The 115,343-nt window shown below is 47.0% G+C and carries 106 protein-coding genes, 5 tRNA genes and 1 other annotated feature (2 of these 112 cut by a window edge); of the genes, 105 read left to right on the top strand and 6 right to left on the bottom strand.

Features of this window, described 5'->3' with window-relative positions:
• The 20 genes from H6A32_RS00295 to H6A32_RS00390 all read left to right on the top strand — a co-directional run.
• Positions 1-264, top strand: the 3' portion of a protein-coding gene (locus H6A32_RS00295; RefSeq protein ID WP_204863489.1) for a TIGR01906 family membrane protein. The gene continues 438 nt to the left of window position 1, outside the view; the window shows 264 of its 702 coding nt (coding positions 439-702); the start codon falls outside the window, past its left edge; it ends in the stop codon at positions 262-264.
• A gap of 108 nt (positions 265-372) precedes the next feature.
• The gene (locus tag H6A32_RS00300) at positions 373-4,170 is read left to right on the top strand and encodes a phosphoribosylformylglycinamidine synthase (protein WP_204863490.1); all 3,798 of its coding nucleotides are present in this window, start codon (positions 373-375) and stop codon (positions 4,168-4,170) included.
• A gap of 144 nt (positions 4,171-4,314) precedes the next feature.
• On the top strand, positions 4,315-4,779 hold the full coding sequence (locus tag H6A32_RS00305) for a MarR family winged helix-turn-helix transcriptional regulator (protein ID WP_087167364.1): 465 nt from the start codon (positions 4,315-4,317) through the stop codon (positions 4,777-4,779).
• A 103-nt stretch (positions 4,780-4,882) separates the two neighbouring features.
• Positions 4,883-6,217, top strand: coding sequence for an NADP-specific glutamate dehydrogenase (gene gdhA, locus H6A32_RS00310; protein ID WP_118635729.1), 1,335 nt, complete (start codon positions 4,883-4,885; stop codon positions 6,215-6,217).
• A 188-nt stretch (positions 6,218-6,405) separates the two neighbouring features.
• Positions 6,406-6,478, top strand: a tRNA-Val gene (locus H6A32_RS00315).
• Positions 6,479-6,502: 24 nt separating this feature from the next.
• Positions 6,503-6,576 (top strand) — tRNA-Met (locus H6A32_RS00320).
• 7 nt (positions 6,577-6,583) lie between these two features.
• Positions 6,584-6,656: transfer RNA gene (locus H6A32_RS00325), tRNA-Val, on the top strand.
• 26 nt (positions 6,657-6,682) lie between these two features.
• Positions 6,683-6,756 (top strand) — tRNA-Met (locus H6A32_RS00330).
• Between the two features lie 319 nt (positions 6,757-7,075).
• Entirely contained in the window at positions 7,076-7,786 is a 711-nt protein-coding gene (locus tag H6A32_RS00335; protein WP_204863491.1) for an ABC transporter ATP-binding protein, read from the top strand.
• Positions 7,779-9,410 carry a hypothetical protein gene (locus H6A32_RS00340; protein WP_204863492.1) on the top strand — a complete coding sequence of 544 codons (1,632 nt, stop codon included), beginning with the start codon at positions 7,779-7,781 and terminating at the stop codon, positions 9,408-9,410. Before H6A32_RS00335 ends, H6A32_RS00340 begins: the two co-directional genes overlap by 8 nt.
• Positions 9,411-9,513: 103 nt before the next feature.
• On the top strand, positions 9,514-10,077 hold the full coding sequence (gene ispF, locus H6A32_RS00345) for a 2-C-methyl-D-erythritol 2,4-cyclodiphosphate synthase (protein ID WP_087167360.1): 564 nt from the start codon (positions 9,514-9,516) through the stop codon (positions 10,075-10,077).
• Positions 10,074-11,243 carry a GNAT family N-acetyltransferase gene (locus H6A32_RS00350; protein ID WP_275950803.1) on the top strand — a complete coding sequence of 390 codons (1,170 nt, stop codon included), beginning with the start codon at positions 10,074-10,076 and terminating at the stop codon, positions 11,241-11,243. The genes ispF and H6A32_RS00350 overlap by 4 nt, the downstream gene beginning before the upstream one ends.
• 56 nt (positions 11,244-11,299) lie before the next feature.
• Positions 11,300-11,523, top strand: a binding site (T-box leader).
• Between the two features lie 107 nt (positions 11,524-11,630).
• On the top strand, positions 11,631-13,037 hold the full coding sequence (cysS, locus tag H6A32_RS00355; RefSeq protein ID WP_204863494.1) for a cysteine--tRNA ligase: 1,407 nt from the start codon (positions 11,631-11,633) through the stop codon (positions 13,035-13,037).
• Positions 13,022-13,492 (top strand): Mini-ribonuclease 3, encoded by a 471-nt coding sequence (locus H6A32_RS00360; RefSeq protein ID WP_087167357.1) that lies wholly within the window; start codon positions 13,022-13,024, stop codon positions 13,490-13,492. Before cysS ends, H6A32_RS00360 begins: the two co-directional genes overlap by 16 nt.
• Complete coding sequence (rlmB, locus tag H6A32_RS00365; RefSeq protein ID WP_087167356.1) at positions 13,473-14,225, top strand: 23S rRNA (guanosine(2251)-2'-O)-methyltransferase RlmB; 753 nt, start codon at positions 13,473-13,475, stop codon at positions 14,223-14,225. The genes H6A32_RS00360 and rlmB overlap by 20 nt, the downstream gene beginning before the upstream one ends.
• A gap of 15 nt (positions 14,226-14,240) precedes the next feature.
• Positions 14,241-14,846, top strand: coding sequence for a sigma-70 family RNA polymerase sigma factor (locus H6A32_RS00370; RefSeq protein ID WP_087252956.1), 606 nt, complete (start codon positions 14,241-14,243; stop codon positions 14,844-14,846).
• Between the two features lie 165 nt (positions 14,847-15,011).
• Positions 15,012-15,476, top strand: coding sequence for a MarR family winged helix-turn-helix transcriptional regulator (locus H6A32_RS00375; RefSeq protein WP_204863495.1), 465 nt, complete (start codon positions 15,012-15,014; stop codon positions 15,474-15,476).
• Positions 15,477-15,495: 19 nt separating this feature from the next.
• Entirely contained in the window at positions 15,496-17,229 is a 1,734-nt protein-coding gene (locus tag H6A32_RS00380) for an ABC transporter ATP-binding protein (protein WP_087252951.1), read from the top strand.
• On the top strand, positions 17,222-19,114 hold the full coding sequence (locus tag H6A32_RS00385; RefSeq protein WP_087252949.1) for an ABC transporter ATP-binding protein: 1,893 nt from the start codon (positions 17,222-17,224) through the stop codon (positions 19,112-19,114). Before H6A32_RS00380 ends, H6A32_RS00385 begins: the two co-directional genes overlap by 8 nt.
• 108 nt (positions 19,115-19,222) lie before the next feature.
• A tRNA-Thr gene (locus H6A32_RS00390) sits at positions 19,223-19,295 on the top strand.
• Between the two features lie 55 nt (positions 19,296-19,350).
• Here the strand turns inward: H6A32_RS00390 and H6A32_RS00395 are convergent.
• Positions 19,351-19,812, bottom strand: a complete 462-nt coding sequence (locus tag H6A32_RS00395; protein ID WP_138372842.1) for a hypothetical protein — start codon at positions 19,810-19,812, stop codon at positions 19,351-19,353.
• On the bottom strand, positions 19,812-20,183 hold the full coding sequence (locus tag H6A32_RS00400; protein ID WP_204863496.1) for a hypothetical protein: 372 nt from the start codon (positions 20,181-20,183) through the stop codon (positions 19,812-19,814). The genes H6A32_RS00395 and H6A32_RS00400 overlap by 1 nt, the downstream gene beginning before the upstream one ends.
• Before the next feature lie 358 nt (positions 20,184-20,541).
• Between H6A32_RS00400 and H6A32_RS00405 the strand changes: the two genes are divergently transcribed.
• From H6A32_RS00405 to H6A32_RS00450, 10 genes are all read left to right on the top strand, one after another.
• Positions 20,542-21,579, top strand: coding sequence for an alcohol dehydrogenase (locus tag H6A32_RS00405; protein ID WP_204863552.1), 1,038 nt, complete (start codon positions 20,542-20,544; stop codon positions 21,577-21,579).
• 96 nt (positions 21,580-21,675) lie between these two features.
• Complete coding sequence (locus H6A32_RS00410; protein ID WP_204863497.1) at positions 21,676-23,346, top strand: glutamine--tRNA ligase/YqeY domain fusion protein; 1,671 nt, start codon at positions 21,676-21,678, stop codon at positions 23,344-23,346.
• Between the two features lie 2 nt (positions 23,347-23,348).
• Positions 23,349-24,746 carry a PLP-dependent aminotransferase family protein gene (locus tag H6A32_RS00415; RefSeq protein WP_204863498.1) on the top strand — a complete coding sequence of 466 codons (1,398 nt, stop codon included), beginning with the start codon at positions 23,349-23,351 and terminating at the stop codon, positions 24,744-24,746.
• A gap of 111 nt (positions 24,747-24,857) precedes the next feature.
• Positions 24,858-25,082 carry a hypothetical protein gene (locus tag H6A32_RS00420; protein ID WP_087167349.1) on the top strand — a complete coding sequence of 75 codons (225 nt, stop codon included), beginning with the start codon at positions 24,858-24,860 and terminating at the stop codon, positions 25,080-25,082.
• Positions 25,083-25,185: 103 nt separating this feature from the next.
• Positions 25,186-26,931 (top strand): glycoside hydrolase family 35 protein, encoded by a 1,746-nt coding sequence (locus tag H6A32_RS00425; RefSeq protein WP_204863499.1) that lies wholly within the window; start codon positions 25,186-25,188, stop codon positions 26,929-26,931.
• A gap of 119 nt (positions 26,932-27,050) precedes the next feature.
• Entirely contained in the window at positions 27,051-27,785 is a 735-nt protein-coding gene (locus H6A32_RS00430) for an SIR2 family NAD-dependent protein deacylase (protein WP_087252937.1), read from the top strand.
• Between the two features lie 137 nt (positions 27,786-27,922).
• Positions 27,923-29,707 carry an ABC-F family ATP-binding cassette domain-containing protein gene (locus H6A32_RS00435; protein ID WP_087253083.1) on the top strand — a complete coding sequence of 595 codons (1,785 nt, stop codon included), beginning with the start codon at positions 27,923-27,925 and terminating at the stop codon, positions 29,705-29,707.
• 113 nt (positions 29,708-29,820) lie between these two features.
• Positions 29,821-30,360: an acetolactate synthase small subunit gene (ilvN, locus tag H6A32_RS00440; RefSeq protein ID WP_087167346.1), complete on the top strand. Its 540-nt coding sequence runs from the start codon at positions 29,821-29,823 to the stop codon at positions 30,358-30,360.
• Between the two features lie 62 nt (positions 30,361-30,422).
• A complete protein-coding gene (gene ilvC / locus H6A32_RS00445) occupies positions 30,423-31,439 on the top strand; it encodes a ketol-acid reductoisomerase (RefSeq protein ID WP_087167345.1) in 1,017 nt (338 codons plus the stop codon).
• A gap of 130 nt (positions 31,440-31,569) precedes the next feature.
• Complete coding sequence (locus H6A32_RS00450) at positions 31,570-32,088, top strand: hypothetical protein (RefSeq protein ID WP_087167344.1); 519 nt, start codon at positions 31,570-31,572, stop codon at positions 32,086-32,088.
• Between the two features lie 93 nt (positions 32,089-32,181).
• On the opposite strand, the gene rpsT is transcribed toward H6A32_RS00450, so the two are convergent.
• Complete coding sequence (rpsT, locus tag H6A32_RS00455) at positions 32,182-32,445, bottom strand: 30S ribosomal protein S20 (RefSeq protein WP_087167343.1); 264 nt, start codon at positions 32,443-32,445, stop codon at positions 32,182-32,184.
• 175 nt (positions 32,446-32,620) lie between these two features.
• Here rpsT and gpr point away from each other — a divergent pair, with 175 nt between their 5' ends.
• The 31 genes from gpr to H6A32_RS00610 all read left to right on the top strand — a co-directional run bounded on the left by gpr (position 32,621) and on the right by H6A32_RS00610 (position 64,687).
• Positions 32,621-33,652: a GPR endopeptidase gene (gene gpr / locus H6A32_RS00460; protein ID WP_204863500.1), complete on the top strand. Its 1,032-nt coding sequence runs from the start codon at positions 32,621-32,623 to the stop codon at positions 33,650-33,652.
• Between the two features lie 48 nt (positions 33,653-33,700).
• Positions 33,701-34,885 carry a stage II sporulation protein P gene (spoIIP, locus tag H6A32_RS00465; RefSeq protein WP_243424819.1) on the top strand — a complete coding sequence of 395 codons (1,185 nt, stop codon included), beginning with the start codon at positions 33,701-33,703 and terminating at the stop codon, positions 34,883-34,885.
• A gap of 101 nt (positions 34,886-34,986) precedes the next feature.
• The gene (locus H6A32_RS00470; RefSeq protein WP_087167516.1) at positions 34,987-36,909 is read left to right on the top strand and encodes a DNA gyrase/topoisomerase IV subunit B; all 1,923 of its coding nucleotides are present in this window, start codon (positions 34,987-34,989) and stop codon (positions 36,907-36,909) included.
• 39 nt (positions 36,910-36,948) lie between these two features.
• Positions 36,949-39,198, top strand: coding sequence for a DNA gyrase/topoisomerase IV subunit A (locus H6A32_RS00475; protein ID WP_087167341.1), 2,250 nt, complete (start codon positions 36,949-36,951; stop codon positions 39,196-39,198).
• A 139-nt stretch (positions 39,199-39,337) separates the two neighbouring features.
• Entirely contained in the window at positions 39,338-39,934 is a 597-nt protein-coding gene (locus tag H6A32_RS00480; protein WP_204863554.1) for a YitT family protein, read from the top strand.
• A gap of 243 nt (positions 39,935-40,177) precedes the next feature.
• On the top strand, positions 40,178-40,948 hold the full coding sequence (locus H6A32_RS00485) for an ABC transporter ATP-binding protein (protein ID WP_087167340.1): 771 nt from the start codon (positions 40,178-40,180) through the stop codon (positions 40,946-40,948).
• A gap of 3 nt (positions 40,949-40,951) precedes the next feature.
• Positions 40,952-43,609 carry an extracellular solute-binding protein gene (locus H6A32_RS00490; protein ID WP_204863501.1) on the top strand — a complete coding sequence of 886 codons (2,658 nt, stop codon included), beginning with the start codon at positions 40,952-40,954 and terminating at the stop codon, positions 43,607-43,609.
• A 110-nt stretch (positions 43,610-43,719) separates the two neighbouring features.
• On the top strand, positions 43,720-44,814 hold the full coding sequence (locus H6A32_RS00495; RefSeq protein ID WP_087252920.1) for a 2-aminoethylphosphonate--pyruvate transaminase: 1,095 nt from the start codon (positions 43,720-43,722) through the stop codon (positions 44,812-44,814).
• Between the two features lies 1 nt (position 44,815).
• A complete protein-coding gene (gene phnX / locus H6A32_RS00500) occupies positions 44,816-45,583 on the top strand; it encodes a phosphonoacetaldehyde hydrolase (RefSeq protein ID WP_204863502.1) in 768 nt (255 codons plus the stop codon).
• 191 nt (positions 45,584-45,774) lie between these two features.
• On the top strand, positions 45,775-46,242 hold the full coding sequence (gene rimP, locus H6A32_RS00505) for a ribosome maturation factor RimP (RefSeq protein ID WP_087252916.1): 468 nt from the start codon (positions 45,775-45,777) through the stop codon (positions 46,240-46,242).
• Positions 46,243-46,264: 22 nt separating this feature from the next.
• Entirely contained in the window at positions 46,265-47,449 is a 1,185-nt protein-coding gene (gene nusA / locus H6A32_RS00510; RefSeq protein ID WP_204863503.1) for a transcription termination factor NusA, read from the top strand.
• Positions 47,442-47,714, top strand: a complete 273-nt coding sequence (rnpM, locus tag H6A32_RS00515) for an RNase P modulator RnpM (RefSeq protein WP_242960086.1) — start codon at positions 47,442-47,444, stop codon at positions 47,712-47,714. Before nusA ends, rnpM begins: the two co-directional genes overlap by 8 nt.
• Positions 47,701-48,015, top strand: a complete 315-nt coding sequence (locus tag H6A32_RS00520; protein ID WP_087167334.1) for a L7Ae/L30e/S12e/Gadd45 family ribosomal protein — start codon at positions 47,701-47,703, stop codon at positions 48,013-48,015. Before rnpM ends, H6A32_RS00520 begins: the two co-directional genes overlap by 14 nt.
• Before the next feature lie 23 nt (positions 48,016-48,038).
• The gene (gene infB, locus H6A32_RS00525; protein WP_087252911.1) at positions 48,039-50,681 is read left to right on the top strand and encodes a translation initiation factor IF-2; all 2,643 of its coding nucleotides are present in this window, start codon (positions 48,039-48,041) and stop codon (positions 50,679-50,681) included.
• A 9-nt stretch (positions 50,682-50,690) separates the two neighbouring features.
• The gene (rbfA, locus tag H6A32_RS00530) at positions 50,691-51,062 is read left to right on the top strand and encodes a 30S ribosome-binding factor RbfA (protein ID WP_087252909.1); all 372 of its coding nucleotides are present in this window, start codon (positions 50,691-50,693) and stop codon (positions 51,060-51,062) included.
• 1 nt (position 51,063) lies between these two features.
• A complete protein-coding gene (locus H6A32_RS00535; protein WP_204863504.1) occupies positions 51,064-52,023 on the top strand; it encodes a DHH family phosphoesterase in 960 nt (319 codons plus the stop codon).
• Positions 52,020-52,928 carry a tRNA pseudouridine(55) synthase TruB gene (truB, locus tag H6A32_RS00540; RefSeq protein ID WP_087252903.1) on the top strand — a complete coding sequence of 303 codons (909 nt, stop codon included), beginning with the start codon at positions 52,020-52,022 and terminating at the stop codon, positions 52,926-52,928. Before H6A32_RS00535 ends, truB begins: the two co-directional genes overlap by 4 nt.
• A gap of 11 nt (positions 52,929-52,939) precedes the next feature.
• Entirely contained in the window at positions 52,940-53,923 is a 984-nt protein-coding gene (gene ribF / locus H6A32_RS00545) for a riboflavin biosynthesis protein RibF (protein WP_087167329.1), read from the top strand.
• A gap of 116 nt (positions 53,924-54,039) precedes the next feature.
• On the top strand, positions 54,040-54,306 hold the full coding sequence (gene rpsO / locus H6A32_RS00550) for a 30S ribosomal protein S15 (RefSeq protein ID WP_024732247.1): 267 nt from the start codon (positions 54,040-54,042) through the stop codon (positions 54,304-54,306).
• Between the two features lie 210 nt (positions 54,307-54,516).
• Positions 54,517-56,613 carry a polyribonucleotide nucleotidyltransferase gene (locus H6A32_RS00555; RefSeq protein WP_087167513.1) on the top strand — a complete coding sequence of 699 codons (2,097 nt, stop codon included), beginning with the start codon at positions 54,517-54,519 and terminating at the stop codon, positions 56,611-56,613.
• Positions 56,614-56,731: 118 nt separating this feature from the next.
• Entirely contained in the window at positions 56,732-57,361 is a 630-nt protein-coding gene (locus H6A32_RS00560) for a DUF1847 domain-containing protein (protein ID WP_087167328.1), read from the top strand.
• Between the two features lie 222 nt (positions 57,362-57,583).
• A complete protein-coding gene (locus tag H6A32_RS00565; protein ID WP_087252900.1) occupies positions 57,584-57,886 on the top strand; it encodes a site-specific integrase in 303 nt (100 codons plus the stop codon).
• 249 nt (positions 57,887-58,135) lie between these two features.
• Complete coding sequence (gene spoIIIAA, locus H6A32_RS00570; protein WP_204863505.1) at positions 58,136-59,044, top strand: stage III sporulation protein AA; 909 nt, start codon at positions 58,136-58,138, stop codon at positions 59,042-59,044.
• Positions 59,035-59,568 (top strand): stage III sporulation protein AB, encoded by a 534-nt coding sequence (locus H6A32_RS00575; RefSeq protein ID WP_204863506.1) that lies wholly within the window; start codon positions 59,035-59,037, stop codon positions 59,566-59,568. The genes spoIIIAA and H6A32_RS00575 overlap by 10 nt, the downstream gene beginning before the upstream one ends.
• A gap of 49 nt (positions 59,569-59,617) precedes the next feature.
• On the top strand, positions 59,618-59,812 hold the full coding sequence (gene spoIIIAC / locus H6A32_RS00580; RefSeq protein WP_024732252.1) for a stage III sporulation protein AC: 195 nt from the start codon (positions 59,618-59,620) through the stop codon (positions 59,810-59,812).
• Positions 59,813-59,847: 35 nt separating this feature from the next.
• Positions 59,848-60,234, top strand: a complete 387-nt coding sequence (locus H6A32_RS00585; RefSeq protein ID WP_204863507.1) for a SpoIIIAC/SpoIIIAD family protein — start codon at positions 59,848-59,850, stop codon at positions 60,232-60,234.
• Complete coding sequence (locus H6A32_RS00590) at positions 60,231-61,391, top strand: stage III sporulation protein AE (RefSeq protein ID WP_204863508.1); 1,161 nt, start codon at positions 60,231-60,233, stop codon at positions 61,389-61,391. The genes H6A32_RS00585 and H6A32_RS00590 overlap by 4 nt, the downstream gene beginning before the upstream one ends.
• 8 nt (positions 61,392-61,399) lie before the next feature.
• On the top strand, positions 61,400-61,738 hold the full coding sequence (locus H6A32_RS00595; RefSeq protein ID WP_162610131.1) for a stage III sporulation protein AF: 339 nt from the start codon (positions 61,400-61,402) through the stop codon (positions 61,736-61,738).
• Positions 61,728-62,207: a stage III sporulation protein AG gene (locus H6A32_RS00600; RefSeq protein ID WP_243424820.1), complete on the top strand. Its 480-nt coding sequence runs from the start codon at positions 61,728-61,730 to the stop codon at positions 62,205-62,207. Before H6A32_RS00595 ends, H6A32_RS00600 begins: the two co-directional genes overlap by 11 nt.
• 14 nt (positions 62,208-62,221) lie before the next feature.
• On the top strand, positions 62,222-62,944 hold the full coding sequence (locus tag H6A32_RS00605; RefSeq protein WP_207738697.1) for a SpoIIIAH-like family protein: 723 nt from the start codon (positions 62,222-62,224) through the stop codon (positions 62,942-62,944).
• A 150-nt stretch (positions 62,945-63,094) separates the two neighbouring features.
• The gene (locus tag H6A32_RS00610) at positions 63,095-64,687 is read left to right on the top strand and encodes a peptide chain release factor 3 (protein WP_087167320.1); all 1,593 of its coding nucleotides are present in this window, start codon (positions 63,095-63,097) and stop codon (positions 64,685-64,687) included.
• 123 nt (positions 64,688-64,810) lie between these two features.
• Here the strand turns inward: H6A32_RS00610 and H6A32_RS00615 are convergent, their stop codons facing one another.
• A complete protein-coding gene (locus H6A32_RS00615) occupies positions 64,811-66,172 on the bottom strand; it encodes an Rpn family recombination-promoting nuclease/putative transposase (protein ID WP_204863509.1) in 1,362 nt (453 codons plus the stop codon).
• A 273-nt stretch (positions 66,173-66,445) separates the two neighbouring features.
• On the opposite strand from H6A32_RS00615, the gene H6A32_RS00620 reads away from it, so the two are divergent.
• The 30 genes from H6A32_RS00620 (at position 66,446) to H6A32_RS00765 (ending at position 97,637) form a co-directional block, all read left to right on the top strand.
• Positions 66,446-66,826 carry an Asp23/Gls24 family envelope stress response protein gene (locus H6A32_RS00620; RefSeq protein WP_087167318.1) on the top strand — a complete coding sequence of 127 codons (381 nt, stop codon included), beginning with the start codon at positions 66,446-66,448 and terminating at the stop codon, positions 66,824-66,826.
• A 184-nt stretch (positions 66,827-67,010) separates the two neighbouring features.
• Positions 67,011-67,418: a transcription antitermination factor NusB gene (gene nusB, locus H6A32_RS00625; RefSeq protein WP_087167317.1), complete on the top strand. Its 408-nt coding sequence runs from the start codon at positions 67,011-67,013 to the stop codon at positions 67,416-67,418.
• Positions 67,419-67,421: 3 nt separating this feature from the next.
• Positions 67,422-68,648, top strand: coding sequence for an exodeoxyribonuclease VII large subunit (xseA, locus tag H6A32_RS00630; RefSeq protein ID WP_087252887.1), 1,227 nt, complete (start codon positions 67,422-67,424; stop codon positions 68,646-68,648).
• A complete protein-coding gene (gene xseB, locus H6A32_RS00635) occupies positions 68,626-68,823 on the top strand; it encodes an exodeoxyribonuclease VII small subunit (protein ID WP_087167315.1) in 198 nt (65 codons plus the stop codon). Before xseA ends, xseB begins: the two co-directional genes overlap by 23 nt.
• Positions 68,810-69,709: a polyprenyl synthetase family protein gene (locus H6A32_RS00640; RefSeq protein WP_087167314.1), complete on the top strand. Its 900-nt coding sequence runs from the start codon at positions 68,810-68,812 to the stop codon at positions 69,707-69,709. Before xseB ends, H6A32_RS00640 begins: the two co-directional genes overlap by 14 nt.
• Before the next feature lie 12 nt (positions 69,710-69,721).
• The gene (dxs, locus tag H6A32_RS00645; RefSeq protein WP_204863510.1) at positions 69,722-71,623 is read left to right on the top strand and encodes a 1-deoxy-D-xylulose-5-phosphate synthase; all 1,902 of its coding nucleotides are present in this window, start codon (positions 69,722-69,724) and stop codon (positions 71,621-71,623) included.
• A gap of 3 nt (positions 71,624-71,626) precedes the next feature.
• Positions 71,627-72,439 carry a TlyA family RNA methyltransferase gene (locus tag H6A32_RS00650; protein WP_087167312.1) on the top strand — a complete coding sequence of 271 codons (813 nt, stop codon included), beginning with the start codon at positions 71,627-71,629 and terminating at the stop codon, positions 72,437-72,439.
• A gap of 4 nt (positions 72,440-72,443) precedes the next feature.
• Positions 72,444-73,253, top strand: a complete 810-nt coding sequence (locus tag H6A32_RS00655) for an NAD(+)/NADH kinase (protein WP_087167311.1) — start codon at positions 72,444-72,446, stop codon at positions 73,251-73,253.
• Positions 73,254-73,257: 4 nt separating this feature from the next.
• Positions 73,258-73,707 (top strand): arginine repressor, encoded by a 450-nt coding sequence (argR, locus tag H6A32_RS00660; RefSeq protein WP_087167310.1) that lies wholly within the window; start codon positions 73,258-73,260, stop codon positions 73,705-73,707.
• Between the two features lie 38 nt (positions 73,708-73,745).
• Entirely contained in the window at positions 73,746-75,431 is a 1,686-nt protein-coding gene (recN, locus tag H6A32_RS00665) for a DNA repair protein RecN (RefSeq protein ID WP_087252883.1), read from the top strand.
• Between the two features lie 103 nt (positions 75,432-75,534).
• Positions 75,535-76,596, top strand: coding sequence for a SpoIVB peptidase S55 domain-containing protein (locus H6A32_RS00670; protein ID WP_204863511.1), 1,062 nt, complete (start codon positions 75,535-75,537; stop codon positions 76,594-76,596).
• A 130-nt stretch (positions 76,597-76,726) separates the two neighbouring features.
• Positions 76,727-77,515: a sporulation transcription factor Spo0A gene (spo0A, locus tag H6A32_RS00675; protein WP_087167511.1), complete on the top strand. Its 789-nt coding sequence runs from the start codon at positions 76,727-76,729 to the stop codon at positions 77,513-77,515.
• Positions 77,516-77,586: 71 nt separating this feature from the next.
• Entirely contained in the window at positions 77,587-79,023 is a 1,437-nt protein-coding gene (gene glgA / locus H6A32_RS00680; protein ID WP_138372867.1) for a glycogen synthase GlgA, read from the top strand.
• Positions 79,024-79,055: 32 nt separating this feature from the next.
• On the top strand, positions 79,056-79,925 hold the full coding sequence (gene metF / locus H6A32_RS00685; protein WP_138372868.1) for a methylenetetrahydrofolate reductase [NAD(P)H]: 870 nt from the start codon (positions 79,056-79,058) through the stop codon (positions 79,923-79,925).
• A complete protein-coding gene (locus H6A32_RS00690; RefSeq protein ID WP_204863512.1) occupies positions 79,918-80,565 on the top strand; it encodes a vitamin B12 dependent-methionine synthase activation domain-containing protein in 648 nt (215 codons plus the stop codon). The genes metF and H6A32_RS00690 overlap by 8 nt, the downstream gene beginning before the upstream one ends.
• Before the next feature lie 16 nt (positions 80,566-80,581).
• Positions 80,582-83,044, top strand: a complete 2,463-nt coding sequence (locus H6A32_RS00695; protein WP_204863513.1) for a homocysteine S-methyltransferase family protein — start codon at positions 80,582-80,584, stop codon at positions 83,042-83,044.
• Positions 83,045-83,131: 87 nt separating this feature from the next.
• Entirely contained in the window at positions 83,132-85,777 is a 2,646-nt protein-coding gene (gene alaS / locus H6A32_RS00700) for an alanine--tRNA ligase (RefSeq protein WP_204863514.1), read from the top strand.
• A 141-nt stretch (positions 85,778-85,918) separates the two neighbouring features.
• A complete protein-coding gene (gene rpsU / locus H6A32_RS00705) occupies positions 85,919-86,095 on the top strand; it encodes a 30S ribosomal protein S21 (RefSeq protein WP_005603101.1) in 177 nt (58 codons plus the stop codon).
• A 108-nt stretch (positions 86,096-86,203) separates the two neighbouring features.
• Complete coding sequence (locus tag H6A32_RS00710; protein WP_087167302.1) at positions 86,204-86,878, top strand: response regulator transcription factor; 675 nt, start codon at positions 86,204-86,206, stop codon at positions 86,876-86,878.
• An 89-nt stretch (positions 86,879-86,967) separates the two neighbouring features.
• Positions 86,968-87,894 carry an ABC transporter ATP-binding protein gene (locus H6A32_RS00715; RefSeq protein WP_204863515.1) on the top strand — a complete coding sequence of 309 codons (927 nt, stop codon included), beginning with the start codon at positions 86,968-86,970 and terminating at the stop codon, positions 87,892-87,894.
• Positions 87,878-88,726, top strand: a complete 849-nt coding sequence (locus H6A32_RS00720; RefSeq protein ID WP_204863516.1) for an ABC transporter permease — start codon at positions 87,878-87,880, stop codon at positions 88,724-88,726. Before H6A32_RS00715 ends, H6A32_RS00720 begins: the two co-directional genes overlap by 17 nt.
• Positions 88,727-89,629 carry a sensor histidine kinase gene (locus tag H6A32_RS00725; protein WP_204863517.1) on the top strand — a complete coding sequence of 301 codons (903 nt, stop codon included), beginning with the start codon at positions 88,727-88,729 and terminating at the stop codon, positions 89,627-89,629.
• Between the two features lie 66 nt (positions 89,630-89,695).
• Positions 89,696-90,880, top strand: coding sequence for a D-alanyl-D-alanine carboxypeptidase family protein (locus H6A32_RS00730; protein ID WP_430749561.1), 1,185 nt, complete (start codon positions 89,696-89,698; stop codon positions 90,878-90,880).
• Between the two features lie 46 nt (positions 90,881-90,926).
• A complete protein-coding gene (locus tag H6A32_RS00735) occupies positions 90,927-91,745 on the top strand; it encodes an HAD-IIA family hydrolase (protein ID WP_191436544.1) in 819 nt (272 codons plus the stop codon).
• Complete coding sequence (locus tag H6A32_RS00740; protein ID WP_204863518.1) at positions 91,742-92,641, top strand: metallophosphoesterase; 900 nt, start codon at positions 91,742-91,744, stop codon at positions 92,639-92,641. Before H6A32_RS00735 ends, H6A32_RS00740 begins: the two co-directional genes overlap by 4 nt.
• Positions 92,642-92,745: 104 nt before the next feature.
• Positions 92,746-93,534 carry a segregation and condensation protein A gene (locus tag H6A32_RS00745; protein ID WP_204863519.1) on the top strand — a complete coding sequence of 263 codons (789 nt, stop codon included), beginning with the start codon at positions 92,746-92,748 and terminating at the stop codon, positions 93,532-93,534.
• A complete protein-coding gene (scpB, locus tag H6A32_RS00750) occupies positions 93,503-94,072 on the top strand; it encodes an SMC-Scp complex subunit ScpB (protein ID WP_118635678.1) in 570 nt (189 codons plus the stop codon). Before H6A32_RS00745 ends, scpB begins: the two co-directional genes overlap by 32 nt.
• 104 nt (positions 94,073-94,176) lie before the next feature.
• Positions 94,177-95,208, top strand: a complete 1,032-nt coding sequence (locus H6A32_RS00755) for a 3-deoxy-7-phosphoheptulonate synthase (RefSeq protein ID WP_087167294.1) — start codon at positions 94,177-94,179, stop codon at positions 95,206-95,208.
• A 239-nt stretch (positions 95,209-95,447) separates the two neighbouring features.
• Positions 95,448-96,671: a D-alanyl-D-alanine carboxypeptidase family protein gene (locus H6A32_RS00760; protein WP_204863520.1), complete on the top strand. Its 1,224-nt coding sequence runs from the start codon at positions 95,448-95,450 to the stop codon at positions 96,669-96,671.
• A gap of 192 nt (positions 96,672-96,863) precedes the next feature.
• Complete coding sequence (locus tag H6A32_RS00765) at positions 96,864-97,637, top strand: transposase (protein ID WP_204863521.1); 774 nt, start codon at positions 96,864-96,866, stop codon at positions 97,635-97,637.
• Between the two features lie 70 nt (positions 97,638-97,707).
• Here H6A32_RS00765 and H6A32_RS00770 read toward each other — a convergent pair whose 3' ends face one another.
• Both H6A32_RS00770 and H6A32_RS00775 read right to left on the bottom strand, forming a co-directional pair.
• Positions 97,708-99,498 (bottom strand): aminopeptidase P family protein, encoded by a 1,791-nt coding sequence (locus H6A32_RS00770; protein WP_087167291.1) that lies wholly within the window; start codon positions 99,496-99,498, stop codon positions 97,708-97,710.
• A 225-nt stretch (positions 99,499-99,723) separates the two neighbouring features.
• On the bottom strand, positions 99,724-101,100 hold the full coding sequence (locus H6A32_RS00775; protein ID WP_087254882.1) for a peptide MFS transporter: 1,377 nt from the start codon (positions 101,098-101,100) through the stop codon (positions 99,724-99,726).
• A 1,067-nt stretch (positions 101,101-102,167) separates the two neighbouring features.
• On the opposite strand from H6A32_RS00775, the gene H6A32_RS00780 reads away from it, so the two are divergent.
• From H6A32_RS00780 to H6A32_RS00845, 14 genes are all read left to right on the top strand, one after another.
• Positions 102,168-103,604, top strand: a complete 1,437-nt coding sequence (locus tag H6A32_RS00780) for an acyl-CoA carboxylase subunit beta (protein WP_087167289.1) — start codon at positions 102,168-102,170, stop codon at positions 103,602-103,604.
• A gap of 14 nt (positions 103,605-103,618) precedes the next feature.
• Positions 103,619-104,380: an OadG family transporter subunit gene (locus H6A32_RS00785; protein ID WP_087254875.1), complete on the top strand. Its 762-nt coding sequence runs from the start codon at positions 103,619-103,621 to the stop codon at positions 104,378-104,380.
• A 12-nt stretch (positions 104,381-104,392) separates the two neighbouring features.
• Positions 104,393-104,761, top strand: coding sequence for a biotin/lipoyl-containing protein (locus H6A32_RS00790; RefSeq protein WP_087167287.1), 369 nt, complete (start codon positions 104,393-104,395; stop codon positions 104,759-104,761).
• Between the two features lie 27 nt (positions 104,762-104,788).
• Positions 104,789-105,940 carry a sodium ion-translocating decarboxylase subunit beta gene (locus tag H6A32_RS00795; protein WP_204863522.1) on the top strand — a complete coding sequence of 384 codons (1,152 nt, stop codon included), beginning with the start codon at positions 104,789-104,791 and terminating at the stop codon, positions 105,938-105,940.
• Between the two features lie 19 nt (positions 105,941-105,959).
• Positions 105,960-107,372, top strand: a complete 1,413-nt coding sequence (locus H6A32_RS00800) for an oxaloacetate decarboxylase subunit alpha (RefSeq protein WP_204863523.1) — start codon at positions 105,960-105,962, stop codon at positions 107,370-107,372.
• Between the two features lie 197 nt (positions 107,373-107,569).
• Positions 107,570-108,523, top strand: coding sequence for a MurR/RpiR family transcriptional regulator (locus tag H6A32_RS00805; protein WP_087167284.1), 954 nt, complete (start codon positions 107,570-107,572; stop codon positions 108,521-108,523).
• Positions 108,508-109,743 (top strand): NAD(P)/FAD-dependent oxidoreductase, encoded by a 1,236-nt coding sequence (locus H6A32_RS00810; protein ID WP_204863524.1) that lies wholly within the window; start codon positions 108,508-108,510, stop codon positions 109,741-109,743. Before H6A32_RS00805 ends, H6A32_RS00810 begins: the two co-directional genes overlap by 16 nt.
• Positions 109,744-109,789: 46 nt before the next feature.
• Positions 109,790-110,455: a (d)CMP kinase gene (gene cmk / locus H6A32_RS00815; RefSeq protein WP_087167282.1), complete on the top strand. Its 666-nt coding sequence runs from the start codon at positions 109,790-109,792 to the stop codon at positions 110,453-110,455.
• Positions 110,456-110,614: 159 nt separating this feature from the next.
• Positions 110,615-111,349, top strand: a complete 735-nt coding sequence (locus tag H6A32_RS00820; protein WP_087167281.1) for a CpsB/CapC family capsule biosynthesis tyrosine phosphatase — start codon at positions 110,615-110,617, stop codon at positions 111,347-111,349.
• Between the two features lie 30 nt (positions 111,350-111,379).
• On the top strand, positions 111,380-112,156 hold the full coding sequence (locus tag H6A32_RS00825) for a YveK family protein (protein ID WP_087167280.1): 777 nt from the start codon (positions 111,380-111,382) through the stop codon (positions 112,154-112,156).
• Between the two features lie 18 nt (positions 112,157-112,174).
• Entirely contained in the window at positions 112,175-112,867 is a 693-nt protein-coding gene (locus tag H6A32_RS00830) for a polysaccharide biosynthesis tyrosine autokinase (protein WP_087167279.1), read from the top strand.
• 20 nt (positions 112,868-112,887) lie between these two features.
• A complete protein-coding gene (locus H6A32_RS00835) occupies positions 112,888-113,646 on the top strand; it encodes an immunoglobulin-like domain-containing protein (protein ID WP_204863525.1) in 759 nt (252 codons plus the stop codon).
• An 18-nt stretch (positions 113,647-113,664) separates the two neighbouring features.
• Positions 113,665-115,158 (top strand): LCP family protein, encoded by a 1,494-nt coding sequence (locus tag H6A32_RS00840; protein WP_204863526.1) that lies wholly within the window; start codon positions 113,665-113,667, stop codon positions 115,156-115,158.
• Between the two features lie 37 nt (positions 115,159-115,195).
• Positions 115,196-115,343 carry the beginning of a polysaccharide biosynthesis protein gene (locus tag H6A32_RS00845; protein WP_204863527.1) on the top strand. The gene runs 1,745 nt beyond the window's last position, so 148 of the gene's 1,893 nt are visible here — the first part of the coding sequence; the start codon lies at positions 115,196-115,198; its stop codon lies beyond the right edge, outside the window.

Consider the following 115,343-nt stretch of genomic DNA (forward strand, 5'->3'; position numbering starts at 1 on the left):
GGGGTATTTCTGGCGCTGGTAGCAGCTCTGGGAATTGCGATTGCCGTGAACTTTGACCGGTGCTTTGTCATTTTCCATGAGCTGTTTTTCGACAATGATCTGTGGATGTTTGACCCGGCCACGGATTATATGATCCGGATGCTTCCGGAAGGATTTTTCTTCGATATGACACTGCGGATCGGGGGATTTTTTGTTGCTTTTCTGATTTTCTTTGAATTGATCTGTATTGGACTTCGGATCTGGAGGAAGAAAAAAGAAAATTAGGACAACTTATAAGTAAATTTAAATATATTAATTATACTTATCAAGAAAAGTATGATACACTAGGGTCAGAATCGAATAATCTTGTAAAAAGAAGAATGGAGGAAATTCATGAGCGGTGTAAGACGTGTATATGCAGAGAAAAAGCAGGATTTTGCCGTACAGGCGAAAGCATTAAAACACGAGATCAAAAGTTACCTGGGGATTTGCGGCGTGACCAATGTCCGTGTGCTGATCCGCTATGATATTGAAAATCTGTCAGACGAGACATTTGAGAGAGCGTGCAACGGTGTGTTTGCGGAACCGCCGGTAGATACCTTATATAAAGAGACTTTCCCGATGAAAGAGGACGAGCGGGCATTTTCCGTAGAGTACCTGCCGGGACAGTTTGACCAGAGAGCGGATTCTGCTGTACAGTGCGTACAGTTTATCCGTGAGGATGAAAAGCCGGTAATCAAGACGGCGACAACTTACGTAATTGAAGGAAGCGTAAGCGACGAGGAGTTTGCGGCAATCAAGGCGCACTGCATCAACCCAGTGGATTCCAGAGAAACCGGAATGGACAAGCCGGAAACACTGGTGACACAGTTTGAGGAGCCTGCAGACGTCCTGATTTTTGACGGCTTCCAGGACATGGAAGAGGGAAGCTTAAAAGAGCTTTATGATTCCCTTGGCCTTGCCATGACATTTAAGGATTTCCTTCATATTCAGAATTATTTCCGGACAGAGGAGAAGCGTGATCCGTCCATGACAGAGATCCGTGTGCTGGATACATACTGGTCTGATCACTGCCGTCATACGACATTCTCCACTGAGCTTACCAATGTAACTTTCGGAGAGGGAGACTACCGTGAACCTCTGGAAGAGACATACCGGGAATATTTACAGACACACAGTGAAATTTTCAAAGGCAGAGAGGACAAGTTTGTCTGCCTGATGGACCTTGCCCTGATGGCAATGCGGAAGCTGAAAAAAGAAGGAAAGCTTCAGGATCAGGAGGAGTCCGATGAGATCAATGCGTGCAGTATCGTAGTGCCGATCGAAGTGGATGGAAAGGAAGAAGAGTGGCTTGTCAACTTTAAGAACGAGACACACAATCACCCGACTGAGATCGAGCCGTTTGGAGGCGCTGCAACCTGCCTTGGCGGAGCCATCCGTGACCCGCTGTCCGGCCGTACTTATGTTTACCAGGCTATGCGTGTGACAGGAGCGGCAGATCCGACCGTTTCTGTGAAAGATACGATGAAAGGAAAGCTCCCTCAGAAGAAGCTTGTCAGAGAGGCTGCCCATGGATACAGCTCCTACGGAAACCAGATTGGACTTGCGACAGGTATGGTTAAAGAGATTTACCACCCGGACTACGTGGCAAAACGTATGGAGATCGGTGCTGTCCTTGGCGCTGCTCCGAGACGTGCGGTCATCCGTGAGACATCCGATCCGGGCGATATCATCATTCTGCTCGGCGGACGGACAGGAAGAGACGGATGCGGCGGTGCGACCGGTTCTTCCAAAGTACATACAGAAGCATCCATCGAGACCTGTGGCGCGGAAGTTCAGAAAGGAAATGCGCCGACAGAGCGTAAGATTCAGAGAATGTTCCGCAGAGAAGAAGTCAGCCGTCTCATCAAGAAATGTAATGACTTTGGCGCAGGCGGAGTTTCCGTTGCGATCGGAGAGCTGGCAGATGGTTTGAGAGTGGATCTTGACAAAGTGCCGAAGAAATACGCAGGACTTGATGGAACAGAGATCGCTATTTCCGAGTCCCAGGAACGTATGGCCGTTGTAGTAGATCCAAAAGATGTCACACAGTTTTTAGAGTATGCCAAAGAGGAGAACCTGGAGGCGGTGGAAGTGGCAGTTGTCACAGAAGAGCCTCGTCTTGTACTCTCCTGGAGAGGCAAAGAGATTGTCAACATTTCCCGTGCATTCCTCGATACAAACGGAGCACATCAGGAGACAGAAGTCTTTGTTGAGATTCCGTCAAAAGACGGCAACATGCTGGAAGAACGCAAAGATGTTCCGGATGTGAAGGAAGCATGGCTTGATACATTAAAAGACCTTAACGTATGTTCTCAGAAAGGACTTGTGGAGATGTTTGACGGTTCCATCGGAGCAGGATCTGTCTTCATGCCGCACGGCGGAAAATACCAGATGACAGAGACCCAGACCATGGTAGCCAAACTTCCGGTACTGAAAGGGGCATGTGATACGGTATCCATGATGAGCTTTGGATTTGACCCGTATCTTTCAAGCTGGAGCCCGTATCACGGAGCAGTTTATGCAGTGACCGAGTCCATCGCAAAGATCGTAGCTTCCGGCGGAGATTACCGGAAAATCCGCTTCACATTCCAGGAGTATTTCCGCAGAATGACAGAAGATCCGAAACGCTGGAGTCAGCCGTTTGCGGCACTCCTTGGTGCATACAGCGCACAGATCGGATACGGACTTCCATCCATCGGAGGAAAGGACAGTATGTCCGGAACCTTCCAGGATATCGATGTACCTCCGACACTGGTTTCCTTTGCTGTGGACATTGCGAAGGTTGGCGACATCATTACACCGGAGCTCAAAACAGCAGGCAATAAGCTTGTATGGCTCCGCATTGAGAAAGACCAGTACAGCCTCCCGGTTTACAGCCGGGTCATGGATCAGTACGGAAAGTTCCGCGAGGACATTCAGAATGGAAACATTGTTTCCGCGTACGCTCTGGACCGCCACGGTATTGCTGCGGCTGTCAGCAAGATGGCATTCGGAAACGGCATGGGTGTCAAGATTGAGCATAATGTAGACCCGAGAGATTTCTTTGCTCCGGGATTTGGAGATATTATCGCAGAAGTACCGGCAGACAAAGTCGGAAAACTTGCGATTACATATACAGTGATCGGTGAAGTGACAGATAACGGTACCTTCTCTTATGGAAATACGGAAATTACACTTGCAGAAGCCAAGTCAGCATGGAAAGCACCTCTGGAAAAGGTATTTGCAACCGTTTCAGGTGAAGAATCAGCACCGGAGTCCGTATATGTGGCGCCGGCAGATCCGGAAGCACGTATCACGGAAGACGGATGCTACGATACAAAGAAAGTTCACATCTGCTCCCACAAGATTGCGCAGCCGACTGTCTTTATTCCGGTATTCCCGGGAACAAACTGCGAGTACGACAGTGCAAAGGCATTTGAGCGCGCAGGTGCTAAGGTGATTACAAAGGTATTCCGGAATCTGGATGCGGCTGATATCCGCGATTCTGTAGCTGAGTTTGAAAAGGCAATCGGACAATCTCAGATTATTATGTTCCCGGGCGGATTCTCCGCAGGAGATGAGCCGGACGGATCTGCGAAGTTCTTTGCGACTGCATTCCAGAACGCAAAGATGAAAGAAGCAGTAGAGAAGCTCTTAAATGAAAGAGACGGTCTTGCGCTTGGTATCTGTAACGGATTCCAGACACTGATCAAACTGGGCCTTGTTCCGCACGGCAAGATTGTCGGACAGACAGAAAACGCGCCGACATTGACATACAATACCATTGGACGTCATATTTCCAAGATGGTTTACACAAAAGTAGTTACAAACAAGTCCCCATGGCTTCAGATGGCAGAGCTTGGCGGAGTTTATACAAACCCGGCTTCCCACGGGGAGGGACGTTTTGTTGCAAATGAAGAATGGCTTAATATCCTCTTTGCAAACGGACAGGTAGCGACACAGTACTGCGATCTGGACGGAAATGTAACGATGGACGAGGAATGGAATGTTAACGGTTCCTACCGCGCGATCGAAGGTATCACAAGCCCGGACGGACGTGTACTTGGCAAGATGGCACATTCCGAGCGTAGAGCGGATGGTGTGGCAATCAATATTTACGGCGAACAGGATATGAAGATCTTTGAATCCGGCGTCGCATATTTCAAATAGGGCATATAATTGATAGAGAAAGAGGACAGATCAGAGCAGGATTTGTCCTCTTTCCGTTTCCCTTGAGTATTTGACAGAAGAAAACACGATGATTATAATGTAAGCGTAAAATTGCTTAATGGTTTTATTAAGGGAGGGACAGATATGCCGTCCAGTAAGATCGGAAAATATATTTCTATTCTAAACCGTCAGTCACAGAAGTATCTGCACCATCTGGTGGAGCAGTACGGGATCGGCTATTCCAGCTATTATTTTGTCATGTATATTGGGGCCAATCCAAAGTGCAGCCAGAGAGAGATGTGCGATTCCATGGCCATGGATCAGGCAATGGCGACGAGAGAGATGCGTCGCCTCGAGAAAAGTGGATATATAATCAGGGAAAAACGTCCGGGAAATGCAAAAACATACGAAATTTCGCTTTCAGAAAGCGGAGAAAAACTGTATCTGAAGCTGAAAGACAAGTTGACGGAATGGTGGGGAGAACTGCTGGCCGAGAGCGAAATCGATCCGGAGCCGTTTTCCGAACAACTGCGAATACTGGCAAAAGCCGCCCATGAGAAGGCCGCGGGAATGGAAAATCAGGAAAAACGAACCAAAAAGACAAGGTAAAAAATTCTTGACAATGACATGAAAATGCTTTACAGTGTTAAAGAAGAAAAGCGATGTATGTTTATGCAGACTTTTTTAGGAAAAGAAGTAGGAGGAAGATGTTATGTCATACGTAGATGAAGTGATTGACCTTGTAGTAAAGAAAAACCCAAACGAACCGGAATTTCACCAGGCTGTCAAAGAAGTTCTGGAATCTCTCCGTGTCGTGATTGAGGCAAATGAAGATAAATACAGAAAAGAAGCGCTTCTGGAAAGATTGACAGAGCCAGAAAGACAGCTGCTCTTCCGTGTGCCGTGGGTAGACGACAACGGACAGGTACATGTCAATAAGGCATACCGGGTACAGTTCAACAGCGCAATCGGACCATACAAAGGAGGACTCAGACTCCATCCGTCTGTAAATTTAAGCATTATTAAATTCCTTGGATTTGAGCAGATTTTCAAAAACTCCCTGACAGGTCTTCCAATCGGCGGAGGAAAAGGCGGATCTGACTTTGATCCAAAAGGAAAATCCGACAGAGAGATCATGGCATTCTGTCAGAGCTTCATGACAGAGCTGTGCAAATACATTGGAGCGGACACAGACGTGCCGGCCGGAGACATCGGAACAGGGGCAAGAGAGATCGGCTACATGTTCGGACAGTACAAGAGAATCCGTGGCGTATTTGAAGGCGTGCTCACAGGAAAGGGTCTGACTTATGGAGGATCCCTTGTTCGTACAGAAGCAACAGGATACGGACTGCTTTACTTCACGGAAGAAATGTTAAAACTTGCAGGCAAAGACATGAAAGATAAAGTCATTGCCATCTCCGGAGCAGGAAATGTTGCGATCTATGCAGCAGAAAAAGCAGTACAGATGGGTGCAAAAGTCGTGACCATGAGCGATTCTACCGGATGGATCTACGATCCGGAAGGCATTGATCTGGATGCAGTGAAAGAGATCAAAGAAGTAAAACGTGCAAGACTGACCGAGTACAAGACATACCGTCCGAACTCCGAATACCATGAAGGTGCAGGTGTATGGTCCGTAAAATGTGACATCGCACTTCCTTGCGCAACACAGAACGAACTGCACCTTGAAGATGCAAAACAGCTTGTGGCAAACGGATGTATCGCAGTTGCAGAAGGAGCAAACATGCCGACTACAATGGAAGCAACAGAATACTTACAGGCAAACGGCGTGCTCTTCGCACCTGGAAAAGCATCCAACGCCGGCGGTGTTGCAACATCCGCACTGGAGATGTCACAGAACAGCGAGCGTTTGAGCTGGTCTTTTGAAGAAGTTGATGCGAAACTGAAAAACATCATGGTAAACATCTGCCACAACGCAACAGACGCAGCAAAGAGATACGGATGCGAAGGCAACTATGTTGTAGGAGCAAACATTGCCGGATTTGAAAAAGTAGCAGCCGCAATGGAAGCTCAGGGAATTGTTTAAAAATTTCCGCAAAATAAAGACGCAGATTCATTGAGATCCTGCTATAACAGTCTGAAACGGAAAAAGCCGCAAAGACCACCAAAAAAAGTGAAAAAATCTATGTCAAAAAAGATAAAAAAAGTGTTGACATTTATCAGATGTTAATAGTATAATAATCAAGCGGGTTGCGAAAGCGACCCGCGATATATGGGATCTTAGCTCAGCTGGGAGAGCATCTGCCTTACAAGCAGAGGGTCATAGGTTCGAGCCCTATAGGTCCCATTTCGTAAGAAATTACGAACATATGGCGGGATAGCTCAGTTGGCTAGAGCATACGGTTCATACCCGTAGTGTCGCTGGTTCGAATCCAGTTCCCGCTATTCATATGGGATCTTAGCTCAGCTGGGAGAGCATCTGCCTTACAAGCAGAGGGTCATAGGTTCGAGCCCTATAGGTCCCATTTCTTATGAAAATTACAAAACATATGGCGGGATAGCTCAGTTGGCTAGAGCATACGGTTCATACCCGTAGTGTCGCTGGTTCGAATCCAGTTCCCGCTACTACAAATTCATAAGTACAAAAAAAGAGACGAAAGTCTCTTTTTTTGTTGTGTTTTACTTTCGGCGGGGACGTGTTCCGATACAAAGGTACACGACGTAAATGACCAAAAAACCCCAGAAACCCGCATAAAATAAGGCAAAACTCAAATTGTCAGATTTTTTCCATCGGGGACAGGTTCCGATACACCGGAACACGTCCCCGATAATTTGGCAATAATTCTAAATAATTCTTAATATTTCTGGAATATGGTTTTTTGCGTTGTATCTGGCAGACTTTTTAGATATAATATTGAAAAAATCGAACGAAAAGGGGAAGGATATGGAATTACGTTTAAATAATCTGAAGAAATCTTTTGGCAGCAAGGTGGTTTTGCATGATTGTTCCTTTGTGTTTGAAAAGGGAAAGATTTATGGGCTTCTTGGGCGTAATGGAGCTGGTAAGACGACGTTGTTTAATTGCCTGAGCGATGAGATTCAGCCGGATTCAGGGGCTGCTATGCTCTGGGACGGAGAGAGCGAGCGGGAGATAATGCCGGATGAGATTGGATATGTGTTTTCGGTGCCGGTGCTTCCGGATTTTTTGACGGGTGAAGAGTTTGTGCGGTTTTTTATGGATATTAACAGGGACAGGATTGAGCCGGGGACGAGTGCGGAAGCGTATTTTGATCTGGTGCAGATTGACCAGGAGGACAGGAAGAAGCTGATCAAGGGATATTCTCATGGAATGAAGAATAAGCTTCAGATGATTTGTTTTATGATCTCAAGGCCGCCGGTGATTCTTCTGGATGAGCCGCTGACTTCACTGGATGTAGTTGTTGCGCTGGAGATGAAGCGTCTTCTGCGCAGTATGCAGAAGGATCATGTGATCATTTTTTCTACGCATATTCTGCAGCTTGCGACGGATCTCTGTGATGAGATCGTCATTTTAAGTGACGGGAGACTCAGGCAGATCGACCATGAGATGTTGAAGCAGAAGGATTTTGAAGAACAGATCATTGAATTATTGAAGGATGAGGAAAGCCATGGTTAGAACATTACAGCAGATTATTATGTTAAAAGCAACAATTGTGACGAATACGTTCCTGTATTATCTGAAGAGACTGTGGGTGATCGGGAAGCATGTTCCGGACAGTGTGTATGGGAATCGGGAACTGAAGATGGTGCTTGCGGTGTTGTTTACAATTCTTGGTCAGGTTTTCAGTCTGGCGGGGAAGGCGCTTTACATATTTCTTTTTGCTGTCCTTCCGGCACTTTTTGCTGGTACGGCGGAAAGTGGAGTGAGATTTGACAGTCTGGTTCAGATCCTGTTCTTTTTGTCCTGTATCATGGGACCGCTTCAGGATAGTGTGGTCTTTAAAGTAACGAAAGAGAAATTTACCGCGATACGGTACATGAAAATGGATGTGGAAAAGTATACAAAGGTATATCTTCTTTACTGTTATATCCCGTTCGCATTGTATTTTCTGATTTGCATCATGACAGCTTCCTGGTTTACGGGAGGAAGTATTGCAGACGGTATATGTCTCTGGATTGTCATTGTGATGATGCGTGCTGCGGGCGAGGCGTTTCAGGTATGGCTGTATGACCGGAAAGGGATTGTGTTCTCCAGAAAAACCGGATGGGTATGGACAATTATTTTTCTGTCCGTTGCCGGTGCATATACTGTGTTCGTGCCGTGGGGACCATTTTTGACTGCAGAGAGACTGTTCCATCCTGTTTTACTTGTTCTGATTTGTGTTGTGGGTGTGATTTCGGCGTGGTATATTCTGTCAGGATACCGTTGTTACCGCCGGAAACTCCACAGGACGGTAGAAGAGCAATGGCTGTTTTCTTCTATTGTCAATCAATCCACCCAGGCGGCAAATGAGAAGTCTGTGGGAATTCGGGAGCAGGATCTGCATGCAGACAGCAGAAAGATGGCGGGAGTGGAAAAGCTTCACGGCTATGAATACTTTAATGCTTTGTTTTTCCTGAGGCACAGGAGGCAGATTCTAAGACCGGTGTACTATCGTCTGGCGGCAGTCGTGGGCTTTTTTATCGCAGGTGTGATGTTCAGAGTGGGAATGCCGGAAGTAGCGTATCTGGGAGCAGAAAACCTTCCGGATTTCCTTCCGATTTTCGTTTTTGTTATGTATATGATGACGGTGGCTGACAAGGCCTGCAAGGCAATGTTTTATAATTGCGATAAAAGTATGCTGAAATTCGGTTTCTACCGGAATCCAAAGACGCTTCTATCCAATTTCCGGATCCGTCTGGTAAAAATCGCGGGGTATAATCTGGTGATCGGAGCTGCAATCTGTGCAGCGGTAGGAGGATTTCGTGGAATCTGCGGTATCTGGAATTTTGGACAGAACATGTTTTTGTTTTGTGCGGCAGTACTGATGCTTTCTGTGTTCTTTACCGTGCATCACCTGTTTTTGTACTACGTATTCCAGCCGTATTCTGAAGAGATGAATGTAAAAAATCCGTTTTTTCAGGCGATTAATATGGCGGTCTATCTGATTTGTTTTCTGTGTTATGAGCTTCAGGCAAACGGTACTCTCACAGGAAATCTTCCGTTTACCGCAGGCGTGCTGGTTGTGACACTTGCCTATATTGTGGCGGCGCTCATTCTGGTGTACCGCTATGCCCCGAAAATGTTCCGCGTTAAATAATGTTCCCGAAAAATCAGTAGTTTTTGGGAAGAATATGTTAAAATAAGATGGAAAAGAGTACAATACAGGACAGATGAACGCGAAAAGGAAAGGAGGAGTCTTATTGAGAGTAGGAATGGGATATGATGTCCATAAATTGACAGAAGGAAGAGACTTGATTATCGGAGGGGTGAAGATTCCATATGAAAAGGGGCTTTTGGGTCATTCGGACGCGGACGTGCTTTTGCATGCGGTCATGGATGCGCTTCTCGGCGCCGCGGCCCTTGGAGATATCGGTCTTCACTTTCCGGATACAGACGAAACATACAAAGGAGCATCCAGCCTGAAACTTCTGGAACAGGTTGGAGAGCTTCTTGATGAACACTTATATGTGATTGAAAATATCGATGCGACAATCATTGCGCAGCGGCCAAAGATGCGTCCGCATATTGATGCCATGCGGGAAAATATTGCAAGGACGCTTGCCATTGATGTGGATCAGGTCAACATCAAGGCAACTACGGAAGAAGGTCTTGGATTTACCGGAAGCGGAGAGGGAATTTCCGCCCAGGCAGTCTGCTGCATTGAAAAGGCAACGAATTTCAGCTATGACGTGACGTGGCAGGAAGGCGGATGCCGGGGATGCCCTGGATGTCACGGTGTGTCGGATGACCGGGTGATGGAATGAAAATAAGAAAGCTGAAACAAGAGGAGCACAGAATGACCCGATCGCTCTGGGAAGAGATTTTTACGGAGGACGACGAGGCGTTTCTTGATTATTATTATCAGGTGAAAACGGCGGAGAATTCCATCTATATCATAGAAGAAGAGGACGGGCCGGTCTCCATGCTGCAGCTTAATCCATATCCGGTGCAGTTTTTGGGGGAAACATGCCTGCTTCACTATATTATAGCGGTGGCGACAAAGATGGAATATCGGGGACGGGGTTATATGACGCGGCTTTTGGAAAAGTCTGCCAAAGACATGTATCAGGCAGGAGAGCCGTTTACCTATCTGATGCCGGCCGCGGAGGAAATTTATTATCCGCACGGATTCCGGTTTGTCTATCGTCAGCTCCGGATAGAGGGGAAACCATCCGGAGAAAAAGGACAAGACGGGACTTTGGCAGGATGCCAGGTGCGATACGCCGGGGAATCGGACTGCCGGGCACTTGCCTGTTTTGCGGAGAAACTGCTTGGACAGATGCCTTTCGTCCGTGCAGCCCGGACAGAACGTTATTACAGAACGATCTTAAAAGAACAGCAAAGCGAAGGCGGAGGAATCCTGCTTACGGAAAAGGACGGAAAACCGACCGGATTTGTCGTTTATGGATGTTATGAAGGAAAGGCAGAGCTTCGGGAGCCGCTGTTCGAGAAAAAAGAAGACTGGGAGCAGATCCTCGCGTTTCTGAATGAGGAACCGGTAAAAACCGTCCAGATTTCAGGGACCCGCCCGGAGGATGCGGCATGGCTTAAAGAAGAACTGGAAGGAGCCGAAGAAAAGGAAGTTCCGGTGATCATGGTCCGGATCGTCCATCTTCAGCACTTTCTGGAACGGTTCCTTGCCCGGAGCAATTTTGAGATCCGGCTTCATATAGAAGATGGACTGATTTCGGAAAATACCGGATACTGGGAGATCCGGGGACAGGAGGGACAGACTTTATCTGTCCGGAAAACCAAAGCCTCCAAAGAGGCGGAAACGGTTTCTCCGGGGGAACTTGTGACGGTATTGTTTGGCTACCGGTCAGAGCGCAAAGAGGAGCGGGAAGTCTATGAAAACATGGGCCCGCAGATGCGAGTGCTTCTGAAGGGCACCCAACCCGCACCACCGGTATTTTTGAATGAGATTGTATAGAAATGGGAGTTGACAAAATGAGAGTTATCCCATACACTATAACAACAGAAGGATAGAAAAAGGCAGAGAACGGAAAGAGTAGCATATGCATACTTTACAGAGAAGGAAGGCCGCCGGCTGAGAGCCCTCCGAAAGAACGGATATGTGAAGTGCGTCCGGGAGCCGGGTCTGCGAAGGAAAAGTAGCAGATCACGTAGGCAGTCGTTACCTGCACAGATGAGTGGAAAGGGCATCTGCCCTTTTTAATAGAGTGGAACCGCGGATCAACTTCGTCTCTTGGATGTTATCAGGGACGAAGTTTTTCTTTTTATGTGCCGGAAAAATTTTCCTGTGCGATAGAAATGCTCCGTAAGACTCTGCAAAAAAAGAAAAGGAGGAGAATGACAGATGAAACTGTACAATACGATGACACGAAAAAAGGAAGAATTCGTGCCTCTGGAAGAGGGAAAGGTAAAGATGTATGTATGCGGCCCGACCGTTTATAATTTTATTCATATTGGAAATGCAAGACCGATGATTGTCTTTGATACGGTACGCCGCTATTTTGAATACAAAGGATATGAAGTGAATTTTGTTTCCAACTTTACAGACGTAGATGATAAGATCATTAAAAAAGCACTGGAAGAGGGCGTGACGGCAGATGAGATCGCGGCACGCTATATTGCGGAGTGCAAAAAGGATATGGAAGACCTCAACATCAAGCCGGCTACCGCAAATCCGCTGGCGACCCAGGAGATCGGCGGAATGATCGAGATGATCCGGGAACTGATTGAAAAGGGGCATGCCTATGAGAAGAACGGAACCGTTTACTTCCGTACAAGAAGTTTCAAAGACTATGGAAAGCTGTCCCATAAAAATCTGGATGACCTGCAGTCCGGCGGAAGAGAGCTTCTCGTATCCGGCCAGGACGAAAAGGAAGATCCTCTGGATTTCGTACTCTGGAAGCCGAAAAAAGACGGCGAGCCGTTCTGGGATGCACCGTGGAGTAAAGGACGTCCGGGATGGCACATCGAATGCTCGGAAATGTCCAGAAAATATCTGGGCGAGCAGATTGACATTCATGCCGGCGGCGAAGATCTTATTTTCCCGCATCATGAAAATGAGATAGCACAGTCCGAGGCATGCAACGGCAAGGAATTTGCGCGTTACTGGATGCACAATGGATTTTTAAATATTGATAATAAGAAGATGTCAAAATCTCTCGGAAACTTCCGCACTGTACGGGAGATCGGGGAGAAATATGACCTGCAGGTATTCCGGTTCTTTATGCTGAGCGCGCATTACAGAAGCCCGCTGAATTTCAGCGCGGAGCTGATGGAAGCAGCAAAGAACAGTCTGGAGCGTATTACCAATGCTGCAGACCAGCTGAAACACCTGATGGAAACAGCACAGACAGAGCAGATGACAGATGTAGAGAAAGAAAACGCGGCAAAGACTGCAGAGTTCATCAAAGAATTTGAAGACGCTATGGAAGATGACTTCAATACAGCCGATGCCATCACTGCTATCTTTGAACTTGTAAAATTTGCCAACACAACAGCAGACGGAGAAAGCTCCAAAGAGTACGCAAAGGCACTTTTTGATCTGATTGTGCGTCTTTGCGATATCCTCGGACTGATTGTGGACAAAGAAGAGGAAATGCTGGATGCGGACATCGAGGCTCTGATCGAGGAGAGAACAAAGGCAAGGAAGGAAAAGAATTTCAAACGTGCTGATGAGATCAGGGATGAGCTTCTGGAAAAAGGAATTGTCTTAAAGGACACAAGAGAAGGAGTACAATGGAAGAGAGTATAACGATGGAACTGGATTCGTATCTGTGTGAAGTCTTTCAGACAGAGGAACATGATATCAGAAGTTATTCCCCTTTGTCCCTTGCCTTTATCGGGGACTGTGTCTATGACCTGGTGATCAAATCGCTGATTATCAGAAAGGGAAACCGCCCGGTGAATGTTATGCAGAAAGAGACGAGCAGGCTTGTGCAGGCATCTGCACAGTCTGCCATGATGAGGGTGATGCAGGAACATCTGACGGAAGAGGAACATGCGGTTTACCGGAGAGGGAGAAACGCAAAATCCGTTTCCCCGGCGAAGAATCAGTCCATCACGGACTATAGACGGGCAACAGGATTTGAAGCGCTGATCGGATATCTTTATCTGAAAAAAAACTACAGACGGATCGTTGATCTGATCAAAACCGGCCTTGTCGGGCTGGAGGAAGCAGAGGAGAAGGATGAAAGACCAGAAGAATAGAAATGAATCGATGATTGAAGGAAGAAATGCGGTGCTGGAAGCATTCCGCTCCGGGAAACCGGTGGATAAGCTGTACGTTCTGGACGGATGTCAGGACGGACCGGTGCGGACCATCGTACGGGAAGCAAAAAAGCACGATACGATTTTAAACTTTGTTACAAAAGAGCGGCTTGACCAGCTCTCGGAAACAAAAAAGCATCAGGGCGTTATTGCAGTAACAGCCGCGTATGAATACTCGGATATTGAGGATATGTTCAACCTTGCGAAGAAGAAGGGGGAGGATCCGTTCCTGATCCTTCTGGATAATATCGAGGATCCGCACAATCTGGGAGCCATTATCCGGACGGCCAATCTGGCGGGTGCCCACGGGGTGATCATTCCGAAACGCCGGGCGGCAGGATTGACCGCGACAGTCGCAAAAACATCGGCAGGGGCGTTAAACTATACTCCGGTTGCAAAGGTGACCAATCTGGTGAAAACAATGGAAGAATTAAAGGAACGGGGACTCTGGTTTGTCTGTGCCGACATGGGAGGCGATGTGATGTACGATGTCGATCTCAAAGGGCCGATCGGGCTTGTGATCGGGAACGAAGGAGAGGGAGTTTCCAGACTCGTAAAGGAAGCATGTGATTTCACTGCGTCAATTCCTATGAAAGGAGAGATTGATTCTCTCAACGCATCTGTGGCGGCCGGCGTACTGGCTTACGAGATTGTTCGCCAGAGGACAAGGTAAAGGAGCGGCAGAAAGATGGCTGATTATGAAACCAGAACAGATGAAGAGCTGATTCAGAGCCTTCGAAGCGGAGAAGCCGAGATTATGGATTTCCTTCTGGAAAAGTATAAGCCCGTGGTTAAGAAAAAAGCGCGGGCGATGTTCCTTTTGGGCGGGGACAGTGATGACCTGATTCAGGAGGGAATGATCGGTTTGTTTAAAGCGGTGCAGGATTACGATCCGGAGCAGGAGGCTTCCTTTGAAACCTTCGCAATGATCTGTGTGACAAGACAGCTGTATTCAGCGATCCGGGCATCGAGGAGGAAGAAACATCTGCCGCTGAATTCCTATGTTTCTCTCTATGATAAACAGGAGATTTCCGAGGAAAAGGAATCCGAGCTGATCGGTCTCCAGAATACTTCATCCAACAATAATCCGGAGGATCTGGTGATTCACAAGGAATCCGAGGATTCTTTCATGAAAGATCTGGAGGGACGTCTGAGTGATCTGGAAAAGAGGGTGTTGTACCTGCATCTGCTTGGAACCGATTATAAAACGATTGCAGGGCTTCTGGGAAAGAAGCCGAAGACGGTGGACAATGCCCTGCAGAGAATTAAAACAAAAGCAGAGGACCTGCTCTGATTATATTGTAAAACAGTGAAAACCGCCAAAATATTCATTGAAAAATGCGAGTGTTTTGGCGGTTTTTCTGTTATATAAATAACAATTGGAAAAATGTTGACAGGTCAAGAAAAAAACCTTATAATCCTACTGTTAGGAAACGAACAAATCATAGGAGTGGAAACGATGGACCAAGAGTTACGTAAGGCACGGGAGCATCACGTTGGGAGAATCATCCATATGCTGTCCCATCAGCTGAAAAGGCGGGGAACGATGCCGGAAGTGGAGATGGGGCTGACGCCGATGCAGAAGCATGTCCTGACCTTTATTCTGTTTGAGACGATGGAGCGGGATCTGTACCAGCGGGATATCGAAGAGGAGTTCCGCATCAGAAGATCTACCGCAAGCGGGATTTTGCAGCTGATGGAAAAAAACGGATTTATTTACCGCAAAAGTGTTGCGAGGGATGCAAGGCTCAAACAGATTATCCCTACGGAAAAGGCAGAGAAACTCAGGATGGATATTCTGGCCAATGTTCAGGAAATGGAAAAGAAGCTGACTGGCGGAATTCCAAAAGAAGATCTGGAAGTGTGTCTCCGTGTTCTTCAAAAAATGATCTGTAATCTTTCAGATGATAAGCAGGTCAAATGAATAATTTCAGGAGGTAGAGATGAACAGAAAGCTTTTTAAATCAATCAGGGAATATAAAAAAGAATCCGTTCTCGCACCGTTTTTTGTCATTCTGGAAGTGTTGATGGAAGTATTGATCCCGCTTCTGATGGCAAACATTATCGATATCGGAATTCAGGACGGCAATCTTCCCTACATTATTAAGATGGGCGTCCTTCTGGTCGTTATGGCCATGCTTGCTCTCTGGTTCGGAGTAAAGGCCGGTACCTATGCGGCAAGAGCCGGAGCGGGATATGCGAAAAACCTGCGGCATGATATTTTTTACAAGGTTCAGGAGTTTTCCTTTAAAAACATTGACCACTTTTCCACATCCAGCCTTGTAACACGTATGACGACAGATGTTACCAATGTGCAGATGGCGTATATGATGAGCATCCGTCTGCTTGCAAGAGCACCGATTATGATCGTTCTGTCATGGATCATGACACTGACGATCAATGTAAAAATCGCGCTCCTGTTCCTTATTGTAATCCCGCTGCTGGGAGGGACACTGATTTTCATTGCCAAGAAGGCCCATCCTCATTTTATCAAAGTATTTGATGAATACGATGTTCTGAACAACGAGGTACAGGAAAATGTCAATGCGGCCAGAGTGGTAAAGGCATACGTAAGAGAAGACTACGAAATCAAGAAATTCCATAAAGTATCTCAGACTGTCTACGATCTGTTTACAAAGGCAGAGAAAATCGTGGCCTGGAACTCTCCGACCATGCAGTTTTTTGTATATGCGGTTGTACTTTGCATGGTGCTGATTGGAGGAAAGGATATTGTATTTGAAACGATGGAAACAGGAGAGCTGACAAGCGTTATTGTCTATGCACTTCAGATTCTTTCTTCCTTGATGATGGTATCTTTTGTTTTCGTTATGATTATGATTGCGGAGGCTTCCAGTGACCGTATTGCGGAGGTACTGGATGAAGTGCCGGAGATGCAGGATAAAGAGGATGCTGTTAAGGTCGTTCCGGACGGATCCATCGATTTTGAACATGTGGATTTCAGCTATGCCGGGGAAGGTGGAAATCTTTCCCTGAAAGATGTCGATATTCACATCAAATCCGGACAGACAATTGGAATTATCGGCGGTACCGGAAGTTCCAAATCTACGTTTGTGCAGCTGATACCAAGACTTTACGATGTGACAAAGGGATGTGTTAAAGTCGGAGGTATTGATGTCAGAGAATACAACCTGGAAGCACTGCGTGACCAGGTATCCATGGTGCTTCAGAAAAATGTGCTTTTTACCGGAACAATTTACGACAATATCCGCTGGGGTGATGAAAACGCATCTGATGAAGAAGTGCAGAGAGTATGTAAGCTTGCCCAGGCAGACACCTTTGTGCAGGAATTCCCGGCTGGCTACAATACAATGATTGTTCAGGGAGGAAACAATGTTTCCGGCGGACAGAAGCAGAGACTTTGTATCGCGAGAGCCCTTCTGAAAAAACCAAAGATTCTGATCCTGGACGATTCCACAAGTGCGGTGGATACGAAGACGGATGCCATGATTCGAAAGGCATTCCGGGAAGAAATTCCGGACACAACAAAGATCATTATCGCGCAGAGAGTCTCTTCTGTTGAGGATGCAGACCTGATTATCGTCATGGATGATGGTAAGATCAACGGAATCGGCACATCTGAAGAGCTTTTAAAGACAAACGCGATTTATCGGGAAGTTTACGAATCGCAGGTAAAGGGAGGTGAGGAAGATGAATAAGAATGACGAAAAGGTACGTGTTTCCAAAGGGACCTTAAAGACGGCAAAACGACTGCTCGGCTATGTGACCAGCCGCTTTAAAGTACAGTTTTTTGCAGTATTTATCTGTATCATTATCAGTTCCATTGCGTCTATTTCGGTATCTCTGTCACTGAAATTTCTGCTGGATGACTTTATTATCCCGCTGATCGGGCAGGAGTCGCCGGATTTCTCAGAGCTTTACATGGCGCTTGGAGTACTTGGAACCATCTTCCTGGCCGGAGTGATTTCTACATTTGTTTACACAAGACTGATGGTAACGATCGGGCAGGGTGTGTTAAAACAGGTCAGAGATGATATGTTTGAACATATGCAGAAACTTCCGATCCGCTATTTTGACCAGAATACCAACGGCTCCATCATGAGTCTTTACACCAATGATACGGATACCCTGCGTCAGATGATTAACCAGTCCATCCCGCAGGTGCTGATGTCTTCCATTACCATCGTGGTTACGTTTATTTCCATGGTGGCGCTGAGCCCGATTCTGACGGTTCTGGCTGTTATTATGATCTTCCTGCTCATCTTTGTCGCAAAGACGATCGGAGGAAACAGTGGAAAATATTTCCTGAAACAGCAGATTGCCATCGCAAATATTACCGGGTTTGTGGAAGAGAGGATGAACGGACAGCGTGTCATCAAGATTTTCAACCATGAGCGCGTATCAGAAGAAGAGTTTGATGAGTTGAATGAGAAACTTTATGACAGCGCCGCAAACGCAAATACCTTTGCAAACATGATGGGACCGATTATCGGAAACATTGGAAACCTGCAGTTTGTACTTACGGCGGTACTTGGAGGATTCCTGTCCGTCATGGGAGTGGGCGGCATCACCCTTGGTGTTATGGCTTCCTACCTTCAGTTTACAAAGAGCTTTACCCAGCCGTTCATGCAGGTGGCACAGCAGTTTAACTCCATTGTCATGGCGCTTGCCGGCGCGGAGCGGATCTTCGCGATGATGGATGAAGAGCCGGAAGTGGACGAAGGATATGTGACACTGGTCAATGTCCGCAAGGATGCAGACGGCAATATGATCGAGTGCAAAGAGAGAACTGGTATGTGGGCATGGAAGCATCCGCATCAGGCGGATGGTACCGTGACCTACACGGAACTGAAGGGGGATGTACGGTTCTACGATATGACATTCGGGTATACGGATGAAAAGATGGTGCTCCACGATCTGACACTCTACGCAAAACCGGGACAGAAGATTGCGTTTGTAGGTTCCACCGGAGCCGGAAAGACGACCATCACAAACCTGATCAACCGGTTCTACGATGTGCAGGATGGTAAGATCCGTTACGATGGCATCAATATCAACAAGATCAAAAAGTACGATCTGAGACGTTCTCTTGGAATTGTATTGCAGGATACCCATCTGTTTACCGGAACAATCATGGAAAATATCCGGTACGGAAGACTGGATGCAACGGACGAGGATGTATACGAGGCAGCAAAACTTGCCCATGCGGATCAGTTTATCAATATGCTTCCGAATGGTTATCAGACCATGTTAAGCGGTGACGGAGAAGAACTTTCCCAGGGGCAGAGACAGCTTCTTGCCATCGCGAGGGCAGCTGTATCCAATCCGCCGGTACTGATTCTGGACGAAGCAACATCCAGCATTGATACCCGTACGGAAAGCATCGTACAGAAAGGTATGGATAACCTGATGAAAGGACGTACGGTATTTGTCATTGCCCATCGGCTTTCCACGATCCGGAACAGCGATGCTATCATGGTTCTGGAACACGGACGCATTATCGAACGGGGCAATCACGAAGATCTGATCAAACAGAAAGGGACATACTACCAGCTTTATACAGGAAAACTGGAACTGTCATAAACAGAAAACCTTCCGGTACAGCACGAAAAGAAGCTGTACCGGAAGGTTTAAAATTTCCTCTTGACATTTCTGATAATTTACGATATAGTAAATGAGCGTGTTAAATATGCTGCCTTGGCTCAGTCGGTAGAGCGTCGCCTTGGTAAGGCGGAGGTCGGCGGTTCAAGTCCGCTAGGCAGCTTAAAAAACTCCTGAGAAATCAGGAGTTTTTTCATTTTCATGTCCGCACACGTAAACTATTCATTTATATTTGGAATACATTGAGAAATAAACTCATCGATAGAAGCCGCTTTGGCAGCAACTTTGCTCCAGACGGTTAAAAGCTCAGGGTCTTTTTCAGAAAGAATCCGCTCTTTCAGAGGCTCAGTGACATCCCCAAGATCTGCCAGAAATGAAAGAACAATTTGAGCTTTTCCTAAACATATTCCCTCATTTTTGCTGATACGCCGTGTTTCCTGAACGTCATAAGCTTCAAAATTTTCAAACAGCATTGCAAAATCCCTCCGTTCGATCTGATCTGCAAAAGCAACAATTTCTTCTTTCGGAACATTAAGACGGTGTAGAAGGACAGAGATAATTTTAGCAATCAACTGTAAAAGCGAGTCAGGAGAATTACGGCTAATCTCTTCCAAATAACCATCTGGCACTTCCTGTAATTGCCGGAAATCAGCTGCACTTCTTAATTTATCAATCAGCATTACCAAGGACAGTTCATCTCGTGATCTACTTTGGACTGATGCTCAATCAGTGTAATTAAAAAAATAGACTCGGATTCAGGACAATCTTTCAAATGGATTTCTTTAATTGAATCAGAATCTCGCTTTTCATGCCACATAGAAATAAAACGCTCGGAAATATCTGTAATATCTTCCGGCTGAACGTCTTTTAGAAGTTCAATATTCGTATATCCCCGCAAAAATTGTGCACATAAAATGGGATTGCCGAAAATCAGTTTTGCACCATTATCTTTCACCTTTTTATTGGTAATTTGTGCATCTGAGAAATTGATGTTTTGCTCTTTTTGCATGTCTGTCGAACTGCCATTGTTCTTTTGCGTAATTTCTGTCATAAATGTCTCCTTTCTTGAGTGGAATACAGAAAAAACGGACAGACTGCTTCTTAAACTGATTTTATCAATGAATGCAAAAAAATACAATGAAAATCAAGCGATTCTCTTCGTTTTCCCTAATATTCCTGTTGGTTATGTGAAATGTGATAAATTTGGCCGAAGGGCCGGGATTTTCTGCGGGAAATTATAGTTTCCCGGTAGGACAACAGAAAAAAGAAGTCCTGAATAGATATTCTCAGTATAAAGAAGGAACCGAAAAAAAGCAAGAGGAGATTTGAGACTCTTCCGGAGAAATGATATAATTAGAATCAGTGAATAATATAGTATCAGGGAAAAGGAGGCGTTTACGTTGAAAGCAATGGTTTATCAGGGAGAGGGAAGAGCCGCGCTTCTTCAGAAGCCGCGCCCGGTCATCCAGAAGCCGACGGATGCTGTCATCCGGGTGACCCTTTCAACGATCTGTTCCAGTGATATTCACATCCTGCATGGTGCGGTTCCAAAAGCGGTGCCGGGTGTGACTCTGGGACATGAATTTGTCGGCATTGTGGAGGAGACCGGACCTGCAGTCAGAAGCGTTTCCGTTGGAGACCGGGTGGCGGTCAATGTAGAGACATTCTGCGGAGAATGCTTTTTCTGCAAAAGAGGATATGTGAATAACTGTACTGATCCGGAGGGTGGATGGTCGCTTGGATGCCGGATCGACGGAGGACAGGCGGAGTACGCAAGGATTCCTTTTGCAGATCAGGGACTTATCAGGATACCGGATGAAGTGTCTGACGAGGAGGCGCTGTTCACCGGGGATCTTCTTTCCACCGGATACTGGGCGGCACAGATGGTGGAGATCCGGAAAGAAGATACGGTCGTGGTTATCGGGGCAGGACCTGCGGGACTTTGCACGATGCTCTGCGCAAGACTGTATGAGCCCAAACAGATTATTGCCATTGACTGTATGAAAGAACGCCTTGCCTTCGCGGAAAAATACAAGATGGCGGATCTGACATTTACACCGGACGATATGGATCTTCTGGAACGGGAGATCCGGGCGTTGACAGACGGACGCGGGGCCGATGCTGTCGTAGAGGCGGCAGGAGGCACCAACACCTTTGAGATGGCATGGAGACTGGCACGTCCCAATGCAGTGATCGGGCTGGAAGCCATGTACGAAGAACCACAGACACTTCCGCTCCCGGATATGTACGGGAAAAATCTGATCTGGAAATCCGGAGGGGTAGACGCATGCAAATGCAAAGAGATTCTGGAACTGATCCGGGAGGGCAGACTGGATGCCAGACCTTTGATTACCCACACATGCACACTTTCCGGGATCGAAAAGGCATACCGGATCTTCGAAAACCATGAAGACGGTGTGATGAAATACGCAGTCTATCCGGAATAGTTTGATGCCGCTCGTTTGCGGTTTTGGCTTGTGGTTGCAGGTGTTTTATGGTAACATAAAAGTTATGAATAAAACCAAACCTATGAGGAGGGCTTTATGGAGACAACAGCAACTGAATCCAGGAATTTTATTGAGCAGGAAATAGACAAAGATTTGAGAGAAGGAGTGTACGATCATGTCTGTACGCGTTTTCCGCCGGAACCGAATGGATATCTGCATATCGGACATGCGAAGTCAATCCTTTTGAATTACGGTCTTGCCCAGGAATACAACGGGGAATTCCACATGCGTTTTGATGATACGAACCCGACAAAAGAGCGTATGGAGTTCGTAGATTCTATTAAGGAAGATATCCAGTGGCTCGGCGCGGACTGGGGCGATCATCTCTACTTTGCATCCGATTATTTTGATGTGATGTATGAGTGTGCGGTAAAGCTGATTAAAAAGGGAAAAGCATATGTCTGTGATCTGACTCCGGATGAGATCAGAGAATACAGAGGAACTTTGACAGAGCCTGGCAAGGAGAGTCCGTACCGGAACCGTTCTGTAGAAGAGAACCTGGAATTATTTGAAAATATGAAGAATGGCGTTTACAAAGATGGAGAAAAGGTACTCCGTGCCAGGATAGACATGGCATCCCCGAATATCAATATGAGAGATCCGATCCTGTACCGTGTGGCGCATATGACTCACCACAATACAGGAGATAAATGGTGCATCTATCCGATGTACGATTTCGCGCACCCGATTGAGGATGCGGTTGAGAAGATCACACATTCCATCTGTACACTGGAGTTTGAGGATCACCGCCCGCTTTATGACTGGGTAGTCAGAGAGTGCGAGTTTGATCACGGCCCGAGACAGATTGAGTTTGCAAAGCTTTATCTGACCAATGTCGTGACCGGAAAGCGTTACATTAAAAAGCTGGTAGAAGAAAAGATCGTCGATGGCTGGGATGACCCGAGACTGGTGTCAATCGCTGCCCTCAGAAGAAGAGGATTTACGCCGGAATCCATCCGGATGTTTGTAGAGCTGTGCGGGGTTTCCAAAGCACAGAGTTCTGTAGACTACGCGATGCTTGAGTACTGCATCCGTGAGGATCTGAAGCTGAAACGCCCAAGAATGATGGCAGTACTGGATCCGATCAAACTTGTGATTGACAACTATCCGGAAGGAGAAGTGGAATATCTCGAGGCAGATAACAATCTGGAAAATGAAGCACTTGGAAAACGTATGGTACCGTTTGGCAGAGAGCTTTATATCGAGAGAGAAGATTTCATGGAAGAGCCTCCGAAGAAATACTTCCGTCTGTTCCCGGGCAACGAAGTGCGCCTGATGAATGCGTATTTTGTAAAATGTACCGGATGCGAAAAGGATGAAAACGGCAATGTGACAGTCGTACACTGCACCTATGATCCGGAGACAAAATGCGGCACCGGATTTACCGGCCGGAAAGTCAAAGGAACGATTCACTGGGTGGCAGCGCCGACAGCAGTGAAAGCAACCGTACGTCTTTATGAAAACCTGATTGATGAGGAGAAAGGCGTATACAATAAGGAGGACGGGTCTTTGAACCTGAATCCGAATTCTCTGGAAGTAAGAGAGTGCTATGTAGAGCCGAATTTCCAGGATGCAAAGGCATACGACAGCTTCCAGTTCGTACGTCAGGGATACTTCTGTGTGGATTCCAAAGATTCCAGACCGGATGCACTGGTATTTAACAGAATCGTATCACTCAAGAGCTCCTTTAAACTTCCGAAAAAATAAAAATGAATGAATTGACAATGAATCTGGAACCGCACAGTGCGGTTCCTCTTTATGAACAGATTTATCAGTATATAAAAAATGACATACAGAAAGGGAGGATTTCCGCAGGGGAAAAACTCCCTTCTACCCGTTCTCTGGCCGGCTATCTGGAAGTCAGCAGAAGTACGGTGGAACTTGCCTATGAACAGCTTGTATCGGAAGGTTATATCGAATCGGTACCGTACAAAGGGACATTTGTGCTGGATGTTAAGGAACTGTACCGGCTAAAACCGAAAAAGACAGTTGCAGGAGGACAGCAGGAGAAGAAAAAAGATATCCTGTATGACTTTTCTCCGCACGGGGTAGATCTGAAGCGTTTCCCGTATCAGGTGTGGAGAAAGCTCTCGAAAGATGTGCTGGGGGAGGACAAGTCCGAGCTGTTCCGGATGGGAGATCCGCAGGGGGAATATGGACTGAGAAGAGTCGTCGCCTCCTATCTTTACCAGGCGCGGGGGGTCAACTGTACGCCGGAACAGATCATCATCGGGGCAGGGAACGACTATATGCTTCTTCTGCTCCATACCATTCTCGGACATAATCATAAAGTGGCGTTCGAAAATCCGACTTACCGACAGGCATACCGGATGTTTGAGCGGCTCGGATATCCGGTATGTACTGTGGATATGGACAAATACGGAATGGAAGCCAGTATCCTTCGGGAGACGGATGCGGATATTGCCTATGTCATGCCGTCCCACCAGTATCCCCTTGGAATTGTTATGCCGATCAGGCGGAGAATGGAGCTCCTGGCATGGGCAGATGAAAAAGAAGGGCGTTATCTGATCGAGGATGATTACGACAGTGAATTCCGTTATAAAGGAAAACCGATCCCGGCGCTGAAAGGTTACGATGCGTCGGAGAAGGTGATCTATCTCGGCACTTTTTCCAAATCCATCGCTCCGGCTATCCGTATGAGTTACATGGTACTTCCGGAAAGCCTGATGAAAGTTTATCAGGCGGCTTGCCGGTTTATCAATCCGACCGTATCCAGAGTGGATCAGATGATTCTGCAGAAGTTTATCGAAGACGGTCATTACGAGCGTCACCTCAACCGGATGCGGGCACTTTATAAAGGAAGGCACGATACCTTCCTGAACTGTCTGAAACCATTTGCAGGAAAATGCAGGATTTCCGGAGAACATGCCGGTGTCCACCTGCTTTTGACATTTGAGGACGGACGGTCGGAAGAGGAACTGATCCGGCTTGCAAGGGAGGAAAAAGTGGCGGTCTACGGTCTTTCCTCCTACGATACACAGGGGACCAGAAAAAACCAGGCTTCTGTGCTTCTCGGTTATGCCAATATGGAAGAAGACCAGATTAAAGAAGCAGTGGAAATCCTGAGAAAAGCCTGGCTTTCCTGAGAAAAATCAAATGTGAATTTTTCAAAAAAAGGCTTTCAAAATCGTGGAAAAACGAGTATAATAAGGAGCTGTCTGATAAGAAAAATATGCACATAAGGCAGGAGAAAAACAATGAGAGAGGTATATGTGAATATTGGTTCAGTGGAGAAAGCAAAAGGACTGAATGGAGTTCTGAGAAAACTGGAGGGGGATTTCGATCTGGTTCAGGGGAGAGCCACGATTGATGCGAAATCCTTTTTGGGGATCCTTAGTATGGATTTATCCAAATCTGTCAAGCTGATCATTCATGACAGTGATTCGGTCGACATGACACTTCTGGAAGAATATATGGCATAGTGACAGAGAGGATAAAAGGGAAAAAGAAAGAAGCATCAAACGGGGATGCTTCTTTCTTTTCATAAAGAGAAACCCAGAAACAAATTTAAGCAGGAGATTAAAAATGGAGAACAGAATAGAAATAAAAGATGAGATTTATGTAAACGGAGAAAAACTGCAGATCATTTCAGGAAGTATCCATTATTTCCGGGTAGTTCCGGAATACTGGAGAGACCGTTTGGAAAAATTAAAGGCCATGGGCTGTAATACGGTGGAAACCTATGTGGCGTGGAATGTCCACGAGCCGTACGAAGGGGAGTTTCACTTTGAAGGAGAATATGATCTTTGCAGATTCATGGAACTGGCACAGGAGCTGGGGTTATATGTGATTTTAAGACCGTCTCCGTATATCTGCGCAGAGTGGGAGTTCGGCGGATTCCCGGCATGGCTTTTAACGAAACCGGGAATCCGGCTTCGCTGCAATAACAAAGTATATCTGGACTGCGTAGAGCGTTATTATGAAAAACTGATTCCGATGATTGTGCCGTATCAGTTCACAAAGGGCGGTCCGGTACTGATGCTTCAGATCGAGAACGAATATGGTTCTTATGGAAATGATAAAGAATATCTGAACGCATTGAAAACAATGATGGTAGAACGAGGCATTGAAATACCATTTGTGACTTCGGATGGCACAGATGATCATATGCTGGCTGACGGAGGCGTTGAAGATGTCTGGCAGACTGCAAATTTCGGTTCCAAAGGTTCGGAGAGATTTGACGAGTTGGAAAGTGTCATTGGAAATCAGCCGCTGATGTGTATGGAATTCTGGGATGGCTGGTTCGATCACTGGGGACAGGGAGAACATAAAGTTGTAGGTCTTGAGGACCATAGAAAATCCCTGGAAGATATGCTGAATCGGGGACATGTGAACTTCTACATGTTCCATGGTGGAACAAACTTTGGGTTTATGAATGGTTCTAATTATGATGGAAAGCTTCTTCCGGATGTGACATCCTACGATTACGATGCTCCATTAAGCGAGGATGGCCAGATTACAGAGAAGTATCTGGAATTCCAGAAAGTGATTTCCAAATTCCGTGAGATTCCGGAAGTGGAGTTTACAACTCCAATTACAAGAAAATCATATGGAACATTGCAGGTACAGGAAAAAGCAGGACTTTTTGATACGTTGGATACATTAAGCACCCCGGTCAGAGAGGCCATGCCGTTGTCCATGGAGGAACTTGGACAAAATTATGGCTATGTTCTCTACAGAAGTACAATTACCAGAGGAAAAGAGATTCGTTCCTGCGAAATCCGTGGCGGAGCAGACCGTGCAATTCTCTTTGCGGATGGAAAACAGGTAGATATCCGTAATGATTATGAGATGGACAGAACGACTGGATTTGAACTGGAAAATGAACAGGGAAATCTTGATATTCTGATGGAAAATATGGGAAGAGTCAATTACGGACCGGAAATTGAATTACAGAAAAAAGGAATTACCCATGGGGTTCTGGTCAATGGAACGTTCCATATGGGATGGGATATGTATCCGCTTCCGTTTGAGGACATCTCAAAGGTGGATTTCGCAAGAGATTATGAAGAAGGGATGCCTGCATTCTACAAATTTACATTTGATGCCAGGGAGACGGGAGATACGTTCCTTGACGTGACCGGATTCGGAAAAGGATGCGTGTTTGTAAATGGTAAAAACATCGGAAGATTCTGGGAGGCCGGCCCGCAGAGACGTCTTTATATTCCGGGACCGCTGTTGAGAGAAGGAACCAATGAAATTATTCTGTTTGAGACGGACGGAAAAGCGGTTGAGACAATCTGTCTCATGGATACACCGGATCTGGGATAAATAAAAAATATAGCACAACACAAAAGATGTCCCTTGTACACGGAAAACCTGCATAGTATAATAAATAAAAAGGGTTTCGGCCCTTGAAAAAGGGCAGAGTCCAAAAGGAGAGGATTGCCATGCAGGAGTTAAACAAGCTGGACACATTGAGGGAGATTATCGACAGAGGACAGTATATTGTCGCATTATGCGGTTCCGGGATGATGGAAGAGTGCGGAATTTATCCACTCAAGGAGCAGGAACGTGCTTACCGGATTGAGGAAAGGTACGGACGATCTCCGGAATACCTTTACACGGACGCCTTTTTTAATACACGGACAGAAATGTTTTACGATTTTTATAAACACGAGATTCTTGCAGATCTGGAGCCGTCGGCATCTACCTATGCTCTTGCGGCAATGGAGCGGGCAGGAAAGCTGAAATGTATTATTTCAAGCAATATCTATGAGTTAAGTGAACGGAGCGGATGTAAAAACGTGATCAATCTTCATGGAAGTATTTATCACAATCATTGCCAGAGATGCGGAAAAACATATTCTGTTGATTATATCAGACAGGCAAAGAAAGTTCCGTACTGTGAAGTGTGCGGAGGCGTGATCCGTCCGGATGTGTCGTTTTTTGGAGAGATGCTTGACAGCGAAAAGCTTTCCAGAACACTGGAAGAGATTGAAAAGAGTGATGTACTGCTTCTGCTGGGCACGTCGCTTAGTTCGGAAGTATTCCATAACTATATTAAATGCTTTGAGGGAAGCAAGATCGTTTTGATTCACAATGAAGAGACGCTGATGGATGAAAAAGCAGATCTGCTGATTTATGATGAACCGAAAAATATTCTTCCCAAACTTGGCTATTAAAGAATAAAGACTGCTGTGCGATTTCAACAGCAGTCTTTTTCCGTGCATTGACGCAAATGGAAAAATCCCTTATCATATCTGGTAGTATGATCGGATACAGAAAGAATGAAATCGAAGAAGACAGGAGCAGCAAAGAGATGAATATCATAAATATAGAACACATTACAAAACGATTTGGCGATAAGTTTCTTTTTGAAGATGCCTCTTTTGGGGTACAGGAAGGAGACAAAATAGGGATTGTCGGAATTAACGGTACCGGAAAATCCACCCTTCTGAAGATGATTGCCGGAGAGGAGGAGCCGGATGAAGGACAGATTATCCGGCAGAATGGGAAAAAGGCTGCCTATCTTCTGCAGAATCCGGTGTTTTGCGCGGATTCGGATATTGCCGGATATGCACTGGACGGAAATCCGGATACGGACTGGAAGGTGCAGAGCAATCTGACGAAGCTTGGAATTCTGGACTATACGGCAAAGATGGCAGACCTTTCCGGCGGACAGAGGCGAAAGGTGGCGCTGGCGAAAGTGCTGGCCGAAGATGTGGATATTCTGCTTCTGGACGAGCCGACCAACCATCTGGATGAGGGAATGATTATCTGGCTGGAAGACTACCTGAGAAATTACCGGGGTGTTGTACTGATGGTAACCCATGACCGTTATTTTCTGGACCGTGTGACGAACCGGATTCTGGAAGTGGATAATGGAAAAATCTATGGATATGAGGCCGGTTATTCCGGATTTCTGGAACTGAAAGCCCAAAGAGAAGAGATGGAACTTGCATCTGAGAGAAAGCGTAAAAGTGTGCTCCGTATGGAGCTGGAATGGGCAAAGCGGGGATGCCGTGCAAGAAGTACAAAGCAGAGAGCGAGACTGGAACGGCTGGAGGCACTGAAAAACGGGAAAGTGCCGGAGGCGGAAAAGAGTGTGGATGTTGCAAAGATCAGTACCAGGATGGGAAAGAAAACCATCGAACTTCACCATATTTCAAAAGGATATGGGGAGAGGAACCTGATCCGGGATCTGGACTACATTGTTCTGAGAGACCAGAGGCTTGGCATTATCGGACCGAACGGCTGCGGAAAGTCCACACTGCTGAAAATGATGGCGGGGCAGATTGCTCCGGATGAGGGAGAGATTGAAATCGGGGAGACGATCCGGATCGGTTATTTCGCCCAGGAAGTGCCGGATATGGATAACAGTGTCCGGGTGATCGATTATATCAAGGACTTCGGAGAATATGTCCAGACGGAAGAAGGAAAGATCAGCGCATCGGCAATGCTGGAGCGATTCCTTTTCACGCCGGAGATGCAGTACACGCCGGTGGAAAAACTGTCCGGAGGAGAAAAACGCCGCCTTTATCTTCTGAGTGTTCTGATGCAGGGAGCGAATGTCCTTCTGCTTGATGAACCGTCCAATGATCTGGATATTGCAACGGTGACCATTCTGGAAGATTATCTGAATTCTTTTGAGGGGATTGTCGTGGCCGTATCCCATGACCGCTATTTCCTCGATAATGTTGTGGACCGGATTTTCGAACTGGACGGAAACGGGGATGTAACACAGTACGAAGGAGGATACACCGATTATCTGAATGCCAGAGGTGAACAGAGAAAAGAGACGGAAGAGGCGGAGAAATCAAGGAAAAACGAAGCGGGAGACTGGAAGAAGCCCCGTCAGGCAAAACTGAAATTTACTTACAAAGAGCAAAAAGAGTATGAGGGGATTGATGATGAAATATCATCTCTGGAAGCAAAGCTTGAAAAACTGGATCAGGATATGATGGCGAATGCCACCAATTCTATGAAACTGACAGAATTGACCCGGGAAAAAGATAAAACAGAAAAAGAACTGGAAGAAAAAATGGAACGGTGGGTCTATCTCAACGATCTGGCCGAGCGGATTGCAGAACAGAACGCACAGTAAGAAACAGAAAAGAAAAAAGATTTAATGCTTTACTTGACAAAAGGATGATTCATTGTTACAATAAAAAAACAGAACGCACTCTGTTTTTAGAAAAGAAAGTAGAGGTAGGTTGTATGAGAAAGCAGGTTTATTCTTTATTGGTGGATAATACACCGGGAGTGCTGAGCCGTATTGCAGGACTTTTCAGCAGAAGAGGGTTCAGTATTGACAGCATTACGGCAGGTGTGACAGCGGATCCGCGTTTTACAAGGATCACGGTTGTGGCAAGCGGGGATGAGAGGATTCTCTCTCAGATCGAAAAGCAGGTTCGGAAGCTGGAAGATGTACTGGAGATTAAGCTTCTCAATGATGAGGAAGCGGTTTACAGAGAGCTTATTCTTGTAAAGATCAAGGCAGATGCGACGCTTCGGCCGGGTATTATCGCGATCGCGGATGTGTTCCGTGCGAAGATCATCGATGTGGAGAAAGAATCTCTGATTATAGAGCTTACCGGAGCACAGTCTAAACTGGACGCGTTTTTGAATCTGCTTGACGGCTACGAGATTCTAGAACTTGCGCGGACCGGAATCACCGGACTTTCCAGAGGAAATAAAGATATTGCGGATGCAGAGGAGATTCTGAGAAAAAGGGCCGAGGAAAACGGTCTGGACTAATCAGCAGCTGAAGGGATGATCCCTTTGACGATTATATCAGAAAATCAGGAGGTAGAGTAACAATGAACAAACCAAAAATCTATTATCAGGAAGACTGTAATTTAGCATTGCTGGAGGGAAAAAAGATTGCCATCATCGGATATGGAAGCCAGGGACATGCACATGCCCTGAACTTAAAAGAATCCGGATGTGATGTTGTAGTCGGACTTTACGAAGGAAGCAAGTCCAAAGCAAAGGCAGAGGCACAGGGACTCAAAGTCATGACAAACCAGGAGGCTGCAAAATGGGCTGATATTATCATGATCCTGATCAACGACGAGTTACAGGCCGACATGTACAAAAAAGACATCGAGCCAAATCTGACAGAAGGTAAGATGCTGATGTTCGCACATGGATTCGCAATCCACTTTGGACAGATCAAACCACCGGCAGGCGTGGACGTAACCATGATCGCTCCAAAAGCACCGGGCCACACAGTAAGAAGTACATATGTAGACGGACAGGGCGTTCCGGCTCTCGTATGTGTAGAGCAGGATGCATCCGGAAGAGCACTGGATCTGGCACTTGCCTATGGTGCAGCAATCGGATGTGCAAGAGCAGGTCTTCTGACAAGTACATTCCAGATTGAGACAGAGACAGACCTTTTCGGTGAGCAGGCAGTTCTCTGCGGCGGTGTATCTGCACTGATGCAGGCTGGATTTGAAACTCTTGTTGAAGCAGGATATCCGGCAGAAAATGCATACTTTGAATGTATCCATGAGATGAAACTGATCGTTGACCTGATCTATCAGAGCGGTTTCGCAGGAATGAGATACTCTATCTCCAATACAGCAGAATACGGTGATTACATCACAGGACCAAAGATCATCACAGAAGATACAAAGAAAGCAATGAAGAAGATCCTCTCAGACATCCAGGACGGAACATTCGCAAAAGACTGGCTGTTAGAAAACAAGATCGGTGCACCGCACTTCCACGCTATGAGAGCAAAAGGCGCTCAGCATGAGTCAGAAGTAGTTGGAGCAGAATTAAGAAAACTCTACAGCTGGGCTGAAGACGACAAACTGATCAACAACTAATTTTTGATGCACGAATAATGCTATATGGAGAGTCGATATTGGGACACATGTTTCCCGGTATCGGCTTTCTTTTTGCTGTTTCACATGATAAAGACTATATGATACAATGAAGGAAGAGGGAGTGAAATAGATGAAAAAGTGGAAGTATGAGATCATGGCAGGGACTCTTCTGCTTCTGGTCAGTATCCGGATTTATGAAATCGAAATTGGAACTCTGGTGGGACTTGTGTGCCTTATACGGGGATTGGAAGAGCTCTACCGACAGACGGGAGATCAGAGGTTCCGGTATGCCTGGATTGCAGGAATTGGAACGGCAATGGTTCGGTTTACAGGCACCTATGAGACAGGACCCTGGAGATGGGCGGGGCTCCTGGCCCAGCTGTTTTATCTCGTTATGGCAACATTGGCAGTCTGTGCCGCTGCCAGGGATGATCCGGAGCAGGAGCAGAAATCAAAACGCTTTGCTGTATGGCAGATGTTGTTCCTGATTTATACAGCAGTTTGTGGATTCAGAAGCTTTGTGGGAGATCAGGCTTCGTATGCCTGGATGTTAAGTCTTGTGTTACTGGCAGGAGGCGTGCTGCTGGCAGTGACGCTTGGCATCCTGATCCGAGACTGCAATGTGATCAGAGATGTTCCGGCAGAATAAAAAACAGAGATACCTTTGAGCAAAGAGAAACAACAAATAAAAAAGACATCCTCTGACGGTTTCAGGATGTCTTTTGCTTTTTGTTTCTATAAATTAAGCGATAGAGTTTACAGCTTTTGTAAGGCGGGAAACTTTTCTTGCGCAAGTGTTTTTGTGGTAAACACCTTTGCTTCCAGCCTTGTTGATCTCAGAGATTGCTACGCTGAGTGCTTCTTTTGCAGCAGCAGCGTCTTTGTTAGCAACAGCTGTCTCAACTTTCTTCACGCAAGTTTTCACTTTAGATTTGATCGCCTTATTTCTTGCAGTTCTTGTCTCAGCAACTAAAATTCTTTTCTTTGCGGATTTAATGTTAGCCATGACCTACACCTCCAACTCTGGTAAATTCATTTCTTGTTCATCGTCAGAGCCGGACACGGAACGATCTGACGAAGCATACTCATTTATTTTATGTCAATAAATAATTTCTGTCAATACATATTTCGGCTTTTTTTTGAGAAACTAGTGTTTAAATGAAAAAAAGCGAGGTTTTATCATGGTTGAGAAGTATAGTATCCGGACCGATCTGGCTTTGGAGGAGAAAGAGCGATTTGAAGAAGAAAATGTGGAGGTTCAGGGCGTCGTTCTGGAAGAGGAGTATGACGAGGAAAGGGAAATCAGGACTACGACGGTAAAGATCAAGACAGAGAACGGAGCAAAAACGATGGGAAAGCCTGTTGGAACATATATTACAATTGAGGCACCGAATCTTGCCGTACCGGATGAGGGGTATCACAGGGAAGTCTCTGTGAAGATTGCGGAGTGTGTGGAGAAACTTCTGAAGGGAAAATGGAAAAAAAGAAGCAAGGATGAGGACATTTCGATCCTGATGGTGGGACTGGGGAACCGGGAGGTGACGCCGGACGCTCTGGGACCGTATGTGGCGGACAATCTGAATATTACGAGGCACATTGTCCGGGAATATGGAAAGTACGCGATGGGCGAGGATGAAGTGACCCTGGTAAGCGCTCTTGTCCCGGGGGTAATGGCACAGACCGGCATGGAAACCGCAGAGATCGTCCGTGGCGTTGTGGCAGAGACGAAGCCGGATGTAATCCTTGTGGTGGATGCGCTGGCGGCCAGAAATTCCAAACGTCTGAACCGGACAATCCAGATTGCGGATACGGGGATCAGTCCGGGCTCCGGCGTCGGAAACCACCGCAATGCCATTACCGAAGACAGTATCGGTATCCCGGTGATTGCCATCGGTGTACCAACGGTTGTGGACGCTGCTACCATCGTAAATGATGCGATGGAAAACCTGATGAAAGAGATGGAACATTCCGAGGCGCTCAAGGGAGTCGGTGTGGTGCTGCAGGGGTATCATGCGGCCGAGAAATATGAATTGGTCAGACAGCTGATTTCCCCTCATCTCAACGGTATGTTTGTCACGCCAAAAGACATCGATGATACGGTAAAGCGGATCAGCTTCACCATATCGGAGGGCCTGAATCTGTTATTCTCCAGGAATGAGGAGCGCGGCGAAATGACAGGACAGGCACATAATCACGAAGAAAAAGGCATATAGTGTTAAGACATGAAAATCCTGATATGGTAAGAAAGTAGAGTGAGGCATTTGAGTGGAAACATACACCTTAGGCATCTCCTGATCGGAGGTGTGGTGAGTGTGCTTGGCGGATATATTATTATGGGAGGTTATGAAAGTTCGGCAGAGTTTATCCGGGCAGAAATCGGGAGGACTATTCAAAAAGGGGCGGAGGCAATGTATTTCCCTGCCCTTGTCCGGGTGAACGATCAGCCGGAAGGAACGGTCGGTGAGTGGGTGGCCAGGCAGGCGATGCAGATGACGCCCCTCGGAAACTATGTAAAAGCGAATGAAGTAAGCGAGACGGAAATCGAGGACTCGGAAACGTATGAGATGCTTTTGAAAAAGGAGGCGGAAGATGAGAACGTGGTAGATGAAAATGGAAAGCTGATTGAACAGAATCAGGATACCACGACGGAAAAACCTCATGAAACGCAGATTCAGGGGACCATCGACCGGGAGAAGCTGAAGGACTATGAGTATCTGACCAGTCATTTTTATACGATTGACAGTACGACGATGACCAGCCCGGAAGAGTTGAATGCGGAAACGCTGCTTGCGAAAAACATGAAATTTGAGAATAAGGACAACGGGCCGAAAATTCTGATCTATCACACGCACTCGCAGGAAACGTTTGTAGATTCGGTTCCGGGGGATGATTCCACTTCCATCGTGGGAATCGGAGATTACCTGACGGATCTTCTAGACAATACTTACCATATTCCGACGATCCACGACCGGGGTGTCTACGATATCATCAATGGGAAACTGGACCGAAGCGAAGCCTATGAGCTCTCCGGAGCCGCGGCGGAAAAGATTCTGGCTGAAAATCCATCCATCGAGGTGGTCATTGACCTACATAGAGACGGAGTTGCCGAAACGACCCACCTGGTGACGGAAGTGAATGGAAAGCAGACGGCGAAAATCATGTTCTTCAACGGCCTGTGCCGGACGAGGGCAAACGGAGATATCCAGTATTTCAACAATCCGTATATTCAGGATAACCTGGCGTTCTCCCTTCAGATGAAGCTGGATGCCGATGAGCATTATCCGGGATTTACGAGAAATATCTATCTGAAAGGATACCGCTATAACATGCAGCTTGTCCCGAAGATGCTTCTCGTGGAAGCGGGAGCCCAGACGAACACGGTGCAGGAGATGAAAAATGCCATGGAGCCGCTGGCAGAGTCCTTAAACCGTGTGCTAAACGGGTAAAATTTAATTTCTTGAATCGTATGTTCGATTGTGGTAAACTGTTGAAAGTAATGGATTTTTTGAAAGATACGAATAATCAGAAGGAAGAAAGGAAGAATACGATGGCGAAACATACGACATACGATGCGGACAGTATCGCGGTACTGGAAGGTCTGGAGGCAGTCCGGAAGCGTCCCGGCATGTATATCGGAAGTGTAGGTACAAAGGGGCTGAATCATCTGGTATACGAGATCGTGGACAATTCCGTGGATGAACATCTGGCCGGATTTTGCATGAATATAGAAGTGACGCTGGAAAAAGACGGCTCCGCGACAGTCTCCGATGACGGGCGCGGCGTGCCGGTTGGAATGCATCAAAAAGGCGTATCGGCGGCGCGTATTGTCTATACAACACTGCACGCAGGGGGAAAGTTTGACGATTCTGTCTACAAGACAAGCGGCGGGCTCCACGGTGTGGGCTCTTCCGTAGTCAATGCCCTTTCCGAATATATGGATGTGAAGATCAGCCGTGACGGGGCCATTCATCATGACCGATATGAGCGGGGAATTCCGGTGGTGGAACTGGAAAACGGGCTCCTTCCGGTGATCGGAAAGACGAAAAAGACAGGGACGACCATTAATTTTCTTCCGGACGGCGAGATTTTTGAAAAGACAAGATTCCGGGAGGAGGAGATCAAGAGCAGGCTTCACGAGACTGCATATCTGAATCCGGAACTGACGATTCATTTTACAGATAAGAGAAAAGAGCCGGAAGAGCAGATTACCTACCATGAGCCGGACGGACTGATCGGGTTTATCAAGGATCTGAATTCCAAGAGCGAGCCGGTTCACGACCCGGTCTACTTCAAAGGGGAGGCCGAGGGCATCGAGGTGGAGGCGGTTTTTCAGTATGTCAATGAGTTTCATGAGAACATTCTTGGATTCTGCAACAATATCTATAATGCAGAAGGAGGAACTCATCTGACAGGCTTTAAGTCCACCTTTACGACAGTGATGAACCAGTACGCAAGGGAGCTTGGAATTCTGAAGGACAAGGATGCCAACTTTACCGGCGCGGACATCCGGAACGGGATGACGGCGATTGTCTCTGTCAAGCACCCGGATCCTAGATTTGAGGGGCAGACAAAGACGAAACTGGACAACCAGGATGCAGCCAAGGCCACAAGCAAGGTGACAAACGATGAAATCGTGCGTTACTTTGACCGGAATCTGGATGTCTTAAAGAAAGTGCTGTCCTGCGCGGAGAAGGCGGCAAAGATCCGGAAAACGGAGGAAAAGGCAAAGACAAACCTGCTGACAAAGCAGAAGTATTCTTTTGACAGCAACGGAAAACTCGCAAACTGCGAATGCAGGGATCCGAAAAAATGTGAGATCTTTATCGTGGAGGGAGATTCCGCAGGCGGTTCTGCCAAGACGGCGAGAGACCGGATGTACCAGGCGATCCTTCCGATCCGCGGAAAGATTTTAAATGTAGAGAAGGCAAGTATCGATAAAGTGCTGGCAAACGCGGAGATCAAGACGATGATCAACGCCTTTGGCTGCGGATTTTCCGAAGGATACGGAAACGATTTTGATATCAGCAGGCTGCGGTACGATAAGATCATTATCATGGCCGATGCGGACGTGGACGGAGCGCATATTTCCACCCTGCTTCTGACGTTGTTTTACCGCTTTATGCCGGAGCTTATTTTTGAGGGACATGTCTACATTGCCATGCCGCCTCTTTATAAGGCCATGCCAAAAAGCGGCAAGGAGGAATACCTCTACGATGACCGGGCTCTGGAAGAATACCGGAAGAAGCACAAAGGGCCGTTTACGCTCCAGAGATACAAAGGTCTGGGAGAGATGGATGCCCAGCAGCTCTGGGAGACGACACTGGACCCGAAGACCCGGATTTTAAAACAGGTGGAGATCGAAGACGCCCGGATGGCTTCCAGCGTGACAGAGATGCTGATGGGTACCGAAGTACCGCCGAGACGGACATTTATCTACGAGAATGCCAGAGAGGCAGAGCTGGATATTTAGCAGGAAACGGACAGTTACCATTAGAAATGAGGAAGATACATGAGTCAGAATGAAAGTGAACAGATCATCCGGACCGAATATTCGGATGTCATGAAAAAATCATATATTGATTATGCGATGAGCGTCATCGTTTCCCGTGCCTTGCCGGACGTCAGGGACGGTCTGAAGCCGGTCCAGAGACGTACCCTTTATGATATGTACGAACTGGGAATCCGGTATGACAGACCGTACCGGAAGTGTGCGCGTATTGTCGGGGACACGATGGGTAAATACCATCCTCACGGCGACAGTTCCATTTATGAGGCTCTTGTCGTGATGGCACAGGATTTCAAAAAGGGCATGGTGATGGTGGACGGCCACGGAAACTTCGGTTCCATCGAAGGGGACGGGGCTGCGGCCATGCGTTACACCGAGGCAAGACTTGCGAAGGTGACCCAGGAAGCGTTTCTTGCGGATCTGGACAAGGACATTGTCAACTTCGTTCCGAACTTTGACGAGACGGAAAAAGAGCCGGAAGTTCTTCCGGTCCGTTTCCCGAATCTTCTTGTCAATGGAGCGGAAGGAATCGCAGTCGGTATGGCGACAAGCATCCCGACCCACAATCTGGGGGAAGTCATCGACGCGGTAAAAGCATACATGAAGAACAATGCCATCAGCACCAGGCAGCTGATGAAATATCTGAAAGGCCCGGATTTCCCGACGGGCGGCATCGTGGTCAATCAGGACGACCTGCTGCAGATCTACGAGACCGGAAGCGGGAAGATCAAGCTGCGTGGAAAAGTGGAGATTGAAGACTTAAAAGGCGGGAAAAAGCGTCTTGTCATCACGGAGATTCCATACACCATGATCGGAAGCGGAATCGGTAAATTTTTAAATGATGTCTGCGCCCTTGTGGAGACGAAGAAGACATCGGACATTGTGGATATTTCCAACCAGTCCTCCAAAGAGGGAATCCGTATCGTCATTGACCTGAAAAAGGATGCCGATGTGGAAAATCTGACGAACATGCTTTACAAGAAGACGAAACTGGAGGATACGTTCGGCGTCAACATGCTGGCGGTGGCGGACGGAAAGCCGGAGACGATGGGGCTGAAAAAGATCATTGAATATCATGTGGATTTTCAGTTCGAGATTACTACAAGGAAATACCGGACACTGCTTGCAAAAGAGCAGGAAAAACGTGAGGTACAGGAAGGTCTCATCAAGGCCTGTGATGTGATTGACCTGATTATCGAGATCCTGCGGGGAAGCCGTTCGGTCAAGGACGCCAGGGCCTGTTTGATGTACGGAATCACCGATGAGATTACATTTAAAAGCAAAACTTCAGAGAAGATGGCAAAGCTTCTTTCCTTTACAGAGCGGCAGGCAACGGCCATTCTGGAGATGCGTCTCTACCGGCTGATCGGTCTGGAGATCGAAGCGCTTCAGAAAGAGCATGAAGAAACAATCCGTAAGATCGAGCGTTATGAGAAGATCTTAAATGACTACGATGAAATGTCGGCTGTCATCATTGACGATCTGAATAAGCTGAAGAAAGAATATGCGGTGAAGCGCCGCACCCTCCTTGAAAATGCAGAGGAAGCAGTTTACGAGGAGAAAAAGATCGAGGAGCAGGAAGTGATCTGTCTGGTGGACCGTTTCGGATATGCAAGGACGGTGGATCCGTCTGTTTACGAGCGGAACCAGGAGGCGGCGGACGCAGAAAGCCGCTATATCATCCGCTGCATGAATACCGGAAAGCTCTGTCTGTTTACTGCTGAAGGACGGATGCACCAGATCAAGGTACTGGATATCCCGCATGGCAAATTCCGGGACAAGGGACTGCCGGTGGACAATATCAGTAATTATGACAGCACAGGGGAACATATCGTTGCCTTGATGAATGAAGCGGATCTGGAAGGAGAATTCCTTCTGTTTGCTACAAAGGACGGACTTGTCAAACGGGTGGCAGGATCGGAATTCCTTGTTTCCAAGCGGACAACCGCGGCGACCAAGCTTCAGGAAGGTGATGAAGTACGAGCTGTGCTTCCGATGAACGGGCAGGATTTTGCCGTACTTCAGACAGAAAACGGCTACTTCCTCAAATTCCCGGCGGAAGATGTATCCGAGAAGAAAAAGGGAGCCCTCGGAATTCGGGGAATCAGGCTTCAGAAGAAGGACGCTGTGGAAAGCGCCTATGTTTTTGCAGAAGGAACTGAGACCAAAGCAGTATATAAGGAAAAAGAAATTTCGCTGAACCGTCTGAAAACAGGAAAGCGTGATACGTCGGGCGTAAAGCAGAGAGCATAAAAAAGACCTCCTTTTTGTGAAAATGTCTTGACTCTGGGATAGTACCAGAGTTTAAGATAAACATAAAGGAGGTTTTATGATGTTGAAGAATAAGATGAGATGAACAGTACAAAGACTGGTTGAGGGAATTACGGTGCCGATGTTGTTATGGATTGCCGTGGGAGCGGCAATCTGTACCTTCGGTATCCACAATATTCATTCACAGACCGGGATTACTGAAGGAGGTGTCATTGGCATGACACTGTTTGCAAACAAATGGTTTCATATTCCAAAAGGACTTGTAACCCCGATCCTTGATCTGAGCTGCTACCTTCTGGCATTCCGGTTTCTTGGAGGAAAGTTTATCAGGATTTCCATGATTTCCACCTTATTTGTGTCTCTGTTTTATGATCTGTGGGAACAGTTTCCCTACATGCTGCCGGATCTGTCGGATTATCCGCTTGCGGCGGCACTTCTGGGAGGTGTTTTTGTAGGAATCGGTGTCGGCCTGATTGTACGTCAGGGCGGATCAAGCGGCGGAGACGATGCACTTGCCCTTTCCATTTCCAGAGGAACCGGGTGGAGGCTTTCCAGAGCCTATCTTTTTACGGATCTGGTAGTACTGGGACTTTCCCTTTCTTATATTCCGGTCATCCGGATTGCGTTTTCCGTGGTGACAGTGATGCTTTCATCACTTTTAATTGACTTTGTACAGAATTTTAGAAGACAGCCCGAACCTGAGACGGCGGGCGAATAAAACCACTCCAATAAAATGGCCGGTGCAGGATTTTCCTGCACCGGCCATTCTGCTTTACAATTCCGGATCTGTTCTTTTTTATGTTAATTCTGCTTTACAATTCCCCGCAAGAAAGTAACACGATTTTTACAAAAGCTTTGCGTAAGCTGGATGGAACAAAAAAACGTAAAGAGTTATAGTGCTATAGGATGAAAAAAACGATGAAATGTAGAAAATCTGGATAAAAGAAAGGGGCATTTGTACATGCTGGAATTAAAGCATATCAAAAAATCATTTGACGGAGTGAATGTTTTAAAAAACATCAATCTGCAGATCGAGGATGGCGAGATTGTATCGATTCTCGGACCGTCCGGATGCGGGAAAACAACACTTTTAAATATCATCCTCGGACTGACACAGGCAGATGCCGGTGAACTGATTTTTCAGGGTGAAGATATTTTAAATGTACCAATGGAAGAGAGAGGATTCAATATTGTATTCCAGGATTATGCGCTCTTCCCGAATCTGAATGTGAAACAGAATGTTACATACGGCCTTCGCAATAACAAAAACATTGTAACGGTGGAGGAAGTCAATGGACTGATCAATCTTCTGGGACTGAAGGACCATCTGGATAAGAAGATCGAACAGCTTTCCGGCGGACAAAAACAGAGAGTGGCTCTTGCGAGAACCATGGTAATGAAGCCGAAGATCCTGCTTCTTGACGAGCCGTTGAGTGCTTTGGATGGCGTGATCAAAGAATCCATCAAAGACAAGATCAAGGAGATTGCAAGAGAATATCATCTGACAACCATTATAGTCACACATGATCCGGAGGAAGCACTCACCCTTTCCGACAAGGTTGTCATCATGAATCAGGGAACGATCGCCCAGTACGGAAGACCGGAAGATATTATCAATACACCGGAAGAAGATTTCGTAAAGAACTTCATTTTAAGACAGCTCGAAATCAAGAGAAACAACATCATGATGCTGTTCAGTGAATCAGAAGCAAAGAGATTTCAGGTGGTGTAAAAGATGAAGAAGATAAAAGAAAAAGAAATCAAAGGAATTTACGGGATTGCGCTTCTTCTGTTTTTGATCTTTCTGTTTGTCCCGGTTATCGTACTGTTTCAACAGTCTCTTGCAGGTGAGTCAGGACTTTCCCTGGCACACTACAGTGAAATGCTGACACAGAGAGGATTCGGCCTGGCTGTACGGCACAGCCTGGAAGTTTCCATCGTCAGCGCGGTGGTGGCAACACTCCTTGCGTTTTTACTTGCGTACACCGTACATTATACAAATGCACCTGGAAAATATAAGAAATTTATCCGTCTGGCAGCACAGCTTCCAATGCTTCTGCCGACTATTACATACGGATTTGCCATTATCTATTCTTTCGGAAAACAGGGACTTCTGACAAGGCTCTTTGGAAGACAGCTGTTTGATATCTACGGATTTAACGGACTTGTGATCGGATATGTGATCTACACCCTTCCGGTATCCTTTATGCTTCTGTCCAATACGATGGAATATATCGACAAGAAATTTACGGTTGTCTCCAGAATCATGGGAGACTCCCCGCTGAAAACATTCCAGCAGACGATCATCCGTCCGCTGCTTGGAACCTTTGCAACATCCTTTGTACAGTGCTTTTTCCTCTGCTTTACCGATTACGGTATTCCGGAATCCGTGGGAGGAGAGTACGAAGTTGTTGCAACCGTACTTTACAATGAGATGCTTGGAAGTATCCCGAATTTCAACAACGGAGCGGTAGTAGCCGTGATCATGCTGATTCCTTCGATTGTCAGCATCCTGCTTCTGAAATTCCTGGAACGATACAACATCCGGTATACGAAGATCTCCGCAATCGAATTAAAGAAAAACAAGACAAGAGACATCCTCTGCTCGGTCGGATCGGCTGTGATCCTGATCTGTGTATTTGCAGTCTTTGCTGTGATCTTCATCATGCCGTTTATTCAGGAATGGCCTTATCAGGCAGTGTTTACACTGGATCACTTCCGCGATGTATTCAACGACAATACATTGACGGCAGTATATAAAAACTCATTGTTTGTAGCATTTATGACGGCGATTTTCGGAACCCTGCTTGCTTACGGATGTGCGCTTGCTTCCGCGCGGAGCAGCCTGAGAGGATCCGCAAAGCAGGTGGTAGAAAGCACAGCCCTGATCACCAACACCATTCCCGGAATGGTTATCGGTATTGCATATATGCTTGTGTTCTCAGGAACATCGCTTCAGAACACTTTTTTACTGATCATCATCTGTAACATGATCCATTATTTTTCTACACCGTACCTGATGATCAAGAACGCGCTTCTGAAGCTGAACACATCCTGGGAGGCGACAGCGAAACTGCTTGGCGACTCCTGGGGGAAAACCCTCATAAGAATTATCACACCGAATATGTCATCTACACTTCTGGAAGTGTTCGGATACTATTTTGTGAACGCAATGGTAACCGTCAGCGCGGTGATTTTCATCGCGGGAGCGAGAACCATGGTCATTACGACAAAGATCAAGGAATTACAGTATTTCATGAAATTCAATGAGATTTTCGTACTGTCCATCCTGATCCTTTTGACCAATCTTTGCATAAAGGGAGTATTAGTCCTCCTTTCAGATAGAAAAAAATCTGAATTTAAAGTGAAAAAGGAGAAAAAAATTATGAAGATGAAAAGTGTGACAGCAATGTTTATGGCATGTCTGATGGCCGGCTCCGTAATGCTTGGCGGATGTTCCGGATCAGATGCGGCTTCAGGATCTTCAGAGGATCAGATCATTATCTATTCCAACGCTGATGAAGAGGCGGTAGATGCCATGAAAAAAACACTGGATGATAATGGATATGAAGGCGGATATGTATTCCAGACATTCGGAACATCCGAACTGGGAGGAAAGCTGATCGCGGAAGGAAAGAATCTGGAAGCAGACATGGTGACAATGAGTTCTTTCTACCTGGACAGTGCTCAGGAGCAGAACAGCATGTTTAAAGATCTGACATTTGACTATACAACACTCAGTGAAAATGACAGTTCTGATTTCTACGCACCGATTACAAAACAGGAAGGCGCGATCATTGTCAATACAGAACTCTTAAAGGAAAACAATCTGGACACACCGACCTGCATCAAGGATCTGGCAGATCCGCAGTACAAGGACATGATTTCCGTGACAGATATTAAGAGCTCTTCTACGGCATGGCTTCTGATTCAGGCACTTGTAAGCGAATACGGTGAGGAGGAAGCACAGAATATTCTGTCGGATATTTACGCAAATGCAGGCGACAACATCGAAGATTCCGGTTCCGCACCGCTTAAAAAAGTACGTGCCGGAGAAGTGGCAGTCGGATTTGGTCTGAGACATCAGGCGGTAGCAGATAAAGAAGAAGGACTTCCGATTGACTATGTCGACCCGACGGAAGGAAACTTCTCTCTGACAGAGTCTGTAGCTGTTCTCGACAAAGACAACGGAGACAAAGCAGACAAGGCAATGGAGATGGCGCAGTGCATCATTGAAAAAGGAAGAGAAGAACTTCAGAAAACATACCCGCTTGCTGTATATGAAGGAGAGACAGATTCCGACAACAAATCTGCTTATCCAAAGGTATTCCCGGAAAAACTGACAGTAGACTTACTGGAAAAACATCAGGAAATCTCAGAAGCAGCAAAATAAGACATGATCAATTAAGACAAATGCAGACTGCCGGAAAATAAGGCCGGCGGTCTGTCAATGCGTCTGAGCGGATGCGAAAATACAGGAAAAAGGAAAGGAAAACGAAAATCATGAAGAACTACAAATTACTCACACCAGGACCGCTCACCACAACGGATACTGTAAAAAAGGAGATGCTGTTTGACCATTGCACATGGGATGACGACTACAAACAGATTACACAGGAGATCAGAAAAGAACTGTTAAAACTGGCTCACGTTTCCGAAGAGGACTATACCGTTGTCCTGATGCAGGGAAGCGGAACGTTCGGCGTGGAGTCTGTACTGACCAGCGTCATTGGAGAAGATGAAAAACTTCTGATCGCAGCAAACGGTGCTTACGGCAAACGTATGGCGTCAATTGCGGAACATGCAAAAATTGACTACGTTCTTTATGAAGAAGATTTTGATAAAGTACCGGATGCAGGAAAGATCGCGGCATATCTGGATGAGGATGCAAAGATTACACATGTTGCCATGGTACACAGCGAGACAACATCCGGAATCTTAAATGACATTGCATCCGTTGCAAAAGTAGTAAAAGAAAGAGGAAAGACATTCATCGTGGATGCTATGTCAAGCTTCGGCGGCGTGGATATCCAGGTGGGAGAACTTGGTATTGATTTCATCATCAGCAGCGCCAACAAATGTATCCAGGGCGTTCCGGGATTCTCCTTTATTATCTGCAGAAGAGACAAGCTGATGGAGAGCAAAGGAAAAGCAAGAAGCCTTTCTCTTGATCTTTACGATCAGTGGGAAACCATGGAGAAGGATGGAAAGTGGAGATTTACATCACCGACCCATGTGGTACTTGCATTCAGACAGGCGCTTCGCGAACTGGAGGAAGAAGGCGGCATTGAAAAGAGACAGGAACGCTACGAGAAGAACAATCAGATTCTCATTGAAAATCTGGCAGAGCTTGGCATCAGGCCATATGTAGGAGCAGATGTTCAGGGACCGATCATTACAACCTTCTACTATCCGGAACACCACAACTTCTCCTTCCAGGATATGTACCAGTACATCAAAGAAAGAGGATACGCGATTTATCCGGGAAAAGTAACGGATGCAGATACATTCCGTATCGGAAACATCGGAGAGATCTATCCGGAAGATATGGTAAAGGTGACAGCAATCATTTCAGAATTTTTAAAGGAGAGAAACTAAGATGAAATACGAAGCAGTGATTTTTGACTGGGCAGGAACGACGGTGGATTACGGATGCTTTGCACCGGTACAGGCATTCCTCGATTCCTTCCATGAATACGGAATTGACCCGACCATGGAGGAGGTCAGAGGACCGATGGGAATGCTTAAAATCGACCATATCCGGACCATGCTTCAGGGAGAACGCATCAGCGGACTGTGGAAAGAAAAATATGGAAGAGACTGGACCGAGGAAGATGTCCATGCGGTTTACGAGCTCAGCGAGAAGAAACTTCTGGAAAACCTTCCGAACTTCGCAGATCCGAAACCGTACGTGATCGAAACGGTGAAAGAACTCCGCGAGATGGGACTGAAGATAGGATCCACAACCGGATATACCGATGACATGATGGCCATCGTTGCTCCGAAGGCAAAAGAACTTGGATACGAGCCGGACTGCTGGTTCAGCCCGAACGCGGTGGAAAACCACGGACGTCCGTACCCGTACATGATCTTCAAGAACATGGAAGCACTTGGACTTTCCGATGTGAGAAAGGTTATCAAAGTCGGAGATACGGTATCCGATATCAAAGAAGGAAAGAACGCAGGAATGGAAGCAGTCGGAATCCTGGAAGGAAGTTCTGTTCTCGGACTCTCCAAAGAGGAATTTGACGCCCTTTCCGAAGAAGAAAAGAAAGCACAGTACGAAAGAGCGGAGAAAATTTACAAGGATGCGGGAGCAGACTATGTGATTCTCGACATCAGAGGCATTCGCGATATCGTAAAATAGGAGAAAACCGCTAAAATCGGCAAAAAACCTTGATTTTGTCAAAAAAACGTGCTATAGTGCATATAGTTACATAAGAAATCGGCAGAAGAGTGGACGTCATGTTCACTCTTCTTTAATTCTGCGGGTTGTCCCCGTACAAAGGACGGTTTTTTATGACAGGCATGAAAATCTGAAAGAGAAAGGATGTTAGGATGTCAAAAAGAGAAAGCTACGAACAAAGAACAGAGGAATTGCTGATTCCGATCCTTATGAAGTATGAGTTTGAACTGGTTGACGTAGAATATGTGAAAGAGGCTGGCACCTGGTATTTAAGGGCCTATATCGACAAGCCGGGCGGAATTGCCATCAACGACTGCGAGGTCGTAAGCAGAGAGCTCTCTGATCTTCTGGATAAAAAGGATTTTATCGACGACAGCTATATCCTGGAAGTGAGTTCGCCGGGGCTTGGAAGACCGTTAAAGAAAGACAGGGACTTTGCAAGAAGCATCGGGGAAGAAGTGGAGATCCGGACATACCGGATGATTGACAAGCAGAAAGAGTTTACCGGAGTGTTAGAGGAATATGACAGTGATTCTGTGACGATTTCTTATGAAGATGGAACAAAACAGAAGTTTGACAGGAAAGAGATTGCATTGATCAGGCTGGCATTTGATTTTTAGTGTTTAGGAGGAAAAGAAAGCAATGAGTACAGAATTAATGGAAGCGCTTACCATACTGGAACAGGAGAAGGACATCAGCAAGGAGACCATGCTGGACGCAATTGAAAATTCCCTGATGAACGCCTGCAAAAACCATTTCAAAAAAGCGGATAATATTAAGGTCGTGATGAACCGTGAGACCTGCGATTTCGCGGTTTACGCTGAGAAGACCGTAGTGGAGGAAGTGGAAGATCCGGAGGAGGAGATCAGTCTTGTAAATGCGAAGATGATGGACTCCAAATATGAACTTGGCGATATTGTACAGGTACCGATCGATTCCAAATCCTTTGGACGGATTGCGACACAGAACGCGAAGAACCTGATCCTCCAGAAGATCCGGGAAGAAGAACGCAAGGTCGTTTATGATCAGTACTTTGAGAAGGAAAAAGACATTGTGACAGGAATCGTGCAGCGTTATGTGGGACGCAACATCAGCATTGATCTTGGAAAGGCAGACGCCATGCTGACCGAAAACGAGCAGGTCAAAGGGGAAGTATTCAAGCCGACAGAGCGTATCAAACTTTACGTGGTAGAAGTAAAGAATACGACAAAAGGACCGAAAATTCTCGTATCCCGTACCCATCCGGAGCTTGTAAAACGTCTCTTTGAGTCCGAGGTGACTGAGGTGAAAGACGGTATCGTTGAGATCAAGAGCATTGCAAGAGAAGCAGGATCCCGTACAAAGATTGCCGTATGGTCCAATGATCCGGACGTGGATCCGGTTGGAGCATGTGTCGGAATGAACGGACAGAGAGTGAATGCCATCGTGAACGAATTACGTGGCGAGAAGATCGACATCATCAACTGGAGCGACAACCCGGCCATCCTCATCGAAAACGCGCTGAGTCCGGCGAAGGTTATCTCCGTTGCAGCAGATCCGGAAGAGAAGACAGCAAGCGTCATCGTGCCGGATTACCAGCTTTCTCTTGCCATCGGTAAAGAAGGACAGAATGCAAGACTGGCCGCAAGACTGACCGGATACAAGATCGACATCAAGAGTGAGACTCAGGCAATCGAATCCGGAGAACTTCCGGCAAACTACATGGATATGCCGATGGAAGAAGGCGTATTCGAGTCGGACATTTATGAAGATGACGTTTATGAGGATGACGCATACGAAGATGGCATAGATGAAGAAGAAAGTTACGGGGATGAAAGTGATGAATAAAAAGATCCCAATGCGCAAATGTGTCGGGTGCGGGGAGATGAAAAACAAAAAGGAGATGCTCCGCGTCATCCACACGAAGGAAGGGGAATTCCTTCTGGACGCAACAGGAAGAAAAAACGGAAGAGGAGCCTACCTCTGCTTTTCCAGAGATTGTTTTCTAAAAGCAGTAAAGAACAAAGGGCTGGAACGCTCTTTTAAGCAGGCGATTCCAAACGAAGTGTATGAACAGCTGGAAAAGGAGATGGAGCAGATTGAAACTGAATAAAGGTCTGTCACTTTTAAGTCTGGCTACCAGGGCGGGAAAGACAAAAAGCGGAAACTTTCAGACAGAGCAGGCGGTCAAGTCAGGGACGGCTTATCTTGTGATTATCGCCGCGGATGCCTCTGAGAATACAAAAAAGAAATTCCGTAACATGTGTAGCTTTTACGACGTTCCGATTCTGTTTTATGCAGATCAGGACACCCTGGGTCATGCAATGGGAAAAGAATTCCGCACAAGTGCTGCGGTGACAGATGCGGGATTTGCGGACGAGATTAAGAAACAGCTGACAGTGGAAGAAGAATAAAATTGCATATAGGAGGTAGTTGGATGTCAAAAGTGCGAGTACATGAATTAGCAAAAGAGATAGATAAAACGAGCAAGGAAATTATGGATTATCTGAAAGGGAACGGAGCGGACCTGAAAAGCCACATGAGTTTTCTGACAGAGCAGCAGGTGGAGGATGTGAAGAAGAAATTCGGAAGCGCCGGACACAATGCAGAAGCTCCGAAAAAGAAAACTATTGTTCAGGTTTTCCGGCCTCAGAACACACAGGGAGGACAAAGACGCCAGAACGCAAGAGGTGCCCAGAGACCGGGCGGACAGCAGGCGTCAGGAAGAACAGGAATGGATAAGGAAAAGAGAGAAGGATACGTATCTGCCCAGGAGAGAGGGCGCGACAATAACCGTCCGGCAAGAGACGGAAACAAAGACCGTCAGGGAAGAGATTTTCGCGACAGAGACCGTCAGGGTCAGGGAAGAGACGGCAATAAAGACCGCCAGGGAGGAAAAGACTTCCGTGACGGAAGAGACCGCGACAGAGACCGTCAGGGCAGAGGATCAAGAGATAATAAAGACAGAGACCGCCAGGGCAGGGATTTCCGCGATAAAGACCGTCAGGGAGGAAGAGATTTCCGCGACGGAAGAGACCGCGACAGAGACCGCCAGGGCAGAGATTCCCGCGACGGAAGAGATCGTGACAGAGACCGTCAGGGCAGAGGATCAAGAGACGGAAGAAACAACGGACCGTCTATCCCGGCACCGATGGTAGCCGAGCAGAAGCCGCAGAGAAGAAACCAGAAGGATAATTATAAGAAGAAAGACTATGACCGCGATGATGAACGGGAAGGCAGGTTTGGCCAGAAGCAGGGCAAAGGCAGGAAGAACCAGCAGCCTGTAATGGAGAAACCGCAGCCGAAGCAGGAGAAGAAGGAAGAGCAGATCAAGCAGATCACAATTCCGAAGATGCTCACCATCAAGGAGCTGGCAGACGCGATGAAGATCCAGCCGTCCGCTATTGTTAAGAAACTGTTCCTTCAGGGCAAAATCGTGACAGTCAACCAGGAGATCGACTTTGATACTGCAGAGGAGATCGCAATGGAGTTTGACGTGCTCTGCGAGCAGGAAGAAGAAATCGATGTAATCGAAGAGCTTTTAAAAGAGGAAGAAGAGGACGAAAAGAAGATGAAAAAACGTCCACCGGTTGTCTGCGTTATGGGACACGTTGACCATGGTAAGACTTCCCTCCTCGATGCAATCCGTCACACGAATGTAACAGACAGAGAGGCCGGCGGAATCACACAGCATATCGGAGCATCTGTTGTCAACATCAACGGAGAGAGCATCACATTCCTTGACACACCGGGGCATGAGGCATTTACGGCAATGCGTCTTAGAGGTGCATGTTCCACAGATATTGCAGTACTTGTCGTTGCAGCAGACGATGGTGTCATGCCGCAGACGGTAGAGGCGATCAACCATGCCAAGGCGGCGGGCGTTGAGATTGTTGTCGCGATCAACAAGATCGACAAGCCAAGCGCGAATATCGAACGTGTAAAACAGGAGCTGACAGAGTATGAGCTCATCCCGGAAGACTGGGGTGGAAGCACGATTTTCGTTCCGGTATCCGCGCATACAAAAGAAGGTATTCCGGAGCTTCTTGAGATGATCCTTCTGACAGCGGAAATGCTTGAGTTAAAAGCAAACCCGAACAGACGCGCAAGAGGTCTTGTGATCGAAGCGCAGCTTGATAAAGGAAAAGGACCGGTGGCTACTGTCCTTGTACAGAAAGGAACACTCCGTGTGGGTGACGCCATTGCAGCCGGATCTGCGTTTGGTAAAGTCAGAGCCATGATGGATGACAAGGGAAGACGTGTCAAAGAGGCCGGCCCATCCATGCCGGTTGAGATCCTTGGATTCAATGACGTCCCGAATGCGGGTGAAGTCTTCGTTGTAAGCAAGAACGAAAAAGAGGCAAGAAACTTTGCGGAAACCTTTATTTCCCAGAATCGTATGAAGATGCTGGAGGAGACAAAATCCAAGATGTCTCTGGATGATCTGTTCAACCAGATTAAAGAAGGAAACTTAAAAGAACTGGATATCGTAGTCAAAGCGGACGTACAGGGATCTGTAGAGGCGATGAAGCAGAGCCTTCTGAAGCTGTCCAACGATGAAGTTGTTGTAAAAGTGATCCACGGCGGAGTCGGAGCCATCAACGAATCCGACGTTATGCTTGCATCTGCGTCCAACGCGATCATCATCGGATTTAATGTTCGTCCGGATGCGGCAGCAAAAGAGACAGCAGAAAGAGAAAATGTTGACGTTCGTCTGTACCGTGTCATCTACAATGCCATCGAAGACGTGGAAGCTGCCATGAAGGGTATGCTCGATCCGATCTTCGAAGAACAGGTGCTTGGACACGCGGAAGTACGCCAGACATTCAAGGCTTCCGGAGTCGGAACCATTGCCGGTGCTTACGTTCTGGACGGTATCTTTGAACGTGACTGCTCCGCAAGAATTATCCGCGACGGAATTGTAGTATTTGAAGGAAAACTTGCTTCACTGAAGCGTTTCAAAGATGATGTCAAAGAAGTAAAAGCAGGATACGAATGTGGTTTCGTATTTGAAAAATACAATGACATCAAAGAAGGCGATCAGGTAGAAGCATTCAAGATGGTAGAAAAACCAAGATAGGATGAAAATATGAGAAAAAACAGTATCAAAAACACGAGGGTCAATACAGAAGTGATGCATGAACTGTCCAATATTCTGCGCGGGGGAATCAAAGATCCCCGCGTGGCAGAGTTCACCTCTGTCGTTGCGGTGGAAGTCGCACCGGATCTGAAGACCTGTAAAGCCTATATCAGTGTTCTTGGTGATGAAAAGGCACAGGCAGATACAATCAAAGGGCTTCAGAGCGCAGAAGGGTATATCAGAAGAGAGCTTGCACATTCTCTGAATCTTCGTAACACCCCGGAGATCCGCTTTATTCTGGATCAGTCGATCGAATACGGGGTGGCAATGTCAAAGAAGATCGACGATATCACGAAAGGCAGTAAGAAAGAGGAAGAGTAATATGCTGAAACTGGATGAGATACTGCAAGGAGTAAAGCGGGCCGGCATTGCAGGGCATGTACGGCCTGACGGGGACTGCACCGGTTCCTGCCTGGCGCTTTACCAGTATTTACGTATGTATTATCCGGAAGTCAGAACGGATGTGTATTTGGAAGAGATCCCGAATTCGTTCCATATGCTGACAGGGGCAGACGAGATCCGTCACGAGCTGCCGGAAGATACCGGATATGATGTGTTCTTCGCACTGGACTGCGGGGATACGAAAAGACTCGGATTTGCAGGTACACTGTTTGAACAGGCCAAAAAGACGGTCTGCATCGACCACCACGTGAGCAACCTGGCATTTGCGGATGTAAACCAGATCGTTCCGGACGCAAGCTCCACCTCTGAGCTGATCTATGATCTGCTGGAAAAAGAGAGGATCACAAAGGAGATTGCGGAAGCACTGTATCTGGGAATTGTACACGACACCGGAGTGTTTCAGTATTCCTGCACAAAGCCTTCGACCATGGAGGCAGCTGCGGAGCTTTTAAGAAAAGGAATCGACGGACCGAAAATCATAGAGAAAACATTTTATGAAAAGACCTACGCTCAGAATCAGGTGCTTGGAAAGGCGCTTCTGGAGAGTATCCGTCTGATGGACGGAAAAGTAATCTTTTCCTACATTACAAAGAAAAGCATGAACTTCTTTGGAGTGAAGGCAAAAGATCTGGAAGGCATTGTCAGCCAGCTGAGAGTGACAACCGGCGTGGAGGCTGCGATTTTCCTCTACGAACTGGAAAGCGGAGAATTTAAAGTCAGCCTCCGTTCCAAAGAGAAAGTGGATGTCAGCAAGGTTGCCCAGTACTTTGGCGGCGGCGGACATGTGCGGGCCGCAGGACTTACGTTCCGCGGAACCGTCCATGATGCAGTCAACAACATCGTCGGACAGGTTGCCCTTCAGCTGGAGGAAGAAGCATGATCCACGGAATTCTGAACGTAAGAAAAGAAAAGGGCTTTACTTCCCATGATGTGGTGGCAAAGCTTCGGGGAATGACAAGACAGAAAAAGATCGGACATACCGGGACGCTGGATCCGGATGCGGAAGGCGTCCTTCCGGTCTGCCTTGGAAAAGCAACCAGGCTCTGCGAAATGATGACGGACAAAGAAAAGGCATATGAAGCCGTGATGGTGCTTGGAAAAGAGACCGATACCCAGGATCTTTCCGGTACAGTTCTCGATACTTCCGCGACCGGCCATCTGACCGAAGAGGAAGTGCAGGAAGCCATCCTTTCTTTCGTAGGGATCTATGACCAGATCCCGCCGATGTACTCTGCGGTAAAGGTTGGCGGGAAAAAGCTCTATGAACTTGCAAGAGAAGGTAAGGAAATCGAACGGAAAGCCCGCCGGGTGGAAATCCGTTCCATCCGGATTCTTGAGATGCGGCTTCCGGAAGTCAGGTTTGAAGTAGTCTGCTCCAAAGGAACCTACATCCGCACCCTCTGTCATGATATCGGCAGAAAACTTGGATGCGGGGCATGTATGGGCGACCTGCTCAGAACAAAATCCGGAAACTTTACATTGGATCAAAGCCGGACTCTTTCTGAAATTCAGGAGTATCTGGATGGCGGCAGGATCGGGGAGATTCTTGTTCCGATCGATGCCATGTTTCCGGATGCGCCGAAAGTATCGGTGAAGCAGGGAAAGGAAAAGACCGTTTACAACGGGAATGCCCTGTCGCCGGATCAGATCGAGGACCACATCCCGGAAAAGGACGGGGAGACCATCCGGGTCTACGGTCCGGACGGAAGATTCCTCGCACTCTACCGCTATGCCGGGAGAGAAAAGAAATATCAGGTGGAAAAAATGTTTTACAGTCCGGAATAAGAGGAAAGAACATGCAATATATTACAGGATTTGAACATTACCAGGAAGAAGCCGGAACTGCCGTAACGCTGGGAAAATTTGATGGTCTGCACAGAGGACACCGTAAACTGGTGGAGCGGATTATGGAACATGTGGAGCAGGAGCCGGATTTAAAAAGTGTTGTTTGTTTTTTCGAGATGACCGAATTCAAAAAAATGTGTCACCTTGACCAGAAAAAACTGATGATGAATGAAGAGCGTGCCATCCGTCTGGACGGAAGAGTGGATTATCTGATTGAATGTCCGTTTCTGTCCGTAAAAGAGATGGAGGCGGAAGTATTTATCGAGAAAATTCTCTCGGATCTGTTTCATGCAAAATACATTGTGGTTGGCGAAAACTTCCGGTTCGGGCACGAGAGGCGTGGAGACGTCGGGATGCTCGCAAAGTACCAGGAAACGTACGGATACCGTCTCGAAGTGATACCAAATGAGTATTACGGAGAACGCATCGTAAGCAGTACTTATGTAAAGGAAGTCATGAAAACAGGAGATATTGATCTTGTGAACCGGCTGCTCAGTTATCCTTATACAATTGCGGGTACAGTGAGGAAAGGAGAGGGCATGGGACGCCGGATCGGATATCCGACGATGGATATCTTCCCGTGTCAGGAAAAAATCCTGCCTCCTGCCGGAGCCTACGTCTGTAAGCTGGAGGTGGACGGACAATGGTATCAGGGTGTGTGCAACATCGGAAAGAAGCCTACTGTATCAAGCGGGGAAGATACCATTCTTTCGGTTCATCTCTTCTGCTATGAGGAGAAGGAAGAAGCAGACGGAAAGCAGGTTGTACTGCAGCTTTATCATTATCTGAGACCGGAAGAAAAGTTTGACGATATAGATGAACTTAAAAGGCAGATTCAGACAGATATACGGGAAGGAAAGAGACACTTTCTTCTCACAATGGAAAGCAGACGCATGCTTCTGGAAATCAAAAACAAAAGTGAAGAAAAGAATTGACATCCGGCAGGGTGCCATGATATACTCAAAAAGTATGAGTGAGCCGATATCCAGTGGACGGAAGACTCCGACCGCCGCCTGATATCCGGCGTTTCAAAAATAAGGAGGATAAAAACATGATCGACAGAGAAAAGAAAGCAGCTATTATTGCTGAGTATGGAAGAAGCGAAGGAGACACAGGATCTCCGGAAGTTCAGGTAGCAATCCTGACAGCAAGAATCAATGAATTAACAGAGCATTTCAAAGCAAATCCAAAGGATCATCATTCCAGAAGAGGTCTTTTGAAGATGGTAGGTCAGAGACGTGGTCTTCTTGCATATTTAAAGAAAAAAGATATCGAAAGATACCGTTCTTTGATTGAAAGATTAGGACTCAGAAAATAGTCAGGCTATTCAGAGAGGACGGGCACTTATCCGTCCTCTTTTATACTGCCGGGATATTTTTCCGGTTTTCAATATTTGTCAAAATCATGCGAAATGTATGCGGGGAGAGACACCGGGACCACTGAAAAGCAAGCCAGTATATGACTTGTTTTTCAGTAGTTTCGGGATTCTCCGCACGACGAAAAAGAAAAGAAAAATGAGGAGGATCTTATGTACAAGACATTTGAGATGGAACTTGCCGGACGTCCTCTGCGTGTTGATGTAGGCAGAGTGGCAAAGCAGGCAAACGGTGCAGCACTGATGCACTATGGAGAAACAACAGTACTTTCCACAGCAACAGCTTCTGAGAAGCCAAGAGAAGGAATCGATTTCTTCCCGCTGAACGTAGAGTACAATGAAAAGATGTATGCAGTTGGAAAGATTCCGGGAGGATTCAACAAAAGAGAAGGAAAGGCATCTGAAAATGCGATTCTGACAGACCGTGTCATCGACCGCCCGATGCGTCCGCTCTTCCCGAAGGATTACAGAAACGATGTTACCCTGGAAAACCTTGTCCTTTCTGTAGATCAGGACTGCAGCCCGGAACTGACAGCAATGATCGGATCCGCAATCGCAGTTGCGATCTCCGATATTCCGTTTGACGGACCGACAGCTTCTACACAGGTAGGACTTGTAAACGGTGAGTTCGTATTCAACCCGACTGCAGAAGAAAAAGCAGTATCCGATATGCAGCTGACTGTTGCATCTACAAAAGAAAAAGTCATCATGATCGAAGCCGGAGCCAACGAAGTACCGGAAGATGTGATGATCAAGGCGATTTTCGCGGCACACGAAGTAAACCAGACGGTAATCGCATTCATCGACCAGATCGTAGCAGAGTGCGGGAAACCGAAACATGAATATGAAAGCTTCGCAGTACCGGCAGACCTGATGGAAGAGATCCAGAAGCTCGTTCCGGCTGAGGAGATGGAAGAAGCAGTATTTACCGATGACAAGCAGACAAGAGAGGCGAACATCCGCGTGATTCAGGATCGTCTCGAAGAGGCATTTGCTGAAAACGAAGAGTGGCTGCCACGCATCGGAGAAGCGCTGTACCAGTATCAGAAGAAGACTGTCCGCAAGATGATCCTCAAAGATCACAAACGTCCGGACGGAAGAGCGATCGACCAGATCCGTCCGCTTGCAGCGGAAGTAGACCTGATCCCGAGAGTACACGGTTCCGCAATGTTTACAAGAGGACAGACACAGATCTGCAACATCACAACACTTGCTCCGCTTTCTGACGCACAGAAACTTGACGGACTTGATGAGGCAGAGACTTCAAAACGCTATATGCACCACTACAATTTCCCGTCCTACTCTGTAGGTGAGACAAAGCCGTCCAGAGGACCGGGACGCCGTGAGATCGGACATGGAGCACTGGCTGAGCGTGCCCTCGTGCCGGTACTTCCGTCTGAGGAAGAATTCCCGTACGCAATCCGTACGGTATCCGAGACATTCGAGTCCAACGGATCCACATCTCAGGCAAGTGTCTGCGCATCCAGCATGTCCCTGATGGCAGCCGGTGTGCCGATCAAGAGCGCAGTAGCAGGTATCTCCTGCGGACTTGTAACAGGAGAGACAGACGACGATTACATCGTCCTGACAGATATCCAGGGTCTGGAAGACTTCTTCGGAGACATGGATTTCAAAGTGGCAGGTACACATAAAGGTATCACAGCAATCCAGATGGATATCAAGATCCACGGACTGACAAGACCGATCATCGAAGAAGCCATTGCCCGTACAAGACAGGCAAGACTTTACATCATCGATGAAGTGATGAACAAAGCAATCGCAGAGCCGAGAGCAGAAGTCGGCAAATATGCTCCGAAGATCATTCAGATGAGCATTGACCCGCAGAAGATTGGCGATGTGGTAGGACAGAGAGGAAAGACGATCAACGCTATCATCGAAAGAACCGGCGTGAAGATCGACATTTCCGACGAAGGAAGCGTATCCATCTGCGGTACAGACAAAGAGATGATGGAAGAGGCAAAACGCCTGATCACAATCATCGTAACAGACTTCGAAGCCGGACAGGTTCTCGAAGGAACAGTAGTCAGCATCAAAGATTTCGGCGCATTCCTCGAGTTTGCTCCGGGCAAAGAGGGAATGGTTCACATTTCCAAGATCTGCAAACAGCGCATCGACCACGTAGAAGATGTTCTGACACTGGGAGACAAGGTCAAGGCAGTCTGCCTTGGAAAAGACAAGATGGGAAGAATCAGCTTCAGCATCAAAGACGTCGCTCCGGAAAACAGATAATCCAAACGGAAAAGTTCAAGCATCCATGCCATAGACGGTGTGGATGCTTTTTTTTGTGGGAAAAGTGTGATATGATGGGAAAAGAGAAGACGGAAAAAGGACTGGGAGGAACGAAAAAATGGAAGAAAAAAAGATCAGAAGATCCTGCGTAGACTGTGCAGTGACAGCATGTGAGAAAAAGGACGGGAACTACCCGGATTTCTGCCTGACTGCGTCACTGGACGAAGAACTGTTGGAGGAGGCGCTTGCCTGCTATGAAGATCCGGAGAATCATAAGCTTGCCATTGCCGCGGCGGAGGTCGAGTATGAAGGATATCTGAAACTGACAAGAGTGGAGGAGATCATTCAGTTCGCCGGAAAAATCGGAGCGAAAAAGATCGGAATCGCGACCTGTGTCGGACTGATCCGGGAGAGCAGGACACTGGCGAAGATCCTGAGATCCCACGGTCTGGAAGTCATCGGAGTAGCCTGCAAAACAGGAGCGGTGGACAAAAGCAGAATCGGTATCCCGGAAGAATGTCAGGAAATCGGCTGCCACATGTGCAATCCGATCTTACAGGCAAAATATCTGAACAAAGAAAAGACCGACCTCAATGTCGTAGTCGGCCTCTGCGTAGGACACGACAGCCTGTTCTACAAACATTCGGATGCACCGGTTACCACAGCCGTGACCAAAGACCGGGTACTGGGACACAATCCGGTTGCCGCACTTTATACGGCAGAGTCTTACTATAAGAAACTTTTATAAAAATACAGAACCGCATTGTATCTGTATAAATCGAAACCGAGTAAAAGAAGCATATCAGGGCAGAAGCATGCTGCCGGATGTGCTTCTTTTTTTATTGCCCGGATGTAAAAAAGAAAAAATTGTAAAAATTTCCCGTTTTTCTGACCCTTTTTGCTGTTTTATTCCATCTTTATATTATAGAAGGATAAAAACAGGGAAAAGTAAGCGTGAGGAGGAATCATCATGACAGAGAAAGTATATTTTACGGTGAAGGAAACAGATGTTAAGGATTTTAAAACCTATCTGTATGAAAGGGAAAACGCGGAGACGACTATTAGCAAATACAGTACAGACCTGCGTTGCTTTTTGAAGTTTCTTGGAAACAGCCGGGAAGTGGACAAGGCAAGGCTTCTTGCATATAAAGAATGGCTGATAGAGCGTTACGCTGTAAGCAGCGTAAATTCCATGCTGGCTGCATTGAATCAGTTCCTGGAATTCTGCGGATACGCCCAGTTGAAGGTACCTGTGAAAAAAATCAGACAATAATAGATGTATACACAAAACCCGCCTGCCCGATCTAAAAGTTACAAAAGTATGAAATTCAGAAACTACAGAAAATCCGAGACTGCGACAGGGAAATATCTGATGCGCCACATAACAAAAAGACAAAAAGTCGAAAAAGATCGGTAAAAACAACTTAAAGACAACTTCATATTTTTTTCATGGGGGACGTGTTCCGATGCATCAGAACACGTCCCCCTGCATATATTGTGATGTAAAAGGTGGTGGACAATCATGAGTAAGCGGGAGGAGATTTTTCGGATTCTTCCGGAAAGGTTGAAGAGTGTAATAGGAAAGAGAAATCTGGATTTTGATCAGGTTACGGAAATTTGTATCCGGGTCGGGAGGCCGGTCTGTGTTTATGAGGGCGGCCGGGAGGTACGTCTGGATTATTTTCCGGGAAGAGAGGAGTTGAAGGAGATTGTGAATTTTATGAGCAGATATTCGCCGTATGCGTTTGAGGAGGAGATGCGGAAGGGTTTTTTGACGATTGAGGGTGGTCATCGCGTGGGGATGGCGGGAAAGGCGATTACGGAGAGGGACCGTGTGAAGAATCTTCGGTATGTGTCTTCGGTACATATTCGTGCGGCCCATGAGGTGAAAGGGTGTGCGGACCGGGTGTTTCCGTATATTACGAATCAGAAGGAGTTGTACCATACGATGATTATTTCGCCTCCGGGCTGCGGAAAGACGACGCTGCTTCGGGATATCATCCGTCAGGTATCTGACGGCAATTCCTATGTGAAGGGCTGTACAGTGGGAATTGTGGACGAGCGTTCGGAGATTGCCGGTTGTTATCTTGGGGCGGCGCAGAATGATATCGGCCTTCGCAGTGATGTGCTGGATGCATGCCCGAAGGCGGAGGGGATGCTGATGCTGATTCGTTCGATGACGCCGAAAGTGGTGGCGGCGGATGAGATCGGGACAAAGGAGGATGTGGAAGCGATTGAGTATGCCATGCACTGTGGGTGCAGGATACTTGTGACGGCCCATGGAAATTCGGTGCAGGAGCTGAAGAAAAAGCCGGTTCTTGGGAGATTGATCCAGGAGGAGCGGTTTGAGCGGTACATTGTACTGAAGCAGGGGGACAGGCCGGGCATGATCGAGGGAATTTATGACAGGAGGGGACAGCCGTGCTGTTGAAAATCGCGGGAGCGGTTCTTGTAGTTTCTGCCTGTTCGGCCCTTGGCTTCGGTTACGGGCGGTCGCTGAACCAGCATCTGGAAGAACTGCGTTTCTTGAGAGAATTGTATCAGATGATCCGGGGCGAGATTGAATATACCAGGGAGCCGTTCCCGGAGGTGATGCTGGAGATCTCTTCCAGAATCAAGGAGCCGTATGCATCGTTGTTTGTGCAGGCGCACCGGGTGTTTGAGGAGCAGGGAAGCCTTAAGTTTCCGGAGTGGTTCCGTGAATATACCTCCCGGACTTTGGAGGCATATCGAAAGGAAAAGCATCTGTCCGCAGAGGAGTGGGAAATATTTCTTTCCCTTGGGAGCCAGACCGGATATCTGGATCTTAAGATGCAGACGGGGATGCTGAAACTCTCGGGAGAACGATGGGAAAAATGGATCCGGGAGGCGGAAGCGGAGATTGGTCCCAGGCGGAGGATCGGGAACTGTCTTGGAGTGCTTGGCGGGGTTTTTCTTACGATTCTGTTTTTGTAAAAAACGATGGATGAAATGCTGGGAGAAAAAAGAAGGGAAGGAAGTGCGTATGAGTGTCAGTCTGATCTTTAAAATTGCCGCAGTGGGAATTCTGGTCTCGGTTTTAAGCCAGGTGTTAAAGCACAGCGGGAGGGAGGAGCAGGCGTTTTTGACCAGTCTTGCCGGGCTGATTCTGGTCCTGATCTGGATTGTGCCGTATATCTACGATCTGTTTGAAACCATGAGGCGTCTGTTTGCCCTGTAGCTGTAAATAAAATGACGAGGCGAAGGAGGGAGTAGATGTCCATACAAAAAGCAGCGGCCATCAGTGTATGTGCGGCACTGATTGCGTTGCAGTTTAAGGGAGGAAAAACAGAATACGGAATTTATGTCAGTATTGCGGCGGGAATTCTGCTTGGTACGGGGATTATTGGAAAGCTCAGCACAGTGCTGGATACGGTAAAGGAGATCGGCTCGTTCCTCCAGATTGAAGGCTCTTATCTTGGAGTTCTCCTGAAGATGCTTGGTATTACTTATGTGGCGGAATTTGCCTCCAATATCTGCAAAGATTCCGGCTGCCAGACCATCGCCGCCCAGATTCAGCTCTTCGGGAAGATCACAGTGCTGGCGCTTGGAATGCCGGTACTCCTGACGCTGCTTCGGACGATTGAGGCGTTTTTATCATGAGAAGAAAGGAAAGCAGAATCGTTCTGGCAGTCCTTCTTGGAATTCTCCTGTTTTGGGGCGGCCTGAGTGTGACGGCAGAAGCAGCAAACGGGGAGGAGGAAACACCGGAGGCGGCCCGGGAGATGATGGAGGATCTGGATTTCACGGATGTGGATAAGATGATGCGGGAAATCCTTCCGGATGAGAGAATCCGGTTTGCCGATGTTCTGGAGACGTTTATGGAAGGGGATGTGTCCGGTGCCTTGCAGCTTGCGGGAAAAGGACTTCTTGGCACCTTGTTTTCGGTCCTTTCCGAAAACAGACAGGCGATGCTCCACATCCTGGTGATCGCGCTGATTGCGGCAGTCTTTGCCAACTTCAGCCATGTGTTTGCGGCAGGACAGGCTGCGGATGCGGGATTTTTTATTTTGTATCTGCTTTTGATTACGTTGCTTTTGCAGACCTTTGAGATGATGATGGATGCGGTTACATCTGGGCTGCAGCTTTTGACGGATTTTATGCAGGTGCTCTGTCCGGTCTACCTGATGGCCGCGGCTGTGGTCACGGGGAGCGCGACTTCTGTTGTGTTTTATAATCTGATGCTGTTCCTTATTTTTCTCGTCCAGAATGTGGTCTGCTATCTGATTCTACCGCTGATCCATGTATATCTGATGATCCGTCTGATGGATGAACTCTCCCCGGAACCATTTCTGGGACGGTTTGCGGAACTGGTGGAAACGGTGATCAGCTGGATCTTAAAGACGATGCTGGTAGGAATTGTGGGGATGAATCTGATCCAGGGGCTCATCAGTCCGGTACTTGACCAGGTCAGGCGAAGCGGACTGCAAAAAGGGCTGGAATCCATTCCTGGAATTGGAAATACCATTGGAGGAATGACGGAGATTATCGTTTCGGCGCTGACGCTGATCCGGAATGGAATCGGAGTGGCCGGCGCGGTTATCTGTGTGGTGATCTGTCTCATTCCGGTTATTCAGATTGCAGTGATGGCGCTTCTATATAAATTGACCGCGGCGCTCCTGGAGCCGGTTTCGGATAAACGGGTGGTCGGATGCATTGCAGGTGCAGGAGACGGAGCGGTGCTTCTGTTAAAAACCGTCTATACCAGTGCAGTGCTGTTTTTGATTACCATCGTGATTGTGGCGGCCGTTCGGTCATAGGAGGAGACATGTTTACATATATATATGACTGGATAAAGAATCTTGTTTTTTATCTGATCTTGATGACAATGCTGATGCAGATCATTCCGGATTCCGATTACAAAAAGTATATCCGCTTTTTTACGGGACTGGTATTGATTCTGCTTCTGGCAAGGCCGGTGCTTGGGGTATTCCAGCTGGAGGGAGAATTTGAAAACCTGTATCACAGTATGGAATACCGCCAGAACGTAAAGGAAATGGAACGGGCGAGGGAACAATTTGAGTCTGCGGAGGAGGGATATTTTGAATGGCAGCAGGACATGGCTTCAGAATCTTCTGAAGGGCGGGAAAATGCCGATGAAAAATAAGTGGCTGCTTCTGCTGCTTGCCGGGTTTTTGCTTCTGGTGATAGCACTTCCTGTTTCTGAACCTGAAAACAGGAAGACAAAAGAGGCTGAAACCGACACCGTGAAAGAAGAGGATTACGCTTCCATGGCTGAGGCTAAGCTGGAAAAGATTCTGGCGCAGATGGAAGGGGCAGGGAAGGTGAAGGTGATGATTACTCTTTCTTCCTCTTCAGAAAAGATAGTGGAAAAAGACAAGGAGACATCCAAAGATGAAACCCAAAGTACAAGCAGCGAGACAACGGTTTATGAAGAAACGACAGACAGGGGACAGACGCCTTATGTGGCAAAAGAACTGACTCCGGCAGTGGAAGGGGTGGTAGTGCTCTGTGAGGGAGGAGACGAACCGGTTGTGGTACAACAGATTACAGAGGCGGTTGAGGCATTATTTCCCGTAGAGTCACATAAGATTAAGGTAGTAAAGATGAAATAGGAAAAGCAGGAGGAATGACGGTGAAACGATTGATTAAGAAAAATCAGGTGATTGTGGCGGCACTGGCATTGATGATCGCGGCGGCAGGGTATCTGAATTATTCAGGAAAACTTTTTGAAAGTACAGATGACAGCGGAGTTTCCCAGCAGGCAAACAGTGAACTACTTGATATTTCCGAGGAAGATATCGAGACCGGGTCCGGGGATATTGAAAGCCAGGATCAGGACGCGTCCGAGGAAACGGACGGGGATGTGGAAGGCACCCCGGGAGAGGCTGTGCTGACAAGCGGAGAGGTGAAAAATACGGTGGCTCAGGCCAAGGTATCCAGAGAACAGGTACGGGCGAAAAACAAGGAGACGTTGCAGGGGATTATCGACAGCGCTTCTGTGACAGAGGAACAGAAAGAAGAGGCGGTAAATCAGATGATCGAGCTGACCAGGGTGGCTGAGCAGGAGTCTGCGGCAGAAACGCTGCTTGCCTCAAAAGGATTTACCGAGACGGTTGTGACAGTCAGTGAAGGGGAAGCGGATGTGGTCGTCGGAAATGTGGAAATGACGGAGGCAAACCGTGCCCAGATCGAGGATATTGTCACAAGAAAAACCGGAGTGGCGCCGGAAAATATCGTCATCACTCCGATGAATAAAAAGGCGGACCAGAATACCGCTGCTGCAGAGGGCACGTCTTCGGATTCGGAAACCAACACGGAAGGCACAGAGAATACGGAAACAGCAGAATAAAAAGCGGACATCACGCGTAAAAGGTCCGAAAAATGCGGTCTGGACGGGAAAACCTGTTGCGAAATTCAGGATGGATGTGCTACAATATTTACCTGTGTGGAATCATATGGAAGATTCCGGGTAGAATAAAAGAAAATACAGGAGAGTATCATGTCAAAGATTACAGATGAAATAAAAAAGCGGAGAACGTTCGCAATTATTTCCCACCCGGATGCCGGGAAGACGACATTGACTGAAAAATTTTTATTATATGGCGGAGCCATCAATCAGGCAGGTTCTGTAAAAGGAAAAGCGACTGCAAAGCATGCGGTGTCAGACTGGATGGAGATCGAAAAGGAGAGAGGAATCTCGGTCACCTCTTCGGTACTGCAGTTTAATTATGGGGGATATTGCATCAATATCCTTGATACTCCGGGACATCAGGATTTCTCGGAGGACACATACCGGACCCTGATGGCGGCGGATTCCGCCGTGATGGTGATCGACGCATCCAAAGGTGTGGAGGCGCAGACAAGAAAGCTGTTCAAAGTCTGCGTCATGCGTCATATCCCGATCTTTACCTTTATTAACAAGATGGACCGGGAAGCGATGGATACCTTCGAGCTTCTGGATGATATCGAAAAGGAGCTTGGCATCGCAACCTGTCCGGTCAACTGGCCGATCGGATCGGGAAAGGCATTCCGCGGGGTATATGACAGAAATGAAGAGGAGATCGAGCTGTTCTTCGATACGAAAAAGGGAACGACTACAGGGGAAGTAAAGAAGATCCGTCTGGATGACCCGGATGTGGACAGTTACATGGATCCGGACCAGAAAGAGCAGCTGTTAGGAGAAATCGAGCTTTTGGACGGGGCAAGTGCAGAGTTTGACCAGGATCTGGTGGATAAAGGAGAGCTTTCTCCGGTCTTCTTCGGATCTGCGCTTACCAACTTCGGAGTAGAGACCTTCCTGCAGCATTTCCTCAAAATGACGACGTCTCCGCTTCCGAGACATTCGGACAAAGGCGACATCGATCCGATGACGGAGAAAGATTTTTCCGCCTTTGTATTTAAAATTCAGGCAAATATGAATAAGGCACACCGGGACCGGATCGCATTTATGCGCATCTGTTCCGGAGAGTTTGACGCAGGGATGGACGCCTTCCATATTCAGGGAGGAAAGAAAGTCCGTCTCTCCCAGCCGCAGCAGATGATGGCAAGTGAGAGAAAAATGATCGAGAAAGCATACGGCGGAGATATCATCGGAATTTTTGATCCGGGCATTTTCTCAATCGGAGATACGATCACCACATCCCCGGAAAAATTTGCCTATGAGGGGATTCCGACCTTTGCGCCGGAGCACTTTGCACGGGTGCGCCAGGTAGATACGATGAAGAGAAAGCAGTTCATCAAAGGGATCAATCAGATTGCCCAGGAGGGTGCGATCCAGATTTTCCAGGAGTTTAACACCGGAATGGAGGAGATTATCGTCGGTGTAGTCGGCGTTCTGCAGTTCGATGTGTTGAAATACCGTCTGAAAAATGAGTACGGTGTGGATATCATTCTGGAAACGCTGCCGTATGAGCATATCCGCTGGATCGAAAATGAGGAAATCGATATGGATCGTCTGACCGGTACATCCGATATGAAGAAGATCAAAGATCTGAAAGAAAGACCACTGCTCTTGTTTGTACACGAATGGAGCATCCGGATGACACTGGAGAGAAATGAAGGACTGAAGCTTTCCGAGTTTGGCCGGTCTTAACCGAAGGGATACAGGTTTGTCAATACCATAGCATTGATGATGAAATTGTTCAGGGGTCGTTGCAGCTTCTTTTATTAAGCTGCAACGGCCCCTCTTTCAATCTCTGACTTTCGATCCTTCTGTTTAAACGAGCTGCTTTTGAAAATCGACTGGGGACATTCCGCATGCAGACGCTGCCTGTTCCAGATTCAGGACCCCTTCCTGATATAATTCCATCACGGCATCCTTCCGTCCCTGCTCATGCGCAGCATCTTTCTGCGCACGAACTGTTTCCAACAGCCTTTGAGTTTCAGAAAGTTTTCCCTGAGTATTTTCAGACCGTTGTTCCGCCTCAATCGTTTTTTGTTCCGCCTCAACCGTTTTTCGTTCAGCCTCGGCAGTTTTTCGTTCAGCCTCGGCAGTTTTTTGTTCAGCCACGGCAGCCTTTTGTTCTGCTTCGACTGCTTTCTGTTCAGCCACGGCAGCCTTTTGTTCTGCTTCGACTGCTTTCTGTTCAGCCACGGCAGCCTTTTGTTCTGCTTCAACCACTTTTCGTTCCGCCTCGACTATTTTCCGCGCTGCCTTTTCCAGTTTTTCCTGTGCGTCTGTCAACTGCTGAAAAGTACGTTCGGCCTGTCGCTGCAGGGACAGCTGATCTCGAATTGCACGTTCTCTTGCCTCATATGCACGGCGTTTTTCTTCATCCTGGCTCATTTCCATCAGATCTTCATAGGCTTCTTCAAGATAAGAATTTCCTTTTGACATCTCCTTTAAGTCCTCCTTTTTACCGCCGCGGAAGAATTTCATCCATGCAATGATACCGTCCGGATGATGATACTCCTTGGGAATCTTGGGGAGTTCCAGAACCTGAATTTCCAGCTTGTCACTGTACAGGCTTCCGGTTTCTTCATCGTAAATCCGGGCCTTGCGATAACAGATATCATCATTTTTATAGTAGGTAAAATTCAAAACGCCGACATGCACGCATTTTTGAAGCTGATCATAGTCCTCGCCTTTGTGGAGTTGACTGGAAAACATCTTGCACAGATAAAACAGACTTCGGTCGTCCCAGTAGTGCATGTAGACGACCTGCATCTCGATGTCCAGCTGAGTGCCGTTTTCCAGAAGAACGTGAACATCCAGTACTCCCTTCTTTTCCTCCTCCGACCGTTTGGAAAGTTCATTTTCCAGGATGGTCGTATTCCCGATCTGATCAGGGGAAAGCTTCAGCAATTCGGCGATGAACCCTCTTCTTGTATTCGGATTCCGCATCAGCTCTTTGAAGCACCAGTCGATGTAAGGCTTCATAATAAAATCTTCTTCCGAAGTGGCCGCGGTGGTTTGATTTGTCATGTTGTTTTGCTGCATAAACAGTCTCCTTTCTGCGATGGCAATGCCTCTGACATAAGAAAACTGTTTCCGTTTCTTGTAGTCTACCATACTTTCCGGTATCAGAAAAGAGACACCCCGAAGGAAACGGATTTTCCAGATATATTTTCTAAACACATTTTCCAGACAGGAAGCTGCCAGCCATGTTTCTTTTGTCAAACAGTTGGGTAAATCGGCGAATGCCGTGAACGATGAAAAAGCAGAATGCTTTTTCTGATGGCCAAAGGATAACACGAAAAACCGGAGCGGACAAGATGGAGAAAGATAAAATTTTTATGAAATGGCAAATCGCCTTGTAAGCATCCGGGGAATTTGGTATAATGAACACAGTAATTGTGTATTCTATACACAGGAAATGTGCATTAAGACCGAGATGAGGAGGTTTCAGATATGGGGAAAGAAGAAAGAAATACCTATACGATCCAGGAAGAGGAGATCGGACAGGTACAGATTGCTGATGAGGTGGTAGCGATTATTGCAGGCCTTGCGGCAATGGAAGTGGACGGCGTATCTTCCATGGCTGGCACATCCACGAGAGATCTCATCAGTAAACTGGGAAAGAAGAATCTCTCAAAGGGAGTCAAGGTAGATGTTCTGGACGGCGTAGTGACAGTATCCTTATCACTGAATTTACGGTTTGGAAAGAATATTATGGAAGTATCTTCCAAGGTACAGGAAAAAGTCAAGACAGCAATTGAAAATATGACAGGACTGACTGTCGCTGATGTCAATATCCGTGTTGTAGGCGTTGATGATGACACAGAAGCATAAAACCCGCACATTGTAAAGAATAAATATACGAGAAAATGCATTTTTATGCACAATAGATTGCCGCATAGCGGAAAGTACGGTATAATGAGGGGTGTCGGGATGATGCCCCTTTTTTATTCCACAGAAAAGTTCTGCCGGTAAAAGGCAGGAAAGCCATGCGGGAAGAGCAGAGAAAGGAAGTAATATGGGAAGATCAGAAATCAGAGAACACATTTTCAGAATTTTATTTGGAAAGGAATTCCACACACCGGAAGAGCTTCCGGAGCAGGCGGATCTCTATATGGACCTTCTGAAGACGGAACGGGAAGTAAGAGAAGAGGATGAGGCGTATATTGAGGAAAAAAGCAGGAAAATTGAAGCGCTGATCCCGGAGATTGACGTGCTGATCAATGAACATACGACCGGATGGAAGACCGGAAGAATGAATAAAGTGGACCTGACAATTTTGCGGCTTGCAGTCTACGAGATCAAATGGGACGATGACATCCCGGTCAAGGTGGCGATCAATGAAGCGGTAGAACTTGCGAAGCGGTACAGCAGTGACGAGGGTCCGGCTTTTATCAACGGAGTTCTCGCAAAGCTGGCAGATTAACAGATGATGAAAAATATATATACCGTCAGTCAGGTTAATCAATACATCAAAAATATGTTTACCCAGGACTTTATGCTGAGCCGCATCTATGTCCGGGGCGAAGTGTCAAATTGTAAATACCATCCGAAAGGACACATTTATTTTTCTCTGAAAGATGAGTCAGGATCGATTTCCTGCATTCTGTTTGCGGGAAACCGGAAAGGACTGCCGTTTCGGATGCAGGACGGGCAGCAGGTTGCTGTGTTTGGCTCCATTTCTGTGTATGAGCGGGACGGGACCTATCAGTTGTATGCCAGGGAGATTGTCCTTGACGGTGCAGGGATTCTGGCGCAGAGATTTCAGGAGCTCAAAGAAGAGCTGGAAGAGATGGGCATGTTTGCACCGGAATATAAGCAGCCGATTCCGGCTTTTGCGAAAAAGATTGGCATTGTGACCGCGCCGTCCGGAGCAGCCGTCCGGGATATCATTCACATCGCAAAACGGAGGAATCCATACATAGAACTGATTCTCTCCCCGGCACTTGTTCAGGGAGCGGAGGCAGCGCCAAGTATTGTAAAGGCGCTTGAACGGATTCAGAAAGAGGATGTGGATGTTATTATCGTCGGAAGAGGCGGCGGATCCATGGAGGATCTGTGGGCATTTAACGAGGAAGAAGTGGCAAGAGCCATTTTTGACTGTCCGATTCCGGTGATTTCCGCGGTCGGACATGAGACAGATACGACGATTGCGGACTATGTGGCGGATTTACGCGCGCCTACGCCGTCGGCGGCCGCCGAACTGGCAGTATATGACTGCCGGGCGGTGAAAGACGAAATGGAAACGAGACGCCAGAGACTGAAGCGGGAAATCAACAGACAGACAGCCATCCGGAAGATGCGTCTTTCCCAGGAATACGAAGTGTTCCGGAGACTGCATCCGGGCACCCGGATTGCGGAAAAAAGGAAGCGTCTTGCGGATCTCGAAATGAGGATCAGAGAAGGAATGGATATAAAAATCCAGAGGCAGCGCCAGCGTCTTGCAGTGCAGATCGAGACTTTTTCCGGTCTGTCTCCAGTGAGCCGGCTCAATCAGGGCTATGCGTTTGTGCAGGATGAAACACGCCATGCGGTAAGGACGACCGGTCAGGTTCGGCAGGGAGACCGGCTGACTTTGTATGTGACAGACGGAACGATTCATACGATCGTGGAAAGGATAAAGAAGAACGACGATGGAGATCAACGAAATCTTTGAAAAACTGGATGAGATCCAGGAGAAGATGCAGTCGGAGGAAATCTCTCTGGAAGATTCCTTCCGGTATTATGCGGAAGCGATGGAGCTTTTAAAACAGTGCGATGAGCAGATCGGCACCGTGGAGAAACAGGTGCAGATGCTGGACGAGAATGGAGAAAAGCATGAGTTTGAATAGTTGGGAAAAAGAAAGAGAAAATAAAGTAAAAGAGCTGGAAGAGATCATCGTCTCCTATCTTCCGAAACAGGAAGGGTTTCAGAAGGTAATCATGGAGGCTATGGAATACAGTCTGATGGCAGGTGGAAAGCGGCTTCGTCCAATGCTGATGATGGAGACCTACCGGATGTTCGGAGGTACTTCCGACATCATCCGGCCGTTTCTTGCGGCCCAGGAGATGATTCACACCTACTCTTTGGTGCACGATGATCTCCCGGCGATGGACAATGACGAATATCGAAGAGGGCGGAAGACTACTCACATCGTCTATGGAGAGGATATGGGAATTCTGGCCGGAGATGCCCTGTTAAATTATGCCTTTGAGACAGCTTCAAAAGCTTTTGATATGAAGCCGGAGGCGTCCCGGATGATCGGGAAGGCACTGCAGGTGCTTGCAGGGAAAGCGGGAATCTACGGCATGATCGGAGGCCAGGTTGTGGATGTTGCTTCCACGGGAAGCCGGATCGGGAAAGATAAACTGGACTTTATCTATGAGCTGAAAACAGGTGCCCTGATCGAGAGCTCCATGATGATCGGAGCGATTCTTGCCGGAGCGTCCGAAGCGGAAATCCGGACGATGGAACGTATTGCGTCCAATGTGGGGATTGCGTTTCAGATTCAGGATGATATCCTGGATGTGACAAGCACGACGGATGAGCTTGGGAAACCGGTCCACAGTGACGAAAAGAACGAAAAGACAACCTATGTGACGCTGCGCGGACTTGAGAAAGCAAAAGAAGATGTGGAGCGGATTTCCCAAGAGGCGCTGACGCTTCTTTCAGGACTATCTGTGGAGAATCCATATCTGACATGGCTGATAAAGGAATTGATACATAGAAAGAAATAGTGAGGGATTTCTATGGTACTTGAGAGGATACAAAAAGAAAATGATATTCAGAACATAGCAAAAGACGAACTGCCGGTTCTCGCGCAGGAGATCCGGGAATTTCTTGTGGAGAAAATCAGCCGTACCGGCGGACATCTTGCGTCCAACCTTGGTGTGGTGGAACTGACAATCGCGATGCATCTGTGTTTCCATCTCCCGGAGGATAAGATGATCTGGGATGTGGGACACCAGTCCTACACGCACAAGATTCTGACAGGACGCCAGGAAGGTTTTGACGAGCTGAGAAAATACGGCGGAATGAGCGGATTCCCGAAACGGAATGAAAGTAAGTGTGACGCATTTAATACAGGACACAGTTCCACATCGATTTCCGCAGGACTCGGCTATGTGGAGGCACGGGATATCCGTGGAGAGGACTATTATGTGATCTCCGTCATCGGGGACGGTGCCCTGACAGGCGGAATGGCATTCGAGGCACTGAACAATGCTTCGAATCTGAAGACAAATTTTATCATTGTGCTCAACGATAATCAGATGTCGATCTCTCAGAACGTGGGCGGGATGTCCTGGTATCTGGATGAAATCCGGACGGCGGATGCCTATACGAACCTGAAGAAAAGTCTCGAAAAGGCGATTCGCAAAATTCCGTCAGGCGGCGATCAGATCATGAATCATCTGAGAAAGACAAAGAGCAGTATCAAGCAGCTGTTTGTCCCGGGAATGTTTTTTGAAGATATGGGGATCACCTATCTGGGACCGGTGGACGGGCACAATATCAAAGAACTTGTCCGTGCCTTTCATGAGGCGAAGAAGGTCCAGGGACCGGTGCTGTTACATGTTCTGACGAAAAAGGGAAAAGGATATCTTCCTGCTGAGGAGGAGCCGTCCCGGTTCCACGGTACGGAGCCCTTTGATATCCGCACAGGAAAACCTTTAAAAAAGAAAGAGAAAGACACCTATACTGATGTGTTTGCAAAAGTCATGTATGAGATGGGTGCAAAGGAGCCATCTCTTGTGGCCCTCACGGCTGCAATGGAAGACGGAACCGGCCTTGCCCCGTTCCACCGGAAATACAAGGAACGGTTTTTTGACGTGGGAATCGCAGAAGGACATGCAGTGACCTTTGCAGCAGGGCTTGCCGCAGGTGGACTCAAACCGGTGTTTGCGGTGTACTCTTCTTTCCTGCAAAGGGGCTTTGACCAGATCATTCACGATGTGGCCCTTCAGAATCTTCCGGTTGTGTTTGCCGTGGACAGAGGCGGACTGGTCGGAAGTGACGGCGAGACTCATCAGGGGATTTTTGATTTGTCCTATCTGTCCATGATTCCGAACATGACAGTGATGTCCCCGAAGAATAAATGGGAGTTTGCGGATATGATCAGGTTTGCTATCGGATTTACCAAAGGACCGGTTGCCATCCGCTATCCAAGAGGAACGGCATATGACGGATACCGGGAGTTCCGGCCGGCGATAGAATATGGAAAATCAGAAGCAGTCTTTGAGGAGGAGGACATTGCCCTGATCAGTGTCGGTCATATGTTTGAAACGGCTGCAAAAGTCCGGGAAAAGCTAAAAGAGGCGGGTCTCAATGCAAGCCTGATCAATGCCAGATTTGTAAAGCCTCTGGATGAAGAGCGGATTGCAAAGCTGGCGGAAGATCACAGACTTCTGGTAACAATTGAAGAAAATGTAGAAAGCGGCGGTTTTGGAGAACGGGTGCTGGAGTTTGCCAATCGAATGGCTCTGGATGTCCGGATCTTAAACATCACTCTTCCGGATGATTATATTGAACACGGCAGTGTGGATATGCTGAGAAAAGAGGTCATGCTGGACGAAGAATCGATTCTGAAAAAGGTTCTGACCGTCTATGCGGGTATGCAGCATGAGATAGCAATGAAAAAAGGAGACCAGTAAAAAATGAAAGAACGTCTGGACGTATTACTTGTAAAACGAAATCTGGCTGAATCCAGAGAAAAGGCAAAAGCAGTCATCATGTCCGGCAATGTTTTTGTGGACGGACAAAGGGAGGACAAGGCCGGGACAACGTTTCCGGAGGATGTCGCCATTGAGGTGCGGGGCCATGCGCTTCCCTATGTCAGCAGAGGCGGACTGAAACTGGAAAAAGCCATGAAAGAATTTGACGTGGAGCTGCAGGATAAAGTATGCACGGACGTGGGATCCTCCACCGGAGGGTTTACAGACTGTATGCTTCAGAACGGGGCAAAAAAAGTATTTGCCATTGATGTGGGGAGAGGACAGCTTGCCTGGAAACTGAGGCAGGACGAGCGGGTGGTATGCATGGAAAAGACCAATATCCGCTATGTGACGCCGGAGGATCTGGGAGAGCCGATTGACTTTTCTTCCATCGATGTATCCTTTATTTCCCTGACCAAGGTTCTTCTTCCGATTTATCAGTATCTGACGAAGGACGGAGAGATTGTGGCGCTGATCAAGCCGCAGTTTGAGGCCGGCAGGGAAAAAGTCGGCAAGAAAGGGGTCGTGCGGGAAAGAAGCACACATGAAGAAGTGATCCGGATGGTGACGGACTATGCAGCTTCCATCGGATTTACGGTGAAGGATCTGACCTTCTCCCCGATCAAAGGACCGGAGGGAAATATCGAATATCTGGTCCACTTAAAGAAAACAAATGGGGAGGAGGATCGGGATGTGCCGTCAGATGAGGCGATCAAACGTGTCGTGACAGAGGCCTTTGAGACACTGGCAAAATAGAAAGATGAAACAGATTTACATTATCACAAACAGTGGAAAAGACGAACATCATAGAGTGACAAAGCAGGCGGTGTCTTATCTGGAAAGTCATGGTGTGCGCTGCATTCTGAACCGGGAAGAGGCGGAACAGGAAACAATCGACTGCGCCCTTGTCATCGGAGGTGACGGGACATTGATTCTTGCGGCCAGAGAGCTCCTGGGACGGGATGTTCCGATTCTCGGAGTGAATATGGGAACACTTGGATATCTGACAGAAGCGGAGGTGCAGAATCTGATTCCGGCACTGGACCGGCTGCTGGCGGGAGAATATTCTGTGGAAAACAGGATGATGCTTTCGGGAACGCTTAAAGATCTGAGGACAGATACGGCACTCAACGATATAGTTGTAACAAGAAGTGAATCGCTTCATATTGTCAGGCTGAATCTATATGTGAACGGAGAGTATCTGACTTCCTATCAGGCGGATGGCCTGATTATCTCTACGCCGACCGGATCTACTGCCTACAATCTGTCGGCAGGCGGTCCGATTGTGGAGCCGACGGCATCGCTGATTTTGATTACGCCGATTTGTTCACACTCCCTGAATAACAGCAGCATTGTCGTATCGGATGCTGATCTGATTGAAGTGGAGATCGGATCCAGAAGAAACAAAGAAGAGGAAGAAGCGGTCGTGACCTTTGATGGAACCGACATTATGAGGCTGAAAACAGGAGAACGGGTGCGTATCCGAAAAGCCAAAGAAGTGACGAAACTGATCCGGTTAAGCAGGATCAGTTTCCTGGAGACACTGCGGGAAAAAATGAAAGGAAATTAGCCGAATGAAAGTAAACAGACATGCAAAGATTGTGGAATTGATCCGGAAATATGATATCGAGACACAGGAAGAGCTGGCAGAGCGCTTAAATGAGGCGGGATTCAAGGTGACACAGGCAACCGTCTCCAGAGATATCAGGGATCTGAAACTGACGAAGGTGCCGTCAGAGAACGGGAGACAGAAATATGCCCTTCTCAGGCATGATGGAAAAGAAATGAGCGAGAAGTACATCCGTATTTTACGGGATGGCTTTGCGTCAATGGATATGGCAGAAAATATTCTGGTTATCAAAACCGTGCCGGGAATGGCCATGGCTGTTGCGGCAGCCATTGACGCCATGCAGTGGCATGAGATTGCCGGATGTATTGCAGGGGATGACACGATCATGTGTGCCATCCGAAGCAGGGAAGAAACAGTGGAAGTGATGGACCGGCTCAGAGGAATGGTCATGTAACTGCAGCCGGACGGATGTGCATAGAAAATGGAGGAGACATGTTACAAAGTCTGCACGTAAAAAATCTGGCGCTGATCGAAGAGGCAGAAGTCGAATGGAAGGACGGGCTGAATATCCTGACCGGGGAGACCGGAGCGGGAAAGTCCCTTCTTCTTGGTTCAGTACATCTGGCTCTCGGAGGAAAATACAGCGCCTCCATGCTCCGGGAAGGGGCGGATTACGGACTGGTGGAAATGGTCTTTTATATCCGGGATCCGAGACAGAAAGAAAAGCTTGTAGCACTCGAAATTGAACCGGAGGACGGGATTGTGGTTCTGAGCAGAAAACTCATGGACGGAAGGAGTATCAGCAGGATCAACGGAGAGATGGTTCCCATCGGGCGGCTGAAAGCAGCAGCGGAGATCCTGATTGATATTCACGGACAGCATGAGCACCAGTCCCTGCTGTACAAGAAAAAGCATCTGGAAATTCTGGATGCCTACGCAAAGGAAGAGGCAGACCCGGTAAAGAAAAAAGTCCGGGATGCATACCGTGTATACCGGGAGGCGGTAAAGACGTTGGAAGAGGCGGACAAAGCAGAGACCGAGCGCAGGAAAGAGGCCGATTTTCTTTCCTTTGAGGCATCGGAAATCCGGGAAGCATCCCTTGTAACCGGAGAGGATGAGGAACTGGAACAGCGCTATAAAAAGATGCTCAATGCAAAGAAAATCACAGACAGCATTCAGGAAGCCTACCAGTGCACAGGGGAACTCTCCGATGTATCGGCATCCAGTCTGTTAAGCAGAGCCATCCACGCCATGTCGGAAGCATCGGCGTATGATGAACATATTAAAGAGCTTTACGGAGAACTGCTGGAGATCGACAGCCTGTTGAATGATTTCAACCGGGAACTCTCCGACTGTCAGGAAGAATTCCGCTTCTCCGAAGAAGAGTTTTATGAGACCGAAAACCGGCTCAATACGATCAATCATCTCAAAACAAAATACGGAAAGACCATTGAGGACATTCTGGCATACGCGGAAGAGACCGAAAAAAAACTCGCTGTATTGGCAGACTATGACGCATATCTGGAACAGCTTAGAAAACAGAAAGAAGAGGCACGAGAAGAGCTTCAGATCTGGACGGATCAGCTGACCCGGATCCGGAAATCCTATGCAAAAGGACTTTCCGAAGAAATCCGTCAGGGAATTCTCGACCTGAATTTCCTGAACGTTGAATTTGAGACAGAGATCCGGCCTCTTTCCGATTTCACCGAATACGGAAAAGACGAGGCGGAATTCATGATTTCCCTCAATCCGGGAGAAAAGAAAAAGCCCCTCGGCATGGTAGCATCCGGAGGAGAACTCTCCAGAATCATGCTGGCCGTCAAATCTGTACTGGCTGACAAAGATGAAGTTGAGACACTGATCTTTGACGAAATCGATACCGGAATCAGCGGCAGAACCGCACAGAAAGTATCCGAGAAAATGGCACTCCTCGGAAAACGCCATCAGGTTCTCTGCATCACCCACCTGGCCCAGATCGCAGCCATGGCAGACGCACATTACCTGATCGAAAAACAGACCGATGATCAGAAAACAACAACCGGAATCCGGCTTCTGAATGAAGACGAAGAAATCCAGGAACTCGCAAGGATTCTGGGAGGAGCCGAAATCACGCATGCAGTTCTTGCAACAGCCCGGGAAATGAAAAAGCTTGCCGGAAACATGAAAAAAACAGAATAGAATACATGGTTTTGAAAATACTAATTGGGGACGTGTTCCGATGCAAAGGAACCCGTCCCCAATGATCATTTTCAGAATATTCAGTTTTTTAGGAGGCGGCGTTATGTGGGTGAAATGGTATCGAAGGGGCGTGCTGATCGTGCTTGTGGCGTTTATGCTCCTGGGTGGGAGCTATTGTTTTCTGGAGTGGAAGCAGGGACAGTTTGAACAGGAGGTCAGTACATCGGAAATTGACGAAAATCTTGTCATTCCCGGAGGTATGCCGGTGGGGCTTTATCTGGAGACAGACGGTGTGATAGTTCTTGGGACAGAGGCTGTGGAGGATGCGGACGGGATCGCAAAGGAGCCTGCCAGACATCTGGTAAAACCGGGAGATTACATTGTAGGAGTTGATGAAAAAGAGATTGGTACGAAAAAAGAGCTTCAGGCGGCGGTGGCCCGGGAAGAAGCAAGTGAAGTTGTCCTTCATCTGCGCAGGGAGGAAGAATACCTGGATGTGAAGACCGAACTGGTTGACAGTGAAGAGGGAAAGAAACTTGGTATCTGGGTAAAGGACAATGAACAGGGGCTGGGAACGATTACCTTTCTGGACAGTCAGAGTCATTTTGGCGCGCTTGGACATGGAATCCGTGATACGGATACGAACGAACTTCTGGAAATCGGGGACGGACGCCTTTACACGACCAGCATTCAGGATATCCAGAAAGGAAAGGCGGGGGATCCGGGAGGAATGGAAGGCGTGATTGTCTACAATAATTACAATATCCTTGGATCCATCGACCAAAATACCGAGGAAGGAATTTACGGAACCGTTGACCGGATTGACGCACTGTTTTCGGATCAGGAGCCGGTTCCGGCGGCTGCAAAAAAAGAGGTTCACACCGGAGATGCCGTGATCCGGTGTGCAGTCAGCGGAGAGGTGGAAGACTACCGGATTCGTATTACAAAAATCGACTGGAATGCCAGGGAAGCAAATAAGGCATTCGTAATCGAGGTGACGGACGAAAAGCTCCTCGGCCTGACCGGCGGAATTGTGCAGGGAATGAGCGGAAGCCCGATTCTTCAGGATGGGAAACTGGTGGGGGCAGTAACCCATGTTTTTGTCCAGAACGCGGCCAGGGGGTACGGGATCTACATCGGGAATATGTTGAACCATGTCAGATAAGGAAAAAGAATGCAGGGAGATGTCGAATTGTTACGACAGCAATTTCTTGATTTGGCAAAATGTGAAATTTATAATAGTGATCGTAGCGTTTTTTAGGAAAGAATGGGAGAAAGCGGAGGTTGAAAGGAAAATGGATCAAGTAAATGTAGCGATCGCAGACGACAATGAACGAATGCTGGAACTTTTGGGAAATATTATCACATCGGACAAAGATCTTTCCCTCGTCGGCAAGGCGAACAATGGGGAAGACGTTTATCAGATTATAAAAACAAAAGAACCTGATGTCGTATTGCTGGATCTGATCATGCCGAAAGTCGACGGGTTAAGTGTGATGGACATGGTCAATAAAGACAGGACAATCCAGAAACGGCCAGATTTTATCATTGTTACAGCGGTTGGACAGGAGAAGATTACAGAAGATGCATTCCGCAAAGGTGCGGCCTACTACATTATGAAGCCATTTCGGAACGAAGTACTGATTGAGAAAATCAAAAGCACAAGATGCAAAAGACATATGGAAGCCCCTATGCAGGCGATGGAGGTACGAAAGAGAGAAGAAGACGCAAAGCCTCTGGAGACGAGGGTGACTGATATGATCCATGAGATCGGGATTCCGGCACATATCAAAGGATATCACTATCTGAGAGATGCGATTATCATGGCGGTGGAAGATATGGATGTTCTGAATGCCATTACGAAAATCCTCTATCCGACGGTAGCTAAAAAGCACCAGACAACGGCAAGCAGAGTGGAGCGGGCCATCCGCCACGCCATTGAAGTGGCATGGAGCAGGGGAAAGCTTGATGTTCTGGATGATCTGTTTGGCTATACAGTAAGCAATGGGAAAGGGAAACCGACCAATTCGGAGTTTATCGCCCTGGTAGCGGATACGATCCGATTAGAATACAAACATCGATAAATTCTTTGCAAATGCCGGAAAATGCGGTATAATAAGTCCATAGTTTATGTTTTTATTCAGGAGGAAGACTTATGAAGAAAATATTATTTGTAGCATCTGAGTCGGTTCCATTTATCAAAACAGGAGGACTGGCAGACGTTGTAGGTTCCTTACCAAAATATTTTGACAAAGAAGAGTACGATGTCAGAGTAATGCTTCCGAAATACATGTGTATGAAAGAAGAGTGGAAAGAAAAACTGACATATAAAATACATTTTTATATGGACTTAAACTGGAGAGAGCAGTATGTCGGAATTCTGGAGCTTGTTCATGAGGGCATTACTTTCTATTTCATCGATAATGAATACTATTTCAACGGATTTACTCCGTACGGCGATACGAAATGGGATATTGAGAAGTTCGCGTTCTTCTCAAAGGCAGCATTAAGCGCCCTTCCGCTGATTGATTTCCGTCCGGATATCATTCACTGCCATGACTGGCAGACAGGACTTGTTCCGGTTTATCTGGACAATTTCCGGTACGGCAACGAATTCTTCCGCGGCATCAAGACGGTGATGACGATTCACAACCTCAAGTTCCAGGGAATCTGGGATACGAAGACGGTGAAGGACATCACAGGACTTCCGGCATATTATTTCGCGCCGGACAAGCTGGAAGCATACAAAGATGCCAACCTGTTAAAAGGCGGTATCGTTTATGCGGACAAGGTGACGACCGTCAGCAATTCCTATGCAGAAGAGATCAAGCAGCCGTTCTACGGAGAGCGCCTGGACGGACTGATGAATGCAAGATCCAACTGTCTGTCCGGTATCGTAAATGGTCTTGATTATAATGAGTGGAATCCGGCGACGGACCCGATGATCGAGTACCACTACGATGTGACGAATTTCCGCAAGGAAAAGGTAAAGAATAAACTTGCGCTTCAGGAGGCACTTGGACTGAATCAGGATAAGAAAACCATGATGATCGGTATCGTATCCCGTCTGACTGACCAGAAGGGATTTGATCTGATTGCGTATGTGATGGATGAGCTCTGTCAGGATGCGGTTCAGATCGTGGCTCTTGGAACAGGAGAAGAGCGTTACGAAAATATGTTCCGCCACTTTGCATGGAAATATCAGGGTAAAGTATCGGCAAATATTTATTATTCTGAGCCGATTTCCCATAAGATTTATGCATCCTGTGATGCCTTTTTGATGCCGTCTCTCTTCGAGCCGTGCGGACTGAGCCAGCTGATGAGTCTGCGCTACGGTACCGTACCGATTGTCAGAGAGACCGGAGGATTGAAAGATACGGTAGAGCCGTACAATGAATTTGAAAAGACAGGGACCGGTTTCAGCTTTGCAAACTACAATGCCCATGAGATGCTTGCAACCATCCGGTACGCGGAGAAGATTTATTATGACAAACGCCGTGACTGGAACAAGATCGTAGAGCAGGGCATGAAGAAAGACTTCTCCTGGAAGAATTCCGCAAGGCAGTACGAAGAACTTTATGAGAGCCTGTAAAGAATAAAACATAGACAGCTTAGGAGTACAACATGAAAATAAGAGAAAAATTACAATCAGGAAAAGTACATATTTCCTTTGAGGTGTTTCCACCGAAGACGGATGACAAATATGAGAGCGTCCTGAAGGCGGTGGACGAGATTGCGACAGTCAAGCCGTCCTTCATCAGCGTCACCTACGGCGCCGGCGGCGGCACAAGCAAGAATACGGTGGGTATCGCATCCCACATTCAGAACGATCTGAAGGTGCCAAGCCTTGCGCACCTGACCTGCGTCTCTTCTACGAAAGCAGAAGTGCGGGAAGTGATCAAAAAATTAAAAGAAGAAGGCATTGAAAATGTGCTGGCTCTTCGGGGCGACATTCCGGAGGGAATGGAGTACCCGGCGGAGGACAAGTTCCAGCATGCCATCGGGCTGATCGAGCTTCTGAAAGAGAGCGGGGATTTCTGCCTTGGCGGAGCCTGCTATCCGGAAGGTCATGTGGAGAGCGCGACTCAGAAGGAGGATATCCGCCACCTGAAAGAAAAGGTGGACTGCGGGCTGGATTTCCTGACGACCCAGATGTTTTTTGACAATCATATCTTATACAACTTCCTGTATAAGATCCGGGAGGCAGGAATCACGGTTCCGGTGCTTCCGGGCATCATGCCGGTCACAAACAAAAGCCAGATCAAGAGGATCTGTTCACTGTCCGGAACTTATCTGCCGGAACGGTTCAAAGCAGTGGTAGACCGGTTCGGGGACAACCCGAAAGCAATGCGTCAGGCAGGCGTTGCATACGCGACGGATCAGGTGATCGATCTGATTGCAAACGGAATCAATAATATCCACATTTATTCCATGAACAAGCCGGAGGTTGCAAGGGCGATCATGGAGAATCTATCGGAGATTGTAGATGAATAGAAAGATAAGGGAGGCTGTCCGTTATCTGGGATATGGAAGACATGCGATAGATGAACAGACACTTGCTTTGGTGGAAAGCTCCATGGAGGAGCTTTCTTCCGGGGTAAGAGAGCGATTCATCTATCGCATTTTTGAATTATCTCAGGAGGGGGAGACCTTGAAAATCGGAGATTGGGAAATCAAAAGCAGAAGCCTTTCTAAAAACATGAAAGGATGCAGACAGGCAGCAGTGTTTGCGGCGACTCTTGGGCCGGAAGCTGACCAGATGATCCGCAGGGCTTCTGTGACGGAGATGGCAAAAGCAGTTGTCCTGCAGGCCTGTGCAGCAGCGCTTCTGGAGGAGTACTGTGACAGCTGTCAGGATCGGATCGCGCAGGAAATGGCAGAAGAAGGAAAATACCTCCGTCCAAGATTCAGCCCTGGATATGGAGATTTTGATATCTGCCATCAGGAGATGCTTTTGAAGATTCTGCAGGCGGACAAGACCATCGGTCTTACGATGACAAAAAGTTTCATGCTGACGCCCACCAAATCGGTGACAGCACTGATCGGAATCAGTATGGAGCAGACGCCCTGTCACAGGCAGGGGTGCGAGGTCTGTGAAAAGACAGACTGCGCATACAGAAGAGACAGCAAGTAAGAAGGAGTGACCAGATATGAGAGAGCGGCTTGGAAAAGAGCTCCTGTTTTTAGACGGTGGAATGGGGACACTTTTGCAGGAGAGAGGTTTAAAGCCCGGAGAGCTTCCGGAGACATGGAATCTGAAGAGAAAGGAAGAGATTATCGAGATCCACAGACAGTATTATGAGGCCGGGAGCGACATCGTGCTGTCCAATACTTTTGGGGCCAATGCGCTGAAATTTCATGACGAGGACTGTTCTCTGCGGGAGATTATCTTTGCTGCGGTAGACAATGTCAAGACCGCCAGAGCTTTGGCCGGAAAGGATGACGGCAGACATTACGCGGCGCTGGATATCGGGCCGACGGGAAAGCTGCTTGAGCCAATGGGAGATTTGTCCTTTGACGAGGCTTACGAAGCCTTTGCTCAGGCGGCCCGTTATGGAGCTGAGGCAGGGGCGGATCTGATTCACATCGAAACCATGAGCGATACGTACGAAGTCAAGGCTGCAGTTCTTGCGGCAAAAGAGCAGACCGGTATTCCGGTGTTTGCGACATTGATTTTTGATGAAAGAGGAAAACTGCTGACCGGGGGCGATGTGACGGGGACAGTGGCCATGCTGGAAGGACTCGGCGTGGATGCTCTTGGAATCAACTGCGGACTGGGACCGGAGCAGATGCTTCCGATTTTAAAGGAGATCTGCCGACATGCCAGTGTTCCGGTGATTGTAAAGCCGAATGCGGGTCTTCCAAAGCAGAGAGACGGAAAGACATGCTACGATGTGACGCCGGAGATTTTTGCGGGATGGATGAAGCAGCTTGTGGAGACCGGAGCCTGCATCATTGGTGGATGCTGTGGTACGACCCCGGCTCATATCCGGGCCATGACAAAGGCATGCAGGGGTATGCAGATCCAGGTTCCAACGGAAAAAACGGAGACGATTGTTTCCTCCTACGGACAGGCTGTGGTACTTGGCGACTGCCCGGTGATTATTGGAGAGCGGATCAATCCGACCGGAAAGAAACGCTTCAAACAGGCGTTAAAAGAGCATGATATTGATTATATTTTAAAGGAAGGCATCTGCCAGCAGGAGCAGGGAGCCCATATTCTGGACGTCAATGTGGGCCTGCCGGATATTGATGAGCCGGCCATGATGGAGGAAGTTGTAAAGGAGCTTCAGGGCATTACGAGCCTGCCGCTGCAGATTGATACGGTGGATCAAAGAGCCATGGAGCGCGCCATGCGGATTTATAATGGAAAGCCGATGGTCAATTCCGTCAGCGGAAAACAGGAATCCATGGCCATGGTCTTCCCGCTTGTGAAAAAATACGGCGGTGTGGTGATCGGCCTTGCACTGGATGAAAACGGAATTCCAAAGACCGCCGAAGGACGTGTGGAAGTAGCCGGAAAGATTATCCGGGAGGCTGCAAAGTACGGAATCAGGCCGAAAGACATTGTCATTGATGTGCTGACCATGACTATCAGTTCCGAGCCGGAAGGAGCCATCACGGTGCTTCAGGCACTGGAGATGGTACGGAAGAAATACCATGTCCGCACGGTGCTTGGCGTGTCCAATATTTCCTTCGGGCTTCCGTACCGCCCGGCAGTAAACTCCGTCTTTTATGCCCTTGCCATGCAGAAAGGCCTGACCGCGGGCATCATCAATCCGGGATCCGAAGAGATGATGAAGGCCTACCGTTCCTATCTAGCGTTGATGAACTTTGATAAAAACTGTGAAGCGTATATTGCGGCGTATGCAGATTATAAACCGGCCGGACCGGCCCGGACAGGCAGTCCGGCATCCGGGAAGACAGACAGTGCCGGCGGTGCTTCCGGAACTGGAAACGACCGGAAAACCGGGGAGATGGATCTGCGTTACACCATTGAGCGGGGGCTGAAAGAGGAATCAGGCCGTCTGGCAAAAGCCCTTGCAGAGACGGAGGAGCCTCTTTCCATTATCAATCAGCATCTGATTCCGGCCCTTGACACGGTGGGAAAACGGTTTGAGCAGGGAACGCTGTTCCTTCCGCAGCTTTTGATGAGTGCGGATGCGGCGAAAGAGGCCTTTGCGGTACTCAAGGATACGATGGAACAAAGCGGCATTGTACAGGAGAAAAACGGAAAAATCATTCTTGCCACGGTCAAGGGCGACATCCACGATATTGGGAAAAATATCGTCAAAGTGCTGCTGGAAAATTACGGATTTGATGTGATTGACCTGGGAAAAGACGTGGATCCGGAGCGGATCGTGGAAACAGCGGTCAAAGAGGACATCCGCCTGGTGGGATTAAGCGCTCTGATGACAACGACCGTGGTCAATATGGAGGAAACCATCCGGCTGCTCCGAAAAGAAAAGCCGGACTGCCAGGTTATGGTGGGCGGAGCGGTGCTCAATCAGGAGTATGCAGACATGATCGGAGCGGATTTTTACGGGAAAGACGCCATGCAGTCCGTCCATTTTGCGCAGAAAGTCCTGCATTCCGGGGAGAAGGAATCTTGACACCTTCCGTGCAATCCAGTATGATTAATAAGATAAGCAAAAGAAGAGAGAACGCTTGAAATATACAATGAGGAGGCAGACAGCGTCATGCAGACTTATGGAGTCAATGAGTTAAGAAAGATGTTCCTGGACTTTTTCGAGAGCAAAGAACATCTCGTTCACAAAAGTTTTTCCCTGGTGCCGCACAACGATAAGAGTTTGTTGCTCATCAATTCCGGGATGGCACCATTAAAACCATACTTTACCGGACAGGAGATTCCGCCGAGAAGACGGATGGCTACATGCCAGAAATGTATCCGTACCGGTGATATCGAAAACGTAGGAAAGACCGCAAGACACGGTACCTTTTTCGAGATGCTCGGAAACTTTTCCTTCGGAGATTATTTTAAAAGAGAGGCGATCCACTGGTCCTGGGAATTCCTGACCGAAGTGGTAGGACTTGATCCAAACCGCCTGTATCCGTCCGTTTACGTGGATGATCAGGAAGCCTTTGATATCTGGAACAAGGAGATGGGCATCCCGGCAGACCGGATTTACAAGTTTGGAAAAGAAGACAATTTCTGGGAGCACGGTTCCGGACCTTGCGGACCATGTTCCGAGATCTACTATGACCGCGGTGAAAAATACGGCTGCGGCAAACCGGACTGTACAGTAGGCTGTGAGTGCGACCGTTACATGGAAATCTGGAACAACGTATTCACCCAGTTTGATAACGACGGACACGGCAATTACAGCGAACTGGAACAGAAGAATATCGATACCGGAATGGGACTGGAGCGTCTGGCAAGTGTTGTACAGGACGTGGATTCCATTTTTGATATTGATACAATGAAAGCGCTCCGTGACCATGTATGCCGGATTGCGGGCGTGACTTACAAAGAGGATGAGAAGACGGATATTTCCATCCGTGTCATCACAGACCATATCCGTTCCGTGACATTTATGATTTCCGACGGAATCATGCCGTCCAACGAGGGAAGAGGCTACGTGCTTCGACGTCTCCTGCGCCGCGCATGCCGTCACGGAAGAATTCTGAATATCGAAGGAAAATTCTTGTCCGGTCTTTGCGAGACGGTAATCGCCGGATCCAAAGACGGGTATCCGGAACTGGAAGAAAAGAGAGATTTCATTCTCAATGTCATCAGTAAAGAGGAAGACCAGTTTAATAAAACCATCGACCAGGGTCTCGGCATCCTTGCAGAGATGGAAGCAGAGATGAACGAAAAAGGAGAGAAGATTCTTTCCGGAGACAATGCGTTCAAGCTCTACGACACATATGGATTCCCGCTGGATCTGACAAAAGAGATCCTGGAAGAAAAGGGAATTTCCGTAGATGAGGAAGGATTCCAGAAAGCCATGCAGGTACAGCGGGAGACCGCACGTGCAGCAAGAGGCGTAACAAACTATATGGGAGCAGACGTGACTGTTTATGAGTCCATCGACCCGTCTGTGACATCGACTTTTGTTGGATATGAGACACTGACACACAGCTCCAGGGTAACGGTGCTGACGACAGAGAACGAACTGACTGAGGCGCTGACCGAAGGCGTGGAAGGTACGATTTTCGTAGAAGAGACTCCGTTTTATGCAACAAGCGGTGGACAGAATGCAGACAAAGGTGTGATTACTTCCGAAGATGGAAGCTTTGAATTCGTAGTAAAAGATGTGAAGAAACTTCTGGGCGGAAAGATCGCGCATATTGGATATACAGTAAAAGGCATGATCCGTACCGGAGAGACGGTTGTGCTGAAAGTCGATGAGGAGAACAGAAGACTCTCCGCAAGAAACCACAGTGCGACTCATCTGCTTCAGAAAGCACTGCGTACCGTACTTGGAACGCACGTAGAGCAGGCTGGTTCCTACGTGGATGCGGCAAGACTTCGTTTTGACTTTACCCATTTCTCCGCACTGACGCCGGAAGAAATCAAAAACGTAGAAGATATCGTAAACAAGGCCATTGCTGATGCACTTCCGGTGAAGGTAGAAAACCTTCCGATCGAAGAGGCCAAAAAGACAGGGGCGCAGGCTTTGTTTGGTGAAAAGTACGGCGATATCGTCCGCGTTGTCAGCATGGGAGAATTCTCCAAGGAATTTTGCGGTGGAACACACGTGGACAATACTGCATCCATCGGATCCTTCAAGATTGTTTCCGAAGCAGGTGTGGCAGCAGGTGTGCGCCGTATCGAGGCACTGACTTCCAAAGGACTGATGGAATACTATGCAAATCTGGAAATGATTCTTCATGAGGCTTCCAGGGCTTTGAAGACGACACCGGATCATCTGGAAGAGAAGATCAGCCATCTGCAGGCAGAGAACAAAGAGCTTAGAAGCGAAGTGGAAAGCCTGAAGAGCAAACTGGCAAAGGATGCCATGGGAGATGTCACAGATCAGGCAGAAGTGATCGATGGAATTTCCGTGATCGCAACAAAAGTCGAAGGTGTAGACATGAACGGACTGCGTGATCTCGGCGATCAGTTAAAGGAAAAAGTCGGTGAAGGCGTCATCGTGATCGCATCTGTGACAGACGGAAAAGTCAGCCTGATGGCGACGGCGACAGACGGCGCGGTGAAGAAAGGCGCCCATGCAGGAAACCTGATCAAAGCCATCGCAGGACTGGTCGGCGGAGGCGGCGGCGGACGCCCGAACATGGCACAGGCCGGCGGCAAGAATCCGGATGGCGTGGATGCTGCACTGGAAAAAGCAAGAGAAACCGCAAAGGAACAGCTGGCATAATCCCGCAAAAGCGCGCACAAAGATGCGAAAAACTCCTTGACGGATAAAGAAAATATGGTATAATACTTGTAGTGCAATAAAATACCCGAACAGTCGTATGATGCACAATACAGGACTGGAGGGGAGGTTAGGTGTGAGACTATGTCAAATGTAATCGTTAAAGAAAACGAAAGTTTAGACAGCGCTTTACGCAGATTCAAACGTAACTGCGCAAAAGCTGGTATCCAGCAGGAGATTCGTAAGAGAGAACATTACGAAAAACCAAGCGTAAGACGTAAAAAGAAATCTGAGGCTGCTAGAAAACGTAAATATAACTAAGATGTGCAGAGACAGGATGCCGGAAGGCATCCTGTTTTTTTCTATGTTTACAGAAAACTTCGGACGTGCTACGATAGGAAAAGATGAGCCAAAAGGAAGGAAGACAGGATGAATATGATTTTGATTGTGGAAGATGATGTCAATATCAATGAGATGCTGAAAGAAGCGCTGGAAAAGGAAGGATACCGCTGCGTACAGGCATTTTCCGGGACAGAAGGGAGATTTGTGCTTTCGCAGGAACGGCCGGATCTGGTCCTTCTGGATCTGATGCTGCCGGGCATGTCCGGGGAGGCGCTTCTGAAAGAGATCCGTGCAAAAGGGGCCATTCCGGTTATTGTTCTTTCTGCAAAAGATGAGATGGACGATAAGGTGGATGTTCTCCTTGGCGGCGCGGATGATTATGTGGTCAAACCTTTTGAGATCCGGGAAGTGCTGGCAAGAGTCCAGGTACAGCTCAGAAAAAGTTCCGGGGCCAAAGAAACGAAAGTGCTGGAGCACAATGGACTTCTCCTTGACCGTGAGGAGCACCAGATCTACGTAGACGGGGTGCGTCTGGAAGGAGTGACCAGGCAGGAGTTTTTGATTCTGGAACTGTTTCTTAGCTGGCCCAAAAAAGTATTCAGCAAGGAAGAGATTTTTGAGGCGGCGTGGGAGGAGCCGTTTATGGGTGAAACGAAGGCCATTGATGTGCATATCAGCAATATCAGGAAGAAACTAAAAACAGTATCGGACCGGTCGTTTATCGATACAGTATGGGGAATCGGCTATACACTTTCCAGATGAGATCTTTACGAAGTCTTTACTTTTTATTTGCGAAGGATTTGGAAAGAGAGTGTAAGATGAAAGCAAATAAAAAAAGGAGATGAATAAAAGTGAATCAGACGATAGTCAGAACCCAGGGACTTACAAAACAATACGGGCATCACAGGGCGGTCAGCCGGATCAGCATGCATGTCCGGAAAGGGGCGGTATACGGACTGATCGGACGAAACGGCGCCGGGAAGACAACGTTTTTAAAAATGCTTGCCGGACTTGCATCGCCAAGCAGCGGTGAGATCGAGATATTCGGGCTGAGGGGAAAAGAACTTGCAAATGTACGGTCCCGGATCGGGTGCCTGATCGAGGCACCGGGGATTTACGGAAATTTAAGCGCCTATGATAATCTGGACCTGAAATGCCGTTTTTTCGGAATTCATAAAAAAGGATACATTGAGGAGATTCTGAAAATTGTAGGCCTTTCAGACACGGGAAAGAAAAAAACGAAGCACTTTTCCCTCGGGATGAAACAGAGACTTGGAATCGGCCTTGCTCTGGTAGGCGAGCCGGACCTGCTGCTGCTCGACGAACCGATTAACGGACTGGACCCGCAGGGAATTGTGGAGATCAGAGATACCATCCTGAAACTGAATAAAGAGAAAAATATGACGATTGTGATTTCCAGCCATATTCTGGAGGAACTCTCAAAGATTGCGACGGATTATGGCATTATCCATCACGGGGAACTGATCGAGGAGATTACAAGGGAAGAACTGATGGAGCGCTGCGGCGAGCGGATTGAGATTGCTACGGGAGTGCCGGAACAGATTGTGCCGATACTGGACCGGCTTGGAATTCAGCAGTATCAGATCGTGGATTCCGGCCATGTGTGGGTCTTTGAGAAGATGGACCGGAGCGCATGGTTAAACAGGGAGCTGATTCGTGCCGGGGCGGATATCCGGGAATTGAAGGTGTGCAGCGAGAAGCTGGAGAATTATTATCTGAATCTGACAGGAGGTGCCGGTCATGCTGAATATCATTAAAATGGACTTTTACCGGATGCTGAAATCAAAAAGCCAGTACATTCTCTGGATCTTACTTACCGTGATGCTGGTTCTCACCACTGCATCCATGCGGGAAGAATATAAGGATCCACAGGCAAGTGCCAATAACTGGGAGACGATGCAGGAAGGAGTAGAAGATACGGCGGAAAATCTTGGCATGTATGTGACAGTGCCGACAGAACCGGGGCAGAAAGCAACGCTTTATGACATGTTTTATGCCAACACGCAGGGGAAAGTGGAAGCGATTTTTATCGTCATTTTTGCCGTTCTCTTTGCAACGGCAGATATTCGGAGCGGATACATTAAAAACATTGGAGGACAGTGCAGGAGGCGGTCGGATCTGGTGATTTCCAAGGCAGTGATTTTATTTTTCTATACGGTACTGACCTTTTTGCTTACTTTGGCAGTTCAGGATTTCTGTAATGCAGTATTTTACGGATATCTGGAGATCGGTCCGGTATCGGAGTTCCTCGGATATATCGGAACCCAGCTGCTGCTGCACTATGCACTGGCTCTGATTGTGATGGGAATTTCGATCCTTATTCTCAATAATATTATCAGCATGACGCTGGCGATCATGCTCTGCATGAATATGACGGTCCTGCTCTGGGGAATGGTCGGAAGAGGACTTCAATCAGTCTTTGACAGGACAGTGGACGTTCTTTCTTACACGGTAACGGGATCGATCAGTATACTGCAGCTTCACGGAGATCCGGATCTCCTGATTAAGGCAGCCCTGGTGGCGATTGTCTACGGTACAGTCTTCACTGTAGTCAGTGCCATTGTATTTCAAAGAAGGGACATCAGATAAATGGAATGGATCATTGGAATTCTTGCGGCCCTGGTGGCTGTACTTCTTATCATACTGGCAGTATACAAGCGGCAGATACGGGATATCTGCCGCCAGCTGGCGTTTCTGAAAGAATATGACAGCAATCTTCTGATTACAAGGCAGATGGATGCTTTCAGCATCCGGGAACTGACAGATGAACTGAATGAAATGCTGGAACTGCAGAGAGAGCAGCGGCGGAGATATCTGAAAAAAGAGCAGGATATTTCCGATGCTTATACGAATCTTTCCCACGATATCCGGACCCCTTTGACTTCGCTTGATGGATATTTCCAGCTGTTAAGAGACAGCAAAGAGCAGAAAGAACGGGAACGGTATCTAAAAGTGATTCAGGAGCGGATTGTAAGCCTGAAAGAAATGCTGGAAGAGTTGTTCACCTATACAAAACTGAAAAATGAGACCTATGAGCTGAAACTGGAGCCCCTTTATCTGAACCGGATTTTGACCGAGACGGCGTTTTCTTATTATGATGTCTGGGTGGAAAGAGGCATGGAACCGGAGATTGATCTTACCGAGGAGCAGCTGCAGATCGAAGGAAACGAAGCGGGGCTTCGCCGGACGCTCCAGAATATTATCAAAAATGGTCTCGATCATGGAGAGGGGAAGATGAAATTCTCCATGTTCAGGAAAGAGGGTTGGGCTGTGGTGGAGTGTGCCAACTATACGGCCAGGCCGGATGAAATTGATGTAGAAAAAGTATTTGAACGGTTTTATAAGGCGGACGAGGCAAGAAGCAGGACCGCTTCCTCCGGCCTTGGACTTTCCATTGCAAAGGAATTTACTGTACGGATGCACGGAGAGATCCGGGCCTGGCTGAAGGGGAACTGGTTTACGATTCAGCTTCGATTTCCGCTCCTTTCTTGATGGGACAGACATATTTTGGCAGGCAGAATCCTACAATGTAATAAATGCCAGATGAAGAGGTAAGAAGTGAAAAAGTGGATAGCAATGCTGATGGCGTCGGTCCTGTTCTGCATTTCAGGGAGTATGGCCGTCATGGCAGAAGAAGAGACAGGAGGAGAAAGTGCGGGAAGTGTGACCGTCACGGCTCCTTCTGTTTTTTTGATGGAGGCGTCAACGGGAAAAGTATTGTATGAAAAAGACGCGGATACCAGAAGACCGCCGGCCAGTGTGACCAAAGTCATGACGATTCTTTTGATTTACGACGCCCTTTCGGCAGGGAAAATTCACAAAGAAGATGTGGTGACCACCTCGGAGTATGCCGCTTCCATGGGAGGCAGCCAGGTGTTTCTGGAAGCCGGAGAAGAACAGACGGTGGATACCTTGCTGAAATGTATCGTTGTATCCAGTGCCAATGATGCCTGTGTCGCCATGGCAGAATACATTTCCGGCACAGAGGAGGCGTTTGTGCAGCAGATGAATGAACGGGCCAAAGGTCTCGGGATGGAGAATACAGTGTTTAAAAACTGCAACGGCCTGGATACGGACGGTCATGTGACGACAGCCAGAGATATTGCACTGATGTCACGGGAACTGATTACAAAATATCCGGATGTGTACGAGTATACGAAAATCTGGATGGATACCATCGTACATAAAACGAAAAAGGGCGAGGAAGAGTTTGGCCTTTCCAATACGAATAAGCTCATCCGACAGTACTCCTATGCCACCGGGCTGAAGACAGGATCCACAGGAGAGGCAAAATTCTGTTTGAGTGCCACCGCACAGAAAGACGGAATTGATCTGATTGCCGTTATTATGGCGGCGCCGGACGTAAAGACACGGTTTGCAGATGCTCAGACACTGCTGAATTATGGATTCTCCATCTGCCGGAAGTACGAGGATCCGGACTGGGAGTCCGTGCAAAAAACGGTAAAAGTGGAACGTGGAGAAGAGGATCAGGTAAAGGTCGTGCAGAAGAGCGGTTTCTCTTATCTCGACGTCAGCGGAGCGGATTTAAGAGGAGTAGAAAAGAAAGTGGTGCCAAAGGTCTCTTTAAAAGCTCCGGTGAAGAAAGGACAGAAGGCTGGAACGGTACAGTATCTGCTGAACGGGGAGAAGATCGGAGAAGTGGAGCTGGCTGCGGCGGACGATGTGCCGGCCATGTCGCTAAAACACGCAATCGAAGATGTTTTGGACAGCTTTTCGTTGTAAAAGGAAGAGAAAAATTATATAATGTCTAGGAAAAGGAGCCAAAAGCATGTTAAAAGAAAAAAAGTATTTTTTATTTGATATTGACGGAACGCTGGCTGTCGGAGAGACATTATATGACGGAACCAAAGAGTTGCTGGAATGGATTGAAAGAAAAGGCGGCCGGAGTTTCTATATCACAAACAATTCTACAAAGAGCAGGAAAGACTATGTTGACAAATTTGCAAGATGGGGCATCGAAGCTTCGGAGGAGCAGTTTATGACTGCTTCCTACGCGGCATGCCTTTATATGAAAGAACACTATGCGGGGAAGAAGGTGTTTGTACTTGGGACACCTTCTTTCGTGGAAGAACTGAAAGGATTCGGAGTGCAGGTGACGGAAGAGGCAGAGCAGGATGTGACCTGTGTTCTTGCCGGGTTTGACGATACACTTCGGTATGAAAAACTGGAAAAAGCGTGTAAACTGCTGTTCCGGGAGGAAGTGGATTTCCTCGGAACCAATCCGGATCTGCGGTGCCCTGCACCTTTCGGATTCATTCCGGACTGTGGTGCTATCTGCGGGATGATCCGTGATACCGTCGGTCGTGAGCCGCACTTTATCGGTAAACCAAACCGGGTAATTGCGGATCTGTGTGCAAAGCAGTGCCGGGGATCTTCGGAAGAGTTCCTTGTTGTAGGGGACCGGCTTTACACCGATATCGCCTGCGGCATCAATGCCGGAATGGAGACGGCGGTTGTCTACACCGGAGAAGCCGATGAGGAGGAAGTGCGGACAAGCATCTGGAAGCCGGACTATTGTTTTGACACGATCCGTGACCTGTACGAGGCAGTTAAAGAAGCGGCAGAAACGGGGGAAAAGGCAGAATGATAACCGTTATCGTGTGTCTTTTCTTTCTTGCGCTTCTGGTGCTTTTGAGAATTTTTTATGAAAACCATACCTTTGTAGTAACACGCTATGATGTGGATTCCGGGACCAATGGCACAGGAGATGACTGGAAGATTGTTTTTTTAAGTGACCTTCACAATCAGGAATACGGAGAAGGCAATGAAAAACTGCTCCGCACAGTACGTGACGAGAAGCCGGATCTGATCCTTGTTGGAGGGGACATGCTGATCCGAAGTACCGGTGAAAAATCGGAGAAGGCGGCACGCTTTATGGAACAGCTTCCGTCCATCGCTCCGGTTTACTGTGCCAATGGAAACCATGAGCAGAAGATGAAAGAGTGCGAGGAAGAATATGGAAAGGCCTATCAGAATTATAAAAAAAGGCTGGTCGACGCCGGAATTCATATGCTCGAAAATGAAGCCTGCACCCTGAAGCTTGGAGGACAGAATGTACAGATCGGAGGACTGGAAATTCCGGTTTCCTTTTTTGCCAAGCAGGTTCCATGGAAACACTATGATTCTTTTTGTGATGAGAGTCCGGAACAGTTGATGCCGGAACAGTTTGACATGCGTCCGGTCAAAGACGGAGGTCCGTATAAGATTCTGCTGGCACATCAGGCGTTGTATGCTGAGACCTATGCGGACTGGGGAATGGATCTTGTCCTGTGCGGACACCTTCACGGCGGAGTCGTACGCCTTCCCGGGATCGGCGGAATCATTTCACCGCAGCTGACATTATTTCCGAAATATTCGGGAGAACATTCCAGACTCGGCGAGAGTGATATCATTGTCAGCAAAGGACTGGGAGGACACAGCATCCCGATCCGCTTGTTTGACCGGGCGGAAGTGGTTGTAATCTGCGGACGGCAGGAAAAATAGCAGTGTGTGGGAAACTGCGGGAAGGGAGCGGAATCTCTTGAGAAAAGAAGCAGGATCATGTATAATAAAACGGTTAGACGAAGCGTAGAGAAAGAAGGAACCAAATGGGCATACCGGTAAAGCTTCCGGTGTTTGAGGGGCCGCTGGACCTGCTCCTGCACCTGATTGATAAAAATAAAATAGATATTTATGATATCCCGATTGTAGAGATTACCAACCAGTACATGGAATATATCCGGCAGATGGAACGGGAGGATCTGAATGTCATGAGCGAGTTTCTCGTGATGGCGGCGACTCTTCTGGATATCAAATGCAGAATGCTTCTTCCAAAAGAAGTCAACGAAGAAGGAGAGGAAGAAGATCCAAGACAGGAGCTGGTAGAACAGCTTTTGCAGTATAAGATGTACAAGTATATGTCATATGAACTGCGGGACCGGGAAGTATTAGGCGAAAGGCGGATGTACCGGGAAGCGGATCTTCCGAAAGAGGTGGCCGAGTACACACCACCGGTAAATCTGGACGAGCTGATCGGGGATCTGACCCTGACCCGGTTAAACGAGATTTTTCAGGAAGTCATGCGCCGTCAGAACGATAAGATTGACCCGGTCAGAAGCCGGTTTGGCAAGATTGAAAAAGAAGAAGTAACACTCCCGGAGAAGATGGAATACATTTCAGAATATACAAGGACACACCGGTCATTTAAGTTCCGTGATCTGCTGATGAAACAGTCATCGAAAGTACAGGTTATCGTGACCTTTCTTGCAGTACTGGAGATGATGAAAGCCGGGAAGATCACTGCAAGTCAGGAAGAAACATTCGGGGACATTTTGATTCTGTCCACAGATGAGGAGGAAGAGGACAATGGAGATACGGAAACTGGAAGGAATCATTGAGGCCATCCTCTTTACCATGGGAGGAGCAGTGGAATTCTCACGCATTGCAAAAGCGGTAGAAGAGCCGGAAGAGCGGATTAAAGAGGCGGTTTCATCCATGCAGAAACGATACGAAGAAGAAGACAGAGGAATCAGCATTATTGAACTGGAAGATTCCTGCCAGATGTGCACAAAACCCGAGGCTTATGAGTATTTGATCCGCATTGCAAAACAGCCGAAAAAGCAGGTGCTCAGCGATGTTCTTCTGGAGACACTTTCCATCATTGCATATAAACAGCCGGTTACCAAAATTGAAATTGAAAAGATCCGCGGCGTCAAGTCCGATCACGCAGTCAACAAATTGGTAGAATATAACCTCGTCTGTGAAGTTGGAAGACTGGACGCGCCGGGAAGGCCGCTTCTTTTCGGAACGACAGAAGAATTTTTAAGAAGATTCAGCGTACAGAAACTGGAGGATCTGCCGGGCATCGATCCGGATCAGATGGAACAGTTTAAAGAAGAGGCAGAGGATGAAGCGGAGATCAAGCTGCATGTATGATAATTGCAAACGGGCAATTTGATTGAAACTGTACAGAGCAAACAGAGATCAGGCAAATTTAAAGAAGACAGCAAAAGATAGAAAAAAAGAAAGAGGACAAGATTATGGCAATGAAGATACAGGCCAGACTTCCGGAGCCGGAAGAGCTGAAACAAAAATATCCTATGTCTGCGGACATGAAAAAAATCAAAGAAGAACGGGATGGAGAGATTCAGAATGTATTCACCGGGTATTCCGATAAATTTCTCGTTATCATCGGACCATGCTCCGCAGATAACGAAGATGCAGTCTGCGAATATGTAGAACGGCTCGCCCGACTCAACGAAGAAGTCAAAGACAAACTGATTCTGATCCCGAGGATCTATACGAACAAACCAAGAACAACAGGAGAAGGATACAAAGGCATGCTGCATCAGCCGGAACCGGACAAAGAGCCAAACCTTCTGGAAGGGTTGATCGCTATCCGGAAACTTCATCTGCATTCCATCGAAGTCAGTGGACTCACCGGAGCCGACGAAATGCTTTATCCGGAAAACAGAAGCTACCTCGATGACATTCTCTCCTATGAGGCTGTAGGAGCAAGATCTGTTGAAAATCAGCAGCACCGATTGACGGCAAGCGGCATGGATATCCCGGTAGGAATGAAAAATCCGACCAGCGGCGATCTTTCTGTCATGCTCAACTCTATCAAAGCAGCACAAGGCGCCCACCAGTTTATCTACCGGACACTCGATGTCACCACCAGCGGCAATCCACTCGCACACGCCATTCTCCGCGGCGGCGTAGACAAATACGGAACCTGCATACCAAACTACCACTATGAAGACCTTTACCGGCTCAGCGCAATGTACAAAACATCCAGACTCAAAAACCCGGCAGTCATCGTAGACGCAAACCACTCTAACTCAAACAAACAATACAAAGAACAGATCCGTATTGTCAGCGAAGTCCTGCATAGCAGAAATTATAACACCGATCTCAAAAAACTCATCAAAGGAGTCATGATCGAAAGCTATCTCATCGAAGGCCGCCAGGAAATCACCGACAACCGCACCTACGGACAGTCCATTACCGATCCATGCATCGGATGGGACGATACCGAAAAACTCGTCAAAAAAATCGCAGAAGAATGTTAAAATTTTTATTTTTCAACGTTTCAACGGGGACGTGTTCCGATGCACCGGAACACGTCCCCGTTGAAAAAATTATGAACAAAATGAGTAGCAAACCTTACATGAATATTACGGTAAAAGAACATTTTTGGAATAAAGGTGTCTGAATTTTCATAGAGTTGTCTTAGAAAGTTTGATCTGGGAGTGGTCTGTTGAAAATGAGGAGTTGTAGACGGTTGAAGTGGAAGGCCGGAGTAATTTTTATGATAGGTGTACTTTGTATTAGTGTTGGTTTTCCGGTGTTGCAGGTACAGGCGGAAGAAGAAGCTCAGGTGGATAATTTGCAATTATATGCACAGTCAGCTGTTCTCATGGATGGTGAAAGTGGACGGATACTGTTTGAAAAAGACGGTGGGGAAGAGCGTCCAATGGCAAGTACAACGAAGATTATGACCTGTATTCTTGCATTGGAAACAGCAAATCTTAACGATATTGTAACAGTTTCGAAAGAAGCAGCAAGACAGCCGGAAGTGCATCTTGGGATGAAGGAAGGCGATCAATTTTATATGGAAGATCTCCTGTACTCAATTATGCTGGAGTCTCACAATGACAGTGCGTGGGCAGTGGCGGAGCATATTTCAGGAACTGTGGATGAGTTTACAAGTCTGATGGATCAGAAAGCAAAAAAACTGGGGTGCAACCACACGAATTTTGTGACACCAAACGGGCTGGATGGAAAAGACGAAGACGGAATTCATCATACAACGGCGAAAGATTTGGCGAGAATTATGAGGTATTGCATTATGGAATCGCCACAAAAGGAAGCGTTTTTGCGGATCACACAGACAAAGACAAAAACATTTCAGGATACCACAGGGAAGAAACAATTCACATGCAGCAATCATAATGCATTTCTGGATATGATGGAAGGCGCACTGACCGGGAAAACCGGATTTACCGGAGAAGCAGGATACTGTTATGCGGGAGCGGTAAGACAGGGAGACAAAACACTGATCGTAACACTTCTTGCCTGCGGATGGCCGAATAACAAAAATTATAAATGGGATGATATGAAGAAACTGGTGCAGTACGGGCTCGATCAGTACGAATATCGTCAATACTGGGAGGAAGCACTACAAAATGATGAAATACGGATTCTGGAGGCAGGAAAAGAAAAAGAAGTGAAGGATTCAGTACCACAAGATGGAAACCTATACGAAGAGGGAACGGTGAATGCATTTTTGAATATTTCTACAACAGATAAGGAAAAACGGATCCTGATGAAGAAGACAGAAACGATTGATATCCAGATTCAGGAGAAAGACACGATCCAGGCTCCGGTAGAAAAAAAGCAAAAACTAGGAGAAGTAACCCTTCTGTTAAACGGGGAAGTTCTGGATCAAAAAAATATCATCAGCGGAGAACAAATTTCTAGAAAAGACCTACTATGGACCTACCGACAGATCTGGAAAACCTATGCACTGTAAACACACATAAGCAGTCGTCGAAATATACATAAAAAGAATAAGAAACAGTGGCGCACTTCTATAAAAAAGAGTATAATATTTTTGGGGACGTGTTCCGGCGTATCGGAACCTGTCCCCAATGAAAAAAATCTGAAATCATATCTTTTAGTTTCTTTTTTCTAAATTGTATCTTATTTATTTTCAATTTTTAATTTGAAATTTACAGAACGGAGTGATGAATTGCCAAGAAATGGTAGAAGAAAATCTTCTTCGGATTTTTATCATGTAATCATCCGGGGAATCAATCGAGAACGCATTTTTGAAACAAATCGACATAAAGAAAAGTTGACAAAGTATTTAAAAGAGAAGGAAGTAGAGACGGTGGAAATCTATGCGTACTGTATTATGTCGAATCATTTACACCTTCTCCTGCACGGACCACTGAAAGAGATTTCTGAGTACATGAAAGCTGTGCAGACGGCTTATGCATTGTATTACAACCGAAAGATGGAAAGAAATGGACATGTATTTCAAAACAGATTTAAAAGTTTCCCAATTGAAAGTGAAGAATATCTCTGGCAGTGTTTCTATTATATCCACTTAAATCCAGTCAAAGCAAAGATTACAGGAAAAATGAACCGATATCAATACAGCAGCGCCCAAGAATACATTTATGAAAAAAAGGGGCTTATTCGCGAAAACGCTCGTCAGTTTATTAAAAGTGGACAGATGACTTATTCAGCAGAAAGAGTGATTCCTCAACTTGAAGAAGTTTATATAGAAGATTTGCCGGAAGATACCAAAGAACAGAAAGAAAGGATATTTCGGAAATGGATAGAAATCTATTTGGAAGAACATCCAGATTTACAGTTCTGGGATTTGCAAAAATTACCTGAGAATCGAAAAGATTTTGCAGAAACGATGCTGGATCCCAGAGTTATGTCGAGAAAAGAATTGCTTAGAAGACTCGATAAATTCAGACAATAGCATCGAGAGGTGTTTTTTAACACATTGGGGACGTGCTCCGATGCGTCGGAACACGTCCCCCGATTTCAAATTAGATCTCTCTTGTATATGTTTTGAGCCATTCTTTTTCTTCGTCTGTTAAGTGTGGAGAAATTTTTTCATATACTTGTTTGTGGTAGTTATTGAGCCATTCTCTTTCTGTTTTGGACAGGTATTCCGGATCGATTCCATCGAGGTCGATTGGTGCGAAAGTAATGGTTTCAAAGTACATGAACTGTCCGTATTTGTTTTTGGTTCCTTTTCTGACGATGAATTCGTTTTCGGTACGGATTCCGAATTTGCCGTCTTCGTAGATTCCCGGTTCGTCAGTGATAACCATGCCTTCTTCGAGCTGGTGGTGTTCGTTCTTGCTCGGTACGACATACCAGCGGAAGCCTGTCGGTGGTTCGTGAATATTTGCAAGGTATCCTACGCCATGGCCGGTGCCGCACTGAAAATCAAGATCCAGTTCCCAGATTGGTCCTCTTGCAAGGACGTCAAGATTGTATCCGTAACATCCGTAGAGGAATTTTGCTCTCGCAAGATTCATCATGGCACGTACAACAGCGGTATAGTATTTTTTCATTTCATCGCTGACAGAACCGAGTACAAAAGTACGGGTGATGTCTGTAGATCCTTCATAGTAACCGCCGCCTGTATCATTGAGGAAAAATCCGCCTTCCTTGAGTTGTACATCACTTTCTTCAGATGGTGAATAATGCATCATGGCTGCGTGGTCGCCGAATGCGCAAAGAGGTTCGAAACTGTCACGGATGTAGCCTTCCTGTTCAGCGCGCAGGGATGTAAGTTTTGCAGCGGAACTTAATTCTGTGATAACCTCTTTATCGTAGCGTGTTTTGATCCAGTGCATGAATTTTGTGATTGCCACACCGTCCTTGATATGAGCTTCTTTGATATTTTCAAGTTCAACCGGGTTTTTCATGGCTTTCATGAGGATAGTCGGGTTTGCGCATTCTACAATTTTGCAAGGAATGTTTTTGTAAAGTGCATAATTCATTTTCATTGGATCGATCATAGCGACTTCATCTGCAGAAAGTGTTTTGATATCTTCGTAAATGTTATTGTATGGATGAATATTTACATTGTTCTTTGCAAATTCTGCATGGATCTGTTCGTTTAATTTACTGTCGTCCACATAGAGTTCTACACTGTCCATTTTTACAATGGCGTAGGAGAGCAGAAGCGGGAAGAAATCGATATCATCCCCACGGACATTTAACAGCCAGCAGATATCATCGAGCGATGCAATCACATGTGCGGTAGCACCCTGTTCGGACATTGCTTTTCTCACGCGCTCCAGTTTGGAAGAGGTACTTTCTCCGGAATATTTTTCTTCAAGGAAAAATGCCGGTTTGTCTGAAAGAGGCGGGCGATCTTCCCAGATCGAGTCGATCAGATCTTCCATATAATCGATACGAATTCCTTTGGAAGCAAGTGCTTCTTCATACTCCTGACCTTCTCCCATGGAAAGTACACGTCCGTCAAATGCGACAGTGCCTCCCTCCGGAACATAGGAAGCAAGCCATTCTGTAACAGAAGGTGTATCGCCTACAAACATCTTCATCAGGCGGATACCGCTTCCTTTCATTTCGTTTTCAGCCTGGAAGAAATATCTTCCGTCTGTCCAGAGTCCGGCATCGTCCTTTCCGATGACAGCAGTACCGTAGGAACCACTGAATCCTGTAATAAATTTTCTTGCTTTGAAGTGCTCGCCTACATATTCGCTTTGGTGAAAATCAGCAGTCGGAACAACATATGCGTCAATTCCTTTTTCTGCCATCAGTGCACGAAGTCTGGCGATTCTGTCTGCTACAACAGTCATGAGAAAAACCTCCTTTTTATCTGAAATAATTTTAGCTATAAATATTTTATCACTATTGGTGCTTAAGTTCAAATCTTATATGGAAGAAATTGTAAAAAATGTACAAAAAACATAGAAAATGATATAACAAAACCGGCATGACAAAAGTCATGCCGGTCTGTGGAAAACAGATTGTTTTCTAAGGAATCACACACAATCAATATGTGGAAATCCTTTGGTTTTCAATTATTTTTCATCAGCCAGTTTATCCAGCTTGCCGCTGAATGCGTACAGCAGAACACCACAGATGATAACAACTGCAGCAATGATGCTGTAGTACAGGTTGAAGTTACCAGCTCTTGAACCAGCATCGAGAGCACCGTACAGGTTCGGGTAAATCAGTGTAGCGATAAATACAGCGATTGGCCAGAATCCTAACAGGAATCCCATCAGTTTTGCCGGTGCGAACATGGAAATAAAGGAGTTTCCAAGTGGTGAGAAAATCATTTCACCAACGGACATTAATAATGCGATCAAGATTACCCAGAACCATGAGCACTGTCCGTCGCCACGAATTACGTTAGCTACAACCATAGCTACGTAGGAAAGACCTACTAAGAAGATACCGATAGCTGTCTTCTTGAACATGGACATATCGCCCTGCGGTCTTGCTGCCATTTTAGCCCATACAACAGCGAATACAGGTCCCAGAACGATACATGTCAAAGCGTTCAGAGAGTCAAAGTAGGATGTCTGCGGAATCTGCCATCCGAACAGGCTCCAGTCAGCCCAGTTCAGGAATTCGGAGCTGTCGCCGAATCCGAAGTAGTAGTATACTACGTTGTAGGACATATACCATGCAATCCAGAAAATAGCAGAGAAAAGTGTAACGATTACGATAGCAACAATACGTTTTTTGTCGCCGGATGTAAGCGGTTTGGTTTCTTCTGCGGATTTCTTCTCTTTGTCAACGAAAGATCTCTGGTCTTTCTTGAATGGCTGTTTACCCTTGTCACCAAGAGATTTACCATTAGCAAGGAACCAAACTGCATCGATGAGCAGAAGAGCACCAGCGATAAGCAGCAGGAACTGATATCCCTGAGAATCTGCAAGCAGTACTACGAATGTCGTTCCAATGAAAGAACCGATATTAACGAAAGAGTACTGTACAGAGAATGCTGAGTTCAGTTCATCCTGATCATCAAACATCAAACTGTTGACACCGGATAAGTTACCTTTGAATAAACCTGTACCAACAGATACAAAGATAATCATTACCCATACAAGTGTCATGTTGCTTGCCTGCCATCCGATAAGGTAGCCGACACCCATAAGAATCATACCAAGAACTACGCAAAGTCTCGGGCTTACCCAGTAGTCAGCGAGGTAACCGCCGATCATAGGAGTAATGTAAGTAAATGCTACGAAATAAGCGGAAACCTGACCTGCTTCTACAGAAGAAAGTCCCATACCACCCATTGAACTTGTTGTTTCCGTAGCCAGCCAAATAGCAAGAAGCCATTTAACTGTGTAGAATGCACATCTTTCAAATGTGAATCCCAGAGCACAAGCGTAGAAACCAAAAGGATAACCTTTCTTGGATTTAGTAGCTGTGTTTCCCATAGTCAAAACCCTCCAATTTAATTTTTGATTTCTCATACGTAAATCATCCAAGTCATTTTCTTCCCTATATCAATTAAGAAAGAAAACTTACTCAACATACCAAAGTGTGATGAGCTGTCTAATTGAAACAGACACTTTCTGATGCAGCAGATCATGCCGGACTCAGTCAGACAAAAGCGGCCTTTCGGCCAGGTGTCTTTTACAGATTATGAAATCCATTTCCATAATATACCGGCTGGAAAAGACTATGTAAAGGAATATAGTTCGCAAAAGAACAACATCTAAGACAGAATGAACAACTGCCGGAAGCAGAAGTCAGGGAATGGTCTGCCTTGTAGTCTCTGCCCTCATGAAAAGAAGACAATCTGGCAAAAACGGAAGAGGAATTCTCCCTTTTCTTGTTCCGGATGGTGAGCTTTCCTGATTTTATCTGCGGAGACAGACAAAAATATGTCAAAGACTGGATATTCCGCAAAAATAAAATCCGGTCATTTCAGGCATCTGGAACAATATCCGCTATCTGACAGAGAACGGTACTGCACTAGCCGCACACTGAAAGATGCTCCCTTTCGGGAAAGTAAGACAGAAGCGGGAAAGTGCCCCGGCCGGCACCGGAAAAACGCATCTTTTCTGACTTGGAAGAAAACATGACGCTTCCGGGTTTTCCTGAATCTGTATTACTGCTTATGCCATAAAAAAGACAAAAGATGTCATTTCCCTTGGTATTCCTTTATAACATTATGACATCCCTGTAATGGCTATTTTAGCACAGTTTCCGTGTCGACACAATGAATTTTTTGTAACACAGTCCAAAATTATTAAATTTTCATAAAAAAAAGACAGATAAAGAAAGAAACTAAAAATTATATTGGGCCAAGTGTAGAAAAAGCTTGAAATATGCTGAAAAAAACATTAATACGTTAATATGATAACACGATATACGAGTGAAAAAATATGTCAAAAATTTCACATAAACTCTTGAAAAAGGATATTAGAAAAAGTATAATATAATTGGCTAAAATTTGGTTTAACTTTTAGGAATATATCACAAATGGAGGGCTAGGTTTATGAGTAATGAAGCAGCAAAAACGCCGGCAGTTTTCAGGATTTCAGAATTACTGGATGCCGGTAGCTTTGTTGAGATCGGTGGCGCTGTCACAGCCAGGAACACGGATTTCAACATGCAGGAAAGCAAGGTTCCGGGAGATGGCGTGATCACCGGATATGGAGTCATTGACGGCAGTCTGGTCTATGTGTACAGCCAGGATGCATCGGTACTCGGCGGAGCAGTCGGAGAGATGCACGCAAAGAAGATTACAGGCCTTTATGACATGGCGATGAAAATGGGGGCACCGGTGATCGGCCTGATTGACTGTGCAGGACTCAGGCTTCAGGAAGGAACAGACGCATTGCAGGCGTTTGGCAGTATTTATGCGAAACAGGCACTCGCTTCAGGAGTGATCCCGCAGATTACTGCTGTATTTGGTACATGCGGCGGTGGAGCTGCAATCCTTTCCGGACTTTCCGATTTCACATTCATGGAAGAAAAAGGAAAGCTTTTTGTTAATTCCCCGAATGCGATCCCGGGCAATCACATTGAAAAATGCGACACGTCCGGTGCGGCGTTTCAGACAGAGGAGGCCGGTAATGTAGATTTCCTTGGAACAGAAAGTGAAATCCTGTCCGGTATCCGGGAGTTGATCTGTATGCTTCCTGCAAACAATGAGGACAACGATTCTTATGAAGAATGCACCGACGACCTGAACCGGTTATGCGCGGGAATTGAAAATGGAGCCGATGACGCTGCCCTCGTGTTATCGATGATCGCTGATGATCAGAAATTTATAGAAGTAAAGGCAGGGTACGCAAAAGAAATGGTGACCGGTTTTGTCCGGATGAACGGACTGACGGTCGGAGCTGTTGCGAACCGTTCCAAAGTATACGATGAAGAAGGCAAAGTACAGCAGGAGTTTGACGGCTCTCTTTCTGCAAAAGGATGCCGGAAAGCAGCTGATTTTGTGACATTCTGCGATGCATTTGAGATTCCGGTTCTGACACTGACAGATGTCAATGGATTCAAGGCATCAAAATGCAGTGAGAAAACACTTGCAAGAGAAGCGGCAAAACTGGTCTACGCATTTGCGAATGCAACGGTGCCGAAGGTGAATGTTATGACAGGTAAAGCGATTGGAAGCGGTTACCTTGTAATGAACAGCAAGGCACTTGGAGCTGACATGGTTTATGCATGGCCGGATGCCGAAATCGGAGCAATGGAAGCAGGTCTTGCGGCAAAGATCATGTATCCTGACGTGTCTGCGGATGAGAGAAAGGAAAAAGAAGATCAGTACCGCAGTATGCAGGAAAGCGCGGCATCTGCGGCGGCAAGAGGATATGTGGATACAGTGATCCGTCCGGAAGATACAAGAAAGTATGTGATCGGAGCTCTGGAGATGCTGTTCACAAAAAGAGAGGACCGTCCGTCCAAAAAGCACGGAACGGTATAGAGAGGTGAGACGAGTTGAAGAAAAGAATTAGTTTATTTGCAGTCATCCTTGCCCTCGTATTTACTCTTTCCGGATGCAGCAGCAGTTCTGATGCAAATTATGATGAAGATACAATGATCGAGCAGGCGGATGCGCTGATCTCAAGTTTCAGCCAGATGTCTACGGAAGAACTGGATGCATTTAAGGATGTAAGTGAACTGCAGTTGAATCTGACACTGCTTCAGTCAGGATTTAATGTGCAGGCGTCCAATTTTACCACGATGATTGATGCGTGGGAAGCTGGAATTGAAGAGTGTGGTGATTATATCAGCCACGGAGATTTCACTGTGGAGCAGAGCTCGGACAGCATCATGCTGACAACAGATGCCGAGTACGAAGACAGAGATGCTGAGATTACGATTGAGTTTAACGAAAAATCGGAGATGGAGAGTTTTACGGCGGCAGCCAAATATTCAACCGGAGAAATTCTTCAGAAGGCCGGCCTGAATACAGTCCTTGGAATGGGAACTGTGTTTGTCGTACTGATTTTCATTTCCTTTATCATTTCCCTGTTCGGCCTGATCGGGAAAACACAGCAGAAAAAGACAGAGCCGAAACAGACAGAAGCAGCACCTGCTGCTGTTGAAGAAGAGACTGTCCAGGAAGAGGATCTGACGGATGATCTGGAGCTGGTTGCAGTCATCAGTGCGGCAATCGCGGCAAGTGAGGGGACTTCTACAGACGGATTTGTAGTACGTTCCATTAAAAAAAGAAGAAAGAACAGTCAGTGGAAATAGGAGGAAGCAATCATGAAAAGTTATACAATTACAGTAAATGGAAACGTATATGACGTTACAGTAGAAGAGAAGAATGAAGCAGGAGCGGCATCTGCGCCGGCAGCGGCACCAAAGGCAGCACCGAAAGCACCAAAGGCACCGGCTCCGAAAAAAACGCAGGGTGCAGGCAGCATCCGTGTGGAAGCAGGGGCGGCCGGAAAAGTATTCAAAATCGAAGCTTCTGTAGGTCAGAAAGTAAAAAGAGGAGAGCCGGTTGTCATCATTGAGGCGATGAAGATGGAGATCCCTGTTGTTGCTCCGGAAGACGGAACAGTGGCAAGTATCGAACTTGCAGTAGGAGATGCATGTGAAGCGGGAACCTTGCTTGCAACATTAAATTAATGACAACTGACAATTGGAGGTTAGAACATGAGCTATATAGTTGAGACGTTAGGGCGTCTTGTAGAGCAGACGGCATTTCTGAACCTGACGGTTGGCAACCTGATCATGATTGCAGTTGCATGCTTGTTTCTGTATCTTGCGATCAACAGAGGGTTTGAACCGCTTCTTCTCGTCCCGATTGCTTTTGGGATGCTCCTTGTAAATATCTATCCGGACATTATGCTGTCTTTTGAAGATTCGGATAATGGAACCGGTGGACTTTTGTATTATTTCTATAAACTGGACGAGTGGTCTATTCTGCCGTCGCTGATTTTCATGGGTGTCGGAGCAATGACAGACTTCCGCCCGCTGATTGCGAACCCGAAAAGCTTCCTTCTGGGAGCAGCTGCACAGTTTGGTATTTTTGCAGCATACCTCGGAGCAATGGCAATGGGATTTTCTGACAAAGCAGCGGCAGCAATCGCCATCATCGGCGGAGCGGACGGACCGACATCGATTTTCCTCTGCGGAAAGCTTCAGCAGACCGCACTTCTTGGACCGATTGCGGTAGCGGCATATTCCTACATGGCACTGGTACCGATTATCCAGCCGCCGATCATGAAGCTTCTGACAACGGAAAAAGAACGTAAGGTCAAGATGGAACAGCTCCGGCCGGTATCCAAGCTGGAAGCGATCCTCTTCCCGATCATCGTTACCATTGTTGTCTGCCTGATTCTTCCGACGACAGCACCGCTTGTCGGAATGCTGATGCTTGGAAACCTCTTCCGTGAATCCGGAGTGGTACGCCAGCTGACAGAAACCGCGTCCAACGCGTTGATGTATATCGTTGTCATCCTGCTTGGTACTTCCGTAGGAGCAACGACAAGCGCGGAAGCGTTTTTGAATCTGGATACGATCAAGATCGTCATCCTGGGACTGATCGCATTCGCGTTCGGTACCGCGGCAGGTGTTCTTCTTGGCAAAGTCATGTGCTATGTAACCGGAGGCAAGGTCAATCCGCTGATCGGGTCCGCAGGAGTATCTGCAGTGCCGATGGCAGCCAGAGTATCACAGAAAGTCGGTGCTGAGGCAGATCCGACAAACTTCCTTCTGATGCATGCAATGGGGCCAAACGTAGCCGGCGTTATCGGAACGGCAGTCGTGGCAGGAACATTTATGGCGATATTCGGAGTGAAATAAGTTCGAGGAGGAGATTGAAATGGCAGAGAAAAAACCAATTAAAATAACAGAGACGATTCTGCGTGATGCACATCAGTCCCTGATCGCAACAAGAATGACGACCGAGCAGATGATGCCGATCGTAGAAAAACTTGACAAAGTCGGATATCATTCCGTGGAATGCTGGGGAGGAGCAACCTTTGACGCTTCTTTACGTTTCCTGAAAGAAGATCCATGGGACAGACTCCGTAAATTCCGTGACGGTTTTAAAAACACAAAGCTGCAGATGCTGTTCCGCGGACAGAACATCCTCGGATACCGTCCTTACGGCGATGATGTAGTAGAGTACTTTGTGCAGAAATCCGTTGCAAACGGAATTGATATCATCCGCATTTTCGACTGTCTGAACGACCTTCGGAATCTTCAGACCGCAGTCATGGCGGCAAACAAAGAAAAAGCCCATGCACAGGTGGCCCTCTCCTACACAATCGGAGACGCCTACACTCTGGAATACTGGGTACAGAAAGCAAAAGAAATCGAGGAGATGGGTGCGGATTCCATCTGCATCAAAGATATGGCAGGCCTCCTGCTTCCTTATAAAGCAACCGAACTTGTAACCGCTTTAAAAGAAACAACAAACCTTCCGATCCAGCTCCACACCCACTATACATCCGGAGTCGCATCCATGACCTACTTAAAAGCAGTGGAAGCAGGTGTAGATGTGATCGATACGGCAATGTCACCATTTGCGCTCGGAACATCCCAGCCGGCAACCGAAGTCATGGTAGAAACATTCAAAGGCACACCGTACGACACCGGATTTGACCAGCAGCTGTTGTCCGAGATCGCAGATTACTTCCGCCCGATCCGTGATGAAGCACTGGAAAGCGGACTCTTAAATCCGAAGAATCTGGGAGTTAATATCAAAACACTCCTCTATCAGGTACCGGGAGGCATGCTCTCCAACCTGACCTCCCAGTTGAAAGAACAGGGAGCGGAGGACAAATATTATGAAGTGCTTGAAGAAGTACCAAGAGTCAGAAAGGACCTCGGAGAACCGCCGCTTGTCACACCGTCCTCCCAGATCGTAGGAACACAGGCTGTCTTCAACGTTTTGATGGGAGAACGCTACAAAATGGCAACCAAAGAAACAAAAGATATCCTGAAAGGCAAATACGGCGCAACCGTCTGCCCGTTCAACGAAGACGTCAAGAAAAAATGCCTCGGCGACGAAATCGATGACTGCATCACCTGCCGCCCGGCAGATCTTATCCCGGACGAACTGGAAACACTCGAAAACGAGATGAAACAGTGGAAACAGCAGGACGAAGATGTACTGACCTATGCCCTCTTCCCGCAGGTTGCAATCGACTTTTTCAAATACCGTCAGGCACAGCAGACAAAAGTAGACGAGACAATTGCAGACACAAAAAACGGAAGTTATCCTGTTTAAACGTACAACTTCTAAATAAAAAGCAATACAGATTTTTCTATTGGGGACGTGTTCCGATTCATCGGAACACGTCCCCAAAATTTAATAAATGCTTAAATCTTTGTCCTCTTTCTTGTCGACTCTTGTGAAATGCTTGTAATTAAGGTGAAAAAGGAGTATACTTAATTAGCTATTATGGACTTTTGGAGGAGTTAGTCATGACCGGCAAAAATGAGTTGCTTGAAAGAATTGAGGAGCGGTATGACGGGATGAGCAAGAGCCAGAAGAAACTGGCGGACTATATACGGTCTTCTTATGAGAAGGCTGTTTTCATGACTGCGGCCAGACTGGGTGATGTGGTCGGTGTCAGTGAGTCTACAGTTGTACGTTTTGCGTCCGGTCTTGGGTACAAGGGCTATCCGCAGTTTCAGAAAGCGCTTGAGGAGCTTGTGAGCAACCGTCTGAATTTTATTCAGAGGATGGAGGTTACTTACGGACGGATCAGCCAGTCTGAGATTCTGATGAGTGTGCTCCAGTCGGATATAGAGAAGATTAAGCTGACGATGGAGCATATTGATCAGAATGCCTTTGAGACGGCGGTCGATACGATTTTAAATGCCAGGAAAATCTACATTGTGGGCATACGAAGCTGTGCCACACTTGCAAATTTTCTTGGCTTTTATCTGAATCTGATCCGGGACAATGTGGTCAGTGTGGACACGAACAGTTCCAGTGAGATTTTTGAGCAGATTATCCGGATTACGGAGGAGGATGTGATCATCGGTATCAGCTTTCCGAGATACTCCATGAGAACGTTAAAGGCTCTGGAATTTGCGAACAACCGGGGAGCAAAGATCATCACACTGACGGACAGCGTTCACTCACCGATGAATCTTTATTCGTCCTGCAGTCTGATCGCGCGCAGCGATATGGCTTCGATTGTGGATTCGCTTGTGGCGCCGCTGAGTGTGATTAATGCGCTTGTGGTTGCACTCTGCATGAAAAAGCAGGACGAGGTTGTGGACACGCTGGGGACACTGGAACAGATCTGGGATGAGTATCAGGTTTACTCAAGCGATGAACTGCATCCGGTCAGGGATAAAATACCACTTCATTTTCCGGACCAGAAGAAAGTGAATGATCAGAGGAGAACGGAATGGGAAAAACAGTAGTAATCGGAGGAGGCGCGGCAGGAATGATGGCCGCCATCTTCGCAGCAAGAAATGGAAACCAGGTAGAATTATTTGAGAAAAATGAAAAACTGGGTAAAAAGATCTATATTACCGGAAAGGGAAGGTGCAATCTGACAAATTCCTGTGATATGGAAGAACTTCTGGATTCTGTGGTTACAAATAAAAAGTTCCTTTACAGCAGTTTTTACGGATTTACAAACGAAGAGACCATGGAGTTTTTCAGCGAAATCGGACTGAAGATGAAAACAGAGCGGGGAAACAGGGTGTTTCCGGAGTCCGATCATTCTTCTGATGTCATCCGTGTACTGGGAGATGAATTGAAACGCCAGGGAGTTCAGGTACACTTAAACACGAAAGTACAGCAGATCGGAACAAAAGACGGGGCGTTTGCCTGCCTGTACCTTGCGGACGGGACGGAAGTACAGGCAGATACATGTATTATCGCCACAGGAGGAAACTCCTACCAGACGACAGGGTCAACAGGAGACGGTTACCGGTTTGCAAAAACCCTTGGACATACCGTAACCAGCATCCGTCCGGCGCTGGTGCCGATGGAGACGAAGGAAGCTTTTGTAAAAGATCTTCAGGGCCTTTCTCTTAAGAATACGGCAATTACCATCTTGGACGGGTCGAAAGTCCTTTACGAAGATTTTGGTGAAATGCTTTTTACGCACTATGGAGTGAGCGGGCCGATGATATTAAGCGCCAGCTCTTTTGTCGGAAAAATTCTGGAGGAAAGACCGCTGAGACTCCGGATTGATTTGAAGCCGGCGCTTTCCTTTGAACAGCTGGATGCGAGACTTCTGCGGGATTTCGAGGAGAATAAGAACAAGCAGTTTAAAAACGCACTTGCCAGGCTTCTCCCGGCCAAGATGATTCCGGTGGCTGTTGAGCAGAGCCGGATTCATCCGGAAAAGAAGATCCACGAAATCACCAGAGAAGAGAGGCTTGCTTTCGCGGCATTGCTAAAAGGTCTGGAGCTGACCATTACCGGGCTTCGGGATTTCAATGAAGCCATTATTACACAGGGAGGCGTCAATGTCAGGGAGATCAACCCGGCGACGATGGAATCCAGACTGGTAAAACATGTCCATTTTGCGGGAGAGGTTCTGGATCTGGATGCTGTGACAGGCGGATTCAATCTTCAGATTGCATGGTCTACCGGAAATGCGGCGGGTTCCTGTGCTTCTGAGGAATAAGGCACAGTCAGACTGAGAATAAATACAGTATCGGAGGATGAAAATAATGGGTTATCAGATAGCGATTGACGGACCGGCCGGCGCCGGGAAAAGCACCATAGCAAAACTTCTGGCAGAAAGAAAAGGCTTTATTTATGTAGACACCGGAGCAATGTACCGGGGGCTTGCCTGGTATTTTCTGACAAAAGGAATCCGGCCGGACGATGAAGAGGCGGTCACAAAAGCATGTGAAGAGGTGAAAATTGACATTGCCTACGAAAATGGAAAGCAGCAGATTTATGTAAATGATAAAAATATTACAGACCATCTCCGGGAGGAAGCAGTCGGAAATATGGCATCAAAAAGCTCGGCCGTTCCGGCGGTACGCGCCAGACTGCTGGAACTGCAGCGGGATCTGGCAAGGAGAGAAGATGTTGTAATGGACGGCAGAGATATCGGAACAAGTGTTTTGCCGGATGCAGATGTCAAGATATTCCTGACGGCAAGTGTTGACACGAGAGCCGGACGAAGGTACAATGAATTGTTGGGAAAAGGGGAATCCTGCGATTATGCTCAGATCGCAGCAGATATAGAAGAACGTGACAGAAGAGATATGACCAGAGAGATTTCCCCGCTGTGCCGCGCAGAAGACGCAGAGCTGATTGACAGCTCAGAGATGACGATTGAAGAAGTTGTAGAAAAAATAGAATCTTTCTGCCGCGAATCAAGATAAAAAGGAATGAGAACTGACCGGAGAGGAGGAATTACTGTAATAAATTGTAATAACGACGTAAAAAAATAGAAAGGATTGTAACTATTGCTTGAAAATTGCGGAGTGGCTAACGTATAATAGTTGACAAAGCAATAGTATGGAAAGATTGGAGTAGGATAGATGAACCAGTTTGTAGATATTCATTGTCACATTCTGCCGGGGGTGGATGATGGATCCCAGTCTCCGGAAGAAACAAAGGCCATGCTGGAGAAAGCATGGGATGAGGGGATACAGATCATGGTGGCGACCCCTCACTATCACAAGCAGAGAGGGAAAAATGATATCGATCTGATCAAGAAACAGTTGCTCCTGACTCGAAAGCTTGCAAAGGAAGTTCACCCGAAGATGCAGATCTGTCTTGGGATGGAGATTTATTACGGGGAGGATGTCCCGGAGCTTTTAAAGACCGGGAAAGCAGTGAGCATCAGAAAATCCAGATATATCCTGGTGGAGTTTTCGCCGGGAGACGATTTCCAGTATATCCTGAATGCTGTGAGAAAGCTTCAAATGAGCGGCCACACCGTTATTATTGCGCACATTGAGCGTTACAACTGCCTGAGAGAAGATATCTCAAACGTAGAATATCTCAGGGAGATGGGGGCGTATCTCCAGGTGAACGCGGGAAGCATTACAGGAAGTTACGGCAGAAGCGTAAAGAAGTTTCTGCGGGAGGTATTAAAAGCGCATCTTGTCCAGCTGGTAGGGACAGATGCACATGGTCCGGAGAAGCGGTCACCGAAGATGCAGGAGGCATACAAAGAAGTTGTCAAACGCTGCGGTGAAGAGTATGCGGACCAGATCTTCGGGCAAAATGCCAAGAAAGTTCTTCGCAATGAAGAGATTGACGAGTACTAAATGAGAATGAATTAGGAAGGTATAGTGTTTATGGAAGGGACAAACCAGAATGTGAAAGAAAATGATGAGATTACAATAGATCTCACCGAATTGTTTATGACGTTATGGAGCAAGGCACATATTATTATTCTGTCAGGAATCCTGCTGGGACTTCTGGCATTTGTTGGAACCAAACTTTTTATTACGCCAATGTATACTTCAACAACCCGGTTCTATGTGCTGACCAGAACAACGGACACCGGAAACGTGACATACAATGATCTGCAGACAGGATCACAGCTGACGAAAGACTATGCGGAACTGGTAAAGAGCCGTCCGGTTCTGGAAGAAGTTATTTCTGTTCTGAATCTTGATATGGATACAGAAGAGCTGGCGGATAAGATTACGGTTACCACACCGACAGATACCCGTGTCATGTCCATTAATGTAAGAGACGCCGAACCGAAACAGGCAAGAGATATTGCAGATGCGGTACGCCAGGCGGTAGGAATTCAGATTCAGGATATCATGGATGTTGACTCTGTCAAGACGGTAGAGGAAGCGAACCTGCCGGACAGCCCGAGCAGCCCGAGCGTGATGCGTAATACGCTGATCGGCGCAATTCTCGGAATTCTGATTTCTGCCGGTATTATCATTCTGGTATTTATGCTGGACGATACAGTAAAGACACCGGAAGATGTAGAGACATATCTTGGACTGAATGTTCTTGCGTCCATTCCGGTTTATGACGGGGCAAATGCAAAGAATAAAAAACGTGTAAAAGGGCTCTCGGCCCGGAATTTCCAGAAAAAAACTGCGAAAAAGTAAGGTTTGGGAGGTCTGAAGATGAAAGAAATATCATTAAATTTAAAGAGTATGCAGGATTACAGAATTAATGAATCCTACAAACAGCTTCGTACAAATATTGAATTCTCCGGAGAGGAAAACAAGATCATTGCAATTACAAGCTGTACTCCAAGTGAAGGAAAGAGTACGGTATCATTATCAACGGCATACTCTCTTGCAGAAGCAGGGAAAAAAGTTCTTTTTATTGACGCGGATCTTAGAAAGTCTGTTCTTGCCGGAAGATATAAGGTGACAGGAGAGATGAAAGGTCTGACCCATTTTCTTTCCGGTCAGGGAGATCTTTCTGAAATTCTCTGCAAAACAAACGAAAAAGGCCTGTTTGTCATTTTTGCAGGTCCGGTTCCGCCAAATCCGGCAGAACTCCTTGGAAGCAAAAAGTTTGCCGCACTGTTAAAAGAGGCAAGAAATATTTATGACTATATTATTATCGACACACCTCCGCTTGGAAGTGTTATCGACAGCGCAATCGTGTCCGCAGCATGTGACGCGGCGATTCTTGTTATTTCAGCCAATACGATCAGCTACAAGTTCGCGCGTTCCGTAAAGGATCAGCTTACCAAGACAGGATGTAATATTCTGGGAGTTGTTCTCAACAAGGTATCCATGAAGCAGAATAAATATTACGGTAAGTATTACGGGAAATATTACGGACATTACGGAAGTGACAATTAATCGATTAGGAGAACGTTAAGATGAGACAAAGGCTATTAACCCTGTGTCTGATAGCAGGCTGTGCGGTGCTGGTAGCCGGTGCGGCCGTTATCACTGCTTCACAGGATAAAACAGCACCGGTCATCACGATCGAAGACAAAGAGAAAGAAATCACCTACAAAGACGGAGACAATTATGAAGAACTCCTCGCTGACGTAACTGCCGAAGACAACCGGGACGGCGATGTAACAGACAAGATCTTTATTGACAAAATTACAGTAGTAAGCGACGGAAGCCGGGCGATTGTTCAGTATGCGGTGATTGATGAGCACAATAACGTCGGAACCGAAACGCGAATGGTCAACTACGAGGGAACTGGTCAGACGGAGCAAAACGTCGGCCAACCGGAAGCAGAGGAACCGTCCCAGGAAGAGGAAGCGCAGACAGAGGAAGATACTTCAGAGGAAACTTCAGAGGATGAACAGGCAGCACAGGAACAGGCTTCCGCTGAGGAAACACAGGAGGAAAATACCGGAGAACTGACACCGGACGGGGCAAATCCGGCAATCCGTCTCACGGAGACGTCCAGATCAATCCGTGCAGGAGAATCATTTGACGTCCTTTCCGTGATTGACCAGGTGGTGGATGACCAGGACGATGCGGCGACATTATCCAGAAGAATTCACGCGGACGGAGAGTACAATACATCCGTTCCGGGTACATATACAATTCGCTACTATGTGATGGATACGAACAATAATACATCAAATATTGAAGAGTTTACATTGACTGTACAGTAGGTAAAAGGAGTGATAAAAATGCCGCAGAGAAGAGAGCAGAGGGAACGCAGGAGACATCATGGCCGCCGCGGTTCCCGGCATTACGACGAGAAAAAAGGGAGAAATACTCTCGGAAAAGTGATTGCAGTAATTCAGCTTCTGATTTCTGTGATTTTTGTCGGTATCTTATTTAACAGTGGAATGATTCCGATGAAGTATCTGGCAGCAGGAGCTGTTGTGCTTCTGCTGTTGTTCGCCCTCACATTTGGAATGCAGTATATCAGGAACAAAATTCATATTGTGGGGATTGTACTGAGTATTCTGATCAGTGCCGCACTTGCTTTCGGAACCTATTACTTTATGAATATGCATCAGGCAATCAGTAATATCGGAGGAGCTGAGTATAAAACCGACAATATGATCGTTGTGGTCAAAAAGGAAGACAGCGCGGAGTCGATTCTGGATGCGCAGAATTATATTTTCGGAGTTCAGACGGCCGCTGATCAGACAAACAACGAAAAAATGATTACCAAGCTTTCCACACTGATCGGACAGGAGCCGAATGTGTCGGAGTTCAATACTGTTCAGGAGGAAGCACAGGCCCTTCTGGATGGTAGAATTGAGGCGGCTATCTATAATGAGGCATTCAACAGCCTGATTACAGACGAGATTGAAGGATATGAAGATCAGGTTCGTATTCTGTATCAGTATGGAATTGATACAAAACTGGAAAAGGTAGACCAGAGCGTGACAGAACCGTTCAATGTCTATATCAGCGGAATCGACGTATACGGTCCGATTTCCACAAACAGCCGAAGTGATGTGAATATCATCGCAACAGTGAATCCGGAAACACGCCAGGTGCTTCTGACAACAACGCCGCGTGACTACTACGTGACACTTCCGGGAGTTTCCGGAAACCAGCGGGACAAACTGACTCATGCCGGAATTTATGGAGTGGATGTTTCCATGGCAACACTGGAACAGCTTTACAATACCGACATCAATTACTACGCGAGAGTGAACTTTACCTCACTGATTGAAATTGTCGATACACTTGGCGGAGTCGACGTCAATTCCGAGTATGCTTTTGAAGCGGGAGGATATTCTTTCCAGCAGGGTGTGAACCATTTAAACGGGAAACAGGCACTTGCCTTTTCAAGGGAGCGTCACAGCTTTGCTTCCGGTGATAACCAGCGGGGAAAGAATCAGGAAGCCGTGATCACAGCAATTATCAACAAGATGCTGACACCATCCATGCTTACGAAAGCTATGGATATTGTAAAAGAGCTTGACGACTGTGTAGAAACGAACGTATCTATGGATCAGCTTTCAAAATTGATCCAGATGCAGCTCAATTCAGGCGGCAGCTGGAGTATCCTGACCGACAATGCGATCGGAACAGGAGACAGCAATACTTGTTATTCATCCGGAAGCCAGATGCTGTATGTCATGAATCCGAATGAGGTTTCTGTAAACAGTATTTCAAGCAAGATTAACCGGATTTTAGGCGGGGAAAAAATTACACAGTAGAAAGCTGTGGAAATAAAAAAATGAGGAGTAAAGTGTTATGAGGAAATGGATGGCAGATAAGCTGTTTCTGTATCATTGGGTACGTATCTCAATCTTACTGTTTATCTATGATGTAATTGTAATGAATGTGTCTTACGGGCTGGCGTTATGGCTGAGATTTGATTTCCGCTTCTCGGATATTCCGC

Source organism: Drancourtella massiliensis (assembly GCF_016900655.1).
In the GTDB taxonomy this organism is placed as follows: domain Bacteria; phylum Bacillota; class Clostridia; order Lachnospirales; family Lachnospiraceae; genus Sellimonas; species Sellimonas catena.

Coding starts and splice junctions, on each gene's coding strand:
- H6A32_RS00475 (WP_087167341.1), top strand. CDS start 36,949: ATGAGTCAGAATGAAAGTGAACAGATCATCCGGACCGAATATTCGGAT.
- H6A32_RS00830 (WP_087167279.1), top strand. CDS start 112,175: ATGAAAGAAATATCATTAAATTTAAAGAGTATGCAGGATTACAGAATT.
- rpsU (WP_005603101.1), top strand. CDS start 85,919: ATGTCAAATGTAATCGTTAAAGAAAACGAAAGTTTAGACAGCGCTTTA.
- cmk (WP_087167282.1), top strand. CDS start 109,790: ATGGGTTATCAGATAGCGATTGACGGACCGGCCGGCGCCGGGAAAAGC.
- H6A32_RS00480 (WP_204863554.1), top strand. CDS start 39,338: ATGTTGTTATGGATTGCCGTGGGAGCGGCAATCTGTACCTTCGGTATC.
- H6A32_RS00710 (WP_087167302.1), top strand. CDS start 86,204: ATGAATATGATTTTGATTGTGGAAGATGATGTCAATATCAATGAGATG.
- H6A32_RS00670 (WP_204863511.1), top strand. CDS start 75,535: ATGTGGGTGAAATGGTATCGAAGGGGCGTGCTGATCGTGCTTGTGGCG.
- H6A32_RS00335 (WP_204863491.1), top strand. CDS start 7,076: ATGGAATTACGTTTAAATAATCTGAAGAAATCTTTTGGCAGCAAGGTG.
- gpr (WP_204863500.1), top strand. CDS start 32,621: ATGGTTGAGAAGTATAGTATCCGGACCGATCTGGCTTTGGAGGAGAAA.
- H6A32_RS00795 (WP_204863522.1), top strand. CDS start 104,789: ATGAGCTATATAGTTGAGACGTTAGGGCGTCTTGTAGAGCAGACGGCA.
- H6A32_RS00410 (WP_204863497.1), top strand. CDS start 21,676: ATGGAGACAACAGCAACTGAATCCAGGAATTTTATTGAGCAGGAAATA.
- H6A32_RS00620 (WP_087167318.1), top strand. CDS start 66,446: ATGGGGAAAGAAGAAAGAAATACCTATACGATCCAGGAAGAGGAGATC.
- H6A32_RS00780 (WP_087167289.1), top strand. CDS start 102,168: ATGAGTAATGAAGCAGCAAAAACGCCGGCAGTTTTCAGGATTTCAGAA.
- H6A32_RS00490 (WP_204863501.1), top strand. CDS start 40,952: ATGAAGAAGATAAAAGAAAAAGAAATCAAAGGAATTTACGGGATTGCG.
- H6A32_RS00495 (WP_087252920.1), top strand. CDS start 43,720: ATGAAGAACTACAAATTACTCACACCAGGACCGCTCACCACAACGGAT.
- H6A32_RS00695 (WP_204863513.1), top strand. CDS start 80,582: ATGAGAGAGCGGCTTGGAAAAGAGCTCCTGTTTTTAGACGGTGGAATG.
- ilvC (WP_087167345.1), top strand. CDS start 30,423: ATGAACAAACCAAAAATCTATTATCAGGAAGACTGTAATTTAGCATTG.
- rimP (WP_087252916.1), top strand. CDS start 45,775: ATGTCAAAAAGAGAAAGCTACGAACAAAGAACAGAGGAATTGCTGATT.
- H6A32_RS00470 (WP_087167516.1), top strand. CDS start 34,987: ATGGCGAAACATACGACATACGATGCGGACAGTATCGCGGTACTGGAA.
- H6A32_RS00590 (WP_204863508.1), top strand. CDS start 60,231: ATGAGAAGAAAGGAAAGCAGAATCGTTCTGGCAGTCCTTCTTGGAATT.
- rbfA (WP_087252909.1), top strand. CDS start 50,691: ATGAGAAAAAACAGTATCAAAAACACGAGGGTCAATACAGAAGTGATG.
- rpsT (WP_087167343.1), bottom strand. CDS start 32,445: ATGGCTAACATTAAATCCGCAAAGAAAAGAATTTTAGTTGCTGAGACA.
- phnX (WP_204863502.1), top strand. CDS start 44,816: ATGAAATACGAAGCAGTGATTTTTGACTGGGCAGGAACGACGGTGGAT.
- H6A32_RS00435 (WP_087253083.1), top strand. CDS start 27,923: ATGAATATCATAAATATAGAACACATTACAAAACGATTTGGCGATAAG.
- H6A32_RS00595 (WP_162610131.1), top strand. CDS start 61,400: ATGTTTACATATATATATGACTGGATAAAGAATCTTGTTTTTTATCTG.
- H6A32_RS00640 (WP_087167314.1), top strand. CDS start 68,810: ATGAGTTTGAATAGTTGGGAAAAAGAAAGAGAAAATAAAGTAAAAGAG.
- H6A32_RS00405 (WP_204863552.1), top strand. CDS start 20,542: ATGGTTTATCAGGGAGAGGGAAGAGCCGCGCTTCTTCAGAAGCCGCGC.
- H6A32_RS00400 (WP_204863496.1), bottom strand. CDS start 20,183: ATGACAGAAATTACGCAAAAGAACAATGGCAGTTCGACAGACATGCAA.
- spoIIIAC (WP_024732252.1), top strand. CDS start 59,618: ATGAGTGTCAGTCTGATCTTTAAAATTGCCGCAGTGGGAATTCTGGTC.
- H6A32_RS00350 (WP_275950803.1), top strand. CDS start 10,074: ATGAAAATAAGAAAGCTGAAACAAGAGGAGCACAGAATGACCCGATCG.
- H6A32_RS00450 (WP_087167344.1), top strand. CDS start 31,570: ATGAAAAAGTGGAAGTATGAGATCATGGCAGGGACTCTTCTGCTTCTG.
- H6A32_RS00385 (WP_087252949.1), top strand. CDS start 17,222: ATGAATAAGAATGACGAAAAGGTACGTGTTTCCAAAGGGACCTTAAAG.
- H6A32_RS00340 (WP_204863492.1), top strand. CDS start 7,779: ATGGTTAGAACATTACAGCAGATTATTATGTTAAAAGCAACAATTGTG.
- H6A32_RS00425 (WP_204863499.1), top strand. CDS start 25,186: ATGGAGAACAGAATAGAAATAAAAGATGAGATTTATGTAAACGGAGAA.
- H6A32_RS00760 (WP_204863520.1), top strand. CDS start 95,448: ATGATAGGTGTACTTTGTATTAGTGTTGGTTTTCCGGTGTTGCAGGTA.
- H6A32_RS00690 (WP_204863512.1), top strand. CDS start 79,918: ATGAATAGAAAGATAAGGGAGGCTGTCCGTTATCTGGGATATGGAAGA.
- H6A32_RS00535 (WP_204863504.1), top strand. CDS start 51,064: ATGCTGAAACTGGATGAGATACTGCAAGGAGTAAAGCGGGCCGGCATT.
- xseB (WP_087167315.1), top strand. CDS start 68,626: ATGGAGATCAACGAAATCTTTGAAAAACTGGATGAGATCCAGGAGAAG.
- dxs (WP_204863510.1), top strand. CDS start 69,722: ATGGTACTTGAGAGGATACAAAAAGAAAATGATATTCAGAACATAGCA.
- spoIIIAA (WP_204863505.1), top strand. CDS start 58,136: ATGAGTAAGCGGGAGGAGATTTTTCGGATTCTTCCGGAAAGGTTGAAG.
- H6A32_RS00805 (WP_087167284.1), top strand. CDS start 107,570: ATGACCGGCAAAAATGAGTTGCTTGAAAGAATTGAGGAGCGGTATGAC.
- H6A32_RS00755 (WP_087167294.1), top strand. CDS start 94,177: ATGGCAATGAAGATACAGGCCAGACTTCCGGAGCCGGAAGAGCTGAAA.
- H6A32_RS00820 (WP_087167281.1), top strand. CDS start 110,615: ATGAACCAGTTTGTAGATATTCATTGTCACATTCTGCCGGGGGTGGAT.
- H6A32_RS00555 (WP_087167513.1), top strand. CDS start 54,517: ATGTACAAGACATTTGAGATGGAACTTGCCGGACGTCCTCTGCGTGTT.
- H6A32_RS00840 (WP_204863526.1), top strand. CDS start 113,665: ATGCCGCAGAGAAGAGAGCAGAGGGAACGCAGGAGACATCATGGCCGC.
- xseA (WP_087252887.1), top strand. CDS start 67,422: ATGATGAAAAATATATATACCGTCAGTCAGGTTAATCAATACATCAAA.
- H6A32_RS00395 (WP_138372842.1), bottom strand. CDS start 19,812: ATGCTGATTGATAAATTAAGAAGTGCAGCTGATTTCCGGCAATTACAG.
- H6A32_RS00585 (WP_204863507.1), top strand. CDS start 59,848: ATGTCCATACAAAAAGCAGCGGCCATCAGTGTATGTGCGGCACTGATT.
- H6A32_RS00740 (WP_204863518.1), top strand. CDS start 91,742: ATGATAACCGTTATCGTGTGTCTTTTCTTTCTTGCGCTTCTGGTGCTT.
- H6A32_RS00725 (WP_204863517.1), top strand. CDS start 88,727: ATGGAATGGATCATTGGAATTCTTGCGGCCCTGGTGGCTGTACTTCTT.
- nusA (WP_204863503.1), top strand. CDS start 46,265: ATGAGTACAGAATTAATGGAAGCGCTTACCATACTGGAACAGGAGAAG.
- H6A32_RS00655 (WP_087167311.1), top strand. CDS start 72,444: ATGAAACAGATTTACATTATCACAAACAGTGGAAAAGACGAACATCAT.
- truB (WP_087252903.1), top strand. CDS start 52,020: ATGATCCACGGAATTCTGAACGTAAGAAAAGAAAAGGGCTTTACTTCC.
- H6A32_RS00415 (WP_204863498.1), top strand. CDS start 23,349: ATGAATGAATTGACAATGAATCTGGAACCGCACAGTGCGGTTCCTCTT.
- H6A32_RS00380 (WP_087252951.1), top strand. CDS start 15,496: ATGAACAGAAAGCTTTTTAAATCAATCAGGGAATATAAAAAAGAATCC.
- H6A32_RS00825 (WP_087167280.1), top strand. CDS start 111,380: ATGGAAGGGACAAACCAGAATGTGAAAGAAAATGATGAGATTACAATA.
- argR (WP_087167310.1), top strand. CDS start 73,258: ATGAAAGTAAACAGACATGCAAAGATTGTGGAATTGATCCGGAAATAT.
- H6A32_RS00565 (WP_087252900.1), top strand. CDS start 57,584: ATGACAGAGAAAGTATATTTTACGGTGAAGGAAACAGATGTTAAGGAT.
- H6A32_RS00770 (WP_087167291.1), bottom strand. CDS start 99,498: ATGACTGTTGTAGCAGACAGAATCGCCAGACTTCGTGCACTGATGGCA.
- ilvN (WP_087167346.1), top strand. CDS start 29,821: ATGAGAAAGCAGGTTTATTCTTTATTGGTGGATAATACACCGGGAGTG.
- H6A32_RS00600 (WP_243424820.1), top strand. CDS start 61,728: ATGAAAAATAAGTGGCTGCTTCTGCTGCTTGCCGGGTTTTTGCTTCTG.
- H6A32_RS00735 (WP_191436544.1), top strand. CDS start 90,927: ATGTTAAAAGAAAAAAAGTATTTTTTATTTGATATTGACGGAACGCTG.
- H6A32_RS00420 (WP_087167349.1), top strand. CDS start 24,858: ATGAGAGAGGTATATGTGAATATTGGTTCAGTGGAGAAAGCAAAAGGA.
- H6A32_RS00375 (WP_204863495.1), top strand. CDS start 15,012: ATGGACCAAGAGTTACGTAAGGCACGGGAGCATCACGTTGGGAGAATC.
- H6A32_RS00560 (WP_087167328.1), top strand. CDS start 56,732: ATGGAAGAAAAAAAGATCAGAAGATCCTGCGTAGACTGTGCAGTGACA.
- ribF (WP_087167329.1), top strand. CDS start 52,940: ATGCAATATATTACAGGATTTGAACATTACCAGGAAGAAGCCGGAACT.
- glgA (WP_138372867.1), top strand. CDS start 77,587: ATGAAGAAAATATTATTTGTAGCATCTGAGTCGGTTCCATTTATCAAA.
- cysS (WP_204863494.1), top strand. CDS start 11,631: ATGAAACTGTACAATACGATGACACGAAAAAAGGAAGAATTCGTGCCT.
- H6A32_RS00790 (WP_087167287.1), top strand. CDS start 104,393: ATGAAAAGTTATACAATTACAGTAAATGGAAACGTATATGACGTTACA.
- H6A32_RS00300 (WP_204863490.1), top strand. CDS start 373: ATGAGCGGTGTAAGACGTGTATATGCAGAGAAAAAGCAGGATTTTGCC.
- H6A32_RS00360 (WP_087167357.1), top strand. CDS start 13,022: ATGGAAGAGAGTATAACGATGGAACTGGATTCGTATCTGTGTGAAGTC.
- H6A32_RS00430 (WP_087252937.1), top strand. CDS start 27,051: ATGCAGGAGTTAAACAAGCTGGACACATTGAGGGAGATTATCGACAGA.
- spo0A (WP_087167511.1), top strand. CDS start 76,727: ATGGATCAAGTAAATGTAGCGATCGCAGACGACAATGAACGAATGCTG.
- rpsO (WP_024732247.1), top strand. CDS start 54,040: ATGATCGACAGAGAAAAGAAAGCAGCTATTATTGCTGAGTATGGAAGA.
- H6A32_RS00775 (WP_087254882.1), bottom strand. CDS start 101,100: ATGGGAAACACAGCTACTAAATCCAAGAAAGGTTATCCTTTTGGTTTC.
- alaS (WP_204863514.1), top strand. CDS start 83,132: ATGCAGACTTATGGAGTCAATGAGTTAAGAAAGATGTTCCTGGACTTT.
- rnpM (WP_242960086.1), top strand. CDS start 47,442: ATGAATAAAAAGATCCCAATGCGCAAATGTGTCGGGTGCGGGGAGATG.
- H6A32_RS00720 (WP_204863516.1), top strand. CDS start 87,878: ATGCTGAATATCATTAAAATGGACTTTTACCGGATGCTGAAATCAAAA.
- gdhA (WP_118635729.1), top strand. CDS start 4,883: ATGTCATACGTAGATGAAGTGATTGACCTTGTAGTAAAGAAAAACCCA.
- H6A32_RS00810 (WP_204863524.1), top strand. CDS start 108,508: ATGGGAAAAACAGTAGTAATCGGAGGAGGCGCGGCAGGAATGATGGCC.
- rlmB (WP_087167356.1), top strand. CDS start 13,473: ATGAAAGACCAGAAGAATAGAAATGAATCGATGATTGAAGGAAGAAAT.
- H6A32_RS00835 (WP_204863525.1), top strand. CDS start 112,888: ATGAGACAAAGGCTATTAACCCTGTGTCTGATAGCAGGCTGTGCGGTG.
- infB (WP_087252911.1), top strand. CDS start 48,039: ATGTCAAAAGTGCGAGTACATGAATTAGCAAAAGAGATAGATAAAACG.
- recN (WP_087252883.1), top strand. CDS start 73,746: ATGTTACAAAGTCTGCACGTAAAAAATCTGGCGCTGATCGAAGAGGCA.
- H6A32_RS00610 (WP_087167320.1), top strand. CDS start 63,095: ATGTCAAAGATTACAGATGAAATAAAAAAGCGGAGAACGTTCGCAATT.
- nusB (WP_087167317.1), top strand. CDS start 67,011: ATGGGAAGATCAGAAATCAGAGAACACATTTTCAGAATTTTATTTGGA.
- H6A32_RS00650 (WP_087167312.1), top strand. CDS start 71,627: ATGAAAGAACGTCTGGACGTATTACTTGTAAAACGAAATCTGGCTGAA.
- H6A32_RS00305 (WP_087167364.1), top strand. CDS start 4,315: ATGCCGTCCAGTAAGATCGGAAAATATATTTCTATTCTAAACCGTCAG.
- H6A32_RS00485 (WP_087167340.1), top strand. CDS start 40,178: ATGCTGGAATTAAAGCATATCAAAAAATCATTTGACGGAGTGAATGTT.
- scpB (WP_118635678.1), top strand. CDS start 93,503: ATGGAGATACGGAAACTGGAAGGAATCATTGAGGCCATCCTCTTTACC.
- H6A32_RS00800 (WP_204863523.1), top strand. CDS start 105,960: ATGGCAGAGAAAAAACCAATTAAAATAACAGAGACGATTCTGCGTGAT.
- metF (WP_138372868.1), top strand. CDS start 79,056: ATGAAAATAAGAGAAAAATTACAATCAGGAAAAGTACATATTTCCTTT.
- H6A32_RS00605 (WP_207738697.1), top strand. CDS start 62,222: ATGACGGTGAAACGATTGATTAAGAAAAATCAGGTGATTGTGGCGGCA.
- H6A32_RS00370 (WP_087252956.1), top strand. CDS start 14,241: ATGGCTGATTATGAAACCAGAACAGATGAAGAGCTGATTCAGAGCCTT.
- H6A32_RS00745 (WP_204863519.1), top strand. CDS start 92,746: ATGGGCATACCGGTAAAGCTTCCGGTGTTTGAGGGGCCGCTGGACCTG.